At 44.2% G+C, this 115343-nt stretch carries 99 protein-coding genes (2 of these 99 cut by a window edge); 52 read left to right on the forward strand and 47 right to left on the reverse strand.

Going from position 1 to position 115343, the window contains the following annotated elements; genetic code table 11:
* Positions 1–261 carry the 5' portion of a DNA replication/repair protein RecF gene (gene recF, locus GL182_RS02240; RefSeq protein ID WP_163377927.1) on the reverse strand. The gene continues 852 nt to the left of window position 1, outside the view, so only the first 261 of its 1113 coding nucleotides appear in the window; it begins with the start codon at positions 259–261; the stop codon falls past the left edge of the window.
* 104 nt (positions 262–365) lie between these two features.
* Here recF and pdhA point away from each other — a divergent pair, with 104 nt between their 5' ends.
* Positions 366–1388: a pyruvate dehydrogenase (acetyl-transferring) E1 component subunit alpha gene (gene pdhA / locus GL182_RS02245; RefSeq protein WP_163377928.1), complete on the forward strand. Its 1023-nt coding sequence runs from the start codon at positions 366–368 to the stop codon at positions 1386–1388.
* A gap of 48 nt (positions 1389–1436) precedes the next feature.
* On the opposite strand, the gene GL182_RS02250 is transcribed toward pdhA, so the two are convergent.
* Positions 1437–2060 (reverse strand): sterol desaturase family protein, encoded by a 624-nt coding sequence (locus GL182_RS02250; protein ID WP_163377929.1) that lies wholly within the window; start codon positions 2058–2060, stop codon positions 1437–1439.
* Positions 2061–2198: 138 nt separating this feature from the next.
* Between GL182_RS02250 and GL182_RS02255 the strand changes: the two genes are divergently transcribed.
* The 12 genes from GL182_RS02255 to GL182_RS02305 all read left to right on the forward strand — a co-directional run bounded on the left by GL182_RS02255 (position 2199) and on the right by GL182_RS02305 (position 18641).
* The gene (locus tag GL182_RS02255; protein ID WP_163377930.1) at positions 2199–3284 is read left to right on the forward strand and encodes a hypothetical protein; all 1086 of its coding nucleotides are present in this window, start codon (positions 2199–2201) and stop codon (positions 3282–3284) included.
* Positions 3285–3537: 253 nt separating this feature from the next.
* Entirely contained in the window at positions 3538–4116 is a 579-nt protein-coding gene (locus tag GL182_RS02260) for an RNA polymerase sigma-70 factor (protein WP_163377931.1), read from the forward strand.
* A gap of 3 nt (positions 4117–4119) precedes the next feature.
* On the forward strand, positions 4120–5094 hold the full coding sequence (locus GL182_RS02265; protein ID WP_163377932.1) for a FecR family protein: 975 nt from the start codon (positions 4120–4122) through the stop codon (positions 5092–5094).
* 169 nt (positions 5095–5263) lie between these two features.
* Positions 5264–6898, forward strand: coding sequence for a carboxypeptidase-like regulatory domain-containing protein (locus GL182_RS02270; protein ID WP_163377933.1), 1635 nt, complete (start codon positions 5264–5266; stop codon positions 6896–6898).
* Between the two features lie 609 nt (positions 6899–7507).
* Complete coding sequence (locus GL182_RS02275; protein ID WP_410492706.1) at positions 7508–8914, forward strand: tetratricopeptide repeat protein; 1407 nt, start codon at positions 7508–7510, stop codon at positions 8912–8914.
* Between the two features lie 191 nt (positions 8915–9105).
* Positions 9106–10194 (forward strand): phytase, encoded by a 1089-nt coding sequence (locus GL182_RS02280; RefSeq protein ID WP_163377935.1) that lies wholly within the window; start codon positions 9106–9108, stop codon positions 10192–10194.
* A 6-nt stretch (positions 10195–10200) separates the two neighbouring features.
* A complete protein-coding gene (locus GL182_RS02285; RefSeq protein WP_163377936.1) occupies positions 10201–12969 on the forward strand; it encodes a TonB-dependent receptor in 2769 nt (922 codons plus the stop codon).
* 169 nt (positions 12970–13138) lie between these two features.
* Complete coding sequence (gene tnpA, locus GL182_RS02290; RefSeq protein WP_163377937.1) at positions 13139–13429, forward strand: IS66 family insertion sequence element accessory protein TnpA; 291 nt, start codon at positions 13139–13141, stop codon at positions 13427–13429.
* Positions 13430–14053: 624 nt separating this feature from the next.
* Complete coding sequence (locus GL182_RS02295; RefSeq protein WP_163377938.1) at positions 14054–15085, forward strand: serine hydrolase domain-containing protein; 1032 nt, start codon at positions 14054–14056, stop codon at positions 15083–15085.
* Positions 15086–15335: 250 nt separating this feature from the next.
* A complete protein-coding gene (locus GL182_RS02300; RefSeq protein WP_163377939.1) occupies positions 15336–16874 on the forward strand; it encodes an FG-GAP repeat domain-containing protein in 1539 nt (512 codons plus the stop codon).
* A 660-nt stretch (positions 16875–17534) separates the two neighbouring features.
* Positions 17535–17732, forward strand: a complete 198-nt coding sequence (locus GL182_RS24020) for a hypothetical protein (RefSeq protein WP_205603563.1) — start codon at positions 17535–17537, stop codon at positions 17730–17732.
* Positions 17733–17738: 6 nt separating this feature from the next.
* A complete protein-coding gene (locus tag GL182_RS02305) occupies positions 17739–18641 on the forward strand; it encodes an SDH family Clp fold serine proteinase (protein ID WP_163377940.1) in 903 nt (300 codons plus the stop codon).
* Between the two features lie 92 nt (positions 18642–18733).
* Here the strand turns inward: GL182_RS02305 and GL182_RS02310 are convergent, their stop codons facing one another.
* Both GL182_RS02310 and GL182_RS02315 read right to left on the reverse strand, forming a co-directional pair.
* Positions 18734–21850, reverse strand: coding sequence for a DUF5107 domain-containing protein (locus GL182_RS02310; protein ID WP_163377941.1), 3117 nt, complete (start codon positions 21848–21850; stop codon positions 18734–18736).
* 163 nt (positions 21851–22013) lie between these two features.
* Positions 22014–22511, reverse strand: coding sequence for a DUF4168 domain-containing protein (locus tag GL182_RS02315; RefSeq protein ID WP_240469519.1), 498 nt, complete (start codon positions 22509–22511; stop codon positions 22014–22016).
* Positions 22512–22617: 106 nt separating this feature from the next.
* On the opposite strand from GL182_RS02315, the gene GL182_RS02320 reads away from it, so the two are divergent.
* Entirely contained in the window at positions 22618–22968 is a 351-nt protein-coding gene (locus tag GL182_RS02320) for a Spx/MgsR family RNA polymerase-binding regulatory protein (RefSeq protein ID WP_163377942.1), read from the forward strand.
* A gap of 9 nt (positions 22969–22977) precedes the next feature.
* Here GL182_RS02320 and GL182_RS02325 read toward each other — a convergent pair whose 3' ends face one another.
* The 3 genes from GL182_RS02325 to GL182_RS02335 form a co-directional block, all read right to left on the reverse strand.
* The gene (locus GL182_RS02325) at positions 22978–24009 is read right to left on the reverse strand and encodes a metallophosphoesterase family protein (RefSeq protein ID WP_163377943.1); all 1032 of its coding nucleotides are present in this window, start codon (positions 24007–24009) and stop codon (positions 22978–22980) included.
* Between the two features lie 6 nt (positions 24010–24015).
* Positions 24016–25314 carry an amidohydrolase/deacetylase family metallohydrolase gene (locus GL182_RS02330; RefSeq protein ID WP_240469520.1) on the reverse strand — a complete coding sequence of 433 codons (1299 nt, stop codon included), beginning with the start codon at positions 25312–25314 and terminating at the stop codon, positions 24016–24018.
* A gap of 181 nt (positions 25315–25495) precedes the next feature.
* Complete coding sequence (locus tag GL182_RS02335) at positions 25496–26668, reverse strand: 2-isopropylmalate synthase (protein ID WP_163377944.1); 1173 nt, start codon at positions 26666–26668, stop codon at positions 25496–25498.
* Positions 26669–26808: 140 nt separating this feature from the next.
* Here GL182_RS02335 and GL182_RS02340 point away from each other — a divergent pair, with 140 nt between their 5' ends.
* Complete coding sequence (locus GL182_RS02340) at positions 26809–28368, forward strand: hypothetical protein (RefSeq protein ID WP_205603564.1); 1560 nt, start codon at positions 26809–26811, stop codon at positions 28366–28368.
* A 70-nt stretch (positions 28369–28438) separates the two neighbouring features.
* Here GL182_RS02340 and rpmF read toward each other — a convergent pair whose 3' ends face one another.
* The 4 genes from rpmF to GL182_RS02360 form a co-directional block, all read right to left on the reverse strand.
* Positions 28439–28630, reverse strand: a complete 192-nt coding sequence (rpmF, locus tag GL182_RS02345) for a 50S ribosomal protein L32 (protein WP_162344242.1) — start codon at positions 28628–28630, stop codon at positions 28439–28441.
* Positions 28631–28648: 18 nt separating this feature from the next.
* Entirely contained in the window at positions 28649–29197 is a 549-nt protein-coding gene (locus GL182_RS02350) for a YceD family protein (protein ID WP_163377945.1), read from the reverse strand.
* 66 nt (positions 29198–29263) lie between these two features.
* Positions 29264–30286, reverse strand: a complete 1023-nt coding sequence (gene pdxA / locus GL182_RS02355) for a 4-hydroxythreonine-4-phosphate dehydrogenase PdxA (protein WP_163377946.1) — start codon at positions 30284–30286, stop codon at positions 29264–29266.
* Positions 30287–30494: 208 nt separating this feature from the next.
* Positions 30495–31706, reverse strand: coding sequence for a LysM peptidoglycan-binding domain-containing protein (locus tag GL182_RS02360; protein WP_163377947.1), 1212 nt, complete (start codon positions 31704–31706; stop codon positions 30495–30497).
* Between the two features lie 145 nt (positions 31707–31851).
* Between GL182_RS02360 and GL182_RS02365 the strand changes: the two genes are divergently transcribed.
* From GL182_RS02365 to prfB, 9 genes are all read left to right on the forward strand, one after another.
* Positions 31852–33219, forward strand: coding sequence for a nodulation protein NfeD (locus GL182_RS02365; RefSeq protein ID WP_205603565.1), 1368 nt, complete (start codon positions 31852–31854; stop codon positions 33217–33219).
* Positions 33220–33307: 88 nt separating this feature from the next.
* Positions 33308–34063 carry a lysophospholipid acyltransferase family protein gene (locus GL182_RS02370; RefSeq protein WP_163377948.1) on the forward strand — a complete coding sequence of 252 codons (756 nt, stop codon included), beginning with the start codon at positions 33308–33310 and terminating at the stop codon, positions 34061–34063.
* Entirely contained in the window at positions 34060–34347 is a 288-nt protein-coding gene (gene gatC, locus GL182_RS02375) for an Asp-tRNA(Asn)/Glu-tRNA(Gln) amidotransferase subunit GatC (protein ID WP_163377949.1), read from the forward strand. The genes GL182_RS02370 and gatC overlap by 4 nt, the downstream gene beginning before the upstream one ends.
* Positions 34347–37127 (forward strand): tetratricopeptide repeat protein, encoded by a 2781-nt coding sequence (locus GL182_RS02380; RefSeq protein ID WP_163377950.1) that lies wholly within the window; start codon positions 34347–34349, stop codon positions 37125–37127. Before gatC ends, GL182_RS02380 begins: the two co-directional genes overlap by 1 nt.
* Positions 37128–37206: 79 nt before the next feature.
* Entirely contained in the window at positions 37207–37923 is a 717-nt protein-coding gene (locus GL182_RS02385; RefSeq protein WP_317167774.1) for an ABC transporter ATP-binding protein, read from the forward strand.
* Positions 37924–37948: 25 nt separating this feature from the next.
* Positions 37949–38497: a cob(I)yrinic acid a,c-diamide adenosyltransferase gene (locus GL182_RS02390; RefSeq protein ID WP_163377951.1), complete on the forward strand. Its 549-nt coding sequence runs from the start codon at positions 37949–37951 to the stop codon at positions 38495–38497.
* Positions 38498–38503: 6 nt separating this feature from the next.
* Positions 38504–39571: a branched-chain amino acid aminotransferase gene (locus tag GL182_RS02395; RefSeq protein ID WP_163377952.1), complete on the forward strand. Its 1068-nt coding sequence runs from the start codon at positions 38504–38506 to the stop codon at positions 39569–39571.
* Between the two features lie 35 nt (positions 39572–39606).
* Positions 39607–40140, forward strand: a complete 534-nt coding sequence (locus GL182_RS02400; protein ID WP_163377953.1) for a hypothetical protein — start codon at positions 39607–39609, stop codon at positions 40138–40140.
* Positions 40141–40219: 79 nt separating this feature from the next.
* Positions 40220–41324, forward strand: a protein-coding gene (prfB, locus tag GL182_RS02405; protein WP_163377954.1) for a peptide chain release factor 2 whose coding sequence is annotated in 2 segments (ribosomal slippage) — positions 40220–40279 and positions 40281–41324 — 1104 coding nt in all. Because the reading frame shifts where the segments join, the coding sequence is not laid out codon by codon here.
* Between the two features lie 103 nt (positions 41325–41427).
* Here prfB and GL182_RS02410 read toward each other — a convergent pair.
* The 7 genes from GL182_RS02410 to GL182_RS02440 form a co-directional block, all read right to left on the reverse strand.
* Positions 41428–43569, reverse strand: a complete 2142-nt coding sequence (locus tag GL182_RS02410) for a c-type cytochrome domain-containing protein (RefSeq protein ID WP_163377955.1) — start codon at positions 43567–43569, stop codon at positions 41428–41430.
* A gap of 39 nt (positions 43570–43608) precedes the next feature.
* Positions 43609–45066: a DUF1501 domain-containing protein gene (locus GL182_RS02415; RefSeq protein ID WP_163377956.1), complete on the reverse strand. Its 1458-nt coding sequence runs from the start codon at positions 45064–45066 to the stop codon at positions 43609–43611.
* A gap of 1 nt (position 45067) precedes the next feature.
* Positions 45068–47383: a PSD1 and planctomycete cytochrome C domain-containing protein gene (locus GL182_RS02420; protein ID WP_163377957.1), complete on the reverse strand. Its 2316-nt coding sequence runs from the start codon at positions 47381–47383 to the stop codon at positions 45068–45070.
* 192 nt (positions 47384–47575) lie between these two features.
* On the reverse strand, positions 47576–48928 hold the full coding sequence (gene accC / locus GL182_RS02425; RefSeq protein WP_163377958.1) for an acetyl-CoA carboxylase biotin carboxylase subunit: 1353 nt from the start codon (positions 48926–48928) through the stop codon (positions 47576–47578).
* 30 nt (positions 48929–48958) lie between these two features.
* Positions 48959–49426, reverse strand: coding sequence for an acetyl-CoA carboxylase biotin carboxyl carrier protein (gene accB / locus GL182_RS02430; protein ID WP_163377959.1), 468 nt, complete (start codon positions 49424–49426; stop codon positions 48959–48961).
* 114 nt (positions 49427–49540) lie between these two features.
* Positions 49541–50104, reverse strand: coding sequence for an elongation factor P (gene efp / locus GL182_RS02435; protein ID WP_163377960.1), 564 nt, complete (start codon positions 50102–50104; stop codon positions 49541–49543).
* A gap of 20 nt (positions 50105–50124) precedes the next feature.
* Complete coding sequence (locus GL182_RS02440; RefSeq protein WP_163377961.1) at positions 50125–51120, reverse strand: beta-ketoacyl-ACP synthase III; 996 nt, start codon at positions 51118–51120, stop codon at positions 50125–50127.
* 299 nt (positions 51121–51419) lie between these two features.
* On the opposite strand from GL182_RS02440, the gene GL182_RS02445 reads away from it, so the two are divergent.
* Entirely contained in the window at positions 51420–51881 is a 462-nt protein-coding gene (locus GL182_RS02445) for a (2Fe-2S)-binding protein (RefSeq protein WP_163377962.1), read from the forward strand.
* A complete protein-coding gene (locus GL182_RS02450; protein ID WP_163377963.1) occupies positions 51878–54001 on the forward strand; it encodes a xanthine dehydrogenase family protein molybdopterin-binding subunit in 2124 nt (707 codons plus the stop codon). The genes GL182_RS02445 and GL182_RS02450 overlap by 4 nt, the downstream gene beginning before the upstream one ends.
* Before the next feature lie 29 nt (positions 54002–54030).
* Here GL182_RS02450 and hslU read toward each other — a convergent pair whose 3' ends face one another.
* The 4 genes from hslU to GL182_RS02470 all read right to left on the reverse strand — a co-directional run bounded on the left by hslU (position 54031) and on the right by GL182_RS02470 (position 60601).
* Entirely contained in the window at positions 54031–55416 is a 1386-nt protein-coding gene (hslU, locus tag GL182_RS02455) for an ATP-dependent protease ATPase subunit HslU (RefSeq protein WP_163377964.1), read from the reverse strand.
* An 11-nt stretch (positions 55417–55427) separates the two neighbouring features.
* Positions 55428–57914: an endopeptidase La gene (lon, locus tag GL182_RS02460; protein ID WP_163377965.1), complete on the reverse strand. Its 2487-nt coding sequence runs from the start codon at positions 57912–57914 to the stop codon at positions 55428–55430.
* 200 nt (positions 57915–58114) lie between these two features.
* Complete coding sequence (gene rseP, locus GL182_RS02465; protein WP_163377966.1) at positions 58115–59434, reverse strand: RIP metalloprotease RseP; 1320 nt, start codon at positions 59432–59434, stop codon at positions 58115–58117.
* A gap of 3 nt (positions 59435–59437) precedes the next feature.
* Positions 59438–60601 carry a 1-deoxy-D-xylulose-5-phosphate reductoisomerase gene (locus GL182_RS02470; protein ID WP_163377967.1) on the reverse strand — a complete coding sequence of 388 codons (1164 nt, stop codon included), beginning with the start codon at positions 60599–60601 and terminating at the stop codon, positions 59438–59440.
* Between the two features lie 248 nt (positions 60602–60849).
* Here GL182_RS02470 and GL182_RS02475 point away from each other — a divergent pair, with 248 nt between their 5' ends.
* The gene (locus tag GL182_RS02475; RefSeq protein ID WP_163377968.1) at positions 60850–62313 is read left to right on the forward strand and encodes a S1C family serine protease; all 1464 of its coding nucleotides are present in this window, start codon (positions 60850–60852) and stop codon (positions 62311–62313) included.
* A gap of 4 nt (positions 62314–62317) precedes the next feature.
* Here the strand turns inward: GL182_RS02475 and GL182_RS02480 are convergent, their stop codons facing one another.
* From GL182_RS02480 to GL182_RS02505, 6 genes are all read right to left on the reverse strand, one after another.
* The gene (locus tag GL182_RS02480; RefSeq protein ID WP_163377969.1) at positions 62318–62947 is read right to left on the reverse strand and encodes a flavin reductase family protein; all 630 of its coding nucleotides are present in this window, start codon (positions 62945–62947) and stop codon (positions 62318–62320) included.
* Positions 62947–63390, reverse strand: coding sequence for a hypothetical protein (locus tag GL182_RS02485; protein ID WP_240469522.1), 444 nt, complete (start codon positions 63388–63390; stop codon positions 62947–62949). The genes GL182_RS02480 and GL182_RS02485 overlap by 1 nt, the downstream gene beginning before the upstream one ends.
* Before the next feature lie 57 nt (positions 63391–63447).
* Positions 63448–63711 carry a hypothetical protein gene (locus GL182_RS02490; protein WP_163377970.1) on the reverse strand — a complete coding sequence of 88 codons (264 nt, stop codon included), beginning with the start codon at positions 63709–63711 and terminating at the stop codon, positions 63448–63450.
* 82 nt (positions 63712–63793) lie between these two features.
* A complete protein-coding gene (locus tag GL182_RS02495) occupies positions 63794–64474 on the reverse strand; it encodes an SDR family NAD(P)-dependent oxidoreductase (RefSeq protein ID WP_163377971.1) in 681 nt (226 codons plus the stop codon).
* A gap of 169 nt (positions 64475–64643) precedes the next feature.
* Complete coding sequence (folE, locus tag GL182_RS02500) at positions 64644–65345, reverse strand: GTP cyclohydrolase I FolE (protein ID WP_163377972.1); 702 nt, start codon at positions 65343–65345, stop codon at positions 64644–64646.
* Positions 65305–65715 (reverse strand): 6-pyruvoyl trahydropterin synthase family protein, encoded by a 411-nt coding sequence (locus GL182_RS02505; RefSeq protein ID WP_163377973.1) that lies wholly within the window; start codon positions 65713–65715, stop codon positions 65305–65307. The genes folE and GL182_RS02505 overlap by 41 nt, the downstream gene beginning before the upstream one ends.
* Before the next feature lie 317 nt (positions 65716–66032).
* Here GL182_RS02505 and GL182_RS02510 point away from each other — a divergent pair, with 317 nt between their 5' ends.
* On the forward strand, positions 66033–66764 hold the full coding sequence (locus GL182_RS02510) for a murein L,D-transpeptidase catalytic domain family protein (RefSeq protein ID WP_240469524.1): 732 nt from the start codon (positions 66033–66035) through the stop codon (positions 66762–66764).
* On the opposite strand, the gene GL182_RS02515 is transcribed toward GL182_RS02510, so the two are convergent.
* From GL182_RS02515 to GL182_RS02530, 4 genes are read right to left on the reverse strand one after another with little or no spacing between them, the layout of a single operon-like run.
* Positions 66741–68426, reverse strand: a complete 1686-nt coding sequence (locus GL182_RS02515) for a murein L,D-transpeptidase (protein WP_240469527.1) — start codon at positions 68424–68426, stop codon at positions 66741–66743. The two genes, GL182_RS02510 and GL182_RS02515, sit on opposite strands and share 24 nt — an antisense overlap.
* A complete protein-coding gene (gene kdsA, locus GL182_RS02520; RefSeq protein ID WP_163377974.1) occupies positions 68423–69271 on the reverse strand; it encodes a 3-deoxy-8-phosphooctulonate synthase in 849 nt (282 codons plus the stop codon). Before kdsA ends, GL182_RS02515 begins: the two co-directional genes overlap by 4 nt.
* A 44-nt stretch (positions 69272–69315) precedes the next feature.
* Positions 69316–69846, reverse strand: a complete 531-nt coding sequence (locus GL182_RS02525) for a KdsC family phosphatase (RefSeq protein ID WP_163377975.1) — start codon at positions 69844–69846, stop codon at positions 69316–69318.
* Positions 69846–71387 carry a GNAT family N-acetyltransferase gene (locus tag GL182_RS02530; protein WP_163377976.1) on the reverse strand — a complete coding sequence of 514 codons (1542 nt, stop codon included), beginning with the start codon at positions 71385–71387 and terminating at the stop codon, positions 69846–69848. The genes GL182_RS02525 and GL182_RS02530 overlap by 1 nt, the downstream gene beginning before the upstream one ends.
* A gap of 225 nt (positions 71388–71612) precedes the next feature.
* On the opposite strand from GL182_RS02530, the gene GL182_RS02535 reads away from it, so the two are divergent.
* The 11 genes from GL182_RS02535 (at position 71613) to GL182_RS02585 (ending at position 84499) form a co-directional block, all read left to right on the forward strand.
* A complete protein-coding gene (locus tag GL182_RS02535; RefSeq protein WP_163377977.1) occupies positions 71613–72518 on the forward strand; it encodes a mechanosensitive ion channel family protein in 906 nt (301 codons plus the stop codon).
* Positions 72519–72602: 84 nt separating this feature from the next.
* Positions 72603–73547, forward strand: coding sequence for a hypothetical protein (locus GL182_RS02540; protein ID WP_163377978.1), 945 nt, complete (start codon positions 72603–72605; stop codon positions 73545–73547).
* A gap of 125 nt (positions 73548–73672) precedes the next feature.
* Positions 73673–76447, forward strand: a complete 2775-nt coding sequence (gene leuS, locus GL182_RS02545) for a leucine--tRNA ligase (RefSeq protein WP_163377979.1) — start codon at positions 73673–73675, stop codon at positions 76445–76447.
* 503 nt (positions 76448–76950) lie between these two features.
* Positions 76951–77829: a YihY/virulence factor BrkB family protein gene (locus GL182_RS02550; RefSeq protein WP_163377980.1), complete on the forward strand. Its 879-nt coding sequence runs from the start codon at positions 76951–76953 to the stop codon at positions 77827–77829.
* 375 nt (positions 77830–78204) lie between these two features.
* Positions 78205–78915: an endonuclease/exonuclease/phosphatase family protein gene (locus GL182_RS02555; RefSeq protein ID WP_163377981.1), complete on the forward strand. Its 711-nt coding sequence runs from the start codon at positions 78205–78207 to the stop codon at positions 78913–78915.
* A gap of 772 nt (positions 78916–79687) precedes the next feature.
* Positions 79688–81118: an ATP-binding protein gene (locus GL182_RS02560; RefSeq protein ID WP_163377982.1), complete on the forward strand. Its 1431-nt coding sequence runs from the start codon at positions 79688–79690 to the stop codon at positions 81116–81118.
* Positions 81119–81200: 82 nt separating this feature from the next.
* Entirely contained in the window at positions 81201–81620 is a 420-nt protein-coding gene (locus GL182_RS02565; protein WP_163377983.1) for a hypothetical protein, read from the forward strand.
* Between the two features lie 165 nt (positions 81621–81785).
* The gene (locus GL182_RS02570) at positions 81786–82340 is read left to right on the forward strand and encodes a DUF1697 domain-containing protein (protein WP_163377984.1); all 555 of its coding nucleotides are present in this window, start codon (positions 81786–81788) and stop codon (positions 82338–82340) included.
* On the forward strand, positions 82330–82641 hold the full coding sequence (locus GL182_RS02575; protein ID WP_163377985.1) for a putative quinol monooxygenase: 312 nt from the start codon (positions 82330–82332) through the stop codon (positions 82639–82641). The genes GL182_RS02570 and GL182_RS02575 overlap by 11 nt, the downstream gene beginning before the upstream one ends.
* A gap of 59 nt (positions 82642–82700) precedes the next feature.
* Entirely contained in the window at positions 82701–83663 is a 963-nt protein-coding gene (locus GL182_RS02580; RefSeq protein ID WP_163377986.1) for a Smr/MutS family protein, read from the forward strand.
* A 2-nt stretch (positions 83664–83665) separates the two neighbouring features.
* Positions 83666–84499, forward strand: coding sequence for a hypothetical protein (locus GL182_RS02585; protein WP_163377987.1), 834 nt, complete (start codon positions 83666–83668; stop codon positions 84497–84499).
* Here GL182_RS02585 and GL182_RS02590 read toward each other — a convergent pair.
* Positions 84496–85641, reverse strand: coding sequence for a cystathionine gamma-synthase (locus tag GL182_RS02590; protein ID WP_163377988.1), 1146 nt, complete (start codon positions 85639–85641; stop codon positions 84496–84498). The two genes, GL182_RS02585 and GL182_RS02590, sit on opposite strands and share 4 nt — an antisense overlap.
* A gap of 107 nt (positions 85642–85748) precedes the next feature.
* On the opposite strand from GL182_RS02590, the gene GL182_RS02595 reads away from it, so the two are divergent.
* Positions 85749–86459, forward strand: coding sequence for a TVP38/TMEM64 family protein (locus GL182_RS02595; protein ID WP_163377989.1), 711 nt, complete (start codon positions 85749–85751; stop codon positions 86457–86459).
* Between the two features lie 5 nt (positions 86460–86464).
* Here GL182_RS02595 and GL182_RS02600 read toward each other — a convergent pair whose 3' ends face one another.
* From GL182_RS02600 to GL182_RS02610, 3 genes are read right to left on the reverse strand one after another with little or no spacing between them, the layout of a single operon-like run.
* Positions 86465–87322, reverse strand: a complete 858-nt coding sequence (locus GL182_RS02600) for a TraB/GumN family protein (protein WP_163377990.1) — start codon at positions 87320–87322, stop codon at positions 86465–86467.
* Between the two features lie 28 nt (positions 87323–87350).
* Positions 87351–88082, reverse strand: coding sequence for an RluA family pseudouridine synthase (locus GL182_RS02605; protein ID WP_163377991.1), 732 nt, complete (start codon positions 88080–88082; stop codon positions 87351–87353).
* A 20-nt stretch (positions 88083–88102) separates the two neighbouring features.
* On the reverse strand, positions 88103–89683 hold the full coding sequence (locus GL182_RS02610) for a peptide chain release factor 3 (RefSeq protein ID WP_163377992.1): 1581 nt from the start codon (positions 89681–89683) through the stop codon (positions 88103–88105).
* Between the two features lie 151 nt (positions 89684–89834).
* On the opposite strand from GL182_RS02610, the gene GL182_RS02615 reads away from it, so the two are divergent.
* A complete protein-coding gene (locus tag GL182_RS02615) occupies positions 89835–90389 on the forward strand; it encodes a hypothetical protein (protein WP_163377993.1) in 555 nt (184 codons plus the stop codon).
* A complete protein-coding gene (locus tag GL182_RS02620) occupies positions 90389–91192 on the forward strand; it encodes a TIGR02757 family protein (protein ID WP_163377994.1) in 804 nt (267 codons plus the stop codon). Before GL182_RS02615 ends, GL182_RS02620 begins: the two co-directional genes overlap by 1 nt.
* Before the next feature lie 133 nt (positions 91193–91325).
* Here the strand turns inward: GL182_RS02620 and pyrE are convergent, their stop codons facing one another.
* Complete coding sequence (gene pyrE / locus GL182_RS02625; protein WP_163377995.1) at positions 91326–91970, reverse strand: orotate phosphoribosyltransferase; 645 nt, start codon at positions 91968–91970, stop codon at positions 91326–91328.
* Positions 91971–92053: 83 nt separating this feature from the next.
* On the opposite strand from pyrE, the gene GL182_RS02630 reads away from it, so the two are divergent.
* Positions 92054–92743: an NUDIX hydrolase gene (locus GL182_RS02630; RefSeq protein WP_163377996.1), complete on the forward strand. Its 690-nt coding sequence runs from the start codon at positions 92054–92056 to the stop codon at positions 92741–92743.
* Here GL182_RS02630 and coaD read toward each other — a convergent pair.
* From coaD to GL182_RS02650, 4 genes are all read right to left on the reverse strand, one after another.
* Positions 92731–93186: a pantetheine-phosphate adenylyltransferase gene (coaD, locus tag GL182_RS02635; RefSeq protein WP_163377997.1), complete on the reverse strand. Its 456-nt coding sequence runs from the start codon at positions 93184–93186 to the stop codon at positions 92731–92733. The genes GL182_RS02630 and coaD overlap by 13 nt on opposite strands.
* A 2-nt stretch (positions 93187–93188) precedes the next feature.
* Positions 93189–94031, reverse strand: a complete 843-nt coding sequence (locus GL182_RS02640; RefSeq protein WP_163377998.1) for a DUF3822 family protein — start codon at positions 94029–94031, stop codon at positions 93189–93191.
* Positions 94032–94033: 2 nt separating this feature from the next.
* A complete protein-coding gene (locus tag GL182_RS02645; protein ID WP_163377999.1) occupies positions 94034–94615 on the reverse strand; it encodes a hypothetical protein in 582 nt (193 codons plus the stop codon).
* 61 nt (positions 94616–94676) lie between these two features.
* A complete protein-coding gene (locus tag GL182_RS02650; protein WP_163378000.1) occupies positions 94677–95180 on the reverse strand; it encodes an NUDIX domain-containing protein in 504 nt (167 codons plus the stop codon).
* A gap of 22 nt (positions 95181–95202) precedes the next feature.
* Between GL182_RS02650 and GL182_RS02655 the strand changes: the two genes are divergently transcribed.
* Both GL182_RS02655 and GL182_RS02660 read left to right on the forward strand, forming a co-directional pair.
* Positions 95203–96627, forward strand: a complete 1425-nt coding sequence (locus tag GL182_RS02655; protein ID WP_163378001.1) for an ATP-dependent RecD-like DNA helicase — start codon at positions 95203–95205, stop codon at positions 96625–96627.
* A 41-nt stretch (positions 96628–96668) separates the two neighbouring features.
* On the forward strand, positions 96669–97070 hold the full coding sequence (locus GL182_RS02660; protein ID WP_163378002.1) for a DUF1573 domain-containing protein: 402 nt from the start codon (positions 96669–96671) through the stop codon (positions 97068–97070).
* 61 nt (positions 97071–97131) lie between these two features.
* Here the strand turns inward: GL182_RS02660 and GL182_RS02665 are convergent, their stop codons facing one another.
* From GL182_RS02665 to GL182_RS02685, 5 genes are all read right to left on the reverse strand, one after another.
* Entirely contained in the window at positions 97132–97788 is a 657-nt protein-coding gene (locus GL182_RS02665; protein WP_163378003.1) for an SGNH/GDSL hydrolase family protein, read from the reverse strand.
* A 104-nt stretch (positions 97789–97892) separates the two neighbouring features.
* On the reverse strand, positions 97893–98939 hold the full coding sequence (locus GL182_RS02670) for an LD-carboxypeptidase (RefSeq protein WP_163378004.1): 1047 nt from the start codon (positions 98937–98939) through the stop codon (positions 97893–97895).
* Positions 98940–98947: 8 nt separating this feature from the next.
* Complete coding sequence (locus GL182_RS02675; protein ID WP_163378005.1) at positions 98948–100237, reverse strand: D-alanyl-D-alanine carboxypeptidase; 1290 nt, start codon at positions 100235–100237, stop codon at positions 98948–98950.
* 3 nt (positions 100238–100240) lie between these two features.
* A complete protein-coding gene (locus GL182_RS02680) occupies positions 100241–100630 on the reverse strand; it encodes a DUF423 domain-containing protein (RefSeq protein WP_163378006.1) in 390 nt (129 codons plus the stop codon).
* Between the two features lie 10 nt (positions 100631–100640).
* Positions 100641–101324, reverse strand: a complete 684-nt coding sequence (locus GL182_RS02685) for a YggS family pyridoxal phosphate-dependent enzyme (RefSeq protein ID WP_163378007.1) — start codon at positions 101322–101324, stop codon at positions 100641–100643.
* A gap of 156 nt (positions 101325–101480) precedes the next feature.
* Here GL182_RS02685 and GL182_RS02690 point away from each other — a divergent pair, with 156 nt between their 5' ends.
* From GL182_RS02690 to GL182_RS02700, 3 genes are all read left to right on the forward strand, one after another.
* Positions 101481–102068, forward strand: a complete 588-nt coding sequence (locus tag GL182_RS02690) for a DUF6992 family protein (RefSeq protein WP_163378008.1) — start codon at positions 101481–101483, stop codon at positions 102066–102068.
* Positions 102069–102634: 566 nt separating this feature from the next.
* Positions 102635–105859 (forward strand): SusC/RagA family TonB-linked outer membrane protein, encoded by a 3225-nt coding sequence (locus tag GL182_RS02695; RefSeq protein WP_163378009.1) that lies wholly within the window; start codon positions 102635–102637, stop codon positions 105857–105859.
* A 20-nt stretch (positions 105860–105879) separates the two neighbouring features.
* Complete coding sequence (locus tag GL182_RS02700; protein WP_163378010.1) at positions 105880–107484, forward strand: SusD/RagB family nutrient-binding outer membrane lipoprotein; 1605 nt, start codon at positions 105880–105882, stop codon at positions 107482–107484.
* A gap of 55 nt (positions 107485–107539) precedes the next feature.
* Here GL182_RS02700 and GL182_RS02705 read toward each other — a convergent pair whose 3' ends face one another.
* Complete coding sequence (locus tag GL182_RS02705; protein WP_240469528.1) at positions 107540–109084, reverse strand: PQQ-like beta-propeller repeat protein; 1545 nt, start codon at positions 109082–109084, stop codon at positions 107540–107542.
* Between the two features lie 211 nt (positions 109085–109295).
* Here GL182_RS02705 and GL182_RS02710 point away from each other — a divergent pair, with 211 nt between their 5' ends.
* The 4 genes from GL182_RS02710 to GL182_RS02725 all read left to right on the forward strand — a co-directional run.
* Positions 109296–112616, forward strand: a complete 3321-nt coding sequence (locus GL182_RS02710; RefSeq protein ID WP_163378011.1) for a VCBS repeat-containing protein — start codon at positions 109296–109298, stop codon at positions 112614–112616.
* Between the two features lie 20 nt (positions 112617–112636).
* Positions 112637–114007, forward strand: coding sequence for a TrpB-like pyridoxal phosphate-dependent enzyme (locus GL182_RS02715; protein WP_163378012.1), 1371 nt, complete (start codon positions 112637–112639; stop codon positions 114005–114007).
* Between the two features lie 16 nt (positions 114008–114023).
* Positions 114024–114950: an amidohydrolase family protein gene (locus GL182_RS02720; protein ID WP_163378013.1), complete on the forward strand. Its 927-nt coding sequence runs from the start codon at positions 114024–114026 to the stop codon at positions 114948–114950.
* 102 nt (positions 114951–115052) lie between these two features.
* Positions 115053–115343 carry the 5' portion of a Gfo/Idh/MocA family protein gene (locus tag GL182_RS02725; protein ID WP_163378014.1) on the forward strand. 1131 nt of this gene lie beyond the right edge of the window, so the window shows 291 of its 1422 coding nt (coding positions 1–291); it begins with the start codon at positions 115053–115055; its stop codon lies off the right edge, out of view.

The raw sequence follows: 115343 nt of genomic DNA on the forward strand, positions 1-115343 counted from the left end.
ATAAACGCAATTCAGACTCAGTACTTTTTCGTTCAGGTCAAAATCTCCTTTGATGGTAAAAAAGCCTTTGCCGTGCATGATGTGGTAGCTGTCCAGGGGGAGCAGGGCGCTTCTGCTGAGGCACAGGTAATGGATGGCATCCAGTAAATTGGTTTTGCCTGCCCCATTTTCTCCAAAAAAGCAATTTACTTCCTTGCTGAAATCCAAATACACCCTTTGGTAATTTTTAAATTGAATAAGTTCTAGGTTTTTAAGGTACATGGATATTTCAGCGGATGTTGTTGACTATTTTTGAAAAAGACGTCGAAATTGCTTTGATTTCATTATATTTGAACCCAAAGTTAGCATATTTTATAGAATACGATATGGCAAAGAAGAGTACGAGTACAAGTAAATCTAAAGTAAAATATTCGAAGGAAACCTACACTTATTGGTTTGAGAGCATGTTACTGATGAGGCGTTTTGAAGAAAAAGCAGGACAGCTCTATGGGCAGCAAAAAATCAGGGGTTTCTGCCACCTGTATATAGGACAGGAAGCCTGCGCCTCGGGGGCTATCACTGCCCTGGAAAAAGACGATAAATGGATCACTGCTTACAGGTGCCACGCTACTCCTTTGGGGCTCGGAACTGATCCGGGAGCAGTTATGGCAGAGCTTTTTGGAAAAGAAACTGGAACCACCAAGGGAAAAGGGGGGTCCATGCATATTTTTGATAAATCCAAGAATTTTGCCGGCGGACATGCCATCGTAGGTGCCCAGATTCCCATGGGGCTTGGAATTGGCTTTGCCGAGAAGTACAAAGGCACAAAGAATTTATGTATTTGTTATTTGGGTGACGGTGCAGTGAGACAGGGAGCTTTTCATGAAGCACTCAACCTGGCCATGCTTTATAAAACGCCAGTTATATTTGTCATTGAAAATAACGGATATGCCATGGGTACCTCTGTGAAGCGTTCCTCCAATGTGGATGAGTTGTATACCCTGGGTGAGGCCTATGATATTCCTTCTTTCCCTGTAGATGCCATGAACGTAGAAGAGGTTCATGAAGCAGTAAAAGAGGCAGCTGACAGGGCCAGAAAAGGAGATGGACCGACCCTTTTGGAATTCAGAACTTACCGGTACAAGGGACACTCGATGTCAGATCCACAAAAATACCGGACCAAAGAAGAGGTAGAGGAATACAAGCAAAGGGATCCTGTAGAACAGGTTAAACAGACCATTCTGGAAAACAAAATCCTCAGTGAGGATGAAATTAAAAAAATAGAGGCCAAAGTGAAGCAACAGGTAGCTGATGCTGTGAAGTTTGCTGAGGAATCTCCCTGGCCTAAAGGTGAAGATGCCTTTAAAGATGTTTATGCAGAAGACGATTACCCTTTTGTCAGGGAATAGTCAAATGATATAAGACTAATCTGACCATCCGGAATTTCCGGATGGTTTTTATTTTTTAGGGCTTGTCCCAAAAACATGATCCCATAGTGGCGTACTGACTCCAAATGCCACATCCGGATCCTTATAATGATGGATGGCATGGTTGACCCACAGGACTTTAAAGAGCCCCTTAGGTGGTGGGAAAGCATGGATAATATAATGTATACCCAGATAGCTAGCGTATCCGGATAAAAATCCTGGTAAAAAATAATTTACCTGCTCCGCTATCAAAAAACTGAATAGGTAGTATAATGCAACAGCATATCCTACTGATAGCATGGGTGGCATGGCCAGCCTTTTTTTATCTTTAGGATAGTCGTGGTGTATGCCATGAACAGAATATTGGATGTTCTTCTTCCATTTTTGAATAGGATTCATGTGATAAAAATAGCGATGCATCAGGTACTCCGTCAGGGTAAAAGCAAGGTAGCCAGCCAGAAAATATAGTATTCCCATACCCACAGGTAAATGGCTATAAAACCAGGCCCGGTACAGCAAGAAGCCTGCAAGCAGGAGGAAAAGTACGATGGGTATCCCTACATGAGTTTTGGTTAGTTTTTCTAAAATGGGATGCTTGAAGATTTCAGCAGTTCCATGATTGTCCGGTTTGTCTAATTTTCCAATTTTTTTCATTTCCGATCGATTTTAGCTCTTGCTGGTATGACAAGCAAGTTTCAATTTACCCTATGTCATAAATATTTTATTTTGAGTAAGGGTAAACTTTGGTTTGGTTGTCACAGGACTATATCACAAATTGAAATGTCCAAAACCATGAAAAAAAACTATTATTTGATTGCTATTAGCAGCCTGTTGGTCACCTTGTTTGCAGTTGGTGCTACGGCTCAGGAAAACCGCCCTGCCCACCTGGGTTTTCTTTATCCCCTCAGTACAAATGGTGTACGCGCCGCAGACTACTCCAATGATGTAAGTATCCATGCCCTGACGGGACTGTCCGGGGGTGAACGAGGCCTGGCCGTCTATGGACTTGGGGGCCTTATCAAAGGAGATGCTACAGGCTTTCAATCCGCTGGATTATGGCTTTCCGTTTCCGGTGAAGTCAGGGGATTGCAGGTTTCCGGGCTTGTCAATCAAGCCCGGCAGGCAGGTAAGAGCGTTCAGGTAGCTGGCTTGGTGAATAGGTCAAAGGAAACATCAGGTGTTCAGCTGTCAGGTATTGTCAATGCCACCGCCTCCTTCAGGGGGGCTCAGTTAACAGGGATTGCCAATTTTTCTCAGCAGGCAGAGGGAATCCAACTTTCCGGAATCCTGAATTTGGCCGAAGAAGTTAATGGTATTCAGATTTCAGGTTTGATAAACAAAGCCAAAACCGTAAAAGGCATCCAATTGTCTGGCTTGATCAATATTGCCGACAGCAGCGATTACCCCATAGGGATCCTTAACCTGATCGCTAATGGAGAAAAAAGGCTGGGCATTTCAGTGGATGAAAATCTCACCCAGTTGATTAGTTTCAGGTCTGGAGGCCATCGCATGTATGGGATCATTGGGTTGGGCTCTAATTTCACCCATGGTGATCTGCCATACGCCATGGAAACGGGCATAGGTATCAAACTATCGGATAGTAAACTATTCAAGCTGGACTTGGAAGCCAGCAATGTATGGGGGACTAATTTTAAGAAATGGGGAGGATATTCCAGAACTGGGATTCGCCTCCTTCCTGTATTGAAACTTTCCAGAAATTTGCAACTATATGCCGGTCCCAGTTTGAATTACATGAATACCCAAAATCCTAAAGGTCGGGATCTGGCAAAGTTTAAAATGTGGGACAAGAACCAAATGAATACCTTTAAAGCCATTCACTGGGGATTCAATGCCGGGCTTCAAGTACGTATTCAGTAAAAATGAAAAGGCTACCTTTAAAGCAAGTTTCAGTACAGTTTTGTCGGAGGCAATGAAGTAACCCAGTTATGACGGGGAAAAGTGAATAAAGGTGTTGCCTGCTTGAATAGATTAAGTTAAAATGAAAAGGAATTATATTAATAGCGCCTTTCCAGCAGTCAAAAGGTTAACCCTGGTCAGGATTTCAGGAGAAGTGACATGAATAAATTAGATGTAAAGCGATTATGGATGCCCGATTTAACCTGAGTAAGGAGTGAGAAAGGTTCCTGAAGAAAGTGAAGATTTGCCAGAATTACTGGATGAAGTAGTTTTTGAAGCACAGTTCAAAAACTACTTCGGTCCGCTGCATGCCTATGCACAGGCCTTGTTGAAGGATGGCGAGGCGGCCAATGAAATTGTTCAAACCGTTTTTCTGAAGCTTTGGGAAAAACGAGAGGATTTGAAAATTTCCATCTCCCTGAAAGCTTACCTGTACAAGTGCGTTTATTATGACTGCCTGAATTATATCAAGCATGAAAAAGTAAAAAAGAAGCATTTTGAATTAAACCGGTATGAGATGGCCAATACCAAGAGTGTGGATGCTTCATTCTCAGTTGAGGACCAGGAGATGCAATCGAAATTAAACCATGCATTGGACCATTTGCCTGAAAAATGCAGGCGGGTATTTCTTCTTAGCAGAATGGAAGAGCTAAAATATAAGGAAATTGCTTTGCGTTTGGGGCTTTCAGTCAAAACGGTGGAGGCCCATATGGGTAAGGCCCTGAAGATGCTGAGGATAGAGCTGGCGGAGTTTCTGCCTCTCTTTATCATGATGTGGAAGCTTATATTTTAAATTATGGATGATCAACTACTTATAAAATACCTGCTCGGAGAAACAGATCTTAGAGAAACGGATCAGGTCAAACAATGGATTGCAGCTGATCTCCGGAACCGTACCTATTTTGAGCAGATGAGTTGGGTTTGGGAGAGATCCGCCCATCTGCTTGAAAAGCAAGAGGTGGATAATAATGTGGCCTGGAATCAATTTAAGGATCGCCGGGACAGGATGGAAACAAAAAATCATTTCGCCCCGAAAGGGATATTGTTCCCTGTTTGGCTCAGGGTAGCCGCCATGATCACCCTGGTCATATTGGGCGGATGGCTGGTAGGCTCCTATTTACCGGGGCCTGTCAGTGCGCTTTATACAAGTGTAGTGTTTGAGTCTCAGGAAGCTCCCAGAAAAGAAGTCCTATTAGATGGCTCGGTGTTGACCCTGAATAAAAATTCCAGTTTGAGGTATTCTCAAAAGCTTTTGGGAGATAGGCGGGTGGTAAACCTGGCTGGAGGAGAAGTCTATTTTGAGGTAGTAAAAAATAAGGCAAAGCCTTTTGTAGTCACCGCTGAGGAAATGACCTTAACTGTTTTGGGGACTTCTTTTCATGTCAACCAATCGCCTGAAAGGATTGAAGTCATAGTGGATGCCGGGGAGGTAAAGGTGGCCTATCAGGACCAGGTAATTTTTCTGCAAAAGGATGAGAAAGTAACCATCGCTACGGCTTCAGGAGGTGTGGAGAAAGAGGTAAACAGGGATAAGCTATTCCGCTACTACGTGGAAGGGAAGTTTGTGGCCGAGTCAACGGCCTTGCCGGAATTGGTGGAGGCCCTGAACAAGGCCTACGGGAGCAAGATAGAAATTGGCTCAGAAAGGGCTCAAAACAGGCTTATTACTACCACTTTGGAATATGGCTCGCTGGAAAAGAACCTGGAGGTGATCAGGGAAACCCTCGGCTTGAGCATTAGCTATGAGGAGAACAGAATAGTTGTGGAATAATTCCTTACATTCATGTAAGGATGGTGATATGTCGATGCGTTTTATCCGTTTTTTGTTTATAGTGTTTTTATTTGTCGGGTCTGCTTTTCAAGGGGCAGTTCAGGCCCAGGATTATCTATTGAGGGAGTTGGATATCTCTAACCCGGCTGAAAATAAATTGGGCCCGGTTATGGAAGAAATTGCTGCCAATCAGGGGTTTTATTTTTCCTACCAAAGCTCTTTGATAGATTTGGATGCAGGGCTGCCTTTCCATTCCTATCAGGGTAATTTAGCTGGATTCCTTCAAAAAGTTTTTGGTGATTCCTACGAATTCAGGGAGTATGATGGCTATGTGATCATCCGCCATGCGCCCGGAGAATTGGATGCGGAAATTGAAATGGAGCAGGAAGGAAAGGTGCTGCTGGTTAAGGGTAAGGTCAAGGACCTTCACAGTGGGGAAGCCATTTCCACCGTCAGTATTTTTGAAAAAAATGGATGGGCCTTTACTTTGTCTGATGCTCAGGGAGAGTTTGAACTGAAGTTGAAATCCACTGCTCCTTCCTCCGTATGGCTGAGCCTGCGCAAGGAGGAATACAGGGATACTTCCTTTGTCTTACTTCCTCCCGTGCATGTGGGGAGCAGCAGCCAGGAAGAAAGAAAATTTCGATTCTTTCCTCAAAGTGGGTCTGCCGAAAACCTGGAAGATAGTTTTTGGGGCGGGATGTTTATCGGGTTTCGGCAACGAATGCAAAGGCTAAACCTGGCTGGTTTCTTTGCAGAAAGTCCGGTTCAAATGTCTTTGACTCCGGGCCTGAGTACACAGGGAGTATTCAGTAGCCAGATGATCAATAATTTTTCCCTTAATCTGCTGGGGGGCTACACGGCCGGGGTGGAAGGCCTGGAGGTGGCTGGTCTTTTCAATATGAATCAAAGGATGGTCACCGGCATGCAGACTGCGGGGCTTTTCAACATGGTAGGTGGAAATGTTTCCGGTTTTCAGGCAGCCGGAATTTTCAATAATGTGTATGGTGACCTGACCGGATTTCAAGTGGCCGGATTGCTAAACAAGATAGGGAGTGATTTGGATGGTGCCCAGGTGGCTGGATTGGTCAACCAGGTGGATGGCAAGGCCCGGATACAAATAGCCGGCTGGACTAACCTTAGCCGGAGCACCGATAAGGTCCAGCTGGCAGGCCTGTATAACCGCACGGAAGGGGATGCAGGCAGTGCCCAAATCGCCGGAGTACTCAATCATTCCGGAGGCAATGTAGCCTATCAACTTAGCGGCCTGATCAATAAGGCAGATTCTGTTTCAGGGTTTCAGCTGGCGGGATTGGTGAATATAGCAGCCTCCAGTGATTATTCCCTGGGTTTGATCAATATCATTGGGGATGGGGAACAAAGTATTTCTGTTGGCCTGGATGAATCTTCCTTTGCTCAGCTCAGTCTGAGAAGCGGAGGAAAGAAACTTTACGGGCTGCTGGGTACGGGGATAGGGCTGCATCCGATCACCATGTTTGGCCTGGACCTGGGATTTGGCTGGCATGCTTTCCGAAAAAAGTCTTATTTTATGGATATTGAGCTGGTCAACAGGTGGAGCAGTGATTTTGGTGGAATGAAGAATCATTCCAATTCTTTACGATTCCTTCAGGGATATCAAATGGGCCGCCTAAAATATTTCGCCGGTCCTACCCTGGCTTTTAGTGTATTGGATCAGGCCTGGAGCTGGCCGGTTTCCGGTTGGAAGATTGCCGAAAAACACAACAGCAGGAGTTTATTTGCCCTGCATATAGGAATGATTGGAGGGGTGCAATATGTTTTTTGAATGGGGGGAATTTATTTGCTATCAGTCATCTGCTTTTTAAATTCTCCAATGGATAAATTATTCGTTGTTCCCGTTTCCGAAATCGAAGCCAACGAAAGGAGCTTGAGTATCGAACCTTACAAGGAAATCGCATAGTAAGCAGTAGGATACGACATATCCGAAAAAATCATCAATGGGAAAAAGTTTTAAAAAACCTGGTGCTGGAAAACCGTATAGACCTGGGGGCACTTGGGTTAATGTTAAAGAAGTGAGGGTTTTATTTGTTAGCTTACTTACCGCACCGGTACCTGTCTGACGGTTTTGAACCGTCTGACCGATATAAGCACTTCACTTTACAAAAAAGCAAAACTCACTTCATGTTAAGGTTACATGGCGGAAGTATCTTGTAAGATGTTTCGTTTCGTGAAATTTTATTGCTTCATCGTTTTTTTGTTTCCTTTCGAGAAGTCGTTTGGTCAAAAAAGGACCGATGGTTTGGATGGGATACAACAGCTTTCCAAAACAAGCCCCAGGAAAGCGTATCAGCAGCTTACAGATTTCCTTCGCCAAAATTCAAGCCTTGGGTTTGTGGAGCACGCGGAAGCTACGTTTTTAGAAGGCCAACTCTTAATGGAATTTGGCTTGTACAACGAAGCAACGACGAAGTTTTACGAGGCGGAAGAACTTTTTAAGAAGATGGACTGCACCGCATGTCTGGCGAACGTCTACAACCAAATTGGGAAGCTGTATTACAAAACGAAAAGCCTTTCACCGGCGCTACAGCGGCACAAATCCGCGCTTCACTTGTACGAGGAGGTGCAGGATATACAGGGAATGGCCCGGTCCAAAGGGCTGATCGGATCGATGTATGAGAAGTTGGGCGACTACACGCAGGCGCTGGTTTATCAAAACGATGCCATCGAGTTGATTCGAAGCAGCGGTGATTCGACTGACCTGAGCATTCTTTTCGAAAACGTTGGGAGCATCTACGAGGATCTGGAAAAATACGATTCTGCCGAGCGGTATTTCCAGTTGGCCTATGCGCTAAACATTGCCATGCGAAACAAGTTGAACATGCCGGGGAATATCAATAACCTGGGGGATACGCGGAGAAAAACCAATCGGGCTGGCGAATCACTTTCGTATTACGAGGAGGCTATCCGGATAAGTCAGGAGCTTGGAAACAACTATTTGGAACGAAGTGCTACGGTGGACCTGGGTAAGGCGTACGCCGCATTGGGGGATTTTGAGAAGGCGTATGAACAGTTGGCCAAAGCTCGTAAATTGAGTGAAACGATTTTTTCTGAAGAAGCTGCACGGCAGCTGGCCACACAGGAGTTTCACTATGAAATCAAAGAAAAACAGCGGGAAATAGCCCATTTGGAAGGTATTCATCTTTTCGAAACCCGAATTCGTTGGCTTTTATTGATGCTAATTTTGACGCTATTGGGACTTGGATGGGGCCTGATCTCCCGACATCGGCTGAAAATGCGCGCCACACAGAATACCCTGAGAAAGCAAGAGGAACTCCTGGAAATCAACGAACGCTTGATTCAGACCGAGAAGGAAAACATCAATCTCCTGGAAGCAAGAATGGCTGCCGAGGTGGGAGCCCAGCAGAAGGCGCTGTCTGCCCAAACCCTGCACGTGATCGAGAAAAATGAAATACTCAAAGAAATCCAATCGAAATTGAAGGTTGCCCTGGAGCAAGATCCCAAGGAACAACGAAAGAAAATTCGAAACCTCATGAAACAAATCGACGCGAACCTGGGACAAGACAGCGACTGGGAAAGCTTCAAGCATACCTTCGAAAACGTGCATCAGGATTTCTTAAAAAATCTCAACACCCGGAACCCATCGCTCACCACGGGAGATGTCAAACTTGCCTGCCTGATGAAGATGAATTTGAGCAGCAGGGAAATCGCCGCAACGCTCGGAATCTCCATGGAAAGCCTGCGGATTTCCAGATACAGACTCCGAAAGCGTTTGCAGCTTTCTGAGGGCAGGGACCTGCAGCATTACCTTCGCTGTTTATGATTCAAGATTTCTTAATCTTAGGGTAATATTAATTAATGACCTGAAAATCAGTATTATATAAATATATTTTTTTAAACTGTTTCGGTTTTGTTAACGGTATTTACTGGGCAGTGAGGCTGCATTCTTAACCGTAAATTTCCTTTTTTATCCGGAGCTTTCCCGAACCTTGTAATATCAAAAAAAGGTAAATCATGCTCAAAAAACGGACGTACTATTTCTCATTTTTTGTTTTGTCGGGACTCATTGCTTGCAACGGGACTACCCAAAAAGGCGATGAATCAGCGGAAACTACTACCGAAATCATCCAACCGCTGTACGTGAGTGACCCGGTCATCCACGATACCGACGATCCCGCTATATGGATCAATTCATCAAATCCGGATCAAAGTCTCATCATCGGGACAGACAAAGATTCCATCGGCGCCCTGTACGTGTTTGATCTAAAGGGAAAAGTAATCGACAGTCTAGTCAGGCGCGGTATTCAACGCCCCAACAATGTGGATGTGGGTTACGGGTTGCCGCTGGGAAGGGATACCGTGGATTTTGCCGTAACAGGCGAACGCTTGACCTCACGAATTCGCTTTTACTCGCTTCCCGACATGCAGGAAATCAACCCCGGAGGATTGGAGGTCTATTCGGGAGAAACTGGCGAAGAATACCGCGACCTGATGGGGATTGCTGTGTACCAAAGTCCCAAATCCGGCAAAACCTATATCATCGCAGGCCGAAAAAATGGACCGACCGATGGTACGTACCTTTGGCAATACGAAGTGCAGGGAGCGGAGGGCGAGGTATCGCTTGAGCTGGTGCGAAAATTCGGGAATTTTTCCGGAAAGAAAGAAATCGAAGCCATTGCCGTGGATCAGGAGCTGGGCTATATCTATTATTCCGATGAGGGTGCAGGAGTAAGAAAGTACCATGCGGAGCCACAGATGGGAAACGAGGAGTTGGCCCTTTTTGCCACCGAGGGATTTACGGATGATCACGAGGGAATCTCCATTTACAAATCCTCCGCTACGGAAGGCTACCTGTTGGTGTCCGACCAGGGAGCCAATCTCTTTCACGCATTCCCACGAGAAGGAAGCGATAAGGGGCCGCACGATCATCCCCTCCTGGTTAAAATCCCTTTGAGTACCCTTTCCAGCGATGGCAACGAAGTCACGGCGGTAAACCTGGGAGGAGATTTTTCAAAAGGACTGTTTGTCGCCATGTCGGATGACAAGACCTTCCAGATTTATTCCTGGGAACAACTCGAAACGTATATCAACCAACAACAATAAGCAATCATGAAAAAACATCTACGTTTATTTTCTTCCCTGTTGCTCTTTTTCCTGCTGGCAGGAAATGCATGGGCACAAGGAGTCTTGAAAGGACGAGTGATCGATGCGGAGAATCTTTCGCTACCTGGAGCCAATGTGGTATTGACCGGTACCAATTACGGGACGATTTCCGATCAGAAAGGAGATTTTTCTATTTCCAACCTGCCGGAAGGGTCGTATGAAGTTAGTGTATCCTACCTGGGGTACGGAGAGCTTTCCCAAAGTGTGGAAATTCAAACGGGGCGTACAACCACGCTGAATTTCAGAATGGATCAGACGGCACTGGATGCAGCAGAGTTTATTGTATTTGGTGACCGGCTGAAGGGGCAGGCCAAGGCACTGAATCAGCAAAAAAACAATGCCAACATCACCAATATCGTCTCTTCTGACCAGATCGGGCGCTTTCCCGATGCCAACGTCGGCGATGCACTGAAGCGTATTCCGGGCATTACCATGCAAAATGATCAGGGAGAGGCGCGCGATATCATCATTCGTGGAATGGCTCCGCAGCTAAACTCCGTGACGCTAAACGGGGAGCGAATTCCGTCCGCAGAAGGTGACAACCGAAATATTCAAATGGACCTGATTCCCTCGGATATGATCCAAACGATCGAAGTAAATAAAGCGGTATTGCCCAGCATGGATGCCGATGCCATCGGAGGTTCGGTCAATTTGGTAACCCGTCAGGCACCGAATAATTTGAGAATATCTGGTACCGCTGCAAGCGGAATCAACTTGCTTTCCAATAAGCCCATTTGGACCGGGGGATTGGTTTTGGGAGACCGCTTCCTGGATGACAAATTGGGCCTGATCCTATCGGGCTCCTACAACAACCACAACTTTGGCTCAGACAATGTCGAGGCTGTTTGGTACAATTCAGATAACGGCGTGGCACTGGAAGAATTTGACATCCGAAAATACCTGGTGCAGCGTGTCCGAAGATCCGTAAACCTAGCTACCGATTTTAGAATCAATGACAATAACCAACTGTTTCTATCCGGGATGTATAACCACCGAGATGATTGGGAAAACCGATTCAGAATGCGGGTAGGCAACCTGGATGATTCCTTTGATGACGGAGATTTTACCGAGAGCACTCCAAATGTATTCCAGACCAAAGGAAGGGTACAATACCAGACCAAAGGAGGAATAGACGGTGGGAGAGTCGGGAACCGAAGACTTGAAGATCAGCGGGTTTATAACATGAGCCTGGGAGGAAATCATTTATTTAACAGACTTAAAATGGATTGGAGCGCTACCTATGCCCGCGCATCCGAAGAGCGTCCGAATGAGCGCTACATCTCTTACAGATCCTCCAATCAGGACGTATTTGTAGATTTAACCAATCCCGAATTCCCGAACGTCAATTTGTCCAATCCTCAGGATAATTTCGGGATAGGATTTCATGAGATTTCGGAGGAAAACCAGTTTACTTTTGACCGGGATTTGAATGCCAGATTGGATTTTAAATTGCCCTACACCGACAAAGGAATTTTGCAATTTGGTTTGCGCTACAGAGGCAAGCGAAAAGAACGTCAGAATGACTTCTTCGAATTTGAGCCATTGGATGGAGACAGCTTTGGGGCAAGCGTCGGATCCGTCTCAAACAGAGACTACACCGATCCCAACTACCTGGCTGGATCCCAGTATCAGGCAGGATACTTTGCGACACCTGAATTCCTCGGAGGATTAAATCTCGGAAATTCCAGTCTTTTTGAAGGCATCGACTTGCCGGAGGAATATGCACCCGGAAACTATACCGCTAATGAAAACATCACAGCGGCCTATGTGATGGCTGACCACCAATTCTCTGAGAGGTTTTCGGCTATTGCGGGTCTTCGGGTAGAAAATACAGCCATTGACTATAGGGGAAATATCTTTAATGTCGATGAAGAAACCATTAATCCCACATCCGGAGATCAGAACTACGCCAATGTGCTGCCTGGTCTTCATTTGAAATACGATGCCGATGCCAATACCGTGCTCCGGTTTGCCTGGACCAATACGATTGCCCGGCCTAATTATTTTGACCTGGTACCCTACGCAGAATTCAGCCCGGATGATGAGGAATTGGCCCGGGGAAATCCAAACTTACGGGCAACCACAGCTATGAATTTTGATTTTATGGCGGAGCGGTATTATTCCAGTGTCGGTATCCTATCTGCGGGTGCCTTTTACAAGGACATTGATGATTTTATTTACACGATTACCACCCAAGGATACAATGATCCTGTTTTTGGCTCAAATCTGGAATACTCCAGACCAGAAAACGGCGGTACTGCCAGTGTATACGGGCTTGAAGCATCCTTTCAGCGCCAAATATGGAGAGGGCTGGGCATTTACCTAAACTATACCTATACCCGGTCGTCCACCACAGGAATAGAGGGAAGAGACAACGATGACCTGGTGTTGCCAGGTACGGCTGAGAACATGTTCAACGCTTCGCTATCCTACGAAACGGACAAATTGGTACTGCGACTGGCGCTCAACTTCGCCTCCGATTACCTGGATGAATTGGGCGGGGAAGGCTTTGAAGACCGGTATTACGACCAACAGGTTTTTCTGGATGCAAACGCTTCCTATGCCATCACACCAAAATGGCGACTCTTTGCCGAGGGAAACAACCTCACCAACCAGCCTTTGCGCTACTACCAGGGAATCCGATCACGTACGATGCAAATGGAATACTACAATGCCCGGTTTAATTTCGGGCTGAAGTTCGATCTATTTGATTGATAAAACGAACCTTAGCAACCAAAAAGGGCTGTCCACTTGACTTGGGCAGCCTTTTTGGTTTTGGTATTCGCCTTTTTGTATCCACCGAATCCTGAAATTTACACTTTATTCATTTTTTCTTTACCATCAAGGAATCTGAAAGGGGTAACCTGTAACAAAAATGTAAGTTATGAAAATATGGGAAGAAATGACAAGGCTGGTCCGGGAGTATGAAACTAGCGGACAGACACAGACGTGCTTTAGTGAATTCAAGGGTGTAGGGTTTCATAAATACGATTACTGGTACAGGAAGCTCCAAAGAGAAGCAAAGCTACCTGCCGGTTTTCACAAGATCGAAAGCGGTGGAGCTTCACAGGTCAGGGACTGTAATGCTGAGCTTGTTTATCCCAACGGTGTTGTGCTGAGACTTGACCGCCAAGAGCCGGAACTGCTTTCCCGCATTATCGGGATGTACTTGTGATGGGCGATTAGAAATAGATAGTAATTTAGTCGAAAATGCTCCTGAACATGTTAGAGACTTATTGAATCTTATTCCAAAAAGTCATATCCAGTCATTTTAGGTTAATCAGGACGTTGAATAACTTGTCAAACATTATTCTTAGGAAAAAGTAGTTGGGAAAACAAGTTATGCTGGACGTCTCCATATTGCTTTGGCAACTCTGAGCCATGCAGACATTTTAGTAAGCTGGGGCTTTAAACCTGAAATATGCATTAGGAATTCTATGGCAGACTGAAATTACTTCAAAATCAGTCACTCGTTGCAGTTTTCAACTTTCCCATAGCGGTTCTAGTTTCGAAACTGCCTGATTTTCTTGCAATTTCAGCCTTGATAATAAAACCTATTTCATCATAATCCGGGTTATACTTATTGTTAACATTGATAAAATCAGGGGGTACAATTCAGTAAACCTTAAGCTGGAAAATGATTGAAATTCACCTACCTTTAGAACCTATGAGTACTTGTTGTAAAAGCAGTAGCATAGTCGTAGTGTACCAGTCATGTGAACCCGGTTTCCGACTCCGAACGGCTTGCATGGGCTTATTCCGTATACAGGACGGCAGTCCGGTCTAACCATATCACCAAATGAAAACGAAACAAATCCTCCGGATTGTATTGCTCGTTGGGACTCCGATCTCCCTGTATTTTGTGCCCTGGACGCTTTTGTTTGCCTGGTTGGCGCCACTGCCGGGTACGGTAGGGGAGGAAGTACAGGCCTCGCTGAAGCATGATTTTGATGGCATTCTCGTGTATGTGGACCAGAAGGGAGCAGAACCGGAGTATTACGCCGCCGGATGGCATAACCGGGAGGAGGAAATACCCGCCAGGCCGGATGCCTTGTTCAAAATTGCCAGCATTGGTAAATTGTACGATGCGGTGCTGATCACGAAACTGCTTGGTGCACAGCGCCTATCCCTGGACAACACACTTGCCGATTATTTTCCCGAATGGGTAGGAAGGATTGAACATGCAGAAAGGATTACCATCCGAATGCTGGTGCAGCACCGGAGCGGAATTCCCAATTTAACCGACACCCCGGATTTTTGGATCAACCCCCCTAAAAGCAGCGAGGAAGCCCTAAAGCGAGTACTAGATTTACCGGCTGACTTTGAACCGGGTGCAGCCTATGCTTATTCCAATACCAATTACCTCTTACTATCCGAACTGATGGAAAAGGTGCTGGGATATGGTAAATTTCAGTACATGCAAGAGCAAATTTTCCAACCCCTGGGACTGAAGAATACCTTCGGTTCCTTACTGGAGGTAAACCTGAAGGAGCTGATGAGCGGCTATTACATAGGGGTGGAGGAAGATATCAAAATGACAGACTACGGTTCCATGATCGCCACGGCCGAAGATGTGGGCATTTTCCTTCGGGCATTAAACGAAGGATCCCTGTTTACCGGGGATGAGCAGGAGATCTACTCCTCTATTTATGTGTACGAGCATACCGGTTTGATTCCCGGTTACCAGAGCATCGCCAGGTACCACAAGGACATCGACACCGTGGTCGTCCAATTTGTGAATACAACGAATTTTGACGGGTACACCTGGAGTTTGTCCGAAATTACGTTCAATCGAATTGGTAAAATCCTTCGAAAACGGCTCGGCGCCTGATCGCCAAAGCCAGACGAATTAAAGCGATGGATTTGTCTTTCTTCCCGACTTGCAACCCGGGCATTCGGATTTTTAGTAAATTGACGTCACATTCGAGAACAAGCAATGGTAGCGATCGTATCTCTCATCCTATGACAGGCATTCTGATCCTTTTTCAGCTTTGTCAGGCAGCCGGATGCCCTGGGGAGCGGCTTCCATGGGAGTGGTCTGATAAAGATCATTCGATACCAGCATAGTATTTTAGCCACATATGTCTACGTTCCATTTATCCATCATCCTGCTTTTACTGACAGGAATACCGTGTTCCAACCTGTTGGCCCAACAGGTGTCTTTACAAAAAGGGAGGATATTGGCTCAAAGCTATTGCAGTAGCTGCCATGACTATCCATCACCCTCTCTATTACCGAAAGCTATCTGGAAGGATCATGTATTGCCGCAGATGGCTGCCTTAATGGGAGATCAGGAGGCGCAGGATAGCCTGGGTATCTGGGAGGATAAATCAGCGGAAGAAGTCGCCATCATTAAAAAGTTAGGGGCCTATCCTTCTTCAAGACAAATCAGCTCTGCGGAATTCCAGGCGATTATGGATTTTTATATGGCTGAAGCACCGGCAGAATTACCGCCTCAGAAATCCAGGGAAAAACCCGAAGAACAAGGTACTTTTACCACAAAAACCGTTTTTATCGAGGGTATACAAAGTCCGAAAACAAGTCTGGTGGCTATCAATGAAGAGAGGAGGGAACTCCTTATCTCAGATGCAACGAAAAATCAACTCTTTGTAAAGGATCTAAACGATGAATTATTTACCCTGCCCACCATCAGTAGTCCGGCAGTCCATTTTATCCAAAAAGCTCCTAACGTTTATAATTTTATAACCATCGGTTCCATATCCCCCAGTGACCTATCCCGGGGTGCACTCTATGAGATGGATTTAAATGCCAACAGCTGGATTAAAAACCTGGATCAGCTAGCCAGACCCGTATACGGAATTTGGGGAGATTTGGAAAAGGATGGGAAACCCGAATTTCTGGTCAGTAATTATGGACACCATGGGGGAAACATATCCATTTACAAGGATGGTAATCTTCAATCAAAACCGCTCCAACTTGGTGGAGCCGGAGCCAGGAAAATAGAGGTCAGTGACCTGAATCAGGATGGTAAGCCAGATATACTGGCACTTTTTTGCCAGGGCAATGAGCGACTGTCCGTTTTTTACAATAAGGGCAATGGACAGTTTGATGATGAGAAAGTATTGCTACGGTTTTCTCCTGTAATGGGCACCAGCTATTTTGAACTGCAGGATCTGAATGGGGACGGGGCATTGGACCTGCTCGTAAGCAACGGGGATAACTGGGACTACTCTTCCGTTCCAAAACCATATCACGGCTTCCGCATCTATGAAAACAAAGGAGATGGTATTTTTGAAGAGGGGTGGTTTTATCCTCAATATGGTGCGGCCAAGGCTATGGCTGTTGACTTTGATGGGGATGGAGACCTGGATCTGGCTACCATCGCTTTTTATGATGAACTGGACCATCCAGAAGAACAATTCCTGTTGTTTGAAAACACGGGGGACCTGACTTTTCAGCCCAAACTGATACCAGAGGCTGCATTGGGGAAATGGCTGACCATGGATGTAGGTGATATAGACGGAGATGGAGACCTGGATATCGTACTGGGTTGCTATCTCCACAATACCATGGAATATACAAAACTACTCCTTCGGGGCATTGAAGAAATTCCCAATGTATTGATTTTGGAAAACAATAGTAATCAAAAACAAAAATGAGTTCCCGGTATAAGGAAACCTCCAAAGGTGGGTTGGCTTTACAAGTAATGCATTCCGATTGCTAAATTCTCCTTATTTGAAATTATGGACCGGATTGGTAAAACCGTCCGCAACCGGTACGTATCCTAATTGCAGAAAGCAAGCGGTTTGCCTCGGTGGATGCAGATTTCTTTCTGGTGTCCCCACCTGGGCAGGCATATTTTTAGAAAATGGAGACCACATGTTCGGACAACCAATGGTAGAGACCGTATTCCTCATCCTATTCACCACGTTGAAAGGAATCGTGATCCTTTTTCACCTTTGTTTGGCTGTTTGCATGCCCTGCTCCAGTTGATCACAAGTCTGGTGCGGGTATTAACTGATATTAGAAAGTATATGAAGGCAATCAGGGACTTCTGTTGGAGAAATATTAATTTTCTAGAGATTTACCAGAATTTTAGATGATTTGTTCCTATTTTTCCAACAAAATTGAATCGTCTTTGCTTGAATTTTTGTTGAAAATGTTTAATTTAGAAAAGAAATATGGTAAAGATGTCTATGCAAAATTGGAACCCAAAAAATTGTATTTTGAAATTATTAATAGGTTAAAAGGGTTTGTAAAAAAAGCAAGGTGAGGTATACAAAAAAAGTTAGCTAGTTAGATGTTTCTATATTTGTAATATGAGTAAATCGAAAAAATCGTCAAAAGTGAATGAAAAACAGTTGATTGAAGAATATAATCAATTGATGTCCACTGGTACCCTGAAAACTAGTATTAATCAGGAATGGACTGAAAAAGGTGATATTATTGAGAAATTTACTATGTATGGGAGTTATACCCCAGTAAAGACCTCTAGCGGATCAGGTAAAATATTTTAAACCACAATGCCAAATTGGAGCGAGGTTCTTAAGGAAATTCAGGAAACGCATAATGCTAACCCAAGCGAAAATGCGATAGATAAGGTTCGAAGGAAATACCTGCTGCAGGTATCAAAACATACAGGAAGAAATGTGATTGCCTATTATTCAGGCTGGTTACAAAAACCTAAATCACCTGATACAGCTGTAAATGATAAGGATAAGTCAGGATTTATGTTGACAATCCATAAAATGGATAAGTCGATGGGATTGGACCTGATTCTGCACACTCCAGGAGGTGATTTAGCAGCGACTGAATCAGTGGTCGATTATTTATATTCCATGTTTGGATATAACATCAGGGTAATTGTCCCCCAAATTTCCATGTCTGCGGGTACAATGATAGCATTAGCATCTAAGGAAATCGTGATGGGAAAGCATTCTAACCTTGGCCCCATTGACCCTCAAATGGGAGGATTGGCTTGTCAGGCGGTTTTGAACGAGTTTGAAGATGCCAAAAAAGATATTAAAATCAATCCTCAAGCTGCACCACTTTGGCAAGTAATAATTGGAAAATACCATCCGACTTTCTTGGGAGCTTGCAAACAAGCAATTGACTGGTCGGAGAGCATGGTTGAAAATTGGCTTGTTAATAACATGTGTGCTAATGATAAGTCAAAGGTGAAACCTATTCTAAGGATGTTCTCAGACCATAAACATCAAAAATCACATGCTCGTCATATTTCGAAAAGACAATGCGTGGAGGTTGGGCTAACTATAAGTTCCCTAGAAGATGATCAAGTTCTACAAGATGCAGTTTTAACAACTCACCATGCATTCATGCATACATTTTCGCACACTGCTGCAGTCAAGGTTATTGAAAATCAACATGGTGTTGCATATATAGAACAATCCGTCCCAACCGGTTAAAAGGAAAAAAAATGGCCCCTAAGCCTTGGTTTTTTTGGAATAGGCGCCCCGAGAGGGCAGGGTTATTTACCCCTCAGGATGTACGCTTGACCTCATTTCTGAAGATTCCTACGTACTCCCGCTATCTTTTCCAGTAAAGCTTCCCGGCGATTGCCCGATTCAGATGTGATCGGTTGATCTGTGCCAGCGTAAAGCCTTCCAATAAAATCCACCGTTTCTTCGTTCCCCGCGCTTTTGATTTCTTTCCAAAGACCGGAAGCTTCCTCGCTTTCACCCAGTGCTTCCAGTGCAAATAAAGCCAGCAACTGCTCGGACCGATTGCGGGACATGTTTTCAGTAGCAGCTATTACTTGTTGCATGTGCGAGCGAAACAAGTCCTCCTGATTCTGGGCTTGGGCTACCAGTCCCAACAAGTAACCCTGCATCGTTTCGTTGGTGGTGAAAGGCTTACCTACGCCCAGGTTTTCGGGCCATTCCAGGGATTTTTCCAGTTTGATACGGGCGGATTTCCACCTCCTTGCCTGCATGTCTTCCAGGGCCGCATTCAGGTACACTGTCTCAAATAGGGCCCTGCCTTCTCCGGCTCCCTCATAGGGCAACACATGGATTTTGTCGAGCAGGTCCATGGCTTTTTTGTATTGGCCCAGGCTATTCAGTACCCGGATGTAATCCATCTCCAGCACGTAGCTTCCGGAAAACTTCCGGGTGGCATCTCTTAATAGGGACAGGGCCTCCTGGTCATTGCCGTTTTCTGCCTGATATCGGGCCAGGTGCTGCCAGTGCCTCCATTGGGAAGGGTCCATTTCCCAGGCCTTTTTCAGATCGGCCAGGGGATCTTTTCCTCCCGTTTTTTCAAGCAAAAGGGCTCGGTTTAGGTAGAAAGTCGCTTCATCGGCCTTTTCGTCTATTTCGGTCAATAGTTTTGCTGCTTCTTCGGTTTCATTAAACGCCATTAGGTTTAGCGCCAGGTAATAATCCAGCTTCCAGTGCAATCGCTTCTCATTTGCTTGCTTTAGCATCTGCAACGTTTCTTTTCGGTAAGGCAGGACAAAGGCAATGGGTTTGGCCAACAGGGCGTCCAGACCCGACTCGTCCTGCTTTTCATCCAGAAAGGCCTTCCAGAGATCTACCAGGGCATGTGCCGGGCTTTGTCCCAAAACCTGCAAGGCCTCGGATTTGCGGTCGTATTTTAGATAGGTAGCGGCGAGTTCCAAGTGGGTCTGGTAGGGGAATTCATTGTTGATAAGCCCCTGAAATTCCTCCAGCCGCTGTGGGTCTTCCTCGTTCAGGTATTGTTCGAACCGGATAAAGTGATTCAGGGGGTCGATATCCCATAGCTTTTCCAACACCTCCCCGGCTTGCTGGTTTTCCCCGGCTAGCCGGTGTTTGACAGCCAGCACCTGGTAGGCCATGATGTTGTACACATTAAAATCCAAGGCTTTGCGGGCATAGTCGGAGGCTTTTGCCAGGTTGTTTTCAGCCAGATGGATCTCAGCCATGGCGGTGTAGGCGGAAGAGCGGAATTCCATGGATCGGGCAGCCCAGCCATAGGCTTCCAGGGCATCAACCGACTGACCGAGCTCCCTGTAAATGCTTCCGGCCACAAAATTGGCCTGGGGGTCAAAGAAATCCGTGTCCAGGGCTTGGGCAATTTGTTCCAGAGCATCTTCATACCGCCCAAAACGAAAGAGCAGCTCGGCATAATCGATGTTCGCCTGCTGGTGTCCGGGCTCCTGCCTGAGCAGTTCTTCGTATTTGGCCTGGGCTTCCGGATAGGCCCTGCTGTAATAGTCCTGCCGGGTGTTGTAATACAATGCGTCTATGGCTGAAAGCGGTTCCGCTTCGGTTTTATCAAAAGACCGGTTCAATTTCATGGGGTCTTCGCTCGCCCAGGAATAGACTTTTTCGGTTCCCAAAATCAATTCCAGATTTTGTAGGGGAGCATCCAGGGCCAGTTCTTTGGTAATCACATCCATGGGCTGCCCATTAAGGGTGATGGTTTGGGCCGGTTTATCGTTGATGTAAACCTGCAGCTCTTCTTGAATGGTTTCAAACGGATTGAAGGATAAGGAAAGCGTTTGGTTGGCTTCTTTTATATGGAAAACACCGGACTGGCTCACGGCACTGATGCCGCCAATCTGCTTGACGGGAAACCAATAATCTGTCCACTGGTCAATGGTATAGGGGGCAAATCCTGCCTTGCTCAAAGGGCTGGGTTGTCTTGGACTGGGCGAAAACTGGTTGAGCATCCGCCCGGCCTGAAATTCCATGTATTGGCCGTTTTTATCGGTCAGCAGGTCTTCCCAAATGCCTCCGGAGCGGGACAATGCCCAAAGCCACAATTTTTTACCGGGCATGTCATCGTAACTGGAAAAATGTCCAAAGCCATATCCCTGATCATGAAAATACCCGCCAAAGTGGTTTTGGAAAGAACCTGCCATGTGGTGGGATTTGCTGGAGCCAAAGGCATTGTTGGCATAGAGGCTCACCTCTTTTCCCTCCTGAATGGGCCAATCCATCAGGGCACCACTGTGCTGTAGTGCAATGTGTCCGGGGTAAAAAAATTCCTGGTCTTCGCCCACATGGGCTGCTGCCGTCATCCAGTTGTAGTAGGGCTGCCGCAGGGGTTCGGGGTTGTACCAGATCCCTTCCGTCTCAAAATAGGCTTTGTCTTTGGGCAGGTTGATCTTCACCCGCCATTGGGTCCTGGAGGGTAGATCCATAGTGCCTACGATGCAAGTAAGGGACCCATCCTCATTTTCATACACCAGGTAATCTACCGGAGTAGCTGTAGCAGGGGAATGGCCTATAATACCAAAATTGAATTCTATCCCACCGGATGTCCAGGGTCCACGCATGGCGATGTTCCTGAACTTGACCACTTCGTTTTCGTAAATGAAATCTTTTCCCGTAGATTTTTCAACAGCACTCCAGACCCGGCCACCGATTTCCGGCATGATGGTGACTTTCAGGTACTCATTTTCCAGGGTAATCAGGTTCCAGTCCTGCTTAACCGGATCCACACTGTAGCCTTCAAATTTAAAATAGGGGTATATGTCCGATTTATAGGCCAGGGAAGGCACCGGGCTGGGATCGGAAAATGGGTAGGTAGTGAAAGTAGTCGGTTCCTGAGATACCTGGGCTTTCTGGCTCCAGCAGAACTGAGCGAACAGCAGACCTAGTGCTGCAATGCCATATTTAATTTTCATTGAGATACGAGAGAATGTCAGACTAAATCTAACAAAAATCCCCTTCAAATACCTGAGGTATTGTAGAAACGGTCCCTTTAAGTGACCAATTGCTCATTAAATTAAAAAAAAAGGGACTCATAAGTCCCTTTTGAATAATATACAGATTAGAACTTATTAACTATTATTGATTTTCAAGTTCTTCCATTTTGGCATCTATTTTTTCCTTCACCTTAGGACTTTGGTTATAGGCAATAGACATTTCCTGAAATTTTTCGATCTCCATACCATTGTCTACAATATGCTGTTGCAATTTTTGTTGACTTTCCTGCTGAACTTTCATGATTTCTTGACCAGCTTCGTTAAAGGTGGCAATTTCTTCAGGGTCATCAGAGGCATCCTGGATGTTGCCTTGTTGTTGAGCTTGCATCAGGGCCTGAAATCTGGGTACTTCCATGCCTTTGTCCTCCAGAATACCTACCATTTCTTGTTCCACTTCTGCCTGCATGGGCGCCAGAGATTGGTTAATGGTGACAAACTGCTCATACTCTTCATCCGAAAAGTTTTCATTAACCTGCTGCTGGGCTCCCTGAGGAAGTTGCTGTGCAATTGTTCCAAAGGCAAAGCAAATGGTAAACAGCATGGAAAAAAGAGATGCATTTAATACTTTTGAATAAGTCATGATTTGTTTTACTTTGTTATTATAATTTCTTTTCCACTACAAAGTTGCAATAAACATTCCAAAATTATAAAATTACCCTGTTAAAAATTGTTAAGTAGGAAAAAAAATGAAAACGAAAATTTACGGCATAAAGAATTGTAATACCATGAAGAAAACCTTCGCATTATTTGAAGCCGAAGGAAGACCGTACGACTTTGTGGATTACAAAAAGCAACCGCCTGATGCGGCCCTGCTGGAAAGTTTTATTGATACCCTCGGATTGGAAAAGGTAGTCAATAAACGTGGCACCACATACAAGCGGCTGGATGAATCGGCTAAAAGAGATTTGGAGAGTAAAAGTACGGCTATTGCCCGGCTGCAGGAAAAAAGCAGTATGATCAAAAGACCCATCCTTATTTTTAAAGACGGAAGCATGCAAGCCGGTCTGGATGAGGAATCGATCAGGCAGAAAATATAAGGGAAAACGCTAGCTTTTGAGTTGATTTTGCGCAGCATTGTTCAGGGGTATAAAATTTACTTCCAGGTATCCACCAGCAGCATTGGGATGGGTTAGGAATTGTGGTGTACCTTTTACCCAGTCCACTGTTTGCCGGTGCACGTGACCGGCAAAAATACCGAGAAGGTTTTCCGCAGCAAAAACCTCTTTATGGAATTCCATGGTGGTTTGTGTGTGGCCCTTTTCCGGCCACCTCTGCCTGCGTTCCAGTTCATAGTTCTTATCATTGGCCGCATTGTATGCCGGATGGGCACAACCATAGCCGAGACTTCGTCCAGGTGCATAAAGCGGAATGTGCATCATCAGCACCATGGGCAAACCCTTTCGGGATTCCGCTTTAAAAAATTCCAGTTGCTCAGGCATGATTTCGTAATAGCTGTTGTCAATGTTAACTACATTAATGCCTTTCACCATTTCGGCATACATTAATGGGTTTTTTCCTTTGTAAAGGGGCAGCAACCGTTTTTCTATCCAGGTGTTCCTGAGTTCATGCAAACTTCCTTCCATGCCTTCATAATGCCAGTCATGATTGCCGCTGGAATATAGATAGGGGATGTTCAATGCTTCGAGCCTTTCATAGGCCCATGCAATGGCGGCCTCGGAGGGAAAACTGAATAGATCTCCTGTTAGGGTGATGGCATCCACCTTTGCCTCCTTTGCCAGTTTAAGCGTCTGTTCGAAGGCTTCTTCAGGATGAGTGGTTTCTCCGGTAATAAAGTGCCGGGTCTCATTGTAGGCTTTGGCCATTCTGCCGCTGAACTGCCGGTAGGGCTCCCCTCGCTCATCATCCCGCCAGAGATGGGTGTCCGTGATGTGCATGATTTTTACTTCCTGTTCCAATTGTGGAACATGGTAGTCAATTTTAAAGTCATTGATCCCTACCGTAAAGGGTTGTTTTTTAAAGTTAACCTCCTTGTCGGAAGCTTCTGCAGTCCCCTTTATGCCCAGCCCAATGCCAGCAGAGAGTGCTCCTGCCTTTTGAAAGAAATGTCTTCTTTTCATCTTCTTTTATTCATCCCAAAGGGTTGCTGTAAGTCCATTCAGGTCCCAGACCACCCGGCCTGCTTTCATGGTGAGTTCGTTTTCCAGTTTGTATTTTCCCATCATTTTTCCTTCCCCGGTTTTTTCGGTAAAACCAAAATTACCCTCCAATACGTTTAAGATGGCAATATCCGCTTCGGCTCCGGGGCTCAGGTGTCCGAGTTCCGCCCTGTTGATGACTTGTGCAGGAGTCCAGGTAGAGGCAGTAATGACTTCATTCAGGTTCATGCCCATATTCAAAAATTTGGACATGACATTGTTCATGTTTTTCATGCCGCTCATGATACTGCTGAGGTGGCTGTCGGTACTGATGGTATTGGGTCTCAATCCTTGCTCCATGGCAGGAATGGCATGTTTGAAGGCAAAACTTGAACCCCCATGGCCCACATCATACACGATCCCTCTTTCCTGGGCTGCTTTGACAAAGGGCCTCAGGTTGCCACCCAGATCCACAATCGCTTCCCGGCCAAAGCCCCCTCCGCCGAAGATATGTGTATAAATGTCTCCGGGTCTGAGTTTTTCCATAAACAAGGTTTCCAGGGAAAGGGGAGGGTTGGCTCCGCCAAAATCTACCATTACAGGAATATTCCCCATTTCCCCGGCTTCTACCAGGCGATCGATCTGCTCCCACTGATGGCCGGAGTAGTGTGCAACTTTTATCCCAACGATGTGGTCGGGAAATTGTCTGGCTACCATGGCAGTCATCTTGGGGTCCATATCATTCAGGTTCTGTTCGTAGGGCGATCCCTTCATTCCATGTCCCACAATATTGAGCATGGCCAGCACCCGGGTTTGGACCCGGTCAATTACTTGCTCCTTAAACTGCCTGAAATTTCTCCACCCGGCTCCCCCGGTATCTACTACGGTAGTCACGCCATAGGGGAAGGTAAATCCATCAGGATGAAGGGAGTTATAACCATTACTGTATTGTCCGTAAGGGTCCAGTCCATAAAAATTATGGGTATGGATGTCCACCAGCCCAGGACAAACATACAAGCCACCGGCATCAATCACCTGCGCAGCCAGATCGGAAGGGATGGTTTTCTGAACCAGGGCCACTTGCCCATCTTTGATGGCAATGTCCATGGGTTCGTCAATGTTATTTTTAGGATCCATTAAATGACCTCCCTTTATCAGAATATCATATTCCTGGGCAGTTAATGGAAAAGCCGAGCCGCAAATAAGCAGCAATAACAGACTGAATTTTTGCCATTTGTACATTACTTTTTTTAAGGGGGAAAGAAGGCTTGGGCTGGATGTAATCATGGGATTTTATTTTTTATATCAAAGTAAAAATTTGAAAAGCCAGTTGCAAGCTTTTTTTGTTGATTGGCCAAATGAAGGTGAAAAGTTATCCTAAAAGAAGGAATCAATTTCCTCATTTCTTTTTTATCCAGTTTGCTATTAAATGAAAGAGGGGAGTTCCTCCCCCTCTTTCCAATGGTGTCTAAGCTTCCTGGTGCTGATTGATTCCGGCTTCATCTATGATTTCGTGGATGTCCGCATCCAGGATTTCTTTTTTGATATCTGCGTGGTTGAGGAAGACATGGTAGACCCTGTCTAGTTCCAGTTTGGTCAGGTTGTATCCTATTTTATGGGCACGGTAAGCCAATGCCGCCCTGCCAGAGCGGGCGGTAAGCACAATCATCGATTCGTCCACGCCTACTTCCAATGGATCGATGATCTCATAGGTTTCCCTGTTTTTAATGACGCCATCCTGGTGGATTCCCGACGAATGAGCAAAAGCATTGGTGCCCACGATAGCTTTATTGGGTTGTACCAGCATGCCCATCCTTTCCGCAACCAGCCGGCTTATTGGATTCAGAAGTTTGGCATTGATGCGGTTGTGGACATTTAGTCTTGGATGTTGCTTCATGATCATGGCGATTTCTTCCAGGGAGGTGTTTCCTGCCCTTTCACCAATGCCATTGATGGTGCATTCAATTTGCCGGGCGCCATTCATGACAGCTGAAATGGAATTTGCAGTAGCCAAACCCAGGTCGTTGTGGCAGTGGGCAGAAATGATGACGTTTTCAATGCCCTTGACATGGTCACACAGGTATTTGATTTTGGCCCCATATTCATCAGGTAAGCAATAACCAGTAGTATCCGGAATATTCAGAACCGTGGCTCCGGCCTTGATAGCCGCCTCACAAACCCTTGCCAGGTATTCATTGTCTGTGCGGCCGGCATCCTCTGCATAAAATTCTACATCTTCTACGAATTTCTTGGCATGAGCAACTGCTTCAGCTGCCCATTCCAGTATTCGCTCCCGGTTGCTTTTGAATTTGTATTTGATATGAGAATCAGAGGTGCCGATTCCCGTATGAATTCTGGGCCTTTTGGCATGCCTGAGGGCTTCAGCTGCAGTTTCTATATCTTTTTTCACCCCTCGGGATAGCCCGCATACAATGGGTTCTTTTACATTTTTTGAAATCTCTACCACTGATTTGAAATCTCCCGGGCTGGAGATTGGAAAACCCGCCTCGATCGCATCCACTCCCAAAGCCTCGAGTTGCTGGGCGATTTCGATCTTTTGAGGGGTGTTTAATTTACATCCGGGAACCTGTTCTCCGTCCCTTAAGGTAGTGTCAAAGATCAATACGCGATTGTCATCCATGCTAGTTCATTTTTTATTAAAAACCAATGTAAAACCTTAGCCCCGGCAATGAAATTCAATTAACTTTATATGTCCGATACCTAATGACCCTTATAATATCATAATAGACTTAAAATCAGTTAAATAGGAGTATTTTATATATGATATCCAATTTTAGAAAAGATTTTCTGTTTGATTTGATCAGCAGCTTGTCCCCCTCTGAAAAGCGCAGTTTTAAGCTGTATGCCAAAAGACTATCTTCCAATCAGGATGCCAAATTTCTGCTGTTGTTTGATGTGTTGGACAAGATGGATGAATATGATGAAGCCCTTCTATTAAGAAAAGCGCCGGTTGGAAAAAAACAGCTTTCCAATATGAAGGCGCATTTGTACAAACAAGTTTTGACTTCTCTGAGGCTATTGTATGCAGACCGGAATGTAGAGCTTCAGCTCAATGAACAGATTGATTTTGGCAGGATTTTGTTTAACAAGGGCCTTTACATGCAAAGTTTGAAGGTGTTGGATAAGGCCAAACAGGTGGCCAGAGCATATGGCCTGGATACGGTTATGCTTCGCGTTGTGGAGATGGAGAAGGTGATAGAATCCCAGCACATTACCAGAAGTATCAGAAACAGGGCGGAATTACTCGGTGAGGAATCATCCGCACTTTCCCACAAAGTAGATCTGAAAAATCGCTTTTCCAGCCTTTCCTTACAGCTTTATGGCATATACCTGAAGACCGGTTATATCAAAGACAAGGAGGGAAGACGAAGATTGGAAAGGTTCTATCAAGACAATATGCCGGACTACGTACTTGCCAACCTGGGTTTTTATGAGAAAATGTATCTTTTTCAGGCTCAGGTATGGTATTTTCATATTATTCAGGATTTTCCACTTTGCTACAGGGCTGCCCAGCATTGGGTGGATTTGTTTCACTACTCCCCACACATGATCCGGGTGGCTACCGGCAATTACCTGAAGGCTTACCATTATTTGTTGGACACCCTTTTTTATCTGGGTTACTATGGGCGGTTTTCGGAGGTATTGGAGGAATTCAGGGATAGCCTGAAACAAAGTGATTTTGTAATGGATGACAACAGCCGGATACTGGCATTTTTATATCTCTATTCCAACCTGCTCAATATACACTTTTTAAAAGGAGAGTTTTCGGTGGGAGTGAAAGAGCTGGTACCTGTCCTGATGAAGGAAATGCAACCGATCAAGAACAAGTTGGACATTCACCACCTGATGGTTTTGCATTACAAAGTGGCCTGTCTTTATTTTGGACATGGAGACAATGAAAAGGCGATTGATTACCTGAACCAGGTGATTGAGAACAATCAGGATGGACTGCGGGAAGACCTGCAATGTTTTGCACATATCCTCAAGCTTATCGCCAGTTATGAGGCAGGCCTGGATGAAAAACTGGATGGGCAAATTCGGAATGTATACCGTTTTCTGATCAAAATGGACGACCTGCATCAGGTGCAAAAGGAAATGATGCGGTTTGTCAGAAAGCTAAGCCGCATTTACGACCATGAACTCAAAGGTGCTTTTATAGAACTCAGGGAGAAGCTCAAAATTTACGAGAACCACCCCTTCGAAAAACGCGCCTTTTTATATCTTGACATCATATCCTGGCTGGAAAGTAAAATTGAAAACCTACCCGTTCAGGAGGTCATCCGGCAGAAGTTTCTGGAGAAATCCAGATTGGAAAAATGAGCTTTATGGAAACTAAAAAAGCTGCCAGAGAAAAACTTTCCATGGCAGCTTTTTTATAAGGGTATAGAAATCAGGCCAATACTTCCTTTTCTATGATGACCTGTCCCTTATAATATAACTTGCCATCCAACCAAAAAGCCCTGTGGGGCAGGTGAAACTCACCGGTGGTGGGGCATTGAGCCAATCCAGGTGCATTCAATTTATAATGTGTCCTTCTTTTGTCTCTTCTGGTTTTGGAAATTTTCCTTTTAGGATGTGCCATATCTATGTGATTTTTAGATTATTCGTTATTTTTTAATTTTTTCAAAGCCTCCCAAAACGGATTCTGACCGGCTATATTGTCCTCTTTTTCTTCTTCGCTGCCTGCTTCATACACGATCCAGCCACCGGCATCCTCTGATTCATCTTCCTCGGTCATGTGGGCCGGGTGGATCTTCTTTGCCGGTAGGGCCAGCAGGATAAACTCATAGATCAGCTGCGCCACATTGATGCTGGGTGTATCAGGGGTAATTTGAAAAACCTCCTCATTGATCTCTTTTTCTTCCATGCCATATTTGTAAAGGATCTTATTCTTTACGTCTAAAGCATGTTCAAATTTTTCCAGGCTGCGGTCACAGGTGAGACCAACAGTGCCTGCAATGGAAAAATCTGCGTCTATAAGATTGGTTTTTCTGTCCAGACATACCTCCACTTTAAGGTCTATCTGGTGAATCACTTCATTTATTTTTTCAAAATGATCCAGAAACTCACCGCCGATCTCAAAATCGAAATGATGCTCCCCCTCCTTCAATCGGATGATGTCGATATCGAATTTCCTTATGAATTTCATCTTCTGATTTAAGACCGCAAATTTAGATAATATTTTCTGATTTATAAAGTTCAGGCTAAATTAATTTCAATCGCCTGCTTCCCAATCCACTTTCCTGCGGATGATGTCATGGGCCAGAAAAATGGCCGTGCGCATGGAACCCTCATTTGCAGCATTTTTGCCGGCAATATTATAGGCCGTTCCATGGTCTGGACTGGTTCTGATGATTGGGAGTCCGGCAGTGAAATTCACCCCGTTGTCAAAGGAAACCGTTTTAAAAGGAATCAGGCCCTGATCATGATACATGGCCAGAACCCCATCAAACTTTTTCTGGTGCATCATGCCGAAAAATCCGTCTGATGGATAGGGGCCAAAGACGAGTTCTCCCCTTTCTTTAAACTCTTTGACTACAGGAAGGATGATATCCTGTTCTTCGGTACCTAAAAGTCCGTCTTCTCCTGCGTGTGGATTTAGTCCCAGTACCGCAATTTTTGGCTTTGCAATACCAAAATCCTGCGTGAGGGATTTGAGCATGATTTTTAGCTTTGCTTTAATGGTCTCTGTGGTAATGGCTGCAACTACTGATTTTAGGGGAAGGTGACCGGTTACTAGTCCAACGCGCATGTCTTCTGAAACCATAAACATCATGTTTTTTTTGGATTCAAATGCATCTGCCAGATATTCTGTATGCCCTATGAAAGGGGTTTCAGCACTGTTGATGTTGTTTTTATTCAGCGGAGCTGTGACAAGGGCATCAAGGTGGTTACTTTTAAGGTCGACTATGGCCTGGTCCAAGGCAGCTAATGCCATATTGCCTGCTTCTTTGGTTTCTACACCCGGCATGACTTCGGGAGATTCCTGTACCACATTGATCACATTGGTTTTTTTGTGATGGATTTCTTCAATGCTTTTAATCTGCATGAAATTAAAATCATTCATCTCCATTATTTTCCTGTAATAGGTAATCGCTTTACCGTGCCCATAGATTACGGGTGTAATCATCTTTTGGAGCCTGCTGTCCTGTAAAGCTTTCATGGTCACCTCAGCACCAATGCCGTTGATGTCTCCTATGCTGATGCCAATTACGGGTTTGTTTTTTTTTATATTCATGCCTTTTAAAAACCTGTGTATCTAACGCCAAAATTTAAATCCAGGCAATTTAACCATTAAAATTATAATCCTGGCCAATTTCCCTTCCTATCTCCCCGGGAAGCTGAGCCAATACATTCCATCTTAAGATACAAGGACCTTTACCGGGTGTAATTTTCAGGAAAAACAGCAATCTAAGGAAAAAAATTCCAGATTTTTTAAAGCGTTGTCAATAGGAAACTTCCACCCTGAAGCGTGAATTTACAGCTTTTAGCTGGTCAAAGGCGGCTTTGGAAACCTTGATCAACAGCCTGTTGTTGTCTCCTGTCTCCGGAAGTACACCCACCACCCTGGCAAAAACAGTTACGTCATTTTCTTCATTTCTGATCCTCATGATGGTACCTACAGGTGCTGTACGGTGAAGGACCAAGTACTTTTTGTGGTTACCTGTCCCTTCTATTACCTCTGCCTGTCCGCTTTCCTTGACATTCCGGAATGCCGTTGAGGTACTTACATTGCTAGTGCTGGAAGTGGAGGAAGAACCTCCGGCAGCAGGGCTGCTTCTTTTTGCTTCAGGAGGGGAATTCTCTGTTGCAGGTTTTGTTGTTTCGCTTTTGGCAGGGGGCAACTGACTTACAGGGATCCTGTCGTTGGCTTCCCTTCCCACTTTAAGTGTTTGTCCTATGGAAAGATTATTGGAAGAAAGGTCATTCCATTGGATAAGGTCCGGGACCCTCGCGTCATACTGCCTGGCAATGGCAAATAGTGTCTCTCCCTGGGCGACCTTATGTGAAATCCAGTTGCCATCTGAAGAAACAGTACTGTTGCCGGAGCTGCTTGTATTCCGGGAATCGTTTACAGAGGATTTTTTCTCCCTGGTGGTAGCTACTGATTTATTTTCGGTTTTTGATTTTTCAGGCGATGTGTCCACCTTTTCTTTGGTCACCGCTACTGTCTGATCACCCAATTCTGCAGTTTCTTCAATTTTATCTTCTGTTATTGGATCTTCTTTTTTTTCCAGCCCTTTGATAATCAGAGACTGACCTACACTGATGTCATTGCCTTTCAGGTCATTCCATGCCATCAATTCTGTTACTTCCACCTGATAGGTTTTGGAGATGGAAAATAGCGTTTCACCGGGTATTACCTGGTGGACTTTGGCTCCTTCCGGAATCGTCTCTTTTTCTACAAAGGGAATACGGATGCGTTGACCTGATTTTAATCCGGCTTTCAGGTTATCGTTGCTTTGTACAATATCCCCCACGGGTGTGCCATATCGCCTTGATATGCCAAATAGTGTTTCCTGTGGTTCTACCTGGTGGATGATATAGGATTTTTCCCCTTCACGCTCTATTCCTACAGAGTCAATTGATACCAATCGGCTGCCCTCAGAAGGCAACGCCATACCAATCAACCCTAAAATCAAAATCCAGTACTTCATGTTATTACAGTTTTCTGACGATAAATACCCAAACTTGATGCAAATTTGATATTTATTTTATCAATTGCAACTACATTTTATACCAATCAGGGCTTTCATGGTTTTTATTGGTATATTCAAACGGAAATAAAAAATCTAGTAAAAAATGAGATTGGTATTTGGATTAATGCTTTATGCAATCATAGGGTTTCAGGGTGGCACAGCGGGTTTTGCGCAAGAGGAAGAACCAAAGGATTCATTGAAAACGATTTATGTTTTTGAAATGAAGAGTGATATAGATCCGAGAATGAACCGAAAAGTCAAACTGGCCCTGGAAGATGCAGGCAAGAGAAATGCAGCGATGATCATCGTGCACATGGATACTTATGGAGGAGCAGTCAATGATGCCGATGACATCCGCACATTGTTTCTGGAATCGCCAGTACCTATTCATTCCTTTATCGATAAAGATGCGGCTTCTGCAGGTGCCTTGATCTCCATTGCCTGCGATAGCATTTACATGGCCAGAGGCGGAAGTATAGGTGCCGCTACCGTAGTGATGGGCGGAACAGGAGAAGCAGCTCCTGACAAATACCAATCCTACATGCGCTCCATGATGCGGAGCACGGCCGAAGCCAGGGGAAGAAACCCGAGGATTGCCGAAGCCATGGTGGATGAAAACATTGAAGTGGAGGGAGTATCTAAAGAGGGTGAAGTGGTCACTTTTTCTGTCTCTGAGGCCATTCAGAATGGCTTTTGTGAAGCCGAAGTTTCCTCTATCAATGAAATAGTAGCACGAAACGGCATTGACAATTATGAGATTTATTACTATTCCCCATCCGTAGTTGAAGATATCATTGCTTTTTTCCTGAATCCTGCTGTGAGTGGGTTTTTGATTTTGATTATTTTTGCAGGAATTTATTTCGAAATCCAGACGCCAGGGATTGGTTTTCCATTGGCCGCAAGTGCCATAGCCGTCTTGTTATATTTTATTCCCTATTACCTGACAGGCTTGGCAAGCAATCTGGAATTGGTCATTTTTGTAGCGGGCATTATCCTGCTGGCTGTAGAAATTTTCGTTGTTCCAGGCTTTGGAGTATTTGGTATTTTGGGTATAATCTGTGTCCTGGCCGGACTGACCATGGGTATGCTGCCCAATGACCAGTTTGATTTTACTTTTGTAAGTTCAGGAAAGCTGTTTGCCGCTTTGCTTACGGTAATTCTGTCGGCCATCATAGCCACGGTATTGATCTTTACCCTGACACCGAAAATCAATCAATGGGAAAGTTTCAGCAAGCTTTCTCTGGCCTCTACCCAGCAAAGGTCTGAGGGATATACTTCTTCCTTTTATAGCGATGAATTACTGGGAAAACAGGGTATGTCCCATACCCGCCTGATGCCAAGTGGCAAGGTGATGATCGATGATGAAATGTATGACGCCTATTCCAGGGGTGAATTTATCGATAAGGGTGAACCCATTCAGGTGATCAGTACCGAAGGGACTTCTCTTAAGGTGAAAAAAATTACGGTTTGAATAAAAAAGGCAATTACATCAAAACCAATGGGATTCAGAGAAGGCAGTTGATTTTTAATTTGTTTCAGTATAAAAAATGCCTTTTTATATGAATAATTTGATCAGAAGGATTTATTCCACCTATGGAAGTATTGTGTTCGTCCTTACTTTTTTGGTTTTGTTTCCTGTTTTTTTTCTCACGATAGAGCTGCCAGGAAAAAAAGCACAGGGAAGGAAGCTGAACAGGATTTGGTCCAGGGTGTTTTTTGGTTTACTGCTTTTTAAGGTGAAAATAGAAAATCTCCACCATTTCAGGAAGGGCATGCAATATGTGATTGTTTCCAACCACTTCTCTTATCTGGATATCCCGGTACTTGGGTTGATTCCCTTTGATTTGGTTTTTATAGGAAAAAGTTCGCTGGCCAAAGTTCCTATTTTTGGCTATATGTTTAAAAACCTTCACATTTCTGTTGACCGGAACAGCTTAAAGAGCCGGGGAGTATCTATTTTGAAAGCAAAAGAGGCATTGGATCAAAAAAGTAGTGTGGTGTTTTTTCCGGAAGGAGGTATATCCAGCCTACAACCCCCGGCAATGGCCAGGTTCAAGGATGGGGCGTTTAAAGTCGCTCTAGACAAACAAATTCCGATAATTCCTATCACTTTATCTTACAATCACTTAATTTTGCCAGATGATGGCCATTTTTTATTGCGCTACAAACCTGTAAAAGTGGTCATACATCCCCCGGTTGCGGTTGCAGGACTTGGTTATAAGGATGTAGGAATGCTTAAAGAAAAATGTTTCCAAACCATACAGGAACAATTATGGAAAGATAATGGCTCATTAGAATTAAAAAAGGAAAGATGAAACTAGATACCAACTCCCTCAAAAAAATTGCGCATTTGGCAAGACTTGAATTTGATGAAAAGGGGGCAAAGAAAATGACCAAGGACATGACTCAGATTTTAGACTGGGTCGAAAAACTAAATGAATTGGACACCTCAGAAGTGGAACCTTTGATTACGATGTCTTCTGAAGAAAATATCATGCGGGAAGATGTGGTAGGCGAGCACCTGGATCATGAAAAAGGGTTGAAAAATGCTCCCCAAAGAGACTCTGATTATTTCCGCGTTCCAAAGGTAATGGAATAATGTTCCAACAAATTTGGAGAAAGACCATCCTGATCATTGTATTGATTGTACTTCTTCTTTCCGGCTTGGGGATTTTGATGCTGGAGCTTGGAGGAAAGACAGGACCAGCCCTCGCCATAGTTTCTGGGTTGGAAGCCCTCACCATTCCATTAGATGAATTTTTTACGGGTACTGATTACATCGGGCTGAACACGCAGAATTTCCTGCTATTTGACCGCTTTGTGGCCGGAGAAATGCAACATTACCCGGGACTTACCCAGTGGCTCGGGATGATAGCCTGGCTGATGTTGCTGGTTTATGTCTGCTTGATTACCCTGTTAAGGCGCTATGCTTTCCTGTTGGCTGCCGGACTGTTGGTTTTTATGCTGACCATAAGCGGTGTAAACAGCCTGAATATTGGCGGCGTAGGGACAAATTATGGGCTGCTAATTTGCCTGGTGTTTTTATTGGTTCCTGCAGCTTTGATCCATCTTTTTTTCGAAAACCTTTCTTTGGGTCTGCGTACCCTTCTTGTTTTCGGATCCGGGATAGCAGGCCTGGTGGTTTTGATTTATTTCGCAAATGCCCCTTACCCAACCTTGTTGTTTTCAGAAAACATCTCCCTGATGGCCATGGCCATGGCAGCAGGATTTTTAGTTTATATTGGCCAGTCCATGGTATCAGGCTTATATATTTTATTGGCCAGGTTAAACCGGGGTGTCGGGATCAAAATTGCCTGGCATTTTGCCATTTTAGGAACAGGCTATCTGATGCTGCTGGGATTGATGCTTTTAGACATCACCGGCAGCCTGGATGGATGGCCCCTTCCCCCATTTGAACTATTGCTACCAATCGTGGGGCTGGTAGGCTTTCTGGATGTCCATTATAAAATCAGAAGCCTTCCCCAACCTTTTGCATTTCCATGGGTAGGGAAATTATTTTATCTTACCGGTTTCGCTGTATGTATGTTGGTGATTTTTAAGGGTAAAGTTTCCATGAATACCCCCATGCTGGATTTTCTGCATCATATTTTCGTTTACAGCCAACTTGGATTTGGCTTGCTATTTTTCTTGTACATTTGGGTGAATTTTTCAAGTATCCTGAACAGCGGAACGGCCATAGAAAGAATTGTTTACAAGCCTCCTTTTTTCCCTTATTTCCACATGCGTTTGGGAGGGGTTTTAAGTTTACTGATATTTTTGGTGTATGCCGATGGGATTGTTGCGGTTCAGTTTAGCACCTCTTCCACCCAACTTTCAGCAGATTATTACCTGGCAAGCAGGCGTCCGGTTGAAGCCATCGTTTTATATGAAAATGCCTTTGAAAGGTACCGGAAGAATGACAAAGCCCTCTACGCAACTGCCCACCTGTATCTGGACCAGAATCAACCCACATTGGCACTGAACACCCTGGTCAAAAGTTTTGAAGGCAACCCACAGGTTCCGGACATCCTTATGCTGAGTGCCCTTTTGGAAAAACGTGAGCGTGTGAATGAAGCCATTTATTATTTGGAGGAAGGTTTAAAATATTTCCCTTCAAACCCCTACCTGTCGAATAACCTGGCCCTGATATATCATCAAATGAACCGGCCTGATGAAGCTTTACGGGTATTGGAGAAAATGGAGGGAAAGTCACTTACAAAGGAACTCAACCTATTGGGAGTGAAAATCCTGCATGGAAAGACGATGGAAGACAACGATTTTGATGTATCAACTCTGAAAGAAAGGATAAATTTACTGGCTTATATCAATGCCACTGGAGAGGAGCCCCCATTTGGGCTGCCTGCAGACAGCATAAGCCATGGTCATGATCCGGTAAACCGGGCCATGTTGCGCAATCAGTTAACTTCCCTTCAGGAGGGGGATAATGCAGCCCCATACTTTCAAATCCTGGATACCCTACTAAACAGGCCCAACCTCCCCCTCAATGAGGAAGAAAATATCAGGGAATCCGGATTGGTTCTTGAATTTAGAAGCGGAAGGGTAAACGAATTGCTTCGGAAATTGAATGGCATGGCTTTTCGCTTCAATAAGAATGCCGGGTATTACCATGCTTTTGCAGGTTGGATTTTTTCCAGAGAGGGGGATTTTAAAAAAGCAGCTATAGAATGGAAGCAGGCTGCATTAAAGGGGTTTACCCAATTTACTCCTGCCCATCTGCCGTACCTTTTTTTTGGGGGGATGGAAGAAGAAGCTTTATTTGTTTCCGGAACCCAGGGAGTTGACTTCCCGAATTGGATGAGATTTGATAGCGATAGGCAATTGGTTAGTAATGATACCGTAAAATTTTATCAAATCCTGAGCAAGCTGCCTGAAATGTTGGGCAAGGAACTTTTGCCAGCCATGGAAACATTGGAAGGAGCATCCAACCGGGCTTTTCTGGCCAGGGAGCTGCTGTTAAAAAAGGGACATTGGTTTTCGGATAAGGAGCTGGATGCCTTGTATGCATTGACACAAAGTCAGGGAATATTTCGGCAAGAATCCTCATTTCTTTCAGTCTATGTGGACCGTATAAAGGGCTTGAGTGACGCTATGGGCAAGTCAGGGCGTTCTTCAGTAGCTGAAAACGCCTACTTTACTCCCATGGTTTTGGCAGAGATAGAAAAGGAAACTGATAATGAAGAGCGGTACCGCTTGTTACAGGAAGCCAGCCAATTCAACAGGGATCCCTTGTTATGGATCGAATTGGTAAAATATTGCCGAATAATTGGACTAGACCAATATGCCAGCAGCAACCTTGCCTTGATGGCTGAATGGATAGGACCAGAAGATCTCACGGAATTGCAACTGGAATACTTCTGAACCCATTGATATAATTTAACGTTATGGATTCCGGTTTTTATCCATAATCACCTATCTTCACACCTTAAATTGTTTTGTTATGCCAGAAATCATCAAAACCAAGGAAATCCGGAAAATTTATCGCATGGGATCCGAAGAAGTCCATGCCCTTGAATCCGTAAGTATAGAAGTGGATAGGGGAGAATATGTGGCCTTTATGGGGCCTTCAGGATCGGGTAAATCGACTTTAATGAACATCATTGGCTGTTTGGATACCCCCACCTCTGGACAGTACATTCTGAATAGTAAGGATGTAAGTGATATGAGTGAAAATGAGTTGGCCGAAATCAGAAATAAGGAAATCGGATTTGTTTTTCAAACCTTTAATCTGCTTCCCAGAGCTACTTGCCTGGATAATGTAGCCTTGCCACTGATTTATGCAGGATTCAACAAAACAGATAGAGATGAAAAAGCGTTTCTTGCTTTAAAGAGTGTTGGGTTGGATGACCGGATTCATCACAAGCCCAATGAGCTTTCTGGTGGTCAAAGGCAAAGGGTAGCCATTGCCAGGGCATTGGTCAATGATCCGAGTATTATTCTGGCAGATGAGCCTACGGGTAACCTGGATTCAAAGACATCCTATGACATCATGGATTTATTTCATGAATTGCACCAAAAGGGAAATACCATCATTATGGTGACCCACGAAGATGACATTGCTCACTATGCACATCGTGTGATTCGATTGAGGGATGGATTGGTAGAGTCGGATGAAGTGAATCCGAATCCTACGATAATTGATAAATCAGTGGTCTAAAGGGTCCATTGCCTGAAAGAAAATTATGAAAATCTATACTAAAACGGGAGATAGAGGGGAAACTTCCCTTTTAGGAGGCACAAGGGTAAACAAATCGCACCTGCGGATTGATGCCTATGGTACCATAGACGAATTGAATGCTCACCTTGGCTTACTGCGCGACCAGGAAGTCAATGAAAAACGGCGTGACAACCTTTATTTTATTCAGGACAGGCTGTTCGTTATCGGCGCACATCTAGCCAGTGATCCGGAGAAAGATCAGGTAAAGAAACCTGACTTTACAAAAGAGGATATAACTTTTCTCGAAAAGAATATAGATACCATGGAAGCGGGATTGCCGGCTCTGAGGAATTTTATTATTCCGGGAGGGCACCCGGTAGTTTCCATGGCCCATATTACCAGAACGGTTTGCAGGAGAGCGGAAAGGTGCATTGTATTGTTGATGGAGACCTCCCCTGTGGAGTCATTGGTTCTTGAATTTATCAACAGACTTTCCGATTACCTTTTTGTATTGGGCCGGCAGCTGGCAGTAGAATTAAATGTAAATGAAATCACCTGGCGTCCAGGGAATTGATCAGTTATGAATAAGACTTTAACGATTAATATCAATAAAACAAAACATTCCAAATTGGCAGCTACCAATTTTGATGATCTGGCCTTTGGCCACATAATCAGTGATCACATGTTTGTAGCGGAGTACAGGGACGGAGAGTGGCAGGACCTGAGGATAGAGCCCTATGGTCCGTTACAAATTAATCCGGCCAATGCTACCCTACATTATGGGCAGTCCGTTTTTGAAGGGCTGAAGGCCTACCGAAATGATGCTGGAGAAATCCTGGTTTTCAGAGGGGATGCCAACCAACAAAGGCTCAATGAATCTGCCCGAAGAATGTGTATCCCGGAAGTACCGGAAGAGGTTTTTATGGAGGGCATGCGGAAACTTCTGGAAGTGGACAAGGATTGGATTCCCAAACAAGCCGGGTGCTCACTGTACATACGTCCTTTTGTCTTTGCCGCAGATGATTACCTGGGAATCAGACCTTCCAACAATTACAAATTCATGATCCTTGCTTCCCCTGTCGGGAAATATTATTCCAAGCCGGTGGCGGTGAAGGTAGAAACCCAGTATGCCAGGGCTGTAGAGGGTGGGACAGGTGCAGCAAAAGCAGCAGGCAATTATGCAGGCTCCCTTTTCCCTGCTAGAAAAGCCCAAAGTGAAGGCTATGACCAATTGCTTTGGACAGATGGTAAAACCCACCAGTACATTGAAGAAAGTGGTACCATGAACGTGATGTTTGTGATTGACGGAACGCTCATTACTGCACCGACCAACACCGGAACCATATTAAAAGGCATTACCAGGGACAGCGTTTTGATCCTGGCTAAAGAGATGAAAATGCCTGTAGAAGAACGATTTTTAGCTGTCAGCGAATTGGAAGAAGCACTCATCTCAGGAAGGTTAGAGGAAGCTTTTGGTACAGGTACTGCTGCCACTGTTGCATTTATCCGGCTGATCAACATCCACGGAAAGGATTATGTTTTACCTGAGAAAGCTGAAGGAGCCTTTTCCGACAGGGTATTAAAGCGTCTTGATGATATCAAATACGGGAAAGTAGTGGATGATCATGGTTGGATAATGAAAATTTAGTCCGGCTGTTTTCTTTATCGGATTCATTTTCAGTTATGCCACAGAAAAAAAATACCTTTACCGTTTTATTTCTACTGTTTTGCTCCCTTAATGCAGACTTGCTGGCACAGAATTACCTGATTTTGCAGCGAGGAAAAAATGAAAAAAGCCGGCTGACTTACGAGGTTGGTGAATCCATGGTGTACTTGCAAAAAGGGTTGGACTATTACATTCAGGATGTCATTCGGGAAATTAACCAGGATGTCATCGTCCTGGAAGAAAATATATTGAGTCTTGATCAGATCGAGGTCATTGACATTCGTAACAAAGACCCCAGAAACCAGACCTTGTCCAACATGAGCCTGCTGCCCGTTGCCGCTGGTGGATTGTTGCTTTTGGCAGGGGGGATCAACAGTTTATATGCCGATCAAAATATCAGCTACGATTCAGGCATATTGGTCACTGCAGGTGCCTTGATTGGTGGAGGTTTGCTGCTAAGGCCCCTGAGATACAATAAATTCAAAAACAGAGGCAAAAATAAACTGCAGGTCATTGCCCTGGATGAATTGGAAGCGGAGGAGGAAAAGTAGGCCAGCTGGCTATAATTATAGCTAATTTGAGGTAAATTGCCGAAATTTGAATTTAATTTTAAAACAAGAGAAAGCAACTATGACAACAGATCAGTTGAAAGACTTGAAGGCCCGTATTTTGGCCTTGAGGAGGTATCTTTGACTACGACCGGAAGAAAACGGAAATAGAAGAATTTGAAGCCATTTCGGCCCAGCCGGATTTCTGGAATGACCCGGAAGAGGCTGAGAAAATGATGAAACAAATACAGGCAAGAAAAGCCTGGACCAGCCAGTTTGAGGATGTAAATACCGCTGTTCAGGACCTGGATGTTTTGTATGAATTTTACAATGCCGGAGAAGTTTCTGAAGAGGAAATAAAAACCGAGTACCAAAAGAATTTACAAAAGGTAGAGGATCTTGAGCTCAAGAAAATGCTTAGCGGTGAGGAGGACCAATTGAATGCCATGTTGGAGATCAATCCGGGTGCTGGTGGAACCGAAAGCAATGACTGGGCATCCATTTTGCTCCGCATGTACATCATGTGGGGTGAGAAAAACGGGTATAAGGTAAAAGAGGTTGATTTGCAGGAAGGGGAAGTTGCCGGAATCAAATCAGCCACTTTGGAATTTGAAGGCCCCCTTGCCTATGGCTACCTTAAATCTGAGTCCGGTGTGCACCGATTGGTGAGGATTTCTCCTTTTGACAGTGGAGGGAGGCGGCATACATCCTTTGCTTCCGTATATGTATACCCGGTGGTAGATGATACGATTAATATCGAAATCAACCCCTCTGATGTTGAATTCCATACTTCCAGGTCAGGAGGAGCAGGAGGACAGAATGTAAACAAGGTAGAAACCAAGGTTCAGCTTACCCATAAGCCTACCGGGATTGTGGTGGTCTGTCAGGCCGAACGATCACAGCTTGCAAACCGGGAAAAAGCGACACAGATGCTCAAATCAAGGCTTTACCAAATTGAAATGGACAAGCGGAATACAGAAAGAGCAAAAGTGGAGTCGGGAAAAATGAAAATTGATTTTGGTTCTCAAATCAGAAATTATGTCCTGCATCCCTATAAATTGGTGAAGGATGCCCGTACTGCCCATGAAACTTCGGATGTGCAGGCTGTTCTGGACGGTGGATTGAATGATTTTATCAAGGCCTATTTGCTCGCACAAAGTGAAGAGGAAGTAAAGGACAAAGACTAGCAGAGGTCCAAGGGACCTGTTAATTTCTGGTTCTTTGGATCTCACCTTGATTGACCCAGGTAAGCCAATAGATGTCTTCCCCAACAGCCTATAATACCAAACTTTAATTCATCACCACTTCATCTACCATGAGCCAGGCTTTGTTGCCGGCCGCCCCATGCCAGGAGGGGAGCTTTTCTATGGGCCTGGCCAGAAGCTTGAGCTGCTTTACCTGCCTGGCTGAAAAAGGTATATCCATTTGTTTGAGCAGGGTCGGGGCATCTTTTTGTAGGGGCGTAGGACGAAAGGTGTGGATGAGTTTCCATTCCTGATCGGTGTTGTCCCGGGACCATAGTTTCACTTCAGCAGGGGGGAAGAAACGGGCACCGGGGTTTTGCCATAAAGAAAGTGCCAGTTTGCTGATGTCGGTAGGTTGTTCAAATTCCATTTCCACCTCCAGGGGATTGTTTAAAAAACCCAGCCAGTTCAGGTTCCAGACATCGGGAATGGCTTTTTTTCGGTCGAAAAGGCTTTCCTGCCCATCCCCTTTGTAACGGTCCTCGGGAAGGTGATTCATCTGAAAATCGGAAGGCCTGAGGGTAGCTTTAATGAATTCTGCCTCAGCTTTTTCACTCCCAATCCATCCATCTGCAAAAGCCCGGGCTTTTAACGTGGTGTTTTCATTGATCTCCAGGGGCTTTTCATAGATTTCATGATTGCTGCTGTCCGGTTCGGTCCCATCCAGGGTGTAGAAGATACTGGTGGTTCCGATAGGGTGGGTAATTTCTACGGTAAGCTTGTCCTGGAAGAAAGCTTTGTCGAAACGAATGACCGGAGGATTAAGCATCAATACTTCTCCACTGACCTGCGTTCCGGATTCGATGGTGGTCCCGGGGAGTGCCGCCCTCAACTCTTCCAGGGATTCCCCGGAAAGGTTGGTATTCCAGACATAGAGTTTTTTGAGCTGTGTCATGGCAGAAAGGTGCGGCACGGCTGTTTCATCCAGGGGGTTGCCGGAAAGGGACAACAGGCTCAGGTTTTCCAGGTTTTGCAGGTATTGTATGCCATCTCCCTTGATGGATGCGAAGTTGAGATATAATTTTTCCAGGTTAGAAAAGGGGCTGATGGATTCCAGGTCGGCATCCTCAAGGGGCATGTTGCTGAGGTTAATGGATACCGTTTGCTGGTATACCGGATCAAGATCTTTTAACGATTCAGGCTCAAAACTTGCCCTGCCAAAGTAGCTGACGGAAAGGGCCGGAGACTCCAGGCCCAGGGGTTGTACCTTGCGGTAAAAATTATTGAGTTTTTGTACCGTTTCATCTGGGACTTTTTCGAAGTCATAGGTCTTGGGTGCAGATTTAAACTTATCGACCGCAAGCTTGTAAATGGAGGTGGTATCCGAAAGTTCCAAAACCATCTTGTCAATGATGGCACCACTACTGATCCATGCCTCGATGATGGAGCGTTCTTCATCCGTGAGTTGGGGTTTACCTTCCGGGGGCATGTGCTCTTCATTTTCTACCGGGAGGTTGATCCGCTGGGCCATCAGGCTGTTTTCCAGGTCATGGGGCTCCAGGGCAGGTCCCGATTCCCCACCCTTAAGCAGATTTTCAGGGCTGTCCATTCTCAATTCTCCCTTTTGCTTGGAAGCTTTGTGACAGCTGACACATTTGTTTTCCAGGATGGGATAGACCACGTGGGCAAAAACCTCTGCTTCTTCCAGGCTTACGTTTATCCCTTTATTTTTTTGTAATGGAGCCGTTATGAAATTATCACCATGGGTGATGGAGGCTCCCAGGTGCCCGGATATGACGACTATCAGGGCAAGAAAAACCGATGCTGCTTTGATGAGCAGGTGCTTCTGGCTGTCTAAAAAATAGTAGAGTACCGAAGCGGTCCAGAACACTCCCAGGCCGGTCCATTTGTGCCAGACCAGGGCTTCCTGTGCGTATCCCGACTCATGGGACAGCAGCAGGCCGGCGATTACGGTAAAGCCTGCCGTAAGGGTACCCAGCAGCAGCAGGTCAGTGCCGTACAGATGGCTGTCCTCCTTGTTTTTCAGAAGGTCCGGAATGGCCACCAAAAGCAGGGCAAGTAAAATGATAACGATGGGAAAATGTAATAGCAGGGGATGCATTCTCCCGAATACATGGAGCCAGTCTGGGATCAGGACCCGGTTTTCTGCCACCACCAGAAACAATACAAAGATGTTGACAGCAAATAGGACCTGGCCCAGTATGGCCTTCAGTTTGGATGATAACATAAAAGAGCGAATAGGAAGTTTACCAAAGAATTATGCTGGTCAGGCCATGATGTCTTTGACCAGGTTGCCGGCTACATCAGTGAGCCGGTATCTTCTGCCCTGATGCCTGAAGGTCAGCTTTTCGTGGTCTACTCCCAGCAGGTGCAGCATGGTGGCGTGAAAATCATGGACGTGTACCGGGTCTTTGACAATATTGTAGCCAAATTCGTCCGTTTCCCCATAGGTAATGCCCGGTTTAACACCACCGCCTGCCATCCATATGGAAAAGGCCCGTGGGTGATGGTCTCTGCCGTAATTCTCAGCGGAAAACCTTCCCTGGCAGTAATTGGTCCGGCCGAACTCTCCACCCCAGATGACCAGGGTTTCGTCCAGCAATCCCCTTTGTTTCAGGTCTGTGATCAGGGCAGCTGACGCCTGGTCGGTATCCAGGGCCTGACCCGCCATTTCATTGGGCAGGTTGCCATGCTGGTCCCATCCCTGGTGATAAAGCTGGACAAAGCGTACGCCATTTTCGGATAGCTTTCTGGCCAACAGGCAATTGGCGGCATAGGTGCCGGGAACCAAACATTCAGGGCCATAAAGTTTGACGATACTGTCAGGTTCTTTGGTGACATCGGTAACTTCCGGAACCGCTGTCTGCATGCGGTAGGCCATTTCGTATTGCTGGATTTTGGCACTGATCTCCGGGTCACCGAAGGATTGGTAATTCATTTGGTTCAGTGCGGAGATCTTGTCGAGCATGCGCCTTCTGTCGGCTTTGTCCATGCCTTCCGGGTCGTTGAGGTAGAGCACCGGATCATCACCACTGGAGAACTGAACGCCCTGGTGTACAGAATCCAGGAAACCATTGGTCCATAACTTGGAGTAGACGCCCTGACCATTGCCTTTGCCACGGGATAGCAGCACACAGAAACTGGGCAGGTTGTTGTTTTCACTTCCCAGGCCATAGCTCAGCCAGGCTCCCATACTGGGTCTGTTGCCTACCTGTGCGCCTGTTTGGAAAAAAGTAAGGGCTGGATCGTGGTTGATGGCCTCGGTATGCATGGATTTTACGATACAGAGCTCATCCACTATTTTTGCGGTATAGGGAAACAGATCGCTGACCCAGGCACCGGACTGCCCATATTGACTAAAACCATGGTAAGAACCGACCAAGGGAAAGGAAGACTGTCCGGCCGTCATGCCCGTAAGACGCTGCCCTTTCCGGATAGAGTCAGGCAGTTCCTCTCCTATCCGTTTATTGAGCATGGGTTTGTAATCAAAGGATTCCAGCTGACTGGGCGCACCATTCTGAAACAGGTAAATCACCCGCTTGGCCTTGGGAGCAAAATGGGGCAGACTGGCCATCAACTTGTCGGTATCCAGCTGGGATTTGCCATCAAAAAGGTCGGGTATCAACAGGGAGCCCAGGGCTACACTGCCCAATCCCAGACTCATTTTGGATAGGAATTTCCTTCTGTTTTCATTCAGTCCGCTTTCTAATCTTTCTTTTTCCATATCAGGTTTTGGTAATCGCTTCTTCTACATTATAAATGGCCACCACTACTTGCATGAGGGCGGCAGTTTCAGGTTTATTGCTGCTATTGTCCAGTGGAAATTCTCCCTTTTGGACGGTGTTCAGGATTTTTTCCGGTGCTTTCTGGAATCTTTTCAGTTCCTCCCTGTAATATTCCTGCAGCAGATTCAGTTCCTCCTCGGTAGGAGCCCGGCAGATGATCCGTGCAAAGGCTTCCTGAATGGCTTCCTCGCTACTTTTACCGGCACCAACCAATCGGCTGGCCAAAACTCTGGAGGCTTCCAGCACCAGGGGATCATTCAGCATGGCCAGGGCTTGTAGCGGCGTATTGGTTCTGTTTCTGGTTACCTCACACACATCCCGGTTGCTGCCATCAAAGATGATGGGTTTCGGAGGCGGAGAAGTCAGTTTGATAAAGGTATAAAGCCCTCTTCTGTAGAGGGATTCTCCCTTGTCCTGCCGGTATTCGGCCAATTCTCCCCTTCCGGAAGTGGAGGCTTCCCAAAGCCCTTCCGGTTGATAGGGTTTGACGCTGGGGCCACCGATCTCCTGCACCATCAGGCCACTGCTGTAAAGGATCATGTCCCGAATGTGTTCGGCATTCATCCTGATCCTTGGGGCCCTGGCCAGGTAGAAGTTGTCCGGGTCCACTTCCATTTTATTTTTGTCCACGGCTGCCGCCTGTTGGTAGGTAGCCGAAGTCGCTATCTTTTTGATCAGGCCTTTGATGTCCCATCCGCTTTCCCTGAAATCTACAGCCAGCCAGTCCAGTAGTTCAGGGTGGCTTGGCAGTTTGCCCTGCATACCAAAGTCTCCGGCCGAGCGCACAATCCCTGCACCGAATAGCTCTTGCCAGATCAGGTTCACAAATACCCTGGCGGTTAAAGGGTTTTGCTCTTCGAAGGTCCACTGGGCCAGGCCGAGCCGGTTTGCCGGATATTTGTTTTTATCGAATGGTAAAATGGCTTCCGGTGTAGATACCGTCACTTCTTCGGTGGGTTGGTTGTACATGCCCCGGTCCAGGACAAAGGTCTGCCTGAGGGTGTCTTTAAAATCTTCCATCACCGATACCATGATCCTGCTGGTGTCCCGGTGATTGACAAAGTCAAGTACGCCTTCCAGGTCATTGCGTTCGACCCACATGATGGGATGCTTGGCCGGTTTGGAAATGCTGACATCTCCTTCGTAGCCTTTCTCCGGTGTGTTATTGAAAAAGGCATACATCTGGAAGTAGTTTTCCTGTGAAATGGGGTCATACTTATGGTCATGACATTGGGCACATTCCACGGTCATACCTAAAATGGCTTTGCTAAACGTATTGGTTTTGTCCACGTTGTATTCTACCCGGTACTCCTCGGGGATCACGCCTCCTTCTTCGGTATATTTATGGTTTCGGTTAAAAGCGGTGGCTAGAATCTGCTCCTTACTTGGTTCCGGTAAAAGGTCACCGGCCAGCTGCCAGGTGATGAATTGGTCGTAAGGCATGTTTTTATTGAAGGCATGGATGACCCAGTCGCGATAAGGCCACTGGGTACGGATGTTGTCGTCCTGATAGCCGTAGCTGTCAGAGTACCGGGAGATATCCATCCACAGCACGGCCATGCGTTCGCCAAAAGCCGGACTTTCCAGTAATCGGTCAATGATTTTTTCTGTAGCCTGCGGGGAATCGTCGGTAGCGTATTCCTGCATCAGGTCCAGTCCGGGGGGCAGGCCGGTCAGATCTATGCTAAGCCTTTTGAGCAGGTGCATCTTGTCGGCACTTTGGTTGGGCTTTAGTCCGAGCCTGTCGAGTTTTGCCAGGATAAAGTAGTCGAGTTCGTGCTGTGCCCATTCCGGATCAGATATTTCGGGAAGTTCTGATTTTACCGGAGGTACAAAAGCCCAATGGGGTTCGTAGGCTGCACCCTGCTTGATCCAGTTTTTGATGATCTCCTTATCTTCCGCACTTAGTTTCAGGTTGGATTCCGGAGGGGGCATCATTTCTGTTTCATCGGTGCTTTCCAGTCTTTTGACCACTTCAGAGGCGGCGGGTTTGCCAGGCACGATGGCATGGGCATCCGGATTTTCTTTCAATGCTTCAAAGGCACTTTCAGCCAGGTCCAGCCTCAAGCCGGCCTCCCGCTTGTTTTCGTCTGGCCCATGACAGGCAAAGCAATTGTCTGATAGGATCGGACGAACATGGAAATTGTAGCTGACCTGGTCGCCTGAATCAAGTGCCAGGCCGGATGAGGGTTTTTCCGAACAGGAACTTAATAATATGCATAATAAATAAATGATATAAATGGGGTGCCTAAGCATAAATACAGAGCTTGCTTAAATTGATAATAATCAACAATTTCACAAATTATCTCTATAATTACAAGCAAAATATTAAAATGGCTGCTTAATTTAAGCTAGGCGGTAGGATGGTAGGTAAGGAGGGAAAAATAATAAAAAAAGGGAAGCAAAATATCTTCCCTTTATTAATATAAAACAGGCAATTATTAACGGCTAATGAGGTTTGATTTTTGAAAAATCAAAATCATCCAGAAATTTAGTGGTAAAGTTGCCTGCATTGAATTCAGGATCTTCGAGAAGGGTCAGGTGGAATGGGATGGTGGTTTTGATGCCATCAATAACAAATTCCTCTAATGCCCGCTTCATCCTGACAATCACTTCCTCCCTGGATTGTCCACTTACAATTAACTTGGCAATCATGGAATCGTAATTGGGAGGTATGACATACCCTGCATAGACATGACTGTCTATACGGACGCCTTTGCCTCCAGGCAAATGAAGGTTTACAATTTTACCAGGACTGGGCCTGAATCCGTTGCTGGGATCTTCTGCATTGATCCGGCATTCCATGGCAAAGAGCTTGGGATAATAATTTTTCCCACTGATAGGCTCTCCCGCAGCGACCTTTATCTGCTCTTTGATCAGGTCAAAATCCGTTACTTCCTCGGTAATCGGGTGCTCTACCTGAATCCGTGTATTCATTTCCATGAAATAGAAATTCCGGTTTTTATCTACAAGAAACTCAATGGTGCCAGCCCCTTCGTAAGCAATGGCTTCTGCACCTTTGATAGCGGCTTGTCCCATTTTCTCCCTTAAATCATCTGTAATGAACGGAGATGGGGTTTCTTCGACTAATTTTTGGTGCCTTCTTTGGATAGAACAGTCTCTTTCTGAAAGGTGGCAGGCCCTTCCGGTAGCATCTCCGATGATCTGTATTTCGATGTGACGGGGTTCTTCCACGAATTTTTCCAGGTACAGGCCATTGTTGCCAAAGGCTGCTGCGGATTCCTGCCGGGCATCATCCCAGGCTTTTTTGAAGCCTGCCGGTTCTTTGACAATCCGCATACCCCTGCCGCCTCCTCCGGCAGTGGCTTTCAGGATTACAGGATAACCAATGCCCTCAGCCAGGGAAAGCCCCTCTTCTATGGAACCAATCAGTCCTTCTGAACCTGGAATGGTAGGTACACCAGCAGCCGCCATGGTGGCTTTTGCAGTGGCTTTATCTCCCATTTGGTTGATCATTTCCGGACTGGCACCAATAAATTTGATATTGTATTCTTCACAAATCCTGGAGAATTCGGCATTTTCTGAAAGGAAGCCATATCCTGGGTGAATGGCATCCGCATTGGTGATTTCTGCTGCAGCGATTATCCTGGGTATATTCAGGTAGGAATCCTTGCTGGCAGGAGACCCTATACACACGGCTTCGTCCGCAAAACGGACATGCAGGCTATCCTTGTCTGCTGTGGAGTAAACCGCCACCGTTTTCACTCCCATCTCTTTGCAGGTACGTATGATACGTAATGCTATTTCCCCTCTATTGGCTATTAATATTTTGTTAAACACTTTTTTTGGTCAATTTGGTTGGAAAAATAATCAATTCTGTGTCTCAACCAGAAAAAGGGGCTGATCGTATTCGACAGGTGAGGCATCGTCTACCAAAACCTTAACGATTTTTCCTGAGATTTCTGACTCTACCTCATTGAAAAGCTTCATGGCTTCAATGATACAAACGGTCTGCCCTTTCTGGATGGTGTCTCCGATGTTGACAAAGAAATCAGAATCAGGATTAGGAGATCGGTAAAAAGTGCCAATCATGGGAGATTTGACTTCCAGAAGCGGGGGACCTGAGTTTTCATTACTTTCCGGTGCATCCTTTTTCGGTGCCGGCTCGGGAGAGGGTGCAGGTGCAGCCTGGCTGTAATGGTTTTCTACATTTTTTGCAGCAGGTACCTCAGAATTTTTTTTGATGGAAAGCTTGAACTCATCTGTCTCTATTTTTACCTCTGCCAATCCGGAATTGGAAATAAAGTCTATTAATTCTTGTATTTCTTTTGCTTTCATAAAACGTTTTATTTGAGAGTTGCACCGTAGGTTAGGGCTTCCCTGTTCTTATTATTCTGGATGTGATTTATTAAAACTATGTAATATAATTAATTTTTATCGCAAAATTAAGCTTTATTTCACTCTCTCCGAATAGGATCCATCCCGGGTATCTACCTTGATCATGATGTCCTGGTCCACAAAAAGGGGAACCATCACCACGGCCCCTGTTTCCAGAGTAGCGGGTTTTAAAGTGTTGGTAGCCGTATCACCCTTGATGCCAGGCTCGGTATAGGTCACCATCAGTTCCACGAATGGGGGTAATTCCACACCCAGTGGTCTTTCTGTTTCGTCGTGTATGAGAATGTCCACGACCTGGCCTTCTTTGAGCAGTTCCGGTCTTTCTATGAGCTTCTCTTCGATGGGGATTTGTTCGAAATTCTCCAGGTCCATAAAGTGGTACCCCAAATCGTCATTATAAATAAACTGATGAGGTCTTTTTTCTACCCTTGCCGTTGTTACCTTTTCACCGGCATTGAAGGTTTTGTCCAATACTTTTCCTGTTGTAAGGCTTTTTAATTTTGTCCTTACAAAAGCCGGGCCCTTTCCGGGTTTTACATGTTGGAATTCTACTATGGTCATGATATCATGGTTGAATTCCAGACAAAGGCCATTTTTAAAGTCAGCAGTACTTGCCATGTCCGAATTTTATTTAATTGTTATTTAGGGTCATAGCCCCACTTCAAATATACTGCTCCCCAGGTAAATCCACCACCAAAAGCAGCCAAAATTAAGTTATCTCCCTTTTTAAGCTGGGATTCATAATCCCATAGACACAAGGGAAGGGTGCCGGCAGTAGTATTCCCATATTTTTCAATATTGAGCATCACCTTTTCCTGTCCTATACCCATTCTGTTGGCCGTGGCATCAATGATTCTTTTATTCGCCTGGTGGGGCACCAGCCAGGCGATATCCTCAGCTACGAGATTGTTTTTTTTCATGATCCTGGCACTTACATCTGCCATATTGGTCACAGCAAATTTAAAGACAGTGGACCCTTCCTGAAAGACATAGTGCTCTCTGTTTGTCACCGTTTCCATTGTGGCTGGTTTCCTGCTGCCTCCTGCGCGCATGTGAAGAAAATCTGCCCCGGAGCCATCCGTATGCAGCAGGGAATCCATTATACCCAAAGGTTCTTCAGTAGGCTCAAGCAATACCGCTCCACCACCATCTCCAAATATGATGCAGGTAGTCCGGTCTTGATAATTGACTATGGACGACATTTTGTCAGCGCCTATGATAATCACCTTTTTGTGAGCTCCTGTTTCTATAAATTGACTACCTATGGTGAGGGCATACAAAAACCCGGAACAGGCTGCTGAAATGTCAAAGCTATAACTGTTCTTAGCACCTACATTGTGCGCTACAATATTGGCAGTGGCAGGAAAAAGCATGTCTGGGGTGACGGTAGCACAGATGATCAGATCTATATCTTCCGGGTCAGTTCCGGTTTTTTCCAATAAACCCTTCACTGCGGCCGTACCGATGACGGAGGTGCCCTGATTTTCCCCCTTTAAAATCCTTCTTTCCTTGATACCGGTCCTGCTGGTAATCCACTCATCATTGGTGTCTACCATGGTTTCCAGTTCTTTGTTGTCTAGCACATAGGGGGGAACCCAAGCATGTACACCTGTAATTACAGCTCTTTTTTTCATTTGATGTATTCTGGTCTCATTTAGAAATCGGGTAGGACTGTCGCAAATGTCTACAAATTGGACAGCATTTTGTGGCGAATCCTGATTTTAAATCCATTGCCTTTAAAGAATGATAAAGGCATAGGTAAATTTAGAAAGCCAAAATTATTTAAAATGTGCTTGTCCACCAAAGATTTTTTGGATATGTGAAAAATAATTGAAGCTTAACAGCCTGAAAACACCCCCAAAAGGCATTGAATTGTATTTCTGGCATTATTTCTTTAAATTAAAAAGCGTTTTTAGGAATTAAAGAATGTACCATGCGGATAAATGTAAATGACAAAGATTATACGGTGGTTGTGGATGGAAATCCCAGCCTGCTGGAAGTGCTCAGAGAACAACTGGACCTTACCGGTACCAAATACGGTTGTGGTGAGGCAGCCTGTGGGGCATGCAAGGTGCTGATCAATGGCACACCTACTCCAGCCTGCATCACTCCCGCTACGGTAGCCCAGAGTAAAAAGGTTGTCACCATCGAAGGACTGGAAAAAGAGGGGAAGTTGCATCCCGTTCAGGAGGTGTTGATGGAGGAAGATGTTTTTCAATGCAGCTATTGTGCTCCCGGAATGATAATCACAGCTGTTGCCCTTATGGAAAAGCAGGAAGCATTAAGTGATTCCGAAATAGTTGAAGGGATGAATGGCAACATTTGCAGATGTTGTACCTATCCCCAAATAGTCAGCGCATTGAGTAAATTAACCCAAAAGGCCAAAGCAGGATGAAAAACGAGCGGATCAAACAGAAAGGTGAGCAGCTTTCCGAAAGGAAGTTACCCGGAAAAGGGCTGAGTAGACGAAGTTTCTTTAAATATATGGGGGCAGGGATTGCTACCTATTTTGTCTGGACAGACTATCTGGCCTCCGGAGTATTGCCTAAAAGTGAAGGGGATCTCCTCGCTCCCGATCAGCTGTCTTCATGGATACATTTATCAGAAACGGGCCAAATAACAGTATTTACCGGTAAAGTGGAAGTGGGCCAGAATATCCGTACTTCGCTAACGCAGGTGGTAGCAGAGGAACTTTTTCTCCCGGTGTCTTCCATTACACTGGTAATGGGGGATACCCATCGGACTCCCTATGACCGCGGTACCTACGGAAGTTTGACGACTCCTCAGATGGCACCAATTTTGAGAAAAGCAGCGGCTAATCTTCGGGAAATATTGTTGGAACAGGCCAGAAAGGAATGGAAAATTGAAGAGGTAAGCCTTACAATGGATCAGGGAATGGTTCAGCACCCCAAAAACGGTAAAAAGTTAAGTTATGGGGATTTGGCAAAAGGAAAAACCCTGCTGCAACAGATGGATGATAATGTGCCCACCATAGAACCAACCAATTGGAAAATTGCAGGAACATCAGTTCCAAAAGTCAATGGCAGGGAATTCATTACCGGTAAACACCGCTATGTTTCGGACATGGTACTTCCCGGTATGCTGTATGGTAAAGTGCTCAGGCCGCCGGTCCAAGGTTCAAAATTGCGAGCGGTTAAAACGGAAAGGGCAGAAAGTATGGCTGGAGTTCAACTCGTAAGAGAGGGAGACTTTATTGGAGTGGTCGCCCAAAACACAAGGACCGCAGCCATGGCTTTGGCAAGCATTGAAGCCGATTGGGACAGTAGTCCTCAGGTTTCCCGGGCGCAACTTTTTGATCATTTGCTGAGCAGTGCAGAAAAAGGAAATCCTGTCAGTTCCCAGGTAACCAAGGCATTTGATGAATCAACCCATAAGATCCAGCATGATTTTGAAGTGCAGTATATCGCTCATGTACCATTGGAACCCAGGGCCGGGCTGGCCCAATGGACAGGAAATCAGCTGGAAGTCTGGACGGGAACCCAGCGTCCTTTTGGCGTGCAGGAAGAACTGGAAAGGACCTTTGATCTTCCCGGTGAGCAGATTCGCGTATACATGCCAGATACCGGTTCCGGTTATGGAGGCAAGCATACCGGAGAGGCTGGAATAGAAGCAGCAAGGCTTTCCAAAGCTACAGGTAAACCTGTCAAGGTAAACTGGACCCGGGAAGAAGAGTTTAAATGGGCCTATTTCAGGCCAGCAGGGTTGATCAAAGTAAAAGCAGCTGTAAAGGGGCAGGGTATTGTATCCTGGGAGTTTCACAATTACAACTCAGGAGGAGCGGGCATTGACCTGCCATACCTGGGAACCAACAAGCACCAGGAATACCACCGATCCGATACGCCATTAAGGCAAGGTTCCTACCGGGCTTTGGCTTCTACGGCCAATATATTTGCCATTGAATCCACCGTTAATGACCTTGCCAGAAAGATTGAGGCTGATCCCCTTCAATTCAGGCTCGATAATTTGGATAACGACCGACTTGAGGCGGTAATCAATGCTGCCGCCGGGGATTTTGACTGGAACCGGGCCAAAGCGGGACCGAATCATGGATTTGGAATGGCTTGCGGAGCAGTGAAAGGGGGATTTGTGGCTACCTTTGCTGAAATTTCCGTTGACCGGGAAAGCAGAGAGTTAAAGATAATTAAAGCCATAACGGCCTTTGAATGTGGTGCCATTATTAATCCCCGGCACCTGGAAAGCCAGGTAACAGGTTGTGTGCTTCAGGGTTTGGGAGGAGCCCTTTTTGAGTCCGTAGACTTTAAGGACGGGGATATCTCCAATGCCTTCCTGTCATCTTACCGGGTCCCCCGGTTTAAAGATGTGCCCGACATGAAAGTAATATTGTTGGACCGGAAGGATTTGCCATCTTCAGGGGCTGGAGAAGCACCTATTGTATGCATTGCTCCAGCGATCCGGAATGCCATTGATGATGCCGTGGGCGTAAAAATCAATCGACTACCCATGTTGCCTTCAGGAATTGTTCCTGAAGGGTGATCGATGGTCAATAAAGGAAGCCTGTTTGACTACAAAATGTATTGAGAAAGGTCTCGGTTTTTCACCAGAGAGCTGAGCCTTTCCTGTACCATATCTTTGGTGATCATGATTTTGCTGTTGGCTTGGATGGTGTCCGGTACATCGAAAAGAAAATCATTCAACAGATGACTCATCACGGTATGCAATCTTCTGGCACCAATATTTTCCACTTCTTCATTGATACTGAAAGCCAGAGCGGCTATTTCCTGGATGGCATCGTCCGTATATTCCAAATATACCTGTTCCGACTCAAACAAGGCCTGGTATTGTTTGGTCAGGGCATTTTTTGGTTCTTTAAGGATCTTATAAAAATCCTCCTGTGTAAGACTGGTCAACTCTACGCGTATGGGAAATCTACCCTGCAGCTCAGGGATAAGGTCAGAAGGTTTGCTTACGTGAAAAGCCCCCGCAGCGATAAACAACACATGGTCGGTGTGTACCAGTCCATACTTGGTGTTTACAGCACTGCCTTCTACGATGGGTAATAAATCTCTTTGTACGCCTTCCCTGCTTACATCGGGGCCTCCTCCTGATTTGCTTGATCCGGAGGCTATCTTATCTATTTCATCAATGAAAATGATGCCATTGTTCTCAGCGAGTTTGATGGCTTGTTCTTTCACCTCATCAAAATCGATCAGCTTGGATGCTTCCTCTTCCATGAGAATTTTTCTAGCTTCTGCAATCGTGACCTTTCTCTTCTTGCTTCGCTTGGGCATCATGTTGCTCAGCATGTCTTGAAGTCCTGCCATACTCGCTTCATCCATCATGCCATTGCCAATCATGCCTATGCCTGGAGTGGAAGACTGCTTAACATTGATTTCGATTTTTCTTTCCTCCAGCTCCCCGGCTGCCAATTTTTCCTTAAATCGCTCCCGGGTTTTTTCATTGAGCTCTTGTTCCGAAGCGTTGTCCGGATTGAAATTTTCCTTAGTAGTAGAGTGGCTGAACCCCTTTCCTTTGACCGGTGGTATCAAAATATCCAAAAGGATGTCCTCCACGATGATGGCCGCTTTTTCTTTGACTTCTTCGTTTTTGGCTTCCTTTACCAGGTTTATGGCCTGTTCTACCAGATCCCGAACCATGGATTCTACATCCCTGCCTACATAGCCTACCTCTGTAAATTTAGAAGCTTCTACCTTGGTAAAAGGAGCATTGGCAACCTTAGCCAGCCGTCGTGCTATTTCGGTTTTACCCACACCGGTAGAGCCAATCATCAGGATATTATTGGGTACGATGTCTTTTTGAAGTTCAGACTTGACCATCAGGCGTCTGATTCTGTTTCTTAGGGCAATGGCTACATTTCGCTTGGCATCGGTTTGACCAATGATGTATTTATCCAATTCAGCGACAATTTGCTTTGGAGTCAAATGATTCATGTTTTCCTTTTTTAGTTTTCCTCAGATTTTCTGGCTTCCTTATCAAAGGTAAACTTGACCGGTCGAGCTACAGTTTCTTTTAACAGTGAAAATTCCAAAACCTCACTGACATGGTCTACAAAATGAAACCGAACACCTTTCAGGTAACTCTCATCGATTTCTTCAATGTCTCGCATGTTTCTTTTACAGAGGATGATGTCTTCAATTCCAGCTCTTTTGGCTGCCAGAATTTTTTCTTTAATTCCCCCCACGGGCATTACCTTTCCGCGAAGGGTAATTTCGCCGGTCATCGCCAGTTTGGATCGGATTTTTCGTTGGGTATATACCGAGGCGATGGCCGTAAGCATGGTGATCCCTGCTGAAGGCCCATCCTTGGGAACAGCTCCTGCCGGTACGTGAATGTGCAGGTCATATTGATCGAAGACCCTGTGATCGATATTCAGGGTTTCTGCCTGAGACTTGAGATAGGAAATTGCTGTCATGGCAGACTCTTTCATTACGTCTCCTAATTGGCCGGAAAGTGTAAGTTTTCCCTTCCCCCTACTGATGCTGGCCTCAATGAAGAGGATTTCACCACCCACTGAAGTCCAGGCAAGTCCGGTGACAACTCCTGCAAGGGAATTGTCCTGGTAAATTTCTTTATCGAATATTTCACCACCCAGTATTTTTCTTACCAGCTGAGGGGTTATTTTTTTCTGGTAAAGCTCCTCGGTGGCAATGGATTTGGTGATATTCCTTACCACCTTACCGATTTGCCTTTCCAGGCTTCTGACGCCAGATTCCCTGGTATAGTCTTCAATGATTTTTACCAGCGCCTCATGTGAAAAAACGATGTCTTTTGCTTTTAAACCATGTTCTTTCCGTTGTTTGGGTACCAAATGTTTTTTGGCGATTTCTACCTTTTCTTCCATGGTATACCCAGTCACTTCTATGATTTCCATCCGGTCCCTAAGGGCAGGTTGCAGGGTCTCCAGTGTATTGGCAGTGGCAATAAAGAGCACCTTGGACAGGTCATATTCCTGGTCAAGGTAATTGTCTACAAAAGCATTGTTTTGTTCAGGGTCAAGCACTTCCAGAAAAGCTGAAGATGGATCTCCCCTGAAATCAGCACTCAATTTGTCGATCTCATCCAGGACGAAAACAGGATTGGAAGACTTTGCTTTTTTCATGTTCTGGATAATTTTTCCAGGCATGGCCCCTACATAGGTTTTTCTGTGACCTCTGATTTCAGCTTCATCATGAAGTCCACCCAATGACATGCGGACATATTTTCTACCCAAAGCCTTGGCGATGGATTTCCCAAGAGAAGTTTTACCTACTCCCGGAGGGCCATACAGACATAAAATGGGTCCCTTGAGGTCCCGTTTAAGCTTGAGCACAGCCAGGTATTCGATGATACGTTCTTTTACTTTATCCAGTCCGGAATGGTCGCGGTCCAGGATTTTTTTCGCTCTTTTCAGGTCGAAATTGTCTGAGGTAAACTCATTCCAGGGCAAGTCTATCAAGACCTCTACATAATTCAACGCAATAGGATATTCTGCTGCGGCTGGATTCATTCTCAGGATTTTATCCAGCTCCTTGTTGAACTGAATCCCTACCTCTTTGGGCCACTTTTTCTTTTTTCCCCGGGCCCGTAATTCTTCAACCTCCTTTTCCGGGCCCTCTTCTCCCAGTTCAGTCTGGAGGACTTTCATCTGTTGTCTGAGAAAATAATCCCTTTGCTGTTGATCAATATCTGTATGGACTTTTTTCTGGATTTCACTTTTCAGCTCCAGCATTTGTATGTCCTTCATCATGAACTCCAGCAGCAGGGTAGCCCTTTCGATCCCGTCATTGATCTCCAGCAATTTTTGTTTTGATTCAACCGGGGCATTGATATTGGAGGAGAGGAAGTGGGTGAGGAAAGGAGTGCTGTCTATGTTATCCAGGGCCACCTGAGCCTCTCTGGGTATTTCCGGATTCAGTTGTAATATTTTGAAGGCGGCCTCTTTGAGGGACTGTTCCAGCGCCTCTATTTTTTCGCTGTTGCTGGGAAAAGTCTCCTCCAGGTACCTTACGTTGGCGAGAAAATATGGGTCGTCAGTAATTTCTTTTTCTATTTGAAAGCGTTTTTTCCCTTGAATGATGATTGTGGTATTGCCATCTGGTAAGACAATCATTTTTATGATTTTGGCCAGGGTGCCTACTTTATAGATGTCTTCCCAGGAAGGATCTTCCATGTTCGGGTTTTTTTGCGCACAAACCCCTATCAATTTATCTCCCTTTTGTGCTTTTTTTACCAGTTTTATGGACCTTTGCCTGCCGACAGTAATGGGTATGACTACTCCGGGAAAAAGTACAGTATTTCTAACAGAGAGGACAGGTATTTCTTTTGGGAAATTCTCATTTTTCAGAGTTCCCTCATCGTCATCATCAGTAATCAGTTGTATCAGATCACCCTCTCCTGAATAATCGCCTAACATTAATGAATGATATAATTGATTGTCGCTATTGCTCATACAGACATTATGACAGGTATGCTGTCATGTTATTTTTTTAATATAGGAAAAATCTCTGTCAGTTCAGAGATTGTAATTGGAATATCCAAGGCTTATGCCAAGTTGATCCCGGTAACAAATTGTCAGGTATTCTAAAAATACATACCAATCAGGTGTAAGGAAATTCCTTACAGGAATACCATTGCCACCTGTCGAATAGGTCAGGTTCCTGTAAATAGCTTGAGAATATCGTTGCCAATTGCAAATACCATAATGGCTAAAAGCAATACCATACCCACTTTCTGTGCATTCTCCAGGAAACGGTCGGAAGGGCTCCTGCCTGAAATCATTTCATATAACAAAAACATTACATGACCCCCATCCAGGGCGGGAATCGGCAATAAATTCATGAAAGCCAGTATCATGGATATCAATCCTGTGATGGACCAGAATTTTGTCCAATCCCAGGTAGAACCATAAATTTTGGCCATACCAATGGGGCCGCTTACATTTTTCGTGGATACCTCCCCGGTAAACATTTTACCCATAGCCCGGGCGTTAATAATGACAATACTGAAAGCCCTTTCTGTGCCCAGGGGAATGGATTGGGCCAGGGAATATTTTTTACGCACTGGTTCCAGGAGGTTTTGTACCGCTATACCAATGGTGCCCTCTTCACTCACTGCTACATCTGTAATTAATTCCTGCCCTTCCCTTTCCAGGGTAATGGCCACTTTTTCCCCTTTATTTTCAGAAAGAACAGCTTGTAACTCATCAAAATAATAAGTTTCTGCCCCGTTTACCGCAAGTATTTTATCGCCTTTCTGCAATCCTGCTTCTTTGGCCGCACTATTCGGACTTGTGTCCAGTACGGCAAAAGGAAACCTGATATTTATAAAATTGGACATGCTTTCCTCATTGGAAAAAGAATTGATGAATCCATGCGGGATGGCGATCTGCTTGCGCTCTCCATTTCTCTCAATGGTATAATAGCCACCGGAACTCAACAAGGCATCTCCACTGCTCAGGTCGTTTAATGATTCGTAGGGCGTTCCATTGATATCCAGTATCTTGTCCCCATCCTGAAGACCTATTTGTTCACCAATATCATAGGCCACAATGCCGTGTTCTATAACCTGATCACGCGAAAAGTAGGTTTCTCCTTTGCTATAAACCAAAAATACAAAAATGATGATTCCGGTAATGACATTTACCAATATTCCACCGAGCATTACAATTAACCTTTGCCAGGCTGGTTTTGATCGGAATTCCCATGGTTGCGGTTCGGCAGACATTTGCTCGGAATCCAGGGACTCATCCACCATACCGGAAATTTTAACAAAGCCTCCCAAAGGAATAGCGCCAATCGAGTATTCTGTTTCTTTCCACTTGAAGCCGGCAATTTTTGGAGGGAATCCAATGGAGAATTTTTCAACTCTCATCCCAAACAGTTTGGCTGCCAGTAAATGACCCATCTCATGAAGACCTACCAAAATTGACAAGCCAAGTAGCAGCTGTGCTACCATTATTAATGTATCCATTATTTATGATCTACTAATGATTCGTTCTGATAATATTCTTGTTTCTTTATCTGTTTGAATGAGGTCATCCAAACCGGGGCTTTCAATAAAACCAATTTTTTCGATACTCTGTTCAATTAGTTCTGACATTTCAAGAAACTTGATTCTGTCCTGCAAAAATGCTGCCACGGCGATTTCGTTGGCAGCATTTAAGGCACATGCCGTATTTCCGCCTTTTTTCAGCGCATCAAAAGCCAAACCCAGGTTTTTAAAAGTTTCCATGTCAGGCTTTTCAAATTGCAGGTTGGGGTAGTCCATGAAATCAAAGCGGGGGAAATTTGATTTTACCCGCTCAGGATAAGACAAAGCAAACTGGATAGGAATACGCATATCTGGCAATCCAAGTTGTGCTTTTATAGAACCGTCTTCAAATTGAACAAGGGAGTGTATGATAGATTGGGGATGTACGATTACTTCGATCTGGTCTATATCCAGGCCAAAAAGCCACTTGGCTTCGATTACCTCCAGTCCTTTGTTCATAAGGGAGGCAGAGTCAATGGTAATCTTCGCTCCCATATCCCAATTGGGATGTTTGAGGGCCTGCGCTTTGGTTACCTTGCTCAGATAGGCCCTGTCTTTTCCGCGGAAAGGACCACCGGAGGCAGTCAGGATAATTTTTTCTATGGGATTGTGAAATTCCCCGACCAGGCATTGAAATATGGCCGAATGCTCGGAATCTACAGGATAAATATTAACTGCGTTTTTACTGGCCATTCGGGTGACCAGGTCCCCGGCTACCACCATGGTTTCCTTATTGGCCAGGGCAATGGGTTTACCTGCTTCTATGGCCTTTAGTGTCGGAATCAGACCTGCATAGCCCACCAAAGCAGTCAGTACGATATCCACCGTATCCATTTGCACGACATCAGCTAACGCCTGCTGGCCGGTATAAACTTTAATCGGATAGGCAGACAAGCTTTCCTTTACCTCCTGATATAAATCCTCATTGCCTATCACCACCACATTGGGCTTAAAAAGCAATGCCTGCTTGATAAGTAAATCTTGGTTGTTTTGTGCCGTAAGGACCTCTGCCTGAAATTTATCGGGGTGTTGGGAAAGAACTTCTAATGTTTGCGTACCTATACTGCCTGTGGAGCCCAGGATTGCCACTCGTTTGATTGTAGACATGGATTTGCTTTAATACTAAAAATAGTATGTTGGCTATTTCAACACCTTTCGTTAAATCTACTGACAAATTTACAAGGTAAAAACAGTTTTTCCTGCTTTTTCCCATACTTTTTAGTAGGGTTGTTATTTTGGCATAAATTTAGGAGTTAAAAAAAGAGGAAATCAGCTGGTTGCCTTTGCTAAATTTTGTTAAAAAATTGGCGGGGTTTTTATGGTTCCCGTATTTTCAATAAAAAAACCTTGAAAACATGCTAAAAAATATCGTTTTGGTAATGGTGTCATTTTTGGCGGGGATTTTCGGTGCATGGTTTTTTACTTTTGCAATCGAAAACGAAGCCAGTCTTATTTCCAGGGAAGAACAAATCCCGGATCTTGGACTTCAAACCTCAAACACCGGAAAATTTACACCCTATTCCGGGGAAAAGCCTGAATCTTATCCCAGAGCAGAGCCGGAATCTTTTATTGAAGCTTCCGAAAGCAGTACCCATTCGGTGGTGTTTATTAAAAATTTCTCAGGAACAGATTCCCGCAGGTATAGCATTTTTGATTATTTCTTCGGTCAGGGTGCCCCCCAGCAGCGCGTAAGCACAGGCTCAGGGGTTATTTTTTCCGAAGATGGATACATCATCACCAATAACCACGTGATAGATCGGGCTGAAACCATTGAAGTAGTCCATAAGAAAAGGACATATAAGGCCAGTTTAATTGGTGCCGACGCCAATACCGACATTGCCGTGTTAAAAATTGAAGCTGAAGATCTTCCCGCCATAGAAATAGGGAGTAGCAGAAATCTCAAAATAGGGGAGTGGGTTCTGGCTGTTGGCAACCCTTTCAATCTTACCTCCACTGTCACTGCAGGAATCGTATCAGCGAAGGAAAGGCAAATTAATATCATGGGAGGGGAATTTCCCTTGGAATCCTTTATTCAAACAGACGCACCGATTAATCCCGGAAATTCCGGTGGGGCTTTGGTAAATGTCAAGGGAGAATTGGTAGGCATCAATACAGCAATATTGAGCCGCACCGGCTCCTACACAGGGTATGGGTTTGCAGTTCCTGTGGATATCGCCGCCAAAATTGCCAATGATCTCATCCGGTTTGGAGAGGTCCAGAAGGCCATCCCCGGTCTGGAAGTAGAGGAGATTACTCCTGAGCTTGCTGAACAAATGGAACTTAATTCCCTTGATGGTGTGATGGTATCTCATGTGATCCGGAATGGAGCAGCAGCAAATTCGGGGATCAGGGAAAATGATGTGATCATAGGCATCGATGGTCATCCTGTTACGGGTATGGGTAGTTTTGAGGAGGCACTGTCCTATTATTACCCAGGGGATAAAGTTACGGTACAATTTCGACGGTCAAATAAACTTCAGAAATCTGAATTGACCCTTCAGAATATACTTGGCGGTACAGGAGTGATCAAGCGGACATTTTACACTTCCCCGCTACTTGGGGCAAAATTGGAGACGATAAATGCCATCGAAAAGGATCGCTACGGCATTGATTCAGGAATCAAAATCAGCGGGCTGAGCAGAGGCTACCTGTATGATCTGGGCCTTGGAGAAGGTTTTATCCTTACTCATGTCAATGATAAAATAGCTGAGGATCCCGAAGAAGTAGGGGGATTTCTCGAAGACTATAGTGGAAGGTTAAAGATAGAAGGCTTAACACCTGCTGGCAGGCCTTTTGTACAAACTTACACAATCAGGTGAAAAATCATATTTCCTTTACAGGCTGGTCAGGTTTAGCATAAGTCAACCTGGCCAGTTTTTTACCTAGATGATAGGAATCAATGCCTGAAGAAGTTACGGTACCCAATTTTTCCAAGTCAATAAAGCCGTCCTCACCTAAGGCTGCTTCTTCCAGGTAGACATGTTCTACACTGCCAATAACCAAAACAGTTTCATTGATGGCCAGGGTGAGGACGTCTGCCAGACTACAACCGATTTTCAGGGGGCTGGCAGCAACATAGGGTGCCTTAAATCCATCAATGTATTCTTCCTTTAATCCAGTAGCTGCAAATTCAGAGTCTTTCCATCGGGCACTGCTGTGGTGAGCGGCTTTATAAAATGTCTCGGTTACATGGTTGAGGGTAAAACATTTGCTTTGAAGGATATTTTCCAGGGTATGGCGCTCTACCGAATGAGGCCTGAATAAAATCCCTACCAGTGGCGGGCTTGCGCCTATGTGAAAAACCTGACTGAATGGGGCCAGGTTGGTTTTTTTCGTTTCTGCATGAATTGTTCCTATAAGATTCAGGCTTTTATAACCACTCAGGCAATTGACAAAATCTCTTCTAAAACCTTTTTCCGCCTCGAGTATGTCCTTTTGGGTAAAATGTTTCATCAGGTAATGATGGCTTCTTCCAGTGAATCACAGTATTTTATGTCCAGGTTTTCGATGATGTTTCCCGGGTTTTTTTCAAGTATCTCTTTTTTGGCAATCATGACCATTTTTTCGAACCATTTTTCGGCTGGAAGTATTTTGCGGTGTACCGTGATGCCTTCAAAGTACATTTCCTTTTTCCAATCCAGGAAATACCATTCCATACTTGGTTGGTGAAAAGCCCGCAAAGACCGCTTATCAAAAACAAACTTGTGAAATTTTCCTTTTTTGACAATGGCAGATATTTTACGGAAGGTTTCTTTAAAATCCTCAATGGGAACGTAATCTACCAGAAGCTCACAAATGATGATTCCGCTGCCTTCGTTGACCAAAACCTTGGCATACCTTCCTTCAAAAGATAAGTCAAAGTTTTTCATTGCTGATTTATTCAGGGTGTCGTTCATTTTTTCCACGTTTAAAAGCAATTACCCTTACGTTTACGGAATAAGTGATTAATAGATTTAGTGAAAAGAATTTTTTCTTTGCTTTTTTTCATTTTCTACCTCTTCCTTGAAATTGTCCAGATCTTCCTCAAGCTTTATGGCATAATTAATGGTCGTTTTCATCAGCTCCTGCTGCGCTTCTATCTGTTCTTTCAACCGAGACAATTCCAGATTCATTTCCAGCAATTTTTCCTCATAAGCCTTTCTAAGCCGCTCTTTCTCTATTTGGGCTTTTTTTAGCTCTGCTTTAAAAATCAAATATGATTCAGGTGGAGTCCTCATACTATGCTTAAATTTATTTCAGGGACAATACCCTATATCTGCTACACTTTGTTCAACCTAAATGTTGTAAGATAACCAATTTTTATCTAACGGCAGACAGGCCTCCATCTATTTTAAGAACCTGTCCGGTAATCCATGATGATTTATCTGATAATAAATACATCACTGCTTCAGCTATGTCGCTGACCTCTCCGTGTCTTCCCAAAGGGTGTCGTTTTCCTGCTGCTTCTTTCTTTTCAGGACTGGATAGCAGGGCTTCTGCCAGGGGAGTATCGGTTAAGGATGGGGCGATGGAATTGACCCGGATACCGGCATTGGCCCATTCAGCAGCCAAAGAGCGGCTCAGTCCCTCTACGGCACCTTTGGCTCCAGCAATGGAGCTATGGAATCCCATGCCTGTCTGCACTGCTACCGTACTGAACAATACTACTGATGCATTTCCTGACTTTTTCAGGGGCTTTTGCAAGGCCTGTAAAACTTTTATGGCACCCAAATAATTGATTTCAAGATCTTTTCTGAAGTCGGAAATATCAATGCGATGAAAGGGTTTGAGATGAATGGTCCCGGGGCAATAAACCAAACCATTTACTTCTTCAGGTAATCCATCCATATCCTTGAAGTCGGAACTGATATCCAATTGTCCTGATCCGGATTTTGATTTGGAAAACGTCAGCACATTTGCCCCGGCATTCTCCAAAAGCGTTTTTACTTTCTCTCCTATGCCACTGTTACCTCCAATGATTACAATATTTTTATTTTCCATATCATTCATATTTTATTATTACAATCCATTAAACTTTAAATTGTTTGACCCATTTGACCCATAAAGCCAAATTTGTTTTCCTGTAGAAGTAAAAAAAATCTCCCCTCGATACTTTTGAAGGGAGATAAGCATTTTTTAATAAAGTTATTAGCAGGAAGGGTATACCAACTTACCTGGATAGTTCCAGGTATTTGAGGAATTCATTTCTTCTTTGAGGATTTTTTTCGAACAGGCCGCTGTAAAACGATGTCACGGTACTGCTGCTGTTATCCTTTACCCCTCTGCTGGAAACACACATGTGATCGGCGTCCAGGATGACTGCTACATCTTCTGTTCCAAGCGCGGTCCTGAGTTCGTTTCCAATTTGAACCGTCAACCTCTCCTGTACCTGAGGCCTCTTGGCAAAATATTGGACAATACGGTTAATCTTTGACAATCCGATGACATGACCATTGGAAACATAGGCTACATGAGCCTTGCCGGAAATGGGCACAAAATGATGTTCACAATGAGAATAAAACGTGATGTTTTTTTCCACCAGCATTTCATTATAGCGGTACTTGTTTTCAAAAAGTTTGGCTTCCGGCTTGTTTTTAGGGTCAAGGCCGCTAAAAACCTCTTTCACAAACATTTTTGCTACTCGCTTGGGGGTGCCCTTCAGACTGTCGTCCGTTAGGTCTAAACCCAGGACATGCATGATTTCCTTAAAATGCTTTTCTATCAATTCCATTTTAAGCTCATCATCCATTTCGAAGGCATCTTCCCGCAATGGTGTTTCATGGGACGAAGCTATGTGCTCATCTCCCAATTCTTCTATAGCCTGATTGAGATCAATCCCCGCTGAATTCAACAAAGTTTCTTTCTGTTTCATATAATCGAACTGTTAAGTCGTATTTATTTTCAATTTTTTCTCTCAAAATATTCCAAATAACCACAGCAATGTTTTCTGCAGTTGGGTTAAGGGTTTTAAATTCATCAGTATCTAAATTTAAGTTTTTGTGATCAAATCTATCGCTTACATGTTCCTTAATCAAATCCTTTAACAACTTCATGTCATAAACATATCCTGTGTCAGGATCAATAGGGCCTTCGAGTTTTACGACAAGGTCATAATTATGTCCATGGTAATTATCGTTGTTGCACTTTCCAAAAATTTCCTTGTTTTTTTCTGCTGTCCAGTTGGGATTGTGCAAACGGTGTGCTGCATTGAAATGAGCTTTTCGGTAGACGGCGATTTTCATAGGAATTTTAACAGCTGTAATGTTAAATTTGTTTAATAATGATCGTAATTAATTCAACAAAAATGATAAATACTTATTTTCCAGGAGATTTAATTTAAAGTAATATTGGTTTGCCCGGATCTTTGCTAAATGATTTTCAACGCAAACAACAACAGTTTTAGGCCAATGGGTTCAAAATTTTTTCAATTATAAAGGGTTAATTAAATAATATTTTGAATTAAAATAAATTTTTTAGGTTTAGATGTTGTTTATGTATATGAAGGAGTAAGCAAAGGCTCTTTTCGAAATAAGTATCCTTTTACTTTACTATCATTCAAATGATGAACAAGTTTATTATTGTACTTCTTTTTTTAGGCAGTCCGGTGCTTTCATTTGGTGATGCCCGACTTATCAGTCCTGATCAGGAAAACATGCGGGCATTGAGTTTCAACGAATCCGATGAGCTTACCCTGCTGACCGATTTAATCTGGCAAAACATACAGCAGGAAGCGGGGTCACTAAGAAAGCAGGTCCTGGAGCTGGCATTGAAAGGGTACCAGCAAATGCAGGAGCAAGGCTTGTTAAAAGAAGGAAAGCCGTTAACTGTAATCGATTTTGACCTTCCCTCTACCCAAAAGCGACTCTGGGTCATTGATATGGAAAGTCAAAAATTGCAGCATACTTCTCTGGTGTCCCATGGAAAAAACTCAGGCCTGATTAAAGCCGAAAAATTTTCCAATACTCCGGAAAGCCATATGAGCAGCCTGGGCTTTTACTTGACCGGGGAAACTTATGTGGGTAAACATGGGGCTTCCCTGCGACTAGATGGATTGGAGAAAGGAATCAATGACATGGCCAGATCGCGGGCAATAGTCATTCATGCAGCAGACTATGCCGAGCCTACATTTTTGAAAAACTACGGTAGATTGGGAAGAAGTTTGGGGTGTCCGGCACTTCCTACAGAGAATTACGAAGAAATATTGGCACTGATTAAGGAAAAAAGTTGCTTGTTCATTCATGCCGATGAGGCATCCTACAAAAAACAATCAGTTTTCGTAAGCCAGGGGTAATTTCAAAAGCTTGAGCAAATCATCATCCCTGGAATAAATGTCTCTTCGAATATTTTCCCGGTTTGCCCCATCTGTCCAAAAAGTCAGGTAAAGGATGATTACGGGAATTTTCTTTTTTAAATTTACCGGTTGTTCTTTTCCACCATTCATGGTATCCTTTATCCTTTCCTCGGTCCACAGGCGTTGATCAGCCAGCAGGATTTGTGCCAGTTCCAAAGGTTTTTGAATACGGATACATCCCGAACTCAATGCCCTGTCTGCCCGGAAAAACAATTCCCTGGAGGGCGTATCGTGGATGTATACATTGTATTTGTTGGGAAACATGAATTTCACCAATCCCAGGGAGTTTTGTCTTCCTGATGCCTGTCTTACCATATAGGGGAAACTATCACTGCTAATGCCTGCCCAATTAATGGTATTCGGATCTATCTCCTTGCCGGAGAAATCCAGTATTTTCATATTTTTTCTAGCCAAATAATCAATGTCTTTTTTTACCGCTGGAATAACGTCATTTTTCAGGATGGTAGGAGGTACGGTCCAGGTCGGGTTAAATACAAGATAAGACATTTCTGCATTGAATACAGGAGTCTTACGGTAGGATTGCCCCACAATGGCATTGGAATGTAATAAAGTATCCCTTGCTCTGATATAGTCCATGGAATAGTTGGCTATGTTTACAAGGATCAATTCCTGAAGGGTTGTGTCCGGCAGCCATCTCAATCTTTCCATATTTACCATTGCCTTTTCGATCAAAGTCCTTGGAGATTGGTTCAAGGCCTGAATGGTAGCTTTACCAAGTTTCCCGTCTGGTTGCAGTCCATGCCTTAGCTGAAATCTTTTAACACCTTCTGCCATGAGGCTGTCGTAAACATCTATCCGTGTGGTATCTGGCGCATAATTTTCCAGGTCCTTCCAAAAGATCAGAATATCCCTGATCGCAGGAACTTGTTCGGCTCTTTGTCCGGGTTCCAGTGGTTTCTCCGGTTCGGGGTTATTCCAAAGCAGACCTGATCCGGTTTGTTCCAGCTCATGGTACTTTTTTAAGGAATGTCTCATCCTCTGATAAATCGGGAACTTTGGGTGAAGACTAAATAGTTGTTGACGGACATCTTGTCTGGCCAGTGCCAGGTTTAATTTTTCAAGTACCTTGGGATCATCTTCTTTCGATTGGATATCCCAGATACCCTTCAGGTGTTCGGGATGTACTTTTCCCTGATACAGGTGTTTGGCCAAAAGGATAAAAGCATCACTGAGCAGGATGTCCATCAAGGCCAAATCTCGTTCAGTTACCGATGTACCGTTCAGGGACTTTTCAAATAAAATATTAAGTTGGTCCAGGTGATAGTCCTTTGGGATCAGACCGTCAAATTTGGACTGTTGGATGAGCAGCCTCAGTTCCAATGCCTCGCAGGAAGGTGTTGATCCGGCTAACCAGCCTGGCATAAAAGCCCTCTCAGAGTAAAAGGTAAGGAGGTAAGACCTGGAATAAATCCTGCCGCCCAGGTATTCCATTTTGAGTTGCGATTCATCTCCTTCCAATAAATCCCTGATTTCAAATGCCGTTCCCTGGTTTAATGCACCTGATGAGGCTTGAAAAGGGAGAAGGAAAAGACAAATGAGCATGTTTGAGACTAAATACACATCGTACAATGGGTTACTCATGTTAACTGATAGTTTTTGAATTCATTTCCTAGATCCCATGCTTTCTTCAGCATCCCCAGAAAGCTATCCATTTCAGCCAAAGGAACCATGTTTGGCCCGTCACTCAAGGCCTTTGCTGGGTCCGGGTGGGTTTCTATAAAAAAACCATCCACTCCTGCTGCTCCAGCGGCTCTTGCCAGAAATGGGGCCATTTGTCTTTGCCCCCCGCTGCTGCCTTGGTTGCCCCCCGGTTGTTGTACGCTATGGGTCACATCAAAAACCACCGGTGCAAACTGTCTCATGATAGGTAATGCCCGCATGTCTACCACCAGATTATGGTAGCCCAGGGAAAAGCCCCTCTCCGTAAGACATACCTGCTGATTGCCGGTAGAGCGGATTTTATCTACGGCATATTGCATGTCTTCAGGGGCCATAAATTGTCCCCTCTTAATTTTTATGGCTTTTCCTGTTTTCCCAGCCGCCAGCAATAGGTCTGTCTGCCGGCATAAAAAGGCAGGTATCTGAATCACATCCACCACTGCGGCTACAGCTTCTAACTGATAGCTTTCATGTACATCTGTAACCAAGGGTACCCTCAGGGTATTACCTACTGTTTGTAGCACCTCCAAAGACCGGTCAAAGCCTATGCTTCTGAAAGAGGCTCCGGAGGTGCGATTGGCCTTGTCGAAGGAGGCCTTAAACACATAGCCAAAACCATGTTTTTGGGCATATTTCTTGACCTGGGTGCCGATTTCCAGGCATATATCAAGGCTTTCCACGGCACAGGGTCCGGAAAATAGTACCGGCTGATCGCCCCCTAGCCGGAGGTCTTCCCTGATGGACATTTTGTGCGGGCTTTTTTTCATTGCGTTGAATTTTAGAAGGAAAATCTTTGTGGCTTGAAAGGGTTTTACAAACTGATTTTTAGTCCTCCCTGTGCATAAAGGATGATATCTGCTAATTCCCGGAAGGCGCCTTCCCCTCCATTTTTGACAGTGACGTAATCTACTTTATCTCTGATATAGATCATGGCATCAGCGGGAGAAGCAGCAAGCCCAACCCTGCTGAGGAGTTCGAGGTCAATGAGGTCATCTCCAATATAGGCTACCTCATCAGTGGAAATCCCCTTTTTTTCTGCAATTCCCTTCAGAGTGGACCATTTATCGCGGACACCATGTAAATGAAAATCAACCTTCATTTGCTCACAGCGGAGCGACGAAACCTTTACATCCCTACCGGATAGGATGCCGGTTTCAATACCTGCAAGTTGCAGGTATTGAATGATCTGTCCATCTTTCACCTGAAATTTTTTGTACTCCATTCCCTGGTCATCCAGAATGATTCCTCCATCAGTCAGCACCCCATCCAGGTCTGAAACCAAAAGCTTGATCCGCCTGGCTTTTTGAATCAGGTCTTCCGGTAAGTGGTCAAAATAATGCATTACCTTTTGTTTTTCCACTGAATGGAGTAGAGGTCCAGCCTTCTTTGTGCCAGATTCCGAACGCTGCCTGCTTTCCGTAATTTGGTCAATAAGTCCAGGTCTACATCTGCTACTATGGTGGTCTCTGTATTGAGAGAGGCTTCAGCAATGATGGCATCGTGAGGGAAGGAAAAGTCAGAGGGAGAATATATGGCTGCCTGGGAATGCTGAATATCCATATTTTCCACTCTTGGCAAATTACCCACCGAGCCTGTAATCGCCACGTAGCATTCATTTTCGATGGCCCTGGATTTGGCACAGGTACTTACCCTAAGGTAGGCATTTTTCGTATCCGTCCAAAAAGGGACGAACAGGATGTCCATTTCCTTCTCTGCGAGAATGCGGCTCAATTCCGGGAATTCAATGTCATAACAGATCAAAATCCCCACCTTGCCCGCATCGGTATCAAAAACCTTGATGCCATTTCCTCCCTGCAGTCCCCAGTAGGATTGCTCATCAGGAGTGATGTGCAATTTATACTGTTTATCCATGGTACCATCTCTCCTGCAGAGATAACTCACATTTCGCAGTTTTTTTCCATCATACTCAGGCATGCTTCCGGCGATGATGTTCACATTATAGGAAAGGGCCAGGTCCCGCATCCGAATGACAATCTCCTCCGTGTAATCTGCCAGATTTCTGATGGCTTCTGAGGCGTCCATTTTGTTGAATTCTGCCAGTAAGGGCGCATTGAAAAACTCCGGAAACAAGCAGAAATCTGATTTGTAATCCGATACCGTATCGACAAAAAACTCCACCTGTTGCATCAGGTCATCCACATCAGTGAAGCGTCTCATTTTCCATTGAACCAAACCTAGTCGGACGATGGTTTTTTTGTTGCCAATTAGTTTTTCTTCCTTTTCATAATAAATGTTGATCCATTCCAGCAGGGTGGCATAAGCCCTGGAATCGGTGTCCTCAGGCAGGTATTTGGTGATTACCTTCCGCACGTGAAATTCATTCGCCAACTGAAAGGAAAGTACAGGGTCAAATATTTCTTTGTTTTTGACCAGCTCTATGTATTTCCTGGGCGACATCTGGTCGGCATATTTATTATATCCCGGAATCCTTCCTCCGGCAATTATGGACCGTAGGTTCAGGTTTTCGCAAAGCTCTTTTCTGGCATCATAAAGCCTTCTACCCAAACGAAGTCCTCTGTATTCCTTGTCTACAAATACATCCGTACCATAAAGGGTATCTCCTTCCTCATCGTGCGTGTCAAATTTCCCATATCCGGTTATCTGGTCGTAGGTGTGGTTATCTCCATATTTTGAATAATCCACTATCAGACTTAATGCTACTGCTACAACTTTCCCATTATCCTCCAGGCAAATTTGTCCTTCAGGAAAGGCATTCAATTGATTTTTAAATTCCTCCTTGGTCCAGGTCATTCCCTGGGTTTTGTAGGCAGAAACCATGATATCACGGATATCATTGAAATCGGAATGTTTGATATTCCGGAGTTTAAGTCGGTGTTCGAGTTCTTCTTTTTGTTTACTCATAACGTAAAATTAACTACAAATTTACCTAAATTGATGGCTAATGATCAATCTCAACTGGAATTTATCCCTATTTTTTCAGCAAAGAAGAAAAGAGAGGACAAACCGGACTTCCCTGGATAAAATATTAGCGCAGTTCCATTTAATTCCCGGCAATAAAATCATATATTGGAGGCTATCTGTTGCCTGGTTCAGGGTTAAATTTTGATCAATGGAGCATATTGAAGCATGAAGGAAATAATTGAAGATATTAAGAACGGTGATTTTGAGGCCTTCTTAGGGCATTTTAACGATTTACTAAATCTGAAATTGTTGATGCTTGGGGATACCAAATTAACACTAGGCTTATTCATCAGTCTTACGGTTGCCATTTTCTTACTTTTTTTCATTTCGGAATTGGCCAGAAAGTTTTTGGCCAACAAAGTATTGAGCCGGTACAAACTGGAAGTAGGCATCCGGCAGTCCATTGCAACGATTTTTAAGTACATCATTATCATTTTTGGGCTGGTCACCATTCTTCAAAATAGCAATGTGGATTTAAGTGCTTTGGGTATTTTGGCAGGAGCCATAGGGGTAGGAATTGGCTTTGGTTTACAGAATATCACCAATAATTTCATCAGTGGATTGATTATTCTGTTTGAAAGACCCATAAAAGTCGGAGACAGGATTGAGGTCAATGATGTCTACGGGGATGTAGTAAAGATATCGGCCAGGTCGACTATGGTGTTGACCAATGATAACATTTCCGTCATAGTGCCCAACAGCCAGTTTATCGACAATGCAGTGATCAACTGGTCCCATAATGACCGGAATATACGGTTTAATATTCCTGTAGGCGTTTCCTACAGGGAAGATCCGGCAAAGATCAAAAGAATTTTACTTGAGGTGGTTAAGGCGAATGATGGGGTGCTAAAGTATCCTGAACCGGATGTGCTGTTTGAGCAATACAACGATAGCAGCATTGATTTCAACTTGAGGGTTTGGACATCTCAATACATTAACAAACCCAGGGTATTGAAGAGTCAATTGTATTATGAGATTTTCAGGCGTTTTGGAGAAGAGAAGGTTGAAATCCCTTTTCCACAGAGAGACCTCCATATCCGCTCAGGTCTGGAGAAATTTACTCCATCGTAATTTTTTTTATTATTACCTTTTATTTTATATTTAGGGCTTTAATTACCAATGGGTTATTAGGGTAGGATATAGGTGAAGCTTTTTATGCGTAGATTCTTTTTAGTTGCAGTATTTTTTTTACTGTTATTTTCAACAGAAATATTTGCCCAAAGCATGTATAGGTTCAGGTTTGAAGAGCCTTGGTCCTTTTCTTTACAGGCCGGACCCTCTCAGTATTTTGGTGATTTGTATGCTTTGTGGCAATATAATGAAGGAATACAACCGGACTACAATGTAGCCATGAGCGGCAGGTATACTTTCGGTACCAACCTTAAAGCCAGAGCAGATATTACTTACTACCAAATTTCAGGACAGGATGTCAAAGCAGACCCCAGAAGTGGTCGAATTCCCAGAGATTTAAATTTCCGGGCCAGAAATTGGGAAGGGGCATTTTTGGTTGAATACTACTATAAACCCGTAAAAGTTTACAACATTACCCGTGAGTTTATCAATCCCTACTTGTTTTTTGGAGTTGGAGCCAGTACCAACAAGCCCAGGACCCTTTACAGGGAAGAGTGGGTCGATTTAAGACCGCTTAGAACGGAAAATGAGTTGTATTCCGATGTGGTAATGGTGTTTCCAATGGGTTTGGGCCTGAAATACAAGGTCAATGTGTACATGGATTTTTTTATTGAAGGAAATTATCGTTTCACGCTTTCAGATTACATGGATGATATCAGCACCTTTAATATTTCCGGATATTATGAGGAACTGATTGCCGATTATGTTTCGGGAGAAAATCCCGACAGGCTCAGGTACTCGGTAAGACAGGCCAGGTACCTTTTGCCCAACGGTGAGCCCAATATAGAAATGATAAGAAACAGCCGGGGGGCTCCCCGAAGAGGAAGCGGCGATCCCCGGTTGGACGAACCTGAAGCAAGGTATGATGGGTATTTTACTTTAAATTTTGGGGCGGAAATTTATTTCTCTGAAGATATCTGGGACAACTGGATTTTTAGATACAGGGGCAGGGGATTCAGGTTTTGGTGATTTATCCAGGGCTGTTTTTCTTCATTTGTTAGATATTTCTTTTCAGAGGTTCATATTGAAAGTGAATACCGATATTTTTTATAATTTTGAACCTGAATCTAAATACAAATTGACCAAAGCTGCAAATGTCTGATTATAATTTTCGTGCCATTGAGAAAAAATGGCAGGGCCGCTGGGAGCAATCCGGGCTTTTTAATGCCAAAGTAGATACCGGAAAACCTAAGTTTTATTCATTGGACATGTTTCCCTACCCCTCTGGAGCGGGGCTTCATGTAGGGCATCCCCTGGGCTACATCGCTTCCGATATCGTTACCCGGTACAAAAGGTTAAAAGGCTTTAATGTATTGCATCCCATGGGATACGATTCCTTCGGATTACCTGCAGAGCAATATGCCATTCAAACCGGACAACATCCTGCCATTACCACCGGGGAAAATATCAAAAGGTATACCGAACAACTGAAAAACATAGGCTTTGCCTTTGATTGGGACAAGGAAGTGAGGACCTCCGATCCGGACTACTACCGCTGGACACAGTGGATTTTCATGCAGCTTTTTGATAGCTATTATGATCTGGATGCAGATAAGGCCATGCCCATCAATCACCTTGTCTCGATTTTTGAAAAAGAAGGTAGTCAGGGAGTTCGTGCCGTTTGCGATGAAAACCCATCTTCCTTCAACCAGGCGGACTGGCAGGGATTTTCGGAGTCGGAACAACAAAAAATTTTACTGCAATACCGGCTTACCTTTCTTGCTGAAACCACGGTCAATTGGTGTGCGGCACTGGGTACGGTACTTTCCAACGACGAAGTAAAAGACGGCTACTCGGAAAGAGGAGGACATCCGGTGGAAAGAAAGCGCATGAGGCAGTGGAGCATGCGGATTACAGCTTATGCAGAGCGCCTGCTCAGGGGCCTGGACAAACTGGAATGGCCGGAACCAGTCAAAGAAATGCAGCGGAACTGGATTGGAAGGTCTGTAGGGGCTGAAATGGTGTTTGATATAAAAGGACATGCGGAAAAAATCAAAGTATTCACTACCCGAATTGACACCATTTACGGGGTAACTTACCTTGCATTGGCACCCGAGCATGAGTTGGTAGGACAATTGATCACCGATGAGCAGCGGGAAGCCGCCGAATCCTATGTAGCCCAGGCCAAAAACCGTTCCGAAAGGGATAGGATGGCCGATGTGAAGACCATTTCAGGTGCCTTTACCGGAAGTTATGCTACCAATCCTTTCAATGGAGAAAGCATTCCCATCTGGATTGCCGACTATGTATTGGCCGGATATGGCACCGGGGCGGTGATGGCGGTACCAGCTCACGATGAGCGGGATTATAATTTCGCCAAACACTTCGGACTGGAAATCAGGCAGGTGATTGAAGGCAGCATGGAAGATGGTTCTTTCCCGGAAAAGGGAGGGACCATTATGAATTCCGGATTTATCAGCGGTCTGGAAATGCAGGCGGCCATGGACAAGGCCATCGCCTTTCTGGAAGAAAAAGGAATAGGAAAGGGAAAGATCCAATATAAAATGAGGGATGCCATCTTTACCCGGCAGCGGTACTGGGGGGAGCCCTTGCCCGTGTATTTTAAAGAGGGATTGCCCTACCTGATAGCCGAAAAGGATTTGCCCCTCAGGTTGCCTGAGGTGGACAAGTACCTGCCCACCGAGGATGGGGCACCACCGCTGGGAAGGGCCAGAGACTGGACCTACACCACTTCAGAGGGGTCGTTTCCTCTGGAAATGAGTACCATGCCGGGCTGGGCTGGGTCGAGTTGGTATTTTTTCAGGTACATGGATGCCAAAAACCAGGAAGTCTTTGTCAGTCCCGAAGCAGCAGCTTACTGGGATGCGGTGGACCTGTATATAGGTGGTGCGGAGCATGCCACCGGGCATTTGTTGTATTCGCGATTCTGGACCAAGTTTCTCTATGACCGGGGCCTGGTGCCCATAGCCGAGCCATTCCAGAAGATGATCAACCAGGGCATGATTCAGGGCAGGTCCAATTTTGTGTACAGAAAAAAAGGCAGCAATACCTTTGTCAGCCTGGGACTGATCAAGGATCATGAAGTGACTCCCATGCATGTGGACGTCAATATTGTCCACAACGATCAGTTGGACCTGGACGCATTTAAAAAATGGAGGCCTGACCTGGCTGATGCTTCGTTTATCCTGGAGGACGGAAAATACCTCTGTGGTGCAGAAGTAGAAAAAATGTCCAAATCCAAATACAATGTGGTCAATCCTGATGATGTCATAGAGAGCTATGGGGCGGATACCCTGCGGCTGTACGAAATGTTTTTGGGCCCGCTGGAACAGTTTAAGCCCTGGAATACGAATGGGATAGATGGGGTTTTCAAGTTTTTGAAAAAATTATGGCGCCTCTTTCATGACCAAAATGGAAACTGGCAGGTGACGGATAAAGAGCCCTCAAAGGAGGCCTTCAAAGCCCTGCATAAAACCATTCAAAAAGTGGAGGAGGACATTGAACGGCATGCATTCAATACTTCGGTTTCTTCCTTTATGATTTGCGTCAATGAACTTTCTGCGCTCAAGTGCAACCAAAGGGAAATTCTGGAACCCTTATTGGTTATCCTTTCTCCCTATGCTCCGCATATTGCAGAAGAACTTTGGGAGAAAATGGGACATGAGCAATCCATCATCCTTGAAACTTACCCCAAGGCAGAAGAACAGTACCTTATAGAAGACAGCCATGAATACCCTGTTTCCATTAACGGAAAGATGCGGGCAAAAATTAAACTGGCATTGAGTCTTTCAAAAGAAGAAATCGAAGCAGCTGCCCTGAAACATGAGGACTTGCAAAAGTGGATTGACGGAAAAACGCCTAAAAAAGTCATCGTGGTGCCGGGAAAGATTGTCAATATCGTGCTGTGACGGATATTTGGTGAGGCGGGAGATGGTGTTTGTTTAAAATGGTTAACCGCAAACATCTACCTTTTTACCCGGTTCAGCCGCCAAAGTCGCATCCTTCCCCGCCTTTTAGTTGCATTGACCCACTTCCGAACAGCAAGCTTGCGGTTCGGAACCTGACAGGCCGGGTTCCGAAGTACTACCCCCCAGTTCCGAAGTACCCTCTTCAAGCAGAAAATTCGAAAAGCTTCGGTCAACGTGTCAGGGTTTTTATATTTTAACCGGAAAGTTTCGATTTTTGGGTCAAAATGTGCGCTTCCGAACCTTAAGATGGGACTTCCGAACCGCAACGTTCGGGTTCCGAACTTCAGGCTTGTCAGTTTGAAGTCCCCCTCCCCACTTGCGAAGTAGGGAGTGAGACCTTGGTTCAATTCAATGCAAATTACCTTATATTGAGAAATGATTTCGTATGACGGAGCTCCGTTTCCCAATAGGGCCATCTTAAACGCTATAGAACTCAAAACCACATGACCAAAGGAATTAAGGACAAAAAGGTTCAATCCATTTCTGAGATAACATTCTCCGGATGGAAGGCCATATTGATAAACGTAAAAGAGCAGATTGGCGAAAATAATGTAGTCATTGTTTCGGCCGGTGTAGGATTTTTCGGTTTTCTGGCCATTTTTCCCGCAATCATGGCCCTGATTTCCATATATGGTTTCGTCATGGATCCACAGCAAATCGAGGAACAGGTATCTAAAATCAGTTCGATGATGCCAGAGCAGACGCATGAAATCCTCCAATACCGGGTGGATCAGTTTATCAAGCCCACGGGAGATTCCCTGGGATGGGGTACCGTTTTTGGTATTCTGCTGGGAATCTGGATTGCCAATATTGGGACAAAATCATTGTTTAGGGGAATAAACATCGCCTATGAGACCAAAAGTAACCGGGGGATACTCAAACACAATGGGCTTACTTTATTATTTACTTTTGGAGCCATCATTTTAATCATTCTAAGTGCTGCCCTGATCGTGGCATTTCCTTCAATCGTGGAACAAATAGGTTTACCCGACAATATGGAACGCCTTATCAGTTGGCTGCGGTGGTTGATCATGGGGCTTATCCTGGTGGGCAGTATTGGCCTGATTTATAGATTTGCGCCGGGAAGAAAGCGGCCTGAATTCAAGTGGGTCATTCCAGGTGCCGTATTGGCCACCCTTTTGTGGCTTTTGGCTTCCTGGGCATTTTCCTTTTACATCCGCAATTTCTGGAATTTAGGTGAAATCTATGGCTCCATATCGGCGGTTGTATTTCTGATGCTGTGGCTTTTTATCAGCACTTTTATTATTCTCCTGGGAGCAGAATTGAATTCCGAAATAGAGCAACATGCCATGAAGGGATAAAGATTAAAGCTGGTTATTTTTACTATTTTTCATAGAAAAGGAAATATTCGCTTCTTACTTTTTTAAATGGGTACAAGCGTTTATACACGTGTAAAAACACGGAATATATATTTTAGAAAGCTTTTTATTGTAGCAATAGAAGAAAATACGGACAGAAGCCAATATTGATTTGGAAAATAGGTGTCGCAAACACCTGGGTCAGGTGGTTTGCCCCGGGAGATGCTGAACGGCCAGGAAGAATGGAAATGAAATACCTAATTGATGGTTTTTGAATATTTTTTATATTTAGAAGCTTTTTCCCCTAAGGCCAAAAGGGAAATAACCGCAAGGGTTGCGGTTAGCCAGGAGTTGGCGTGCATTTAAACCAACACGAAATTGAAGATTATAACTTGGAATTGTAATGGAGCATTTAGAATGAAGTTTGAACATATTTCGGACTTCAACGCTGACATTTACATTATCCAAGAATGTGAAAACCCAGCCGAATGTCAACACCCAAAATATCAAAAATGGGCTGAAAACTACATTTGGATTGGCGACACCAAAAACAAAGGGCTTGCAGTTTTCGCCCGACCAGAAATTGAATTAAAGAAACTTGATTGGTCAAACAAATTCAAAGACCACTATGTAAAGCACTTTTTACCGTGTAAAATCAATCAAGACTTTGACTTGCTTGCTGTTTGGACTCACCCAAATAACTCACCCAATTTCGGCTACATTGGACAATTATGGAAATACTTGCAAGTCAATAAAGACAAACTAAATACGACAATTATCGCAGGAGACTTTAACAGCAATACGAAATGGGACGAATGGGATAGATGGTGGAATCACTCTGACGTAGTTAACGAATTGAAGGAACTTGGAATTGAAAGCCTTTACCATAAATATTCAGGAGAGCAGCAAGGAGCCGAGACTAGTCCGACTTTATATTTCCGACGAAAACTCGAAAGACCATATCACATTGACTATGTTTTTGGTGCTCAAAGATTCTCTGACCGACTAAAAAATATTGAAATTGGACACGCTTACAAATGGTTAGAAATAAGCGACCATATGCCTGTAATTTGTGAGATTGACGACTGAAAAAATAAAAAACGACACGTCAACATCGGCTATAGCAAATTCGGGCTAAAGTGCTAAAATGAAAGTGGTTACAAAAAACAAACTAACTGCTAAACGGAAAAGTAAGTGCCTTGAAATCCCGCACTTGCCATAACCACGACCGTGTGCGATTTGAAGTCACAGAGCCATGAAACAGCTCCTTGACATGCTGATGTACCGATGGGAGAATTTAATTATTGGCACGTCCTCCCGAAGTCGCCCTTCCGAGGGAGTTTTCAAAACGACCTATGCTGCTGCAAAGGAAACAATGTGGTGTTGAGCGATAGGTTTTAAAAGCAGGGTAAAGACCATTCGTGGACTGATCAACTACTACAAATTTTGGCAGGAAGGCATGCGCCCAGTATGGAATGGCTTGAACCATCGTTTGCTCAAACAGGAGAAGGGTTTGTTTAAGTTTGCGTCAGCTCGCTGGCTCAAATGACAATACAAGGAAGCTCCTGGCTTATTTAACCATAGGAAACTGGTACAACCATGAGTATATTCACAGCGACATGAAGCGCCTTCGCAAAAAAGCAGGCAGGCTGTGTGAGTTGAGCGTCCCACGCATACCCTGTCCCGGTTTGTCGGGAGTTCTGTGGGAAGGTAGGGGTGAAATTTCCCCGCCTGACCCGATTGCAGAGTATTCGTAAATAAGAACTCCATAATCATAATTTTCTCTTAAAATGAATTAATACTAGAAATAAGATCATTTATTTGACTCTATTTTGTATATTTGAGTCAAAATAAGCACCCAATGATTAGAGAAATCTCCAAAGATCAGGTTTTAGACCGAATTCGCTTTGAAAACCCATGGTGGATTGAAGGTAAGATTGAATCTGATTACAATGAAATGCCACGCAGATTGTACTTTGAACTTTTCAAACCATTGGTAAAAGAAAGAGAGATTAGAAGAGCTGTGGTTTTGATGGGACCAAGAAGGGTCGGCAAAACTGTTATGCTCTATCATATGGTTCAGGAGTTAATCGAAACTGGGGCAAATCCAAAAAAAATAATCTTCATAACCATTGAAAATCCCATTTATAACAATATCTCTCTTGAACAACTTTTTAATTATTCTAAAGAAGCGACTGGTCTAACAGATAAATCTGATTGGTACATGATATTTGATGAAATACAATACTGTAGAGATTGGGAAGTACACTTGAAATCACTGGTAGATAGTTATAGAAAAGATAAATTTATTGTGTCAGGTTCTGCTGCAGCTGCCTTAAAATTTGCAAGCAATGAAAGTGGGGCGGGTCGATTTACGGACTTTTTACTTCCTCCGCTTACTTTTAATGAATATATCTCCTTAAAAGATTTGGATAGACTCATTAAGCCAATCCAACTAAAGTGGAATGACAAACAGACAGCGTTTTATTCAACTAGTCATTTAAATGAACTCAACAGACATTTTTTGGATTATATTAATTTTGGAGGGTATCCAGAGGTAATACTTTCTGAGAAAATCCAAGCAAATCCTGGTCGATATATTAGGCAAGACATTGTCGACAAAGTTATCCTTAGAGATCTACCGAGCCTTTATGGCATAAGTGATACTAGAGAATTATATTCTTTGTTTACTACAATTGCATACAATAGTGCGGGAGAATTTTCGCTTGAGACCTTGAGTAAACAATCACAGGTACCTAAGAATACTTTAAAAAAGTATATTGAATATTTAGAAGCTGCATTTCTAATAAAACAAGTAAAACGGATTGATCAAAATGGGAAAAGGTTCAAGCGCGATAATTTTTTTAAAATTTATTTAACAAACCCATCATTGAGAAGCGCATTATTTACCCCTATAACATCTACTGATGAAATGATAGGTAATATGGTTGAAACAGCAATATTTGCTCAATGGATGCATAGGGATTGGTTTACACCCTATTATTCCAGATGGAGCAACGGTGAAGTTGACATGGTTGGTCTTAGTGACAATACATTGAAGCCTATTTGGGCTCTTGAAATCAAATGGTCCGACCGCTATTTTGAAAAACCGAAGGGGTTAAAAAGCTTAATTAAATTTTGCCAAGAAAATAATATTAAAACACCTATAGTTACATCTATAAGTAAAGAAGGCGAAGTAGAATTCGCAGGTGTTCATTTTCAGTTTCTACCTTCATCAGCTTATGCTTATACAGTTGGTAAGAATACACTTGATAAAAAAATAAATAAATAAATAAATAAACACCTTATAAAATCACTTTGGATGCTGCAGGCGGATCCGATTGAATATGAAAGTCAGTGAAAACTTTTTCCTAATGGTGGCTCTCATTGGAATTATTTTCAATTCTTGTTCCAAGGATGAGGACATTTTACCCGATGGAATCACTTGTGATGCTGTGGGAGAGGTTGTACCTGAAGCAGCTTATAATGGGGTTATCACGTCCAATTATAATGTGACTAACATTGAACTAAATGGAGATTGCCTGGAAGTGACTATTGGTTCAAGCGGTTGCGACCCTGAATCCTGGGAAATGGGTTTATTTGGTGTGGACGCTTTTTATACCGTTTTTCCATTACAAAGAGCTGTTAAAATTCAATTGGCAAACAACCAATTGTGTGCAGGTTTTTTTCATAAGACCCTTTCTTTTGACCTGACTCCTTTTCGGATCGACGGACAAAATCAAGTGCCGATATACATTGAGGCTTGGGATGAGCGAATTGTTTACGAATATTAGCAGGAGTAAAAAACAAAGCAGAAGCACCTGTCCCTGAGCGGATATTTGTGGTGCATTCTTGTTTCCAATAGTGGAAAAGCTATTCTTACTGGTTACTATTTTATTGCTTTTCCATTGTTTTGATTTAAATTGAAATTCAAATAAGTCCAGAAAACAAGCCTTCCAATGACAACATACATTTCCATTTTAAGAGGGATAAATGTAAGCGGACAGAAGCTGATCAAGATGGTCGCCTTGAAAAAAATGTATGAAAGCCTGAATTTTGGAAACATACAGACCTATATCCAAAGTGGGAATGTGATTTTCTCTTCAATAGAAAATGACCCCAAAGCACTTGAAACGATTATCGCTTCAAAAATAGCCAGTGAATTTGGGTTTGAGGTTCCTGTAATTGTTTTGAATGCAAAAACATGGCAAACCATCATTGATAACAATCCATTTGCAAAAGATGATCAAAAAGAAAGTTCATGCTTACATGTCACCTTTTTGGCTGAAAAACCCATTCCCTTTAGCAAAGAAAGTATCCTGGAAAAGAAAGCTCGCAACGAAGAAATAGATTTTACTCAAAACGCTGTTTATCTGTATTGTCCAAATGGATACGGAAAAACAAAACTCACCAATAGTTTTTTAGAAAATAAGCTAAAAGTAAAAGCCACCACACGAAATTGGAAAACAGCAAAGAAATTGCTACAATTAACTTTGGAATCAAATGGCCAATAAATATTTGCTTCACGGAAAACTTACCGCACAAGCAGGAAAAAAAGAGGAACTGGCGAAGATATTGTTGGAGGCATCTAAATTGGTGTCAACAACCAAAGGTTGCCAACTATATGCGGTCAGCAAAGACAAAAATGACGGGAATGCTGTTTATGTCACGGAAATTTGGGATAGCAAAGATGACCACGATAACTCATTAAAAGGGGTAGGGGTGAGAGAACTCATCATGAAAGCCATGCCGATAATGGACGGACAACCCACAAAAGGGCAAGAACTTGAAATTTTGGGTGGCGCAGGAATATAAAACCAAAACTCCCAACTTCAAAATCCGGTTTTCCCCTTTCTATTTGGTAAATTTGATGTATGAATATTGGAGACAAAGTAAGGTTACTTCACGGAAAGGAAGAAGGGATCATCACCAGGCTGTCCGCCGGCGGTCAGGTGGAAATAGAGATTGAAGATGGATTCCGGATTCCGGCTTTGAAATCTGAGGTAGTCGTCATAGATGCGTCCGAAAAGGAGTATTTTGACCGGCAGGAGGGGGAGAAGGATGGGTTTATCCAGCCCATTCCAAAGACTGATCCATCGGCCAGGGCAGCAGGTATTTTCCTGGCATATGTACCCTACAATGACCAGGTACACGATTTGGTATTGATTAACCATACTAAGAAGTCCTATTTGTTTTCTGTGGATGAGCTCTCAGGGAATCAGACGAAAAACCTTGATGCAGGGGTCATTCAAGCCCAGTCATTTAGAAAGTTTGCTGAGAGAATGATGCGGGATTTTGAGCAGTGGCCTGGTATGAAAATCATGCTGGTTCCGCTCAATAAAAAGTTTGAAGTCCAGGAACAAGCTACAGAGAGAAAAATTAAATTTAAAGCAACCAATTTTTTTAAGCACAAAGGCAAAGCCCCTGTGATTGACAAGGAAGCTTTTCTTTTTAAGCTAAACGATCAGGAGAAAGTACTGGATGTAAAAAAGCTAAATGAGGAATTGAATCCCGAAGAAAAAGTGTCTTACCCGAATCTAAAGATAAAACGACCCCCGGCGGCTGTGGATTTGCATATAGAGAAACTTACCCGGGAGCACGACCTGATGAGCAACTCCGAGATGCTGCAGTTACAATTGGGGGTTTTTCAGAAGAATTTGGATGATGCGATGGCAACAGGTATGGATGAAATTACTTTCATTCATGGCATAGGCAATGGTGTGCTTAGAAAAGAAATACACCGTTTTCTAAGCCAACTTAAAGGAATCAAATATTTCAGAGACAGCCAGAAAACAAACTTTGGCTATGGTGCGACCACAGTAAAAATACATGAATAGCCATGGAGTCTACCCTACCCCAGATCATGCAGGTTTTTGACAAATACTATGATGCCGGCAAGGCGGTGTTTGGTGAGCTTTCTAAAAAAATAAAGTCAAAAAAGGCCCTGGAACTGGAGGATCAATTGTTTTTTCTCAGGTTGTTTTTGTTGGTATTGGATAGGGCCCATTTTACAGAGAAAAAGCGTGTAGACCTTGCTTTTGGGCCATTCAAGGAATTGTATAAAAACCTCCGGAAAGTACAGCACATCCATATGATACAGGAGGGATTTGATTTGCATTTTGGAGGAAATAAAGGGCTATATGCAGATTATGGCAAAGTTATTTCAGGAGACAAAAAGCGGATCTATACCCATGTTTATGAAATCATCCTTTCCATTCCCCCGCAGGATTGGGAAAATCTGTACCATGATGTCGCCCATTATTCCAGAGGAATGTCTGTATTGACACTCAATACGGCCATCACCCAGATCATCAATGAAGAAATAGATTTCTTTTATTTTGATGCCAAAACCAGACTTGACCCACAAACCATTCATGAGATTTTTAAGGGTTTGAAAAAAGTGACTTTTCTGGAAAAAATCAGGCTGAATATTGGTTTAAATACCATTTTCACTCCACTGGTGCATGAACAGATCATGGTATTGGAAAGCGAGATGGTCACCTGGCATAAAAATCAGCTATTGCTTCAACATCTGGGTAACTATCTGGGAAATAAGGAGAAAGTAAGTAAAAAATACCATTCGGTACTTACTCAGGTGCAGAAAATGCACAAAGGCCTGACCCAAAAGATTGAAGATAGGTGCAGGCAATTATTCATAAATATGCTGCATTAAATGGCTTCCAGGGCCATGGCGATGTCTTTTTTGAGATCCTCCGCATCTTCAATTCCCACACTCAATCGGATCAGGGAGTCAGACAGTCCTACTTTTTCTCGCTCTTCCTTGGGGATACTGGCATGGGTCATGGTAGCTGGATGCCCACAAAGGGATTCTACGCCACCCAATGATTCGGCCAAAACAAAAACCTTAAAATTTCTCAAAACCTTAACGGCATCCTCCAGCTTGTTATGGATCAGGGTGAAGGATATCATGCCCCCATAATCCCGCATTTGCTTTTTGGCAATGAAGTGGTTGGGATGATCTTCAAATCCCGGCCAATAAACCTTATCAACCTTAGGGTGATTTTTCAGGTAGGCGGCAATGGTTTTTCCATTCTGGCTGTGTCTTTCCATTCTCAGATGAAGGGTTTTGATTCCCCTAAGCACCAGAAAACAGTCCTGGGGTCCGGGCACCGCCCCACATGAATTTTGCATAAAAGCCAGCTCTTCTGCCAGTTTATCGTCTTTCACCACGATGGCCCCCATCACTACATCTGAGTGGCCGGCCAGGTATTTGGTTACAGAGTGCATGACCAGGTCGGCACCATCGTCGAGAGGATTTTGAAGAAATGGCGTGGCAAATGTATTGTCAACGCCCAGCAATACTCCATGCTTCCGGGATATTTTGCTCAAAGCTTTGATGTCAATGATGTTCATCATGGGATTGGTCGGCGTCTCTGCCCAGATGAGTCGGGTATTTTTATTGATCAGGGCTTCTACCTGGGCAGTCTCTTCCATATTGACAAAGTGAAATTTGATGCCATACCTGGAGAAAACTTTGGTAAATATCCTGTAGGTGCCGCCATACAAGTCATTGGTACTGATGACCTCATCTCCGGGTTTGAGTAGCTTGAGTATAGCATCTATGGCCGCCATGCCTGATCCAAAACACAAGCCATGATTCCCGTTTTCAAGGGCTGCCAGGTTGCGTTCCAGTACCTGCCTGGTGGGGTTTTGGGTTCTGGAATATTCGAACCCCTTATGGTCACCGGGTGCTTTTTGTACGTAGGTGGAGGTTTGAAAGATAGGAGTCATGATGGCTCCGGTACTGGGATCAGGTGCTATGCCTGCATGAATAGCTTTTGTTCCAAATTTCATATACTGATGGAATAAATTAACAATCAACAGATACTATGGAGGTTTTTGCCTCCTACTGACCGAGCTGATTGAATTAAAGTTGGGATTTTTTTTAGCTTTGTTCAAAGATGAGTAAAAAACCGCCTATTTTCAAACATTTCTCCCTTATCTATCGCAGAAACCCGATGGTTTTGATCGCTGTTTTTTGGGCCGGAATCGTTCCCTCCCTGGGCGTGTTGTTTTTGGTACAATGGCTCTACAGAAGTTGGGGAGGCCTGGTAATCCCCCACATTCTTGCTTTCCATACAGCAATTTCTTATGTTTTAGTGGGAGCATTAATGATGGGTATGGCGCTGATTCCCACTACCTTTTTTTCGGTAATCAGTGGATTTGTTTTTGGATGGGAAGCCTTTCCCTTTTTGGTTTTATCTTATACCATGGCCAGTGCCATCGGGTACTTGTCAGGAAGGCTTTTGGAAAAAAATAGCCTGGAATGGCTGCTTAAGCCTTATCCTAAGGCCGAAAAAATCATCGAAGAAAAAAAAGACCGCATGGGTTGGCTGATCTTCTTTGTGCGGATCAGTCCGGTAATTCCCTTTGCCATATCAAACCTGGTTTTTGCAATGCTGGATACTGGTCTGAAAAGGGTGCTTTGGTTTGGTCTTTTGGGCATGCTGCCCAGGACATTCCTCGCTTTTTTCACCGGGGTTTTGGCTGGGGATATTCAGGAGGCACTTCGTGCCAAAACCGCATCCTGGCAGTACCTGGTTATTGCCCTACTTTTGATCATGAGCATTTGGGGTATTTATTCGTTTTTCAAAACCAGGAGGTCAAGCTGAAGTAGTCAAAGGTACAAACGTTCGACTGAGTAACCTTCTTTTTTTAGCAGCTGGATCAGCCCGCTGTCTCCGGCCAGATGCCCGGCACCAACAGCAAAAAACATGGATCCTTTTTTCATCATCAGGGCCATGGGATCGATCCAATTCAAATTTCTTTGGTCCAACAGGACCTCCTGGTAGTCTTTATATTCCGGGCTTTCAGACACCAGCTGCAAGAGGGCTGAAATATCCTCTTCTTTATAGGATTCAATGAGTTTTTTAAATTCTTTTTTCCCTTTTTCAAGATTGTCGGCATAGGTGTAAAAACTCCGGTATTGTTCCTCCAATGGAATCAGTTCAAAAAGCGATAGCTGATCATTGACTGACTCCAAACCCATGATTTCTATGTCGCTCGCTTTGGCGAGATCCATGAGCTCCTTTTCAAAGGCTTTTGTTTCACACTCCAGCAGGTTGGGATAAATCAGTGACATCAGGACCATTGGCCGCATGGTTTTGAGCATATCCATGTCCATGCCGGTCCTTTCTTTGAGAAAGGTACGGATTTCCTGGTATTCCTCTTCAGATAGAAAATCTGTAATTTTTTGTCCATCTTCATTGTATATGTTGGCCATCATGGTCATTTGCAGGGAGGGGTCGTCCATGTCTATCTCCAATACCAGGGCATTGGCCTGGGCCAGTTTGTTGCTAACCCGCTCACTCATCAGGTAATCCTGTTCGCAGATCAGGTGGATGGTACCAAATAGATAGGAGGACTTGGTTAAACCATTCCCCGATATTTTCCAAAAGACACCTTCCTCCTGCCCAATGGCTGAAAATGACCCGATCAGGAAAACACCTGCCACAAAAATCAACTTCTTTAACATATTATTCTCCTCCCTTACAGTGAAATATTCAGCCGCTGAATGTATTGTCCAGGTGGCGATCACTTGATTTGATATTTTCAAACTCCAAAAACTGTTCCCAAAAGGGTTCCTCCGGTAAAGCTGCTCTCAAGAATACCTTTTCCTTCTTGACCGGATGAATAAAAACCAAATGAAATGCATGGAGGTTAATGCTTAAGTCTGCATTGGCCTTCGCAAAGCCATATTTTACATCCCCCCTGATAGGACAGCCTATGGCGGCCAACTGCACCCTTAACTGATGGGGCCTTCCTGTCACCGGGCGAAGTTCTACCAACCAATGGTCGTTGAGTTTGCCCATCCTTTTGAGACTTAATTCGGCTTTTTTGGATTCGGGAACCTCTTTTTCAAATGCTTTGGATATGTTTTTCTCATTGTCTTTAACGAGCCAATGGGTCAGTTTGGCCATCTCTTCCCTCGGTTTCTTTTTGACTATGGCCCAGTAGACTTTATGAATTTCCCTTTTTCGAAACATGCTGCTCATACGCTCCAGGGCCTTGGAAGTCCTGGCAAAAACCACGATTCCACTTACCGGCCGGTCAAGGCGGTGCACGGGATGAAGAAATACCGCTCCGGGCTTCTGGTATTTATTGGCAATATAATCCTTGCAATAATCAGTCAGCGTTTTGTCACCTGTTTTATCACCCTGCACCAGAATTCCGGCAGATTTATTGACTACCAGAAGGTGGTTGTCTTCAAATATTACATTGAAAGGCTTTTTCATTTGAAAGTAGCGTTGGCAGATTAAAGTTCTGATGTGTAATGAAATTCGATATCAGGAAAATTGTCCTGAACCATTTGCAACCAGGCTTTGCTTTCGGCCATGAATACCAGTTTTCCGTCTTTATCCCTGGCAATGTGTCTTTGCTTTGACCGGACAAATTCATCCAGTTTCTTTTTGTCCTTACTTTGAATCCAACAGGCCTTGTACAGGTTCATTGGAATAAAGTCCGCCGTGGCGTTGTATTCGTTTTTTAACCTGAACTGGATCACTTCAAACTGCAGCTGGCCCACTGTTCCGACCACTTTTCTGGACCCGATTTCAAAGGTAAACAATTGGGCTACACCCTCCTCCATCAATTGCTGTAAACCTTTGTCAAGCTGTTTGGTCTTCATGGCGTCTTTATTGACCACTTCACGAAATATTTCCGGAGAAAAACTGGGGATACCCTTAAACTGCAGTTGCTCTCCATCGGTTATGGTATCTCCTATTTTAAGGTTACCTGTATCGTAAAGACCTACTATGTCACCTGGGAAAGCTTCCTCAATAATTTCCTTGTCCTGTGCCATAAATGAGGTGACATTGGAAAAACGAAGGGCTTTGGGTCCCCTCACATGATTGTAGGGTTTATTCCGTTCAAATCGTCCAGAACATATCCTCAGAAAAGCAATCCGGTTGCGGTGCTTGGGATCCATATTGGCGTGGATTTTAAAAATAAAGCCTGTGAATTTTTCCTCATCAGGTTTTACTTCCCGTTCTTCTGTCAACCTGCTTTTTGGACCGGGAGCTATTTGAATAAAGGTATCCAGCATTTCCTTTACTCCAAAATTATTTACCGCCGAACCGAAAAATACAGGGGCCACTTTGCCCTCCAGGTATTCCTTGGGGTCAAAATCCGGGTATACCCCTTCTATCAGGTCTACATCCTCCCGGAGTTGGTCGGCCAGACTTTTTCCAATCATTTCATCCAATTCGCCGGCATTCAGGTCAGCTATTGTTATCCTGTCATCACTTATTTTGCGCTGGCTGGGGGTAAACAGGTTTAATTGTTTGTCATAAAGGTTGTACACCCCTTTAAAGGATTTCCCCATGGAAATGGGCCAGGATAAGGGCCTTACCTTTATATTTAGTTTTTGTTCCACCTCGTCCAAGAGGTCATAGGGATCCTGACCTTCCCTATCCAATTTGTTGATAAAGCAAATGACCGGAGTTTTTCTCATCCGGCAAACCTCCATTAATTTTTCGGTTTGAATTTCTACTCCTTTGACACAGTCAATGACCATGATAACGGAGTCTACCGCAGTAAGTGTACGGTAGGTGTCTTCTGCAAAATCCTGGTGACCTGGAGTATCCAGCAAGTTGATTTTCTGCCCTTTGTATTCAAACCCCATCACGGAAGTAGCCACAGAAATACCTCTTTGTTTCTCAATTTCCATCCAGTCAGACTTGGTGGCCGTATCGATTTTATTTGACTTTACAGCTCCCGCAGTTTTGATGGCACCTCCAAATAACAGCATCTTCTCTGTAAGCGTAGTTTTTCCTGCATCTGGGTGGGCGATGATTCCAAAGGTTTTTCTTTTAGCAATCTCTTGTGTCAGGTTCATGGTACTTAGGCGTTTTCAGCCTGCAAAGGTACAGAAATCCCACGAGATTCCTGAAAGATATACCGGAGCCGGTAATTTTTTTACCTGGGGAATGGTCAGTTTTGTTTGTTTGGTCAAATTGATTTAATTTTACCTTTGTCTTTTGCTTAAAATGAACACATTAGAAAACTTCTTTCACCGGTTTTTCAAATTTATCTGGAATGCTATTTTTGTCATAACCTACCCTGTTTTGGCTACGTTTGGGCTGGTATTTATCGGCATCACCTATTTTTTTTCATGGATATCCTCTTTTTTGGCAAGATTTAGCCGGACGGTTCCCCGGGAGGAGGGTAAAGTGGATTGGAAAAGTCTGAGTGAGGAATCTGATCTTATAGAAGGAAAGCTTCACAAACAGATTATATTTGGCCCGGAATGCTATCAGCTGAGAAGAAAGGACGGCATTCCTTCTGTCATTGAAGATCATGTTTTTGGAAAAAAGGTGAACGTACTCAAGGAAGGTTGGTTATTGGAAAAATGGAATACAACAGAATTGGCACAAATCCCGGATTTTGACATTTGTCTCTATCAACCAGATACCGATAAATTGACCAGGTTGGCCAATATCAAGTGTTTTGACTGGCACATCTCTGAGAAGAAGGAGGAGTTTTTGTGTTTAAAGTGGTTTGATGGTACCCAGGGAGGAGAACTCAAGGTAGCCATTGCCTGATGGAGGACCTGAAAGATTTTTTGGAAGAAAAGGTAATTTTATATAATCGACCAGAATTTGTTGAAAATGATCCCATTTCTATACCCCATCTTTTCAGTAAAAAGCAGGACATAGAGATTGCCGGTTTCTTTGCAGCCATTTTGGCCTGGGGTCAGCGCAAAACGATCATCAACAAGAGCATTGAGCTCATGAAGATGATGGACAATAGTCCCCATGAGTTTATGCTGCATCATTCTGAAAATGACCTTAAGCCTTTCGTTAATTTCAGGCACCGCACTTTCAATGATATTGACACACTCTACTTCATTGACTTTTTTTCCCGGTATTACAGGAATCATGATAGCCTCGAAACAGCATTTATTCAGGGCTGGTCACCGGATAAGGATGCGATGGAGGTATTGTTGGATAATTTTCACCAAACCTTTTTTGATGCTCCCCACGCTCCCCAAAGGACCAGAAAGCATGTAGCCACTCCCAGCCGAAAGGCAGCCTGCAAAAGGATCAATATGTTTTTGCGTTGGATGGTGAGAAAGGACAGCATGGGGGTGGACTTTGGGATCTGGAACACCATCACCCCGGCTCAGCTGGTCTGTCCCTGTGATTTACATGTGGATAGGGTGGGCCGGACCCTCGGTTTGATCCAGAGAAAGCAAACCGACTGGCAGACGGCCATGGAGCTTACCCGAAATCTAAGGGATTTGGATCCATTGGATCCTGTGAAGTATGACTTTGCCTTGTTTGGATTGGGAGTGATGGAAAAAACGGAAGCAAATCAACCGGCCAGGTTGAATAGAAATAAATGATTATAACTTGGAAATACGCCAGCGGTCCTATCCTTAACGAACTGGACCCACCAGTAGATGGCTGACAGCAGCAAGGTGTAAAGTAGCTAGAAACAGCCATATCCGGTAGCAGGTCAGGATAGGGAAATGGAACTCAGGGATGCCAGGTATCCGGTCCTTTTCTCCAGGCTGTCAAGGCAGTCATGTCACTGTCAGAGATGTAGCCCTTGGCCAATGCCTGGGGAAGCATGGATGCATAATCACTCAGACATATCAATTTCACTCCTTCTTTGGCAAAATTTTGCTGGGCCAGGTCGAAGCCATATGTGAATATAGCGACCATTCCCAGCACATTAAAGCCCGCATTTTTAAGGTCATTCACAGCTTTCAGGGAGCTTCCACCCGTAGAGACCAGGTCTTCAACCACTACCACTTTTTGGCCTGGGGTAATTTTTCCTTCGATCATGTTTTCCATTCCATGTCCTTTGGCTTTGGAGCGCACATAGACAAATGGAAGGTCCAGCTTGTCAGCAATCAATACTCCCTGGGGAATCCCTGCAGTGGCCACTCCTGCCACTGCTTCGATGTTTAAGAAGTGGGTTTGAATGGCTTTGGTCAGCTTTTCCAGAATAAGTTTTCTCACTTCAGGATAGGAGAGAGACAGCCTGTTGTCACAGTATATCGGGGACTTCCAGCCGGAGGCCCAGGAAAAGGGGTTTTGAGGAGAAAGTTTGATGGCATTGATTTCCAGAAGCTTTTTGGAAATGAGGGAAGCAGTATTCGGTTCATAAATTTCCATAGGTTAAAATTAACCAATTAATGTTTATTGAAGGTTGTAGGGCCTGAAAAAAAAATGCATTTTTGAAAAAACATGCCTTGATTATGAAAATTTTCATCAATGATAAGCCGCTGGATTTGGTAGCCTCCCTGGACTTTCTGCCAAAGAAATCTTTTGAGTGTATCTATGATAACCCAAAAGAATTACCGGCTACCATTGATTTTCATGATGATGTACTGATTAAAAACCCGTCCAGGGATATCATTGTCCGCTTACTCTACCTGATGCGCACCAGGAAGTTAAAAAACCTGGACAGCATTACACTGGTAACCAGCGAAAAGAAGGCCTTAAAAAAATTTATCAAGAGCAGGTTTGTGATCATCAAAGCTGCCGGAGGTTTGGTGACCAAAGCAGATAAAATTTTATTTATCTACAGACTTGGTAAGTGGGACTTGCCAAAGGGAAAATTTGAGAAAAAAGAATCTCCGGCCATGTGTGCCATCAGAGAGGTGGAGGAAGAATGCAACATTCAGGTAAATATCAGGGAGCCCATTTGTAAAACCTGGCATACCTACACCCAAAACCGGAAAAGCATTTTGAAAAAAACCTATTGGTACAGCATGAATTGCCTGAGTGATACCAAAATGAAACCGCAGACAGAAGAGGGCATTTTAGATGTGAAATGGTTGAACCACCAGGAAGCGAAGGTAGCCCTGATTAATTCTTATCCCTCCATGAGGTATTTATACAAGCGGTTTTTAAAGCTTCATCCAGCTATACATCAGACGTTATAGGGGAGAAATTTATCGACATTTCCTCCATACCGGTGTACTTCCCTGATGATGGTAGAACTGATGGCGGCATATTCCGGAGAGGTAATGAGGAAGACGGTTTCCAATTCTTCATTCAAATAGCGATTCATCTGACTGATGGTGTTTTCGTATTCGAAATCAGTGGTGTTTCTAAGTCCCCTGAGTAAGTACTTTGCCTGATGGGATTTTGCAAGAGAAGATGTCAACTCATTGTAGACTACAACTTTAACATTAGGCAGTTGGGTGTAAATGGATTTTATCTTTCCTACCATCAGGTCGATGTCAAAATACCTGTTTTTTTTGGTGGTGTTGTGTCCGACACTGATGATGATTTCATCAAAGATGTTTAAGCCCCTCAGTACAATATCATGGTGTCCTTTCGTATAGGGATCAAAAGAACCAGGGAAAAGTGCTATTTTTTTCATCGTCAGGATTGTTGTTGAAGCCAATAGGCTTCCAAAAGTTGGGTGTTTTTTAGGTTTTCAGCACCCCTTTGATAGGTGGTGTTTTGGGTGGGAAGGGTCTGGTGAATATTCTTGAAATATTTCCGAAGATTCTCCACGGAGGAGTACACCCCATCTAAATTTCCAAAAACACTGATTTTACAATGGGATTGATCAAAGGCAAGTTGCTGAAGGACGGTAAACAAGTACCTCAAAAGAGCCTGCTCTTCATGAATGATAAACCTGTTAAAAACCATTAGCTCCCCTTCTTTAAAGCCTGCAATATACATGCTGTTTGGAGAAGTATGGATAAATATTTCCTGGTTAAGCCAATCTTTGGTGTGGTTGAGAAAAAAATCCAAAACATGGGCGGCACCATGGGAGATTTCCAATTCGGGTAAACTTGTATCCAGCATATCTAATAGCGCCTTGTCTGCTACGCCAAGAACCTGAATATTGTCAGAAATTTTGGAATAAATGACTTCGTCCTCCTGGGCGTTTATCTTAGTGGCAAAGTTTAAATAAAGTGCACTGTGAGCAGGGTTAAATAAAACTCCGGGAACCAGGGTAAATTTTTGATCATGTATGTATAATTTACCTGAGGTGTTGGAGGCATTGATCAACTCATCATTGGCAACGATTTTTCCCAGCGCATCCTTTTCATGTAAGGGGTAAAGGTTGGCAGCAGCAATAGACTGACCTGCATTGCCATGGGCAATTACCGTTAATAAGCTTTCATATAAGAAAAGCGATAGATTTGATATGTCCTGCAAATCAAATCTATCGCTGATGAATTTACTCTGGATATGATTGGTTTCTTCCGCCAAGCTTATTCCCAGTTTCCTGAGGTAGAAGAATCCGTTCTGGAACCTACCCTCAAAGCCTTTTCGTTATTGTTTCTTCTTCTCTCAGGATTGATCGGAGCCGGATCTCTTATTTCAAACACAGCAATCTCCCTGTTACTCCGCTCGATTTTGTCTGCAAAGAACTCAAAAGTTTTACCACCTGAGCCTGGTACTACATTTAAAAGATCCAGGTTGAAATCAGGATATTTGTTTTCATTGAAAAGCGAATCCTGGACATTGACCGAACCAAGTGTGTCCATAGTTACTGTGGTTTCTTCCTTACCGTATTCCAGAAGCTCGGTAGTTTCAGTCCTTTGCACGTTGTAAATTAAACCGTCCTGAATAAATTCTTTCAAATCATTCCAGTTTGAGGCATACTCTCCTTTAGTGCCCAGATAGGCAATTTGGGCATCCTTCAGCATTTCCAGTTTTTCAATAATTCTTTCTTCGGTTCTTTCAAGCATTTTTTCTTCCTCTACTACTTCATCCACTCCCAAATACAACCTGTATCCAAGACCCAATGCTCCCAGAAGAAATACAATCGATAAAATCTTACTCAACGTCATTTTAAATATCTTTAAGGCTTAATTAAATTAATTTTAAGAATTGATGGTTTGTTTTAGAATGCTATTTTATGCAATTATTTTCAAAATTAAAATAACCTTTCCATATTCTTACATCATTAAAGGAATTAATTCTACTGAACACCTCATGTTTTTCTTTCAAAGGTAACAATTTTATTTCATCCAGGGATAAGAATCGGATGTCCTCAATCAATTGCTGCTCATCCCCCAACTCCGGATCTGTCCCCAAAACCAACGCTCCGCCTTTCTGGTGCACTTCAAAAAAAAGTTCCAGTGCGTGCAGAGGTGGGGAGAGAAATTCGTGGACAAATAAATAATTTCCCACATCAATCGTTAATCCTGTTTCTTCATAAAACTCCCTTTTAAGGTTTTCTTTGGCATTTTGGCCAAACTGCATGCCTCCTCCCGGAACATTCCAGAAGGCTTTGCCTTCTCCCATGCGGTGTTTGATCATGAGTAGCTTATCATCTTGGATCAAAAGTCCATTTACCCTCACCCTAAGCCGGTTTCCGAAATTATCTGTAATCTCCTTTTTTATGTTAGGCATTTTCCCTTTAGTTTCGCAACAGATGCATAAAGATAACCAAGCCAATTCAAAGCCTTCCGAAAAAATCAGGAAAATATTCCCTCACAACCCCACCGTTGATCAGCAGATTTTTTTTGAAGCCATGAACGACTTTTTAAAAGGGAAGGGAACCACAGCTACTGCTTTTATTTTGAAGGGTTTTGCCGGAACGGGTAAAACAACTGCCCTGGCAGCACTGGTACGTATTTTGCCGGATTTTGGATTAAGGCCTGTCATGCTGGCTCCCACCGGGAGGGCTGCTAAAGTCATGAGTGCCTATGCCGGGAAGACAGCCTATACCATTCATAAAATCATCTACCGGCCTAAGGAAAAGTCCGGAGATGGCCTTTATGGTTTTGAAGTACAAAAGAATTACTACCATCAATCTGTTTTTATTGTAGATGAAGCTTCCATGCTATCAGATGATCGCACCTCGGGCAAATCCTTGCTGGCTGATCTGATCACTTTTGTATTTCAAAATCCTGAAAACAGGTTGATGCTAATAGGGGATATGGCACAGTTGCCTCCCGTGGGAAGTGAAGACAGTCCTGCATTGGATAGGGATTATCTGGCAAGGAATTTTAAGCTGGAAGTGCAGGAAGCCGTATTGAAAGTTGTAACCCGGCAACAATTGCATTCCGGGATTCTGGCCAATGCGACCTCATTGAGGGAGCAAGTGACAGCAAAAACACCAAAAATCACGTTTAAATCTAAGGGCTTTGCTGATTTTTACCGCATGACAGGAGAAAGGCTTGAAGATGGATTAAGGTATGCCTATGATAAATTCGGCCTGGACAATACCATGATCATTACCCGATCCAATAAGGCTGCCGTGCAGTACAACAGGTACATCAGAAATGCGATTTTTTATCATGAAGATGAATTGAGTGCAGGTGATCGCCTGATGATAGTAAAGAACAATTACACCTACATGGAAGAATCTCAGAAAGTAAGTTTTTTGGCCAATGGAGATTTTGTAGAAATTCTTAAAATTCGTTCATTTGAAGAAGTTTATGGCTTGAGGTTTGCTACATTGGAATTGAGGTTGATCGATTATCCGGATGAGTTGCCTTTTGAGGCCAGGGTAATATTGGATACTTTACATTCCGAATTACCGGCTTTGGGTCAGGACCAATGGAAGGAGTTGTATAATTTGGTGACTGAGGACTACCTGGATCTGGGCAGCAAGACAAAAGTCAGGGAAGCTTTAAAGAAAGATCCCTATTTGAATGCCCTTCAGGTAAAATATGCCTACACGCTGACCTGTCATAAATCTCAGGGAGGTCAATGGGATGCGGTATTTGTGGACCAGGGCTATTTAAAGGAGGGGCAGATTGATAAAAATTATGTAAGGTGGTTATATACCGCCATGACCCGGGCAAAGGAAGAATTATTTATGGTGAACTTTCATTCCAGTTTTTTCATTTAATGCATATCGAAGGAGAAATTTTAAATTACTAATTTAATATTATGAAAAAGTTATTGACATTCGCATTGGCTCTGGCCTTCAGTACGGTCCTGGTAATGGCTCAGGAAAAGGCAGCAGATGGACCTGTGATTACCTTTGAAGAGTCTTCCAAGGATTTTGGAGACATCACACAGGGAGACAAAGTAGAAAATGTGTTTAAATTTGAAAATACAGGAACAGCCCCTTTGGTTATTTCCAACGTGGCTGCTACCTGTGGCTGCACCGTGCCCAGTTGGCCCAAGGAACCCATTGCACCGGGAAAAAAAGGAGAAATCAAGGTGTCTTTTAACTCCGCCGGAAAGATGGGAAAACAAAACAGTGTGGTTCGGATATACTCCAATGCCAGTGAGCCCATTGAAAAAGTTTCCATGATTTCCAATGTACTTCCCAAAGGGACCAAATAATCCGATATCTTATCAATTGCATTTTAAACCTGCTCAAGTTTATCTGGGCAGGTTTTTCGGCTTATTGGTGGATGGCTTGTTTGATGATCCTGGTCAAAGAGCTGGCCCATTGGGCGTAAATGTGTCTGTTGGGATGCAGGCCATCCTCCACTACATGGTCAGCAAATCCTCCAATGGACCTGTAACTTTCCGTGATCTCCAAATAGGGGAAATTGAAATCAGCCGCCAGCTGTTTTACTACCTGGTTGAAGGCATCAATTTCCCGGGAAATATCAGCTTTAGCCTGTGGGCTGGAATGGCCAAAGGGCGTTACCCCCCAATCCGGGATGGAAATCAACACCAGTCGATTTGAGTTTCCATTGAGCAGGGCCAGGCTTATGGATATCAATTCTTTCAGTTCATCCTTAAACCGGGGTAAAGCGAGTCCCCGGTATTGGTTATTTACCCCTATCAGAAGGCTGACAAAATCAAAGCTTCCTGTTTCTAGATTTTTAGCCTTTAATTCGGCCAGCAGTTCTCCACTGGTCCAGCCTGTTTTTGCAATGATTTTGATTTTGGAGAAGTGAATGCCTTCATTTTTCAGCATGCGCCCTGCCTGCATCGGATAAGTAAATTCCGGGACCTCTCCTTCACCTACAGTATAACTGTCCCCTAACGCCAAATAACTAAATTCATCAGAAATAAATTCGGGATTGTTTTTTGGGATGTTTTCAGGCATATTATCTTGAATTACACAGGAAGAATTAAAAATTAAAATACTGAATGAAAGGATAATGTGAGGCCATATTTTGGTTTCAGGATCAAACAGGTGCATAAGATAGTTTACTGGAAAATGGCTCCCCTGGTTTCCAGTATTCCCTGGTCGGCATCCATGGCCATTTTGGCCCCAAAGGGCAACAGGAACTGCTTGGGTACATGGCCGATCATTGCCCCCCTGAATGCCGGGATCTTATGGGGGAGCAGGTAATCATCAAAAATCTGGTCCAGGGTAAGGTTACCGTAACCTCCACCAGGGTCGCAATCTGTACATTGTCCAAATACAAACCCCTTGATGTCTTTAAATACCCCCATCAGCATCAGGGTACTCATCATTCGGTCTATCCTATAGGGCTCTTCTCCTATATCCTCCAGGAATAGGATTTTATTTTTAAAGTCTGGAAGGTAAGGTGATCCGGCCAATGCGGTGAGCACGGTAAGGTTGCCTCCTACAAGATCTCCCTCTGCTTTTCCAGGGTGGATGGTTCGGATCCGATTTTTCTTGATTACCAGGTCATCGGTTTCTTCCTTTTCATTTTCATAGGTAATCCTGTCTCCGCTGCCGAAAAAAACGTTTCGGAACTGGTTGGCATTGAAACTGTTCCAGCTTCCGGAGCCATTGGGACCATGAAAGGTAATCAACCCCGTCTGGGCATTTATGGCATTGTGCAGCGCCGTGATATCACTGTATCCCAGGATGGGCTTGGGGTTCTTTCTGATGAGCGCATAGTCTATCAATGGGAGTATCCTGGCAGCACCGGATCCACCCCGGATACAGACCACAGCTTTTATATTTTTATTTCCAAACATTTCGTTGAGGTCGACAGCTCTTTCAGCATCGCTGCCTGCCAGGTGTCCCCTTCGTTCACTCAGGTACCTCCCTTCAACTACTTTTAATCCAAGGGCCTCAAGTGCTTCTCTGGCGAAGGTGAATTCCATCCTATCAGCTGTAGCTGCAGAAGGGCTGATCAGCCCAACCTGGTCCCCGGGCTTCAGTTTTTTGGGTAGAAGGGTCTCCGGTTCGATGTGGTTTTTAGTGGTGTGGGTAAAACCCAAAACGGGTGCCATCCCCAGACCCAAGCCCAGGGATTTGATAAATTGTCTTTTTTTCATGGCAGAATTTAAAAATTATCCCTGATATAAAGCAAGACTTTTTCCATTTGATTCCGGACCACGGAGGCTTTATGGGGGTAATTGTTGTTCATAAAGGCAAAGGCATATATTTTATTCTTTTTGGTTTTTAAAAATCCCACCATGCTGTGGTGATTGCTGATGGTGCCGGTCTTTGCCATCACATAGGGGACGGGGGCTTGATAATTAAACTTCAGGGTGCCTGTTCTGCCTCCGGTGGGTAGCAGGCCAAAGAGCTCCTCATCAGGGAAAAGCCGGTAGATTTTTTCTACCAGTGCTACCATGGTTCTGGGCGTAAAAAGGTTGTGCCTGGATAGGCCCGAGCCATCTACCCACTGAGGGTCATCCGGAAGGTCGTACAAGTAGGTTTTTTTCAGGTATTCAATGGCTTTTTCACTGTTCAATTCCCGGTGAACTTCATCAGCAATTTGTAACAAAAGCTGTTCTGCAATAAAATTATCACTTTCCAGGAGCATCTCCTTGTACAAGGCTTTGGTGGGAATACCTTTCAAAATAAAATGATCCGGAGGTAGTTTTTCATTAGATAATACCACTGGTATTTCCCAGTCTTTGCTGGCAATCTCTGCAAATATTTCGTCAGAGATGATAAAGGGAACCTTGGTGTCTCTTCCGTTATAGGTTCGGGGATTGTAAAAAAAACTGTTGCTGTGCCAGTCCCTTTGCACATTTTTGACAGGTTTTTCAGTAGCCTCAATTTTAAACAGAGAGGGACTGATCACCGGCCTGTTGTTTACATTTCTTGCCTGGACTAAATTCCCGAATAAAGGCATGGGTGACTTTTCCGGAGAATAGGAATAATAATAATCATCCCATTGCCAGCCATAGCCAAAAGCTTCATCTTTCCAGTTACTACCGGAATAATACACCGTATCGTACTTGGATAGGAATTTTTTCAGTTCGGGATTTGGTAGGGAGGGGTATTTCCATGATGGGTCCCCTGTTCCCCATATGGTTACTTTATTCCCCTCAGGCAGGAATCGCAAAAAGGTGGTGCTATCCCCCAATACCATGAGAGAACCAAAAAAAGTGAAAAGCTTGGTAGTGGAAGCTGGGATAAAATACAAATGGCCATTTTTGTCATAACGTATCTGCTGGCTATCCAGGTCATAAAGCATGAATCCGGTGAGGTGGTTATCAAAAAAAGTACCCTCTCCGAGAAGCTGGTCAAGGCCGATAATGATTGATTTGGCATCCTGGGCATTAGCCTTCGCCTGCAAGCAACAAAAAATGACGAGGACCATAAAGGTTTTTTTAACCATATTTTACCTTTGATTTACTTTGCCAAAACTAAATAATAATAATAATACCCATCCCAAAATAAAGGCCAGACCACCCAAGGGGGTTATGGCTCCCAACAAACTTATCTGGCTAAGGCAAAGAGCATACAAGCTTCCAGAAAAAATCAAAATACCGGCCACAAAAAACCAGGCACTCAGGACCAATCGTTTCTTATCAGGATATAGCCTGGTCAGTATGCCCACCATCAGCAGTGCAAGGCTGTGGTAAAAATGATAATCCACTGCAGTCTCGTAGGTGTCCAACCTACCCGTTTCTACCAAAAAAGGTTCCAGGGCATGGGCACCAAAGGCACCAAAAATCACAGCCAGGGCACCGAATATTGCAGAGACTTGTAAAATCCGTTCTGTTTTCATGTTTTTTAGTTTAGGTATAGTTTCTGGCGCCAAAAATGGCACTACCTATCCGGACCATGGTACTTCCTTCTTCCTGAGCAATGAGGTAGTCCCCGCTCATCCCCATGGACAATTCACTCAACTGAACCTGTTCGGGAAGAGGCTGACTCTTTAGTTGGGTAAACAAGCGGTGCAAGTCTTTAAATTCCTTCCTGATGGTTTCGGAATTGTCTGTAAGGGTGGCCATTCCCATGAGGCCCAGTATTTGAATGTTTTTCATTCCTTTGATTTCTTCTCCATAAAGGAAGTCCATCAATTCCTTCTCGTCCCATCCGTATTTGGTTTCTTCTTTGGCTATATGCACCTGAAGCAAGCAAGAGATCACCCTTTCTACCTTTTTTCCTTCTTTATCTATTTGCTTCAAAAGGCGCAGGGAATCCACACTGTGAATCAGGTGGATAAAAGGGGCGATGTATTTCACCTTGTTGCGCTGAAGATGTCCAATCATGTGCCAACGGATGTCCCCTGGCAATTGATCGGCTTTTTCAACCAATTCCTGCACCTTATTTTCCCCAAAATCCCGGATTCCCGCAGCATAAGCCTCTTCCAGGTCTGATACTGGCTTGGTTTTACTCACAGCAACCAGCCGGCAGCCGGTACTCTTGAAGGTGTTTAGGGTTTGTTTTAAATTGTCTTTGATATCAGGTTCTTGCATTTTAACGTATTAAGCTGCTGTTTTTGTCAATTCAGAAACAAAGATATGGGTATATCAGGTACATTGCTACTAATAAACCTTTTGATGTGTAGCTGGTTTGGATAAAAATATATTTAAATTAAAACCAGATAGGATAATTTTATAAACAATAGACAAATGAAGTTAAAAACGCTGTTTGTATTGGCTGGGATGTTTATCGGAATCATTTGCAAAGGTCAGAACAAATCCTCTATACCTTCCATCAATGAGGAGAGAAAGAGGCTGGAAAGCAATGGTATGCTCGTTCTTGGTTCCTGGGCAGTGGGGAATATCGTTTGGGGAGGAATCGGTGCCTCAAGGACCACGGGTGCCAGGAAGGGGTTTCACCAAATGAATATGTATTGGAACACGGTCAACCTGGCCATTGCCGGACTGGGTTATTTCAATGCCAGGCGCCATCAGGAAAATAAAGGTTTGTGGGAAAGTCTGGAGGCCCAACATAAAACGGAGAAAATTTTACTTTTCAATGCGGCCCTGGATTTAGGGTATATGGCAGGGGGGCTGTATTTGAAGGAAAGAGGTAAAAGACAACAAAAAAATCAGCTGATCGGTTTTGGAAATGCCGTCATGCTTCAAGGGGCTTTTTTATTAGTATTTGATGGGGTGCTGTATGCCCTACAGGTAAAGAATAAAGCAAATTTTAAACCCTGGATGGACAAATTATCCATCCATGCCAACGGGTTAAGTTATAAAATTAAAATATGAAATCGACTCGATTAAAATCATCATTAAACACACAGGGCAATGATTATTTTAATCGTCAAAGATTCCATCTGACCAATAAAAAAAAATTATAAACAGATGAAATATTTTTTTGGTGTGTATTGAAGTGCAATATTTGATCACCTCAGGATTTTTATCAGTTGATAAAAATTAAGTTTTTTCACAGGAGATTTGAATATTTTTAAGCTGTTATATGATAGAGTTGGGTTTAAACTGATTTATTATTTTTCGAATATTTTCTTTTTGAGACAAACTGGTAAAATACCCTTATCAATTATTGTTTGACCAATCATGTAATTTTTACGAAGTAAAATATTCATGTCAAACCTTTTTTTATTTCTCAGATTATTCTACATTTCAGATAAATATTGCTCTTATTGACCGTTTGTCAAGACTTTAAACCTACAATATTGGGTGTTACTGAAGATCTTACAATTTGAAATTTCGTATTTTGGATGACATGGGTTTCTAGTAAAGACCATTGGTGTAAACAATTTTGATAAGGGTTAGCAGGGTAATTGTCATTTTAAATCCAAAATTATCCGTTTATGAAAAACCTATTACTTATTGTCTGCCTGACAATGCTTACCGCTCTCGGGGGTACTGTTTTGGCTCAAACTGTATCCGGGAAGGTGACCGATCAAACCGATGGGATGCCGCTTCCGGGTGTATCGGTACTGATTAAGGGAACATCTACCGGTACCGCCACAGATGTGGATGGAAACTACAGCCTGAATGTTCCAGGGGGAGAAACTGTACTTGTTTTTTCCTTTCTTGGCTTTCAGACTGTTGAGGAAACCGTTGGTAACCGCTCCAGCATAGATATCAGCCTGGCTGAGGATGCTGCGGAACTTTCTGAGGTGGTGGTTACCGCCCTGGGAATTGAGAGAAATGTAAGGGCCTTGCAGTATTCGATCACTGAAGTGGGAGGAGAAGAGTTCACCCAAGCACGCGAAAACAACATTGCCAACCAGTTGGCAGGCCGGGTAGCTGGAGTAAACGTGAGCAACGTAGCTTCTGGGCCGGCGGGTTCTTCCCGTGTCATCATCCGGGGTAATACCTCCCTTCAGGGTGGAAATCAACCCTTATATGTAATTGATGGTATCCCTATGGACAATACCAACTTTGGTCAGGCAGGAGTCTGGGGAGGTGCGGATCAGGGTGATGGTATGACCAGTGTCAACCCCGATGATATCGAATCCATGTCTGTACTGAAAGGGGCCAGTGCTGCCGCACTTTATGGTTCCAGGGCTGCAAATGGTGTGATTTTGATCACCACCAAAAGGGGTACAGCTCAAAGGGGTATTGGAGTAGAGATCAACTCCAATGTGGTTTTTGAAAGGATCAACAACCAGACAGACTTACAGACTGAATTTGGTTCGGGAAGATTTCAGGGTGACCAGATAACCGGCGAAGCGGTAAGACCCACTACCGTCCGGCAGGGATATGACTGGGGTACCGAGGCCTGGGGAGAACGATTGGGTTCCGGTACAGCCATGCATTTTGATGGCGTAGAACGACCTTATGTATATGCGGGAGATAACTGGAACCGGTTTTACGAGACCGGAGCTGCCTATACCAATAGTATTTCTCTCTCAGGGGGAAGCGATACCCAGACTTTCCGGTTTAATGCCACCGATATGAGAAGTTCATCTGTGGTTCCCAATGCTGGTTTTGACCGGTTGAACATGTCAATAGCCACCAATGGCAAATTTGGTAAAAAGCTTACTTTTGACGCCAAAGTGCTTTATTCCAATGAAAGGACTCAAAACAGGCCGAGGTTATCGGATTCACCTGGAAATGCCTTCCAGTCCATATTTGCACTGCCCCCCAATGTAAACGTGGAATGGGGTAAGGGAGATCCCAACAGGTTAGGAACCATTCCTGTAGGCACCGATCCGGCGCTGTTGAGCACCTGGGGATTTGCCGAACAGGAAGAATACCTGATGACCAATAATCCCTGGGGGCAAAATCCATATTTCGCTACGCATCAATTGTCTATCAATGACACCCGAGACAGGATCATTACTTCGGGGTCATTGAAATATGCCATTACCGATCACCTGTACCTTTCCGGAAGAGCAGGGATGGATTGGTTTACCCGAAGAGGAACTACCCTGACCCCGCAAGGAACAGGTTATGAACGAAATGGCAGCATGAATGAAAGTGAGCGAAGGGTAAATGAAATTAACCTGGAAGCCATGCTAGGCTATAACCGGGAGTTTGGTGACTTTGGAGTGAATGCCTTTATTGGAGCCAACAGGATGAGAAGAGAAGATGAAACCATTTCAGCCAATGGTCAGGGATTTAATGTGCCTTTCTTCCATGCCATCAACAATACCGTTACCAGAAACTTTGGATATGGCTATTCTGGCTGGGGAATCAATTCTGTTTTTGGATCTGCAGAGGTGAGCTATAAGAACATCCTGTTTTTGACTGCGACTGGCAGAACAGATTGGTTCTCAGTTTTGGATCCGCAGTTCAATGATATTACCTATCCTTCCATTGGTGGTAGTTTTGTGTTTTCCGATGCCCTGACGGAATTACCTGTTTGGTTGAGTTTTGGTAAGATCAGAGGGTCCTGGGCCAGGGTAGGAAACTCTACTGTAGGGCCTTACCAGATACAGAATGTTTATTCTCTATTGGGTGCGCCTGCCATTGATCACAGCGGAAACCAGGTAGCCATGGCTTCTTTTGCTACTGCAGGAGGCAATGCAGGTACCATTCCAAACCGGTTTTTAAAGCCCCTGCTATCCACAGAAATTGAAATGGGTTTTGATGTTCGTTTTTTCCAGAACAGGTTGGGACTTGATTTCACCTATTACCAGCAGCGCAGTACGGATGATCAATTGAATGCCCAGGTTTCCAGGGCTTCAGGTTTTGGTTCTACTTTGGTCAATTTGGGAGAAATGGAGAACAAAGGGGTGGAAATTTTACTTACTGGTGCTCCGGTAAGGACCAATAATTTCAGTTGGGATATCTCCTTTAATGTGGCCAGAAACAGGAATGAAGTAGTTTCCTTAATTGAAGGCAGTAGTATCCTGAATGTAGAGGAGCCCAGAACGCGAACGGTTTTCGTACAGCACAGGACCGGTTATCCATTCGGAGTACTGGCCGGATGGGTACAGAAGAAGTCTCCTGATGGACAGCCTGTATTTGAAGAAAACGGGGCACCGGTTCAATCCGATGAGATGGAGGTCATTGGGAACGGTATTCCTGACTGGACCGGAGGGATAAATAATAGCATTACTTTTAAGGGTTTTAATTTTTCTGCCCTTGTGGATTTCAGAATTGGGGGAGATCTATATTCCGGTACCAATGTCCGCCTTACGCAATGGGGACTGCACAAGCAGACCCTGCAGGGAAGAGCAGGGGAGGAGCCACTGAGCGTATCCGGTGTGATACAGTCTGGTACCAATGCAGACGGGGATCCTATTTATGAGTCCTTTACCAAGACGCTTGCTCCTGGGGAGGCCAATAATTATTGGAACCAAATGGGAAACAGGGTGCAGGACTATTTCATCTACGATGGTTCTTTTGCCAAGTTAAGGCAGGTGACATTGGGATACAATTTCCCACGAAGCATATTAGATAAAACGCCATTTACCAACCTGAACCTTTCTTTCGTCGGGCGTAACCTATCCATTCTTTGGAAAAATGTAGAAAACATTGATCCTGAGTCAGGATATTCTTCAGGAAATGGTCAAGGACTGGATTACTTCGGTATGCCACAGACCAGGACATTTGGATTCAATGTAAGGGCAACGTTTTAATCACTAAAGGAAAAAATACCATGAAAATTATAAATAGATTTCTCTTTTTTGGTTTGGCAGTCTGCATTTCTTTGTTCAGTTGTGATACAGAAGAATTGCACGATCTGAATATCAATCCCCAGGCAGTAAACGAAATTGATCTCAACTTCATGTTTACTGCAGCTCAACTGGGATCCGCTTCAGGCGGTTCGGCAGGGGATAACCGGTACATTGACTGGCGGACCAATATAGGCATGACCGCCTACCTGATCCAGCACCTGGCAAATGCCGGTGGGGGGATTGCTCCAGGGGATAAATACACTGAAAATTTCGAGTCCAACAATGCGCCATTCGAATTTTTCTATGGAGATGCATTAAAGAATATTTCGGAAGTGATCCGACAGACAGGCCCCGGAGGATACGATGAAGGGAATAAGATCAACACCAGAAATGCTGCCAGAATCATGCGTGTGCTGAATTTTCACAGGCTGACAGATTTCTATGGCAATATCCCTTATTTTGATGCTTTGCAGGGGATGGAGGGAGTTTTCTTTCCGGAATATGATCCCCAGTCTGAAATTTATCCCCACCTTTTACAGGAATTGGAAGAAGCAACAGCAGCCATAAGTGCTTCCAACCCGGATGATGGTTTTGCCAGGGCGGATATCATCTATGATGGTGATATTGACAAATGGAAGCGTTTTGGCTATTCCCTGATGTTGCGTTTGGCCATGAGGGTTTCTGATGCAGCACCTCAATTAGCTGATGAGTATGTGACCAAGGCCATCGCCGGAGGAGTGATGCAAAGCAACGATGACAATGCCTGGGTACCCATGTCAGAAGGTCCTAGTCTGTGGATCAACCAAAATGGTATTTCCAGGGCGTTTTTTCCTGGAGATGGTGGTCAACCCGGTTATTTAAGTGAGACTTTGGTAGATTGGCTGAAAGCTGATGCCACCACGGCTGATGAAGTAGATCCCAGATTGATGGTCCTTAGCGGAGGTATTGCAGATTGGTCAGCTGTATCCTGGACACCTACCAATACCAATCCTTTGGAACAAAAAGGCATGCCCAATGGATTTGATGCTGCCGGATTGGAAGAAATAGAGGGAGGGCCGGTAGACCAGGTGTCTACTTACTCGAGGATCAATTACCTGATGTTGCAGCGAGATAGTCCCTACATGCTGATGAATTATGCAGAATCAGCCTTTTTACAGGCTGAGGCATTGGAGCGTGGGATTGGATCCGGGATTTCAGGTACTGCAGGGCAGCATTATAACCAGGGCGTAAAAGGTGCCATGCAGATGTATACGCCTTTTGATGAGTCACTATCCATATCCGATGCCCAGGTCGATGCTTATTTGGCCAGGCATCCATATGGTGCCGAAAAACCTGCTCTGGAAATGATTGGCGAACAAATGTGGGTGAGTAAGTTTTTCAATTGGTGGGAAGCCTGGTCTGACTGGAGAAGGACAGGATATCCTCAATTGACACCAACCAATTACCCCGGGAATGTAACCCAGGGCCAGATCATGAGAAAGCTCAGGTATCCTGCTGCTGAGGCAGCTACGAATGAAAACTTCCAGGCAGGTGCCACCTTGCCTGATATCTTCACCACCAGGGTATGGTGGGATACGGCTGATTAATAAGCCATGATTGAAACAATAGTGATTTTAAGGGGTGCCTTTCCAGGGCGCCCCTTTATTTTGCGTAGACGCCGTCTCCATCTGATCCCATAAATGCTCCCCAGACCGGTTTGTCTTTCATTCTGATGGGCAGGTCTATTCTCTTTACTTTCATACCAAGAAAGGAAAGGATATCGGTATGGCTGAAATATTGACAATGAACCAAATCCAGGTATCCGTCCCTATCAATGTCTCCCAACCAGGGGGTAGAAAATATGTTTTTAAAACCTTTGGACTGATCCAGAATGTGTAGCTCATCGGATTTAAAATCCATTAAGACTAACTTATTTTCAATGGTAAATGCAGACCTGTCGTCAATGGCTCGATTACAGTCAAATTCATTGATACTGAATATCACTTCATCTGTCCCATCCTTATTCAAATCATAGGCTATAGGCGATGAAAATCCGGTACAACCATACGCTTCCTTTTTGACCACATCGCCTGTTTTTCCATCAATCAATACCTGGATGGATCCGGTGTTTTCCGGCCAAATCCCCTTGCTAACAAATGTAAATAGATCAGGTACCTCATCGGATGTAAATTGACCCACGGCAAAGCTGTTACTACTTTCCGTGTCAGGAATCTGTTGCTGCCAGAGAACATCAAAAGACTTTCCAGACAGGGCTGTGATGGTACTGGCATGAGAAATGGCGATAATATCTAAAAAACCATCCCGGTCCAAATCAGCCAATACCGGGGGAGAAATAAAACCATGATTTTTTTCAGTAACCAGTACCCTGGCATTGGAAAGATCGTTTTTCATCAGGTCTTCCAGCATGGCCAGGTAAAGGCTTCCGGAAATGGTTTCACCTCCAGTCCCAAAGATTACCATGGGTTTATGGTTTTTTCCTTGATTCAATATCAAGGGTGACAGGTAGGTTTCTTTGCCATCGGGCATGCTATCCGCAGCCAAAATTTCCCCGGACAATGCATCTATGACCATCAGAATTCCAGGATACCTTTCCTCCGTCTCAAAAGGTGCTGCTCTGGCATTCCCGCCATTGCTGACAAGTAACTCCGGCATACCATTTCCATTCTGATCGGGTACCAGAACGCTGTTATTGAAATTAAATCTGGCGTGTTTCAATACGGGATGGTTCATGTATTTACTGCTGTCATATTCCCATATCAGGCCACCTGATCGCCCATCAATGCTTTTGAGATGGGGGCCTCTTCCTCCAATGAAAATGTCCGGTACCCCATCCTGATTCACATCATGAAATGTAGCAGACCCATACACCTGATCCACCGTTGGGGCATGCCATAGCAATTCGCCATTTTTCCCGTTGATGGCCAATATGCCATATTCACTGTATTCGAACTCATTTTTGCCTGCACCAATTACAAAGTCCAAAACCCCATCTTCATTTAAGTCCGCTGAACGCAGAGAAGATTGAGATCCTATGACCGGAAAACCGGCTTCCCATACCAGGGAACTGTTCTTTTTTTCCTGGCAGGATAAAGTTGCACATGCAAACCAGGCGATCAGGTAAATGAAACCCCAATAAAACCCCTTCTTTTTCTTCATTTCCTCGTTCAAATATGATTTCAAATTCATTCAATATACTTATAATTGGGAATAATTCTTACTGGACAAGTCAGGTTAACTGAAAACTGAGGCCTGGAAGAAAGTTTCATGACAATTTTGACTGCTATTGTGTTCCCGGCTGGAAAAATGTAGATTTACTCGTATTAAAGGGAATAAGTTTGGGCTCCGAAAAGGCTCAATTTTGCACAATGGATTGAATATGGAATGCTTTAACAAACATATGTTTAGGCTTGTATTTTTGGTTTCCCTTCCTGTTTGGGGGACTTTAGCCCAGGGCTTTGAAAAACTACCTGCCAGAAAAACAGGGGTTAAGTTTCAAAATAACCTGAAAGAGGATCAATTTTCCAACATACTCACCTATGAATATTTCTATAACGGGGGAGGCGTGGCTATAGGAGACATTGATAATGATGGTTTGGACGATATTTTCTTTACCGGAAACATGACTTCAAACAAGCTGTATTTGAACCAGGGGGATTTTAAATTCAAAGACATTACACGAGCTGCCGGGGTGGAAGGAAAACAGGCATGGACCACTGGTACAAGCATGGTAGATATCAACGGGGACGGCTACCTGGACATTTATGTGTGTTATTCCGGAAAGGGCCCTGCAGCATCCAGGAGAAACCAATTGTTTATCAATCAAAAGGATGGAACCTTTGTAGAATCTGCCGAAGCATATGGCCTGGCAGACCCTGCCAATAGCATACAGGCTTTGTTTTTTGATTTCGATCTGGATGGGGACCTGGACATGTACCTGCTCAATCACAATACTCAGGTGATCAATGAAATTGATTTTAATGCCAAAAGGAAAGATCGGAACCCTTTTTCGGGCGATAAATTATTCAGGAATGACGGGGGGTATTTTAAGGATATCAGTGAACAGGCAGGGATTATCGGAAATTCCATGGGTTTCGGTTTGGGCATTGCAGCTGCAGATATTTCCGGAAACGGATATCCTGATCTCTACGTGTCCAATGATTATATTGAACCAGACTACCTGTATCTCAATAATGGAGACGGCACATTTACAGAAAGTCTGACCGATTATTTGCAACATATTTCCTATTTTTCCATGGGTTCAGATATCAGTGACATCAATAATGATGGCCTATCAGACATCTTTACTTTGGATATGCTGCCAGAGGATAACAAGCGGCAGAAATTGTTGTATGGACCCGAAAATTATGAGCAATATGCCCTGATGGTGATGGAGGGATTTTATCATCAAAACATGCGGAACATGTTGCATGTCAACCAGGGAGCAGGGTTTTTCAGTGAGGTGGGCCAGTTTGCTGGTATTTCAAATACAGATTGGAGCTGGGCCGCATTTTTTGCGGATTTTGACAATGATGGCTGGAAGGATCTGTTTGTAAGCAATGGCTATTATAGGGATTACACCAACAGGGACTTTTTAAAATATAAAGGAGACTATTATTTCAGTAAAGCAAGGGATGGTGAGAAGGCGGATACACTTCACCTGGTGACCAGCATGGAATCCACACCGATTCATGACTACTTGTATAAGAATGAAGGTGGCATCGCCTTCAGCGACATGTCTGAGGATTGGGGGTTTGAAGCACCTGGTTTTTCCAATGGAGCAGCCTATGCTGACCTGGATAATGACGGTGCCCTGGACCTGGTGGTCAACCACCTCAATGCGGCCTCTGGAATTTTCAAAAACACGCTAAAATCCGGTGGTAAAACACCAAACTTCCTGCAAATAAAACTTCAGGGGAATGGAATGAATACTTCCGGTATAGGGGCGAAAATCACAGTATATTCCGGTCAGGAGATGCAGTACTTTGAGCAGCAACCCACCAGAGGTTTTCAGTCTTCTGTAAGCCATAAAATTCATGTAGGGTTAGGTGAAACAGAAGTGGTAGATTCTTTACATATCGCCTGGCCCTTGGGCAAAGAACAATGGCTAAAGGGAGTAAAGGCCAATAGTTTTCTGGTTTTGGATGAAAATGATGCTCAGACCATTATGGATCAGGTAGCAGAAAAAGAACAAGCCATTTTTACCCCTATCGTATCGCCCGTCAATTTTGAACACATGGAGCCTGGGTACAATGATTTCAAGCGCCAGCCTTTATTGAGCCATATGCTTTCTCCTACAGGTCCTGTTTTGGCAGTGGCTGATGTAAACCAAAATGGTTTTATGGATGTTTTTGTAGGAGGCGCAAAAGGGAAGTCCGGAAAGCTGTTTTTACAGGTTTCGAATGGTAAGTTTATAGAATCTCAGGGGTTGGACCTGGAGGAAGACAGCCAAAGTGCCACTGCTGATGCCTTGTTTTTTGATGCCAATGGAGATGGTCTGCCGGACCTTTATATTGTAAGTGGAGGCTATCACGACTATACACGGGATTCCCCGGAATTGCAGGATAAGCTTTATATCAACCAAGGTGGTGGTAAATTTAAAAAAGCGGCAGGTGCACTGCCTGGACCAGGCAGCAGTGGATCCGTGGTAAAAGCCATGGACATGGATAAAGATGGGGATCTGGATCTCCTTATTGGAGGCAGGGCAGTTCCCGGTCAATATCCCAAAGCTGCACCATCCTTTATTTTACTAAACGATGGTCAGGGGAATTTCGAAGATAAAACCGAAGTACTTTTTCCAGAGCTTTCATCCCTTGGAATGATCACTGATGCGGAGGTATTGGATTTGAATGGAGATGGATGGGAAGATCTGTTGCTGGTTGGAGATTGGGCACCCATAAGTATTTTTCTCAACCAACAGGGGCAGGGTTTTGAAAATGCCACTAAAGCGTATTTTGACCAGCCTTTATTGGGTAAGTGGACGGTGGTAAAGGCTGCCGACTTTGATAAGGACGGTGACCTGGACCTGGTGGTTGGTAATTTTGGACGAAATAGCCAGCTGAAGGCAAATGGCCAGGAGCCGCTTACCCTTGTATATGGGGATTTTGATGGTAACGGTTCAGTGGATCCCATTTTGACACATTATATTAAAGGAGAAGCTTATCCGTTTATGAGCAGGGATGAACTCCTGGACCAGATGTATGGAATGCGAAGTAAGTTTACCGATTATGCCTCCTTTTCTGAAGCAAAAATCGAAGATATTTTATCCAGGGAGCAGTTAGAGAGCGCTGAAAAATTGGTTATTAACGAACTAAATACCCTATACCTGGAAAATACAAACGGGAAATTTCGGGTTCGGGAATTGCCTGTAGAAGCCCAGTATGCACCTGTGGAGGCCATTACTGTCCTGGACTACGACCAGGATGGCAACCTGGATTTTATCCTGGGAGGCAATCAGAATACAGCCAGATTGAGATTGGGTGTGATGGATGCTAATTTCGGCCAGTTATTTAGGGGAAATGGAAATGGAAGCTTTACCTATGTAAAAACGGCTGACTCCGGATTGTCTTTTAGCGGAGATGTGAAATCAATGGAGGTGATTGACCTGTCTTACCTTAAAATTCTTCTCGTAGGAATCAACAACCAGGGCATTTCGGCTTACTTGCTTAACCGTAGCTTAGAAGATAAACCCCTGAAAAGTCTTTCTAAACAAAATGAATAAACCTAAACGATAGCAATTGAATGAAGATCAGAAAAATCAATTTAGAAGAAAGCGAAATACCTGAAAACTGGTACAACATCATTGCAGACATGCCCAATAAGCCGCTGCCCCCTCTTCATCCGGGTACCCTGGAGCCCATTGGCCCTGAAGCCCTGGCCCCTCTCTTTCCCGAGGCACTGATCAGGCAGGAAGTGACTACAGATAAATGGGTACCCATTCCGGATGAGGTGCGAAACATGTACAGCATCTGGAGGCCGACACCGCTGTATCGGGCCTATGGCCTGGAAAAGGCATTGGACACCCCTGCTAAAATCTACTACAAATATGAAGGAGTAAGTCCTTCCGGCTCCCATAAGCCCAATACCGCCATACCACAGGCTTATTACAACAAGCAGGAGGGCATCAAGAGAATCACCACTGAAACAGGGGCCGGCCAATGGGGAAGCGCCCTGAGTTTTGCCTGCCAGCACTTTGGAATCGAATGCGATGTGTACATGGTCAAACTTTCCTACAAGGATAAGCCTTATAGAAAAATGATGATGAATACATGGGGCGCAAATGTTTATCCTTCTCCTTCGGACAGAACGGAGGCTGGGCGCAAGATTTTGGCAGCAGACCCCGATTCACCGGGAAGCTTGGGAATAGCCATTTCAGAGGCGGTGGAAATGGCAGCGACCAGGGAGGATACCAAGTACGCCCTGGGTAGTGTTTTAAACCATGTCAAACTCCATCAAACCATTATTGGCATGGAAGCCATCAAGCAAATGGAGAAGGCAGGCAGCGACCTGCCCGATATGGTAATTGCGCCCTTTGGTGGGGGGTCGAATTTTGCCGGATTGTCCTTCCCCTTCCTGAGACTGAACCTGGAAGAGGGAAAAAATATCCGCTGCATCGCCAGTGAGCCTTCCTCTTGTCCCAAGTTAACCAGAGGTGTGTTCAGGTATGATTTTGGAGATACCGCAGGCATGACACCACTTTTGCCAATGTACACTTTAGGCCATGATTTTATTCCAGCCCCCATTCATGCAGGAGGTTTGCGCTACCATGGTGCGGGTGTGATTGTGAGTCAGTTGTTAAAAGACCAGCTCATTGAAGCTCAGGCGCACGACAACCTGGAGATTTTTGAAGCAGGGGTTCTTTTTGCCCGCTCGGAAGGAATCATTCCAGCTCCGGAGGCCAACCATGGCATAGCTACGGCGATCCGGGAGGCTGTCAGGTGTAAGGAAGAAGGAGTATCCAAAACGATCCTGTTCAATCTTTGCGGACATGGTAATTTTGATATGAAGGCTTATGATGATTATTTTGCCGGCAAAATCAGGCAGCACGAATTGAGTCAGGAGGAAATAGATGCCTCCATCGCCAAACTGGGGACTCCGACCATCCCGGTTTGATAGCATCTACCTGAATATGAATAAAAGAACTTTTGTCAAAAAAGGGATGCTGGCTGCTGCCTTAGCCATGGAGCCGGTATCCCTTTTTCCCTTTGGTCAGATAAATGGTTATTCTACTGAATGGCCTATTGTGGATACCCACATGCACCTTTGGGATTTATCTGTAATGGATTATCCATGGTTGGAAGGAAGAGGTCAACCCCTGGAAAGGAATTACCTTTTGCAGGATTACCGGGAAGCCACCATAAATTCTCCTGTATCCAAAATGGTATTTGTCGAATGCGGCAGGGCTCCTGAGCAGTACTTGCGAGAGGTGGACTGGGTTCGGGGGCTTTCCGAGGAAGATCCAAGGATAGCAGGCATGGTGGCTTACTTTCCACTAGAAAAGGGAACGGCCGGGCTGGGAGCCATGGAGGAAATGGCGCAAAGGGATATTGTACGGGGCATAAGAAAGCCATTTTTGCCTGAGAATCCTGGCTATATCCAGGGCATAGCCCTGCTGAGAAAATTTCAATGGGTGTGTGAGGTGAATATAGGACCCGGACAACTCAGGGACTTTCTTGATTTGGTGAAAAAATTTCCTGAGCAGGTATTTATCCTGGACCACATGGCCAATCCCGATATCCGGAATCAGGATTGGCGTGTCTGGGCAAAAGCGTTAAAACCCTTTGCTCCCATAGAACAGGTACATTGTAAAGTGTCAGGTATGCTGACACATGCATCAGAAAACTGGAGATTGTCCGACTTACAGCCGTATTTCGATACGGTGCTGGAAGTTTTTGGTCCGGAAAGGCTTTTTTATGGAGGAGACTGGCCGGTAGTGCTTCGCGCAGGATCCCTCTACCAATGGATGACCACTTTTTATGCCCTCTCACAGGCATTGTCACCGGAGGAAAAGAAGAAATTGTTTTACCGAAATGCGGAATTGGTCTACAGGGTTTAAATCTTTTCTTTGGATTTGAAGAAATTTTTTTACTGAATCCCAAATAATTTAGGATGAATAGAGATTGATTTTTAAATTTAATGGACAAAAAAATATTTGCAGATGCTTGATAAACCGAATAAAGTAGAAAAACCAGATTCCAGAAGAAATTTCATAAAAGCTTCCACCCTTGGTGCAGCAGGATTTTTTATTGTCCCCAGGTTTGTGCTGGGAGGCAAAGGCCATGTGGCACCCAGTGACAAGGTGAATATTGGCATGGTAGGCGTAGGTGGTAAAGGACGCCAAAATGCGCAAGACTTAATGAAATTAGACGATGTGCAGATCACAGCCATTGCAGATCCGGGTGAATATTGGGATCTGGCCAATTTTTACTATCGCTCCATTGCTGGGAGA

The organism is Cyclobacterium sp. SYSU L10401, assembly GCF_010993705.1.
GTDB lineage: Bacteria > Bacteroidota > Bacteroidia > Cytophagales > Cyclobacteriaceae > Cyclobacterium.

Bases quoted from the DNA above. Each gene is read 5' to 3' on its own strand.
- GL182_RS02445 (WP_163377962.1), top strand. From the start codon at position 51,420: ATGCGGATAAATGTAAATGACAAAGATTATACGGTGGTTGTGGATGGA.
- GL182_RS02270 (WP_163377933.1), top strand. From the start codon at position 5,264: ATGGAAGAAATTGCTGCCAATCAGGGGTTTTATTTTTCCTACCAAAGC.
- GL182_RS02300 (WP_163377939.1), top strand. From the start codon at position 15,336: ATGTCTACGTTCCATTTATCCATCATCCTGCTTTTACTGACAGGAATA.
- GL182_RS02560 (WP_163377982.1), top strand. From the start codon at position 79,688: ATGATTAGAGAAATCTCCAAAGATCAGGTTTTAGACCGAATTCGCTTT.
- pdxA (WP_163377946.1), bottom strand. From the start codon at position 30,286: ATGAATATAAAAAAAAACAAACCCGTAATTGGCATCAGCATAGGAGAC.
- GL182_RS02280 (WP_163377935.1), top strand. From the start codon at position 9,106: ATGCTCAAAAAACGGACGTACTATTTCTCATTTTTTGTTTTGTCGGGA.
- GL182_RS02645 (WP_163377999.1), bottom strand. From the start codon at position 94,615: ATGACGTTGAGTAAGATTTTATCGATTGTATTTCTTCTGGGAGCATTG.
- GL182_RS02685 (WP_163378007.1), bottom strand. From the start codon at position 101,324: ATGCAAGAACCTGATATCAAAGACAATTTAAAACAAACCCTAAACACC.
- GL182_RS02295 (WP_163377938.1), top strand. From the start codon at position 14,054: ATGAAAACGAAACAAATCCTCCGGATTGTATTGCTCGTTGGGACTCCG.
- folE (WP_163377972.1), bottom strand. From the start codon at position 65,345: ATGAAACAGAAAGAAACTTTGTTGAATTCAGCGGGGATTGATCTCAAT.
- GL182_RS02680 (WP_163378006.1), bottom strand. From the start codon at position 100,630: ATGAAAACAGAACGGATTTTACAAGTCTCTGCAATATTCGGTGCCCTG.
- accB (WP_163377959.1), bottom strand. From the start codon at position 49,426: ATGAAAGCAAAAGAAATACAAGAATTAATAGACTTTATTTCCAATTCC.
- GL182_RS02340 (WP_205603564.1), top strand. From the start codon at position 26,809: ATGATATCCAATTTTAGAAAAGATTTTCTGTTTGATTTGATCAGCAGC.
- GL182_RS02525 (WP_163377975.1), bottom strand. From the start codon at position 69,846: ATGCATTATTTTGACCACTTACCGGAAGACCTGATTCAAAAAGCCAGG.
- efp (WP_163377960.1), bottom strand. From the start codon at position 50,104: ATGGCAAGTACTGCTGACTTTAAAAATGGCCTTTGTCTGGAATTCAAC.
- GL182_RS02390 (WP_163377951.1), top strand. From the start codon at position 37,949: ATGAAAATCTATACTAAAACGGGAGATAGAGGGGAAACTTCCCTTTTA.
- GL182_RS02655 (WP_163378001.1), top strand. From the start codon at position 95,203: ATGCATAAAGATAACCAAGCCAATTCAAAGCCTTCCGAAAAAATCAGG.
- GL182_RS02705 (WP_240469528.1), bottom strand. From the start codon at position 109,084: ATGAATTTGAAATCATATTTGAACGAGGAAATGAAGAAAAAGAAGGGG.
- GL182_RS02720 (WP_163378013.1), top strand. From the start codon at position 114,024: ATGAATAAAAGAACTTTTGTCAAAAAAGGGATGCTGGCTGCTGCCTTA.
- GL182_RS02335 (WP_163377944.1), bottom strand. From the start codon at position 26,668: ATGGATGACAATCGCGTATTGATCTTTGACACTACCTTAAGGGACGGA.
- GL182_RS02595 (WP_163377989.1), top strand. From the start codon at position 85,749: ATGAGTAAAAAACCGCCTATTTTCAAACATTTCTCCCTTATCTATCGC.
- GL182_RS02715 (WP_163378012.1), top strand. From the start codon at position 112,637: ATGAAGATCAGAAAAATCAATTTAGAAGAAAGCGAAATACCTGAAAAC.
- GL182_RS02360 (WP_163377947.1), bottom strand. From the start codon at position 31,706: ATGAAGTACTGGATTTTGATTTTAGGGTTGATTGGTATGGCGTTGCCT.
- GL182_RS02660 (WP_163378002.1), top strand. From the start codon at position 96,669: ATGAAAAAGTTATTGACATTCGCATTGGCTCTGGCCTTCAGTACGGTC.
- GL182_RS24020 (WP_205603563.1), top strand. From the start codon at position 17,535: ATGAGTAAATCGAAAAAATCGTCAAAAGTGAATGAAAAACAGTTGATT.
- GL182_RS02370 (WP_163377948.1), top strand. From the start codon at position 33,308: ATGAATAATTTGATCAGAAGGATTTATTCCACCTATGGAAGTATTGTG.
- GL182_RS02530 (WP_163377976.1), bottom strand. From the start codon at position 71,387: ATGAGTAAACAAAAAGAAGAACTCGAACACCGACTTAAACTCCGGAAT.
- pyrE (WP_163377995.1), bottom strand. From the start codon at position 91,970: ATGGAAATTTATGAACCGAATACTGCTTCCCTCATTTCCAAAAAGCTT.
- GL182_RS02315 (WP_240469519.1), bottom strand. From the start codon at position 22,511: ATGACTTATTCAAAAGTATTAAATGCATCTCTTTTTTCCATGCTGTTT.
- GL182_RS02350 (WP_163377945.1), bottom strand. From the start codon at position 29,197: ATGAAATTCATAAGGAAATTCGATATCGACATCATCCGATTGAAGGAG.
- hslU (WP_163377964.1), bottom strand. From the start codon at position 55,416: ATGAATCATTTGACTCCAAAGCAAATTGTCGCTGAATTGGATAAATAC.
- GL182_RS02540 (WP_163377978.1), top strand. From the start codon at position 72,603: ATGCGTAGATTCTTTTTAGTTGCAGTATTTTTTTTACTGTTATTTTCA.
- GL182_RS02365 (WP_205603565.1), top strand. From the start codon at position 31,852: ATGAGATTGGTATTTGGATTAATGCTTTATGCAATCATAGGGTTTCAG.
- GL182_RS02415 (WP_163377956.1), bottom strand. From the start codon at position 45,066: ATGGAAAAAGAAAGATTAGAAAGCGGACTGAATGAAAACAGAAGGAAA.
- GL182_RS02450 (WP_163377963.1), top strand. From the start codon at position 51,878: ATGAAAAACGAGCGGATCAAACAGAAAGGTGAGCAGCTTTCCGAAAGG.
- GL182_RS02570 (WP_163377984.1), top strand. From the start codon at position 81,786: ATGACAACATACATTTCCATTTTAAGAGGGATAAATGTAAGCGGACAG.
- GL182_RS02480 (WP_163377969.1), bottom strand. From the start codon at position 62,947: ATGAAACATTTTACCCAAAAGGACATACTCGAGGCGGAAAAAGGTTTT.
- GL182_RS02470 (WP_163377967.1), bottom strand. From the start codon at position 60,601: ATGTCTACAATCAAACGAGTGGCAATCCTGGGCTCCACAGGCAGTATA.
- GL182_RS02310 (WP_163377941.1), bottom strand. From the start codon at position 21,850: ATGAAAATTAAATATGGCATTGCAGCACTAGGTCTGCTGTTCGCTCAG.
- GL182_RS02490 (WP_163377970.1), bottom strand. From the start codon at position 63,711: ATGAGGACTCCACCTGAATCATATTTGATTTTTAAAGCAGAGCTAAAA.
- GL182_RS02400 (WP_163377953.1), top strand. From the start codon at position 39,607: ATGCCACAGAAAAAAAATACCTTTACCGTTTTATTTCTACTGTTTTGC.
- GL182_RS02615 (WP_163377993.1), top strand. From the start codon at position 89,835: ATGAACACATTAGAAAACTTCTTTCACCGGTTTTTCAAATTTATCTGG.
- GL182_RS02630 (WP_163377996.1), top strand. From the start codon at position 92,054: ATGAAAATTTTCATCAATGATAAGCCGCTGGATTTGGTAGCCTCCCTG.
- rseP (WP_163377966.1), bottom strand. From the start codon at position 59,434: ATGGATACATTAATAATGGTAGCACAGCTGCTACTTGGCTTGTCAATT.
- GL182_RS02535 (WP_163377977.1), top strand. From the start codon at position 71,613: ATGAAGGAAATAATTGAAGATATTAAGAACGGTGATTTTGAGGCCTTC.
- GL182_RS02610 (WP_163377992.1), bottom strand. From the start codon at position 89,683: ATGAACCTGACACAAGAGATTGCTAAAAGAAAAACCTTTGGAATCATC.
- GL182_RS02550 (WP_163377980.1), top strand. From the start codon at position 76,951: ATGACCAAAGGAATTAAGGACAAAAAGGTTCAATCCATTTCTGAGATA.
- GL182_RS02590 (WP_163377988.1), bottom strand. From the start codon at position 85,641: ATGAAATTTGGAACAAAAGCTATTCATGCAGGCATAGCACCTGATCCC.
- GL182_RS02495 (WP_163377971.1), bottom strand. From the start codon at position 64,474: ATGGAAAATAAAAATATTGTAATCATTGGAGGTAACAGTGGCATAGGA.
- GL182_RS02250 (WP_163377929.1), bottom strand. From the start codon at position 2,060: ATGAAAAAAATTGGAAAATTAGACAAACCGGACAATCATGGAACTGCT.
- GL182_RS02395 (WP_163377952.1), top strand. From the start codon at position 38,504: ATGAATAAGACTTTAACGATTAATATCAATAAAACAAAACATTCCAAA.
- GL182_RS02510 (WP_240469524.1), top strand. From the start codon at position 66,033: ATGATGAACAAGTTTATTATTGTACTTCTTTTTTTAGGCAGTCCGGTG.
- GL182_RS02285 (WP_163377936.1), top strand. From the start codon at position 10,201: ATGAAAAAACATCTACGTTTATTTTCTTCCCTGTTGCTCTTTTTCCTG.
- GL182_RS02605 (WP_163377991.1), bottom strand. From the start codon at position 88,082: ATGAAAAAGCCTTTCAATGTAATATTTGAAGACAACCACCTTCTGGTA.
- GL182_RS02485 (WP_240469522.1), bottom strand. From the start codon at position 63,390: ATGAACGACACCCTGAATAAATCAGCAATGAAAAACTTTGACTTATCT.
- gatC (WP_163377949.1), top strand. From the start codon at position 34,060: ATGAAACTAGATACCAACTCCCTCAAAAAAATTGCGCATTTGGCAAGA.
- GL182_RS02275 (WP_410492706.1), top strand. From the start codon at position 7,508: ATGGAATTTGGCTTGTACAACGAAGCAACGACGAAGTTTTACGAGGCG.
- GL182_RS02650 (WP_163378000.1), bottom strand. From the start codon at position 95,180: ATGCCTAACATAAAAAAGGAGATTACAGATAATTTCGGAAACCGGCTT.
- GL182_RS02690 (WP_163378008.1), top strand. From the start codon at position 101,481: ATGAAGTTAAAAACGCTGTTTGTATTGGCTGGGATGTTTATCGGAATC.
- GL182_RS02675 (WP_163378005.1), bottom strand. From the start codon at position 100,237: ATGGTTAAAAAAACCTTTATGGTCCTCGTCATTTTTTGTTGCTTGCAG.
- pdhA (WP_163377928.1), top strand. From the start codon at position 366: ATGGCAAAGAAGAGTACGAGTACAAGTAAATCTAAAGTAAAATATTCG.
- GL182_RS02255 (WP_163377930.1), top strand. From the start codon at position 2,199: ATGAAAAAAAACTATTATTTGATTGCTATTAGCAGCCTGTTGGTCACC.
- GL182_RS02440 (WP_163377961.1), bottom strand. From the start codon at position 51,120: ATGAAAAAAAGAGCTGTAATTACAGGTGTACATGCTTGGGTTCCCCCC.
- GL182_RS02580 (WP_163377986.1), top strand. From the start codon at position 82,701: ATGAATATTGGAGACAAAGTAAGGTTACTTCACGGAAAGGAAGAAGGG.
- GL182_RS02505 (WP_163377973.1), bottom strand. From the start codon at position 65,715: ATGAAAATCGCCGTCTACCGAAAAGCTCATTTCAATGCAGCACACCGT.
- tnpA (WP_163377937.1), top strand. From the start codon at position 13,139: ATGAAAATATGGGAAGAAATGACAAGGCTGGTCCGGGAGTATGAAACT.
- GL182_RS02710 (WP_163378011.1), top strand. From the start codon at position 109,296: ATGTTTAGGCTTGTATTTTTGGTTTCCCTTCCTGTTTGGGGGACTTTA.
- GL182_RS02565 (WP_163377983.1), top strand. From the start codon at position 81,201: ATGGTGGCTCTCATTGGAATTATTTTCAATTCTTGTTCCAAGGATGAG.
- GL182_RS02330 (WP_240469520.1), bottom strand. From the start codon at position 25,314: ATGATTACATCCAGCCCAAGCCTTCTTTCCCCCTTAAAAAAAGTAATG.
- GL182_RS02410 (WP_163377955.1), bottom strand. From the start codon at position 43,569: ATGTTATCATCCAAACTGAAGGCCATACTGGGCCAGGTCCTATTTGCT.
- GL182_RS02575 (WP_163377985.1), top strand. From the start codon at position 82,330: ATGGCCAATAAATATTTGCTTCACGGAAAACTTACCGCACAAGCAGGA.
- GL182_RS02385 (WP_317167774.1), top strand. From the start codon at position 37,207: ATGCCAGAAATCATCAAAACCAAGGAAATCCGGAAAATTTATCGCATG.
- GL182_RS02670 (WP_163378004.1), bottom strand. From the start codon at position 98,939: ATGAAAAAAAGACAATTTATCAAATCCCTGGGCTTGGGTCTGGGGATG.
- leuS (WP_163377979.1), top strand. From the start codon at position 73,673: ATGTCTGATTATAATTTTCGTGCCATTGAGAAAAAATGGCAGGGCCGC.
- rpmF (WP_162344242.1), bottom strand. From the start codon at position 28,630: ATGGCACATCCTAAAAGGAAAATTTCCAAAACCAGAAGAGACAAAAGA.
- GL182_RS02515 (WP_240469527.1), bottom strand. From the start codon at position 68,426: ATGAGTAACCCATTGTACGATGTGTATTTAGTCTCAAACATGCTCATT.
- GL182_RS02380 (WP_163377950.1), top strand. From the start codon at position 34,347: ATGTTCCAACAAATTTGGAGAAAGACCATCCTGATCATTGTATTGATT.
- GL182_RS02700 (WP_163378010.1), top strand. From the start codon at position 105,880: ATGAAAATTATAAATAGATTTCTCTTTTTTGGTTTGGCAGTCTGCATT.
- GL182_RS02305 (WP_163377940.1), top strand. From the start codon at position 17,739: ATGCCAAATTGGAGCGAGGTTCTTAAGGAAATTCAGGAAACGCATAAT.
- GL182_RS02665 (WP_163378003.1), bottom strand. From the start codon at position 97,788: ATGCCTGAAAACATCCCAAAAAACAATCCCGAATTTATTTCTGATGAA.
- kdsA (WP_163377974.1), bottom strand. From the start codon at position 69,271: ATGAAAAAAAGCCCGCACAAAATGTCCATCAGGGAAGACCTCCGGCTA.
- GL182_RS02265 (WP_163377932.1), top strand. From the start codon at position 4,120: ATGGATGATCAACTACTTATAAAATACCTGCTCGGAGAAACAGATCTT.
- GL182_RS02600 (WP_163377990.1), bottom strand. From the start codon at position 87,322: ATGTTAAAGAAGTTGATTTTTGTGGCAGGTGTTTTCCTGATCGGGTCA.
- GL182_RS02325 (WP_163377943.1), bottom strand. From the start codon at position 24,009: ATGAAAAGAAGACATTTCTTTCAAAAGGCAGGAGCACTCTCTGCTGGC.
- GL182_RS02475 (WP_163377968.1), top strand. From the start codon at position 60,850: ATGCTAAAAAATATCGTTTTGGTAATGGTGTCATTTTTGGCGGGGATT.
- lon (WP_163377965.1), bottom strand. From the start codon at position 57,914: ATGAGCAATAGCGACAATCAATTATATCATTCATTAATGTTAGGCGAT.
- GL182_RS02585 (WP_163377987.1), top strand. From the start codon at position 83,666: ATGGAGTCTACCCTACCCCAGATCATGCAGGTTTTTGACAAATACTAT.
- GL182_RS02420 (WP_163377957.1), bottom strand. From the start codon at position 47,383: ATGCTTAGGCACCCCATTTATATCATTTATTTATTATGCATATTATTA.
- coaD (WP_163377997.1), bottom strand. From the start codon at position 93,186: ATGAAAAAAATAGCACTTTTCCCTGGTTCTTTTGATCCCTATACGAAA.
- GL182_RS02320 (WP_163377942.1), top strand. From the start codon at position 22,618: ATGAAAACGAAAATTTACGGCATAAAGAATTGTAATACCATGAAGAAA.
- GL182_RS02620 (WP_163377994.1), top strand. From the start codon at position 90,389: ATGGAGGACCTGAAAGATTTTTTGGAAGAAAAGGTAATTTTATATAAT.
- GL182_RS02695 (WP_163378009.1), top strand. From the start codon at position 102,635: ATGAAAAACCTATTACTTATTGTCTGCCTGACAATGCTTACCGCTCTC.